Source organism: Kistimonas ophiarachnellae (genome assembly GCF_057552235.1).
In genome coordinates this window covers 114607-229949 of the sequence record NZ_BAAJPA010000006.1, presented here as the reverse complement: position 1 = coordinate 229949, position 115343 = coordinate 114607, and the positions used below count along the sequence as shown (strand labels likewise).

Genomic DNA, 115343 nt, shown 5'->3' with positions numbered 1-115343 from the left:
TATCAGCTTCCAGAGGCTGACCGCGCTGCAGCATGGCGTTACCGCCCAGAGCGATGACAATACGCATGACAGGATTCCCTTACTTTCTTAGGTGATTCAATGATCCATTCCGGTTTTTTATCGGCACCGGTACTGGATTGTATATCCGAGAGGGGATTCACTCCGGTATAGAGACCATATTAGGTTCGAGAGTTCCGATTCCAAGTGTGTTTTGTACGTAGTTCGACGCATAATCGACGGTGCATTGACCTGTGATAAGGTTTGAGTGTCACTATCGTTATAGTTATTTAACACTTGGTAAATGTTTGGCGGTATTGTTGATAAATATCGTTTTTTTATTGGTTTTTTGACAGGTGTTATTTCTGTAAAGCTTCGTTATTCAGAAAAAATCCGGTCCTACTGCCACGATAACACCGCAAACGTCTGCACCTTGAATACGGGGAAAGCTGAACGCCTCACCGGTCCAGCCTGCGTCTTCACTTGGGTCACCGGATTTGGAGTACCATCCGGTACGTATATTGATGTCGGTGTTATTGACGCCTGCCGCATAAACCCGGATTAACACTTCGTTCAGGCCTGGTGAGGGGACTGGGAGGTCGTTCTGATATTCCAGTTTCTCAGAGCCACCGTGCCCTGTGAGAACAACACCACTCATTTTTGTTGGTAGCTGATACATCTTACTGCCCATAAGAGATTCAGATTGTGGACTGTATATTAACGAGGAGGTTCTGTGGAATATCGAAGTGTGTATTAAGAGACTTTTGTTCCCATGCTCTTCTGTGTTCACCCGTTTCAGGTAGTGAAATCTAACTGGATATGTTGTAGATCACTTGGCGTTGATGGATGGGAGGTTTCTGTGTTGATTTTTTGAGTAAGTCGTATTTTAAAGTTTCTAATGCTTATGCGGAAGGACTAATCGGAGATTTAAACAGTGAGATTGTTTCGACTGGCAGTATTTCAGGATGGTGAAGGCATAAATGGCGAAGAAAAAATATTGCAATGCAACGATACAAGGCTGTCGTAGGATGGTATGTATCATAAAAAGCGCAACAGGGAACAGTTTTGTCATCACTACGGTCTGACTGGGTTTTTGTTGGTTCGATGCGAGTAATGGGTTTGCACTTTTCTTGTATGACGATTGTTTGCTTATCGCCAGGTAGCCATACCTTTCTCAAGTTAGGATTTATAGATTCCATGCTGTTTATAGGTGACCGGAATAATGGATCGGTTTGACGTATTTTGACTTGTCGATTTATTCTTTCCAGTACTTCTGAAACGTTACAAATAGAAATGTTTGAGTTGGTCGTGGCCGATAAGTTCAGGTTGAGCTTTTCTCTACTGAGCTCCAGTCGTCTGTTGTGCTCTTTGCTTGCCCTGTTTAACTGGCTTGCTCTTCCTGTTTCTATCGAATAAGGGAGTTTTCCTAAATCGGGTAAATCCATCCAGATAATAGGGCACTGATATGTTTCCATTAACGTTGTAGTCACTTTTTCAATTTCTCCAACGACACGCATCACATCAGAATCATTATCCCATCCATATAAATAGTCATTTGCGCCAATCCATAGAGTAATTATGTCAGGGGTAACTTCTTGAGCCTTGACTGCGTTTTCAAGCTCCCTTATTTGATGGTGGAGATTGCTTACAATCCAATATCTTGGGTTCCATGAAAGTTTGGTATAGTCACAGCAGGTCGACCCTGCTGAAGCTGCGTTGATGAATTTAACTCCGTTGTCTTTTACAGTGGCATAAACATAATCAGTCCAAACATATCCATCCGAAAAGCGGCCTTCGGGATAGTTCTGTAGCGTCGACAGAAAGCCATGAAAACGTTGATGAAAGTTACCCCAGTCAGTCATACTGTTTCCTATAAAAACACAGACTTTTTCCTGTTTTTGGGCATCAAATGCAGAGAGTGGTTTTGAGTTAATCGCCAATCCATGCATTTTGGTTATGTCAGTATTGCACCTCACGGAAGTTGAAGGGGTACTTTCTTTACTGTCTGCTTCTCTATTTTTTGATACTGAGCTGGAAATAGATGGATTAATTTTCCCTAACATAATCATGGACGATAGTTATATGGTGGAGATTTTGGGTTTTTAGTGCCTGTCAGCTTTCACTGGTTTTTTTCTGACAGGGTTGATTTCGCTTTGTTTCATTTTATGGTTTTTCTTGTGAAGAATTAATAACATAAAGGTCTTGTTTTAATTCGATTGGTATAAGGCGCTTAAAATATAACTGACTACCACGATTCATCAGCCACTGTAAAAGCAAATGCTTGGAAAGCCTTGGCATACTGGCAATAACAGCTGATTCAATATTTAAGTGTCAGCACGAAGATACTTATTCGCCATCTATCTTTCGTGGTATCTGGAAGTCTCGCAAAAGAGCTGAAGAATGGTGGTAGTCAGGAAAATATATTGTTGCTTCTAACTTGAGAGTTCGAAAATTGATGAAATGTAATGTTTTTCAATGGCTTGTTGAATAAGTGAAAAGGATCCACCCTCAGATGGTAGAAATTCTAAAAGTTAATTTTGCTCAGATACTGACAATGCTCAACCAAACTTGAACTTTTTTAATGTTATTTGGTCGTAAGTATATGGCACTGAAGATGTTCATTTAATGCACGTTACACCGAGCGGGCATGCAGTGGGTTTTCTCTTCATATTGATTGAACTGGTCCACGGCAATCAAGGATGCCTCGCAAAAATACTGGATCGATAAATTATTAAAAAATGGAGGGTTTTATGGTTTCGGATAGTCTTTTTCAATCATTATCGCCACAAAATGCAGTAATGCTTGAAGCTGAAAGTACATGCGGTATTTGCTTAAGTGATTTATTGAAGGCCTATGATCACGACAGAGATAAAAGGCAGGTTTTATTTAAAGGACACCCTGTCAAGGTTGACTGCGGATGTGGAAAATTACTGCATGCAAAATGTCTTTATCAACACTTGCAAAACAAAAATGATACTGCGCCAGATTACGGAAATGAGACGCCATCTCTGCTTGCAGATCTACAAGCTTATGATCGTACTGTCGAAAGCATTAATCAAGAAGGCGCAATGTGTAACGCGAAGGCAAATGATGCATGTATTTCCTGTCACAAATTAGTCACCGAGTTCACTCTTCCTTACCATCAAGATAGTGGTATATATAAAATAAATGAAATTAAAAGGTTCGCAAGTAAAGGGGAAGATCGACCCGTTGACGATATTAAAATCAGCATGAATGTGGGTGGCTATGTTAACAAATTGAACCAAAATTTTCATAAAGGGCATTTGAATGAAGATGGATTAACACATTTGGCGCTTAAAATGTCTGTAACTCCTTCACTTGATGAAGAAGGTATGGGAAAAGGAAAAGATCAGCAGGAGTATGATCTATTGAATAAAAAAGACGTCCAAAACTACGCTTCTTTACTTGAAGATATTGAAAGGGTTCAGAAATTAATTTGTTTTAATGCAAAAAAAACAGACAATGTTGAAGGGGGAGAAGATCAGAAGTTACAACTACTGCAACAATTACAACAGCAGTTGCAAGAACGAAAAAAAGAGGCTCTGGAAGAAGAAGTTCATCATAAGGATGATCAGGTAGAAAATGATAGGCCATTTAAAGGTTGGTGTAGATGTGAGATTCTTTAAAAACTATCAATAAAGGTGGTGGTTCAAATTGCCTGCGTAATAAACTCTCTTTTAGGGTGTTATATGATAAGGCTTCGGTTCTTTCGTAGGTTATTTGGTTGAGAAATGATAATTTACTAACAGTGGATTTAAAGTGTGATAAAAAACTAATAAGGAAATAAACAAAGGCCGGCATACGCCGGCCTTTGTTTCTGTGAGGATACAGTCGTCTATCAGGCCGCTTCGGCGCTGACTGCAAACTGGTTGCGCAGATCCTTGATCTTTTCCAGGTAGTCCTTGTATTCGGACGAATCCATGTGCGCATAGTTGAAGTTCTTGTACAGACCGGTCAGCTTCACGAAGAAGTCGCGGGCGACGTTCTTGTCAGCGAAGTTGTAGTCCTGACGGATCAGGTCAACGATCAGGCGGAAGCTGAACTTCTGACGCTCCAGGGAGCAGGCGGCGTCGATATGGTCGAACGCGTCCTGCTGCAGGTAAACCATGTCCAGGAACAGGGACTTCTGGAACTCGACGTAGTCGCCCAGGGTCACACCTTCTTCACCGGTCACCTGCATCATCTGGTTGATGCTTTCACCGCGAACCAGCAGCTTCTGCATTTCGGTCACCATGGCAACCCAGTCGGCAGACAGGTTGGCGTCGTACCAGGGCTTCATCTGATCCAGGTAACGAGACCAGGAGATCAGCGGGTCAACCGCCGGGAAGAAACGCTTGTAAGCACGGTCGTAAGACAGACCCAGGAAGCACTTCACGGTCGCCAGGGTAGACTGGGTCACAGGCTCTTCGAAGTTACCACCAGCCGGTGATACGGTACCGATCATGGTCAGGGAACCGGACTCGCCGTCTTCGTTGCTGATCACACCCGCACGCTCGTAAAGACCCTTGATCGCGGAGTCGATGTAAGCCGGGAAGCCTTCTTCACCCGGGATTTCTTCCAGACGGTTGGAGGTTTCACGCATCGCCTGCGCCCAACGGGACGTGGAGTCCGCCAGGATCAGTACGTTGTAACCCATCTGACGGTAGTACTCACCCAGGGTCAGACCGGTGTAGATGGACGCTTCACGGGCCGCAACCGGCATGGAGGAGGTGTTACAGATGATGGTGGTACGGTCCATCAGGGAGCCGGCGCCGCTGGGATCCTGCAGTTTCGGGAACTCGTCGATGGTTTCTACCACCTCACCGGCACGTTCACCACAGGCGATAACGATAACGATGTCGGCAGAAGAGTACTTGGACAGCATGTGCTGCAGTACGGTCTTACCCGCACCGAACGGACCAGGAATACAGCCGGTACCGCCACGGGCGATGGGGAAGAAAGTGTCAACCAGGCGCTGCTGGGTGATCAGGGGCTCAGTCGGGTAGTGACGGGTGGTCTTGCCGCCTTTCTGAGACAGGGTCTCGGAAATGGAGCGACGTACCGGCCAGCGCTGAATCATGTTCAGTTCGCGTTCTTTACCCTGTTCGTCGCGCACGCGGGCAACGATGGTGTCAACGGTAAAGGTGCCTTCCTGGATCCAGTCGACAGTTACGGAACCGGACAGGTCAAAAGGAACCATGACCTTGTGAGTGAAACGGCCTTCCTGGACAGTACCCAGGGTTTCACCGGCGCGCAGGACATCACCCACGCGGGCCTTGGCCACGAAAGACCAGGTCTTGGTACGGTCCAGGGCTTCTGCCTGAACACCACGCTGCAGGAAAGTACCGTGCAGCTGTGCCAGGTTTTCCAGCGGATTCTGCAGACCATCGTAGATCTGGCTCAGGATACCCGGGCCCAGTTCCACGGACAGCAGCTGACCGGTCTGGACGATGTAGTCACCGACGGCAACGCCGCGGGTATCTTCGAAGACCTGGATGTCAGCGGTCTTGCCGTGCACCCGCAGGACTTCAGACATCAGCATTTCGTCAATGCTTTCGTTCTGCTTGCGGCTGGGTACCACGTAAACCACTTCGTTCTTGACGAGGGCGCGGCTCTCTTCGCCCTTGTCGATGGTTTCAATGGTGATGATGTCACCATTGACGGCCACGACGCGGGCTGTGGCGTTCTGTTCGTGCGTTGTACTCATAACGCGATAACCTGTATTTTGCGCAAAAAAGGCTTGCACAGTCGGTGCATTGGCCGTTCTGCAGTTGAAGTCGTCGTGATCAGTTGCTGACCGGCAACTGGTCCCTGAATTCGCCGAGGCTCTTGTCGATCAGCTTCCGGAAGCGGGTCTGTGCCTTGCTGGTGTCGTAGCAGGTCCAGCGGGCGACCAGGTTCCAGCGCAGCACGTAAATGACGACGGCCTCGAAATCGAACTGGTGCCGGGTGGCCAGGCGGTTGAGCTGGTCCCAGACGGCTTGCAGCAGGGTCTTTTCCAGTTCAACACAGTTGCCGGTGTGCAGGCATTCGTTGACCTTTTGGATCCACGGAAACGCCTTGCCCAGGCCCAGTGTCGGGGAACTCCAGTGGCTGCGAATGTATTCGTAGCGGGTACCGTAGCTCCACTTCGCCGTGGTCGGCGCGGCTTCACCCAGGTGCTTGCGACGCAGGGCGGCCACGATGGTGCGCATATCCAGGCGCCAGTCCACCAGTTCGCGCAGCGTCTGGCTGCCCAGTTGATCGCGGGCCTTTTCGGCCATGCGGATCAGGGCGTGTTCGTCGACATCGTCCGCCAGGTGATCCCAGTGCAGCAGGTTCTCGATCAGGACCAGGCGCTCCTGGTCTTCCATTTCCAGCATGGACAAACGGCGGTCCAGCTGGAAACGGGAGATCGGGGTGATCCGGCTGTTGAACAGGGAATCAATGTGCGGCAGCGAGGTCAGCAAGGTATAACAGGCATTGTCAGCCATGGCTTGCTCCTTACAGGCGCTGCCGGTGCAGAATACCGGGCGCTAAAGCCCGGATTCCGTCAGCCGGCAGCGTCAGCCTTAATTGATGATGCCTTCCAGCAGCGCGCGGAAACGGGGCTGCAGGTGCTTCAGCAGCATGGTGCTGACAGCGGTGTCATCCAGCTCAACCTCGATGTTCTTCTCGCGCAGGCGGAAGGTCACGCCGGTCTGCTTCTCGCCGCCCACCTTGAAGGTGACGCCGTCGCTCAGCATTTCCTTGCCCTGACGAACCGCGAAGTAGGCCAGTGTGCCTTCTTTCAGTTCTTCCGGGTGCTCGCGCAGGTCTTCAACACCGACGACCTTGCGGGGCAGGATCACTTCGACGTTTTCCTCACCACGCAGGCTGTTACGACCGGCCACTTCAAGAATCATGTTCTTGAGGATGCCCTGGTCTTCCATTTCGCGGGCGACAGTCAGGCGGATCTGCTCGGAGAACTGCTTGAGCAGGAAATCCTTCAGTTCCAGCACGGCGTTACGGCCGGCCAGTTCCAGGGACTCTTCGCCGGCCTTGACGGTGAAGTCGGCTTCTTTCTTCGCCTTGTTCACCAGGTCAGCGGCCTGCAGGCGCGCTTCTTCCAGGATCCGGTCCGCTTCATTGCGGGCATCAGAGACAATCTTGTCGGCTTCAGTGCGGCCGTTGGCAACGCCCTGGTTACGGAGCTTTTCGATCAGCTCCTGTACCCCGACGGATACATTACTTGCTACTTCAGTCATGGCTTCACCCTGTTAGCAACGTTAATCGACAGGCTTAGGCGGCGATGTTGCCAGCCAGAACCAGGGCGAATACGAAGGTGAATACGGAGAAACCTTCTACGATCGCAGCAGGAGCAATAGACAGACCGAAGATCTCAGGCTTGTTCTTGGACGCATTGATCGCGCCGGCAACGGCCTTGCCCTGGTACAGAGCAGTGATCATCAGGGACAGACCAGCCAGCAGACCGATGCCGAAGAAGGCCGGTGCAGTGTCAACGGTCAGAGGGGTACCCATCAGGATGAACATGATTACGATACCCAGGATGCCCTGGGAAGAAGGCAGTGCGGACAGACCGATAAACTTACCGTAACCGCTTTCAACGTCCAGCATGGCGCCACAGGCCGCCTGGCCGGAGATGGAGCAACCCAGGCCGGAACCGATAGCGCCCAGCGCCATAGGAGCGAAAATACCGGCCCAACCCAGCATCAGAATAAAGTTTTCCATGAATCAATCCTCTTGCTTTTTAAACGGTTTAAACGGGTAGCCTTCTTCAGTCAGGCTCCACTTGAAGAACTCAATCACATTCAGACGCAGGCCGTGCACAACACCACCCATCAGGGAGAGGCTGATATTGAGCAGGTGACCCGCAATCAGGATCAGGGCGCAGAACAGAACACCGATACCTGGCATGCTGTCCAGAACCTGGAATGCCAGCGTATTGAAGGTAACAGCCAGGGACGCGCCGGCCAGACCGAGGGCAAACAGACGCATGTAGCTAAGAATATCGCCGAAAACACTGGAGATATTGTAAAGCGCATGCAGACCGTCGACGATCCGGAACAGGACGTCTTTCGCGCTGGAAACCGGGCGAGTGCTGGTGAAGAGGAAAATAAGCGCTGCGCCGACTATCGCCAGGGCAGGGCCCAGTGTCTCTTTCCAGACCGGTGCCAGGTCTCCTGTCATTCCGAGCCAGAGGGCAACACCGCCGATAATGGCCAGTGTCCATCCCAGTGGCGCCAGAACATACAGGCGCGTTCGGTTGTTCCAGGCAGTGACCAGGTTCGCTATCACGATATGCGTCGCACCGATGATGATGGAAAGTTTCATCATGGCACCGTAGTTATTCATATCAATGAAGTGCAGCGAGCCGAAGAGGGTCTCCTTGTCTGGCGTGTAGCCGAAATAGCTGCCGGAGCCAATGCCCCAGAGAATACCGATTCCTGACATGAAATAAGCCAGGTTACGGATACGGATGCCTGTCTCGCTGGCGCCCAGTTTTTTGCGGAACAGGAACACGAGGCCGCCAAGGATGGCGCAGTAAGCCGCGTCGTTCATGATCATGGCAAAGAACAGGGAGAACGAGAAGAACACCACGGTGCTGGGGTCCCAGGTCCGGTAACCGGGCAGCTGGTAGAAAGCCATGGCTTCCGTACCGCCGGCAACGGATTCGGGATTGTCCAGCAGGGTCGGCGGACTGTCTTCCGGCGCCGGATCTTCGATGGTGGCGGCTACGGCGAAGGACGCGACAAATTCACTGGCGCGTTCTTCTTCATCCGCAGGCAGCCAGCCTGAGACCAGGAAAAACTGATCATCGTCGAGGGTCACACGACGAGCGTCTTCCAGTGCGCGGGTGTCTTCCTTGCGGGCAACGATCTGGCTGAGAACATAGAGCCAACGGGTCAGAGACTCCCGTTCACCCTGGATATCCTCCACCTTCATTTCCGCTTCTTCCAGCTGGTGTTCCAGGCTGGACAGGGAGTCACCGCCCACATGGGAGCGCTTGACCGGCAGCAGGTTAACATCCGGTTCTGTCTTGTTCAGCAGGACGACATAGCAGTTCTTGTGATCACGGTGCACCACTTCCCAGGGCATCTCGATATCCTCGAGCGCCGCCATGTCGTGGTGGGGGATCACGTAGAACCACAGACGAATGTCGTCCAGCTGATTCAGTTCCGGAAAGGAAAAATCGCCCCAGGGACGAACTTCCTGGATCCGCTTGATCAGGTTGTCACGGGCGTCAGACGCGGCACGCAGCTGGTTCTTGTTGGCAAGAACCTTGGCGACCACCTCGTCGGTGTCCATGGCATCCATACGACGGATTTCCCGTCGCTTGACCGGACAGCTCAGGAGGTGACTATAGGCCTCCTTTGCAGCCCGGGGCTCACTGAGCTCGCCTTCGGGGGCAGCCGGTGTCTCAGCCAGGGGAATCAGGTGAACACACCCCATTTCCTGTAATCCGCTGAGTACGGCTTCCTTCTCGCTGGCTAGCCCATAGAGCGTGATCTTCTTGAGTGTTTTGATACTCATGCTCTTAATCCAGCTTTAGGCTGACTGCCGGGGCAGATCAGCTGGCCATCTTGGTTTTGGAGATCTTGGCGTTCACCACGCCAGCACGGTCCATATCGGACAGGAATATCTTGATCTTCGCGATATTCTTGTTGCTGCGTGGGATCAGAACCTTGGAGAACAGGTTCACGCGCTGAGAAGTGGTGCGGGTTGCCTTACTGATCTCCTGGTAGCGCAGTTCACGCACCAGCATTTCAATATGCAGTTCCACCATCTCTTTCAGGCGTTCCACCAGGAAATCCACCCAGTGAGGTTTGGTCAGGAAGCTGTAGGGGGCGACCTCTACCTCAACCTTCTCAACGACGGGCACGGTGGTACCGACGATGTTCTGTTCACCCAGAACCACGTTGGTCACACGCACCAGGCCTTCGACGTTGATATCCTCACAAGCGAGCATGGGAAGTTGCTCACTGACGTCTTTTTCGATCTGCTCAATACGCTCGCGCGCTTCCCTGACAGCATCCTCTGCTTTTTTCCGCTCAGCCATCAGCTGCTGACGCTTGAGTTCCAGCGCCGGCAGGTAACGGTTGAACGTTTTCAGGTTGCGCTTTTCCCGGTTAAGCGAGCTTTTGTTCAGCGCAATCTTGGCCATGGTTATGCCCCGGCGGTTTCAGTGGCAGCTGCCGCAGCAACCTGGGATTTCACGGGCCAGTACTTCTCGATCAGGCTCTGCTTCATCAGCGTCTCTTCAGGGCTGAAGCAGTCTGCCAGGATCTTCCATGCCAGGTCGAGGGCTTCTTCCAGGCTCATGGAGACGTCCAGCTTCATGAAGTTGTCGATGAACTGGTCACCGAAACGGATTACTTTCTCATCGTACGGAGACAGTTCGAAAGCCATCGCCTGCTTCTGCTTGGCGTTCACGGAATCGGAGTAGAAGCGGATCATGGTGTTCATGATCTGGCTGTGGTCTTCCCGGGTTTCCTTGCCGATAACCATCTGCTTCAGACGGGACAGGGAACCGAACGGATCGATAACGCCGTCGTGCAGGTAGAACTGACCTTCGGTGATGTAACCGGTGTTATCCGGAACCGGGTGAGTCAGGTCGTTACCGGGCATGGTGGTTACCGCCAGGATGGTCACGGAACCGGCGCCCTTGTAGTCGGCAGCCTTCTCGTAACGGCGGGCCAGCTGGGAGTACAGGTCGCCCATGTAACCCCGGTTGGCGGGAATCTTGTCCATGGCAACACCGATTTCCTTCATGGCGTCGGCGTAGGAGGTCATGTCGGTCAGCAGAACCAGGACCTTCTTGCCTTCTTCTACCGCGAAGTGCTCAGCCACTGCCAGGGACATGTCGGCGATCATCAGACGCTCAACGGTCGGGTCAGAGGCCAGGTTGGTGTACATGACGGTACGGGAAGATACGCCGGCTTCTTCGAACGCCGTCTTGAAGAAGTGGTAGTCATCGAAGATCAGACCCATGCCACCGAACACAACCACGTCCGCTTCCGCCTGGATCGCGATCCGGGCCAGGAACTTGTTGTAGGGCTCGCCGGACACGGAGAAGATCGGGATCTTCTGGGATTCAACCAGGGTGTTGAACACGTCGATCATGGGCACGTTGGTCCGTACCATGCGGGACGCCAGAACACGGCGGATCGGGTTGACGGAAGGGCCGTCGATTTCAACGCGAGGATCCTGGTCCAGAGCCGGGCCACCATCGATCGCCTCACCCGCGCCGTTGAAGATACGACCCAGAATGTTCGGGGAGTATACGGCTTTCATGGGTTCGCCGAGGAAGCAGACTGCGGCGTCAGTGGAGAGACCTTTGGTGCCCGCGAACACCTGGAGGGAAACTTCTTCGCGGTTCAGCTTGATGATCTGCGCAAGCGAATAGGGCTGGCCATTCTGCTCAATCAGGGCGAGATCACCGTTGCGCGCCTGGGCGTTACTGTCGCCCAGGTTGGGTACTTCGACCCGGATAATGTCACCAACAATACTCAGAATGTTGGTATAACGTAACAGACTCTGGGACATAGCCTTCTTCCTGTCCTTTTTAATTGGGGCCATGGGGCCCTGCGTCAAAGGGAAAACAAATGCTTCAGACCCGGTGGGCATATATCCACAATACGCAACCGCCCGTTATGGCTGAAAACAGATTCCGTCACCTTGCCGACGAAAACTGTCGCCCAAAACAACACGCGGAGCCGCAGTTTTCGTAAACCCTTATCCGGTGATAGACCAAAGCCTGCCAAACAACGTTAGCCGGACAAACCGGCGGCATTGCGGGATAGATTCCCCAGGCAAACCCTGTTTTCAAACACCATTGGCAATGGTATAAACCGTCGCCGCCGGTTGTGTCCGTACATACCATGCGCAGACACTACTTTGCCGCGAGACCCCAGTCATTCCACTTCGCAGTGTGAGTCTGGCATCTCCCGGCTAGTGAGAGGCTGTATTTGGAATAGTTGTCTGGTCGGTTCAGTCGTAATAGGTGATACCACCGGGTACATCTACCTTGACAAAGGTGCCGGATTGTCCAAGCAGGATCTCCGCCGCTTTGTCGAGCGAACCGATGGCACCAAACTTACCACCGGCGCGAACGAAATGGCATACGGATTCTACCTTAGGTCCCATGCTACCAGCCGCAAAGGGGAACTTTTCAAATTCGTCAGGTGTACATTCTTTGATCTTTTTCGAGTCCGGTTTGCCGAAGTCAGTTTCGACGGCCGGAACATCGGTCAGTAAGACCAGGGCGTCCGCTTCCAGGCCCTCGGCCAGGGTGCGTGAGGCGCGATCCTTATCCACCACCGCTTCGACGCCGTGCAGCATGTTATCTGCATCGCGGCGGACCGGGATGCCGCCGCCACCGCCGCAGATCACCGTGATATCACCCGATGAAACAATATGCCGTAACGATGGCATCTCCAGGACTTCCATGGGTTGCGGGGAGGGCACGACGCGACGATAGTAGTTGCCATCCTGTTTCAGGGTCCAGGCCGGGTTGGCTTCCTGGATCACCTGGGCTTCTTCATAGGTATAAACCGGTCCAACGAATTTGTCGGGGTTCTCAAAGGCCGGGTCGTTGGGGTCGACGATGGTTTGGGTGGATACGGTGCACACTTTGCGGCCAGGCATGTAGTTGCGCAGTTCCTGCTCAAACATGAACCCGATCATGCCCTGTGTTTGTGCGCCCAGAACATCCAGTGGGTAATTGGCTACCGCTTCGTAGGCTTCGTTCATCAGGGCCAGCAGGCCAACCTGCGGGCCATTGCCATGCGTTAGCACCACCTGGTGATCTTTGGCGACTTCCGCGATGGACTTGGCAGCGGTTCGAATATTTTCACGCTGAATGTGTGCCTCAAGGGGTTGGCCACGCTGCAGGATGGCGTTTCCTCCCAGGGCCATGACAACTAACATATCCCTGATCCTCGTGATGATGGTTTGGATGATAAAGGACTGTCGTTCGATCGCAGGTAGGCTGATCAGCCGATCTGCCATGAGCGGCAGGGATTAGCCGCTCATGGAAAGGTAGTCGATGTGCGCTCTGTGTTACACAGCGGAAATGTTGTCGGCTGTTATTCGCCGATGGTGGCGACCATTACGGCCTTGATCGTGTGCATCCGGTTTTCGGCTTCATCAAAGACGATGGAGTATTCTGACTCAAAGACATCCTCAGTCACTTCCAGCCCCTTCATGCCATATTTTTCCGCTACTTCCTTGCCGACCTTGGTTTCATCGTTGTGGAACGCTGGCAGGCAATGAAGGAATCTGACGTGGGGGTTTCCGGTCTGTTTAATGACATTCATGTTGATCTGGTAGGGTTTCATCAGGTCAATCCGTTCCGCCCAGGCAGACTCGGGTTCACCCATGGATACCCAGACGTCGGTATAGAGGAAGTCGACATCCTTAACGCCTTCGGCGACGTCTTCTGTCTGGGTGATCCTGGCGCCCGTCTGTTCGGCAATCTGGCTACAGGTTTTTACCAGTTTCGCCTCGGGCCAGTAGGATTTAGGGGCTACCAGGCGTATATCCATACCCATTTTGGCAGCGCCGACCATTAACGAGTTACCCATGTTGTTTCGGGCATCGCCCAGGTAGGCAAATTTCATCTGGTGTAACTGTTTACCGCGGCCGTGTTCAATCATTGTAAGAAAATCGGCCAGTATCTGTGTGGGGTGCCAGTCGTCGGTCAGACCATTCCAGACAGGTACACCAGCATATTCGCCCAGTTCTTCAACGGCTTCCTGGGAAAAACCGCGGAACTCAATACCATCGTAAAAACGGCCTAGTACACGAGCAGTGTCTTTCACGGATTCCTTGTGACCCATCTGTGAGCCGCCGCCGATATAGGTGACATTCGCACCCTGGTCAAAACAGGCCACTTCAAAGGCGCAGCGGGTTCGTGTGGAGGTTTTTTCAAATATCAGGACAACGTTTTTGCCTTTCATGCGTTGCTGTTCGCAGCCGGCATACTTGGCGCGTTTCAGATCCCGGGACAGGTCCAGCATGTATTGAATTTCTTTCGGGGTGAAATCCAGCAGTTTCAGGAAATTGCGGTGGCGCAGGTTGTAAGACATGTTGCCAGCCTCATGTGGTTCCGAATGAAAAAACAACCTGTCGTGTATGTGGCAGGTGTGAGGATGCACGGCTGAAGTCTAGTACAGGATGAAAAGATTGCTGTCGGGAATTTATTGCGGAGGGTATAGCGGGGGAGGGGGATAAATGATGAGGGGCATAAGCCCCTCATCGTTGACTGGATTAGTCGCCCAGGGTGGCAACCATAACAGCCTTGATGGTGTGCATACGGTTTTCTGCTTCGTCGAAGGAGATGTTGTATGCGGATTCGAAGACTTCTTCGTTAACTTCCAGGCCTTCCATACCGTATTTCTCGGCGATTTCCTGACCCACCTTGGTTTCGGTGTTGTGGAAAGCAGGCAGGCAGTGCATGAATTTAACGTCTTTGTTGCCAGTCTTGGCGATGACGTCCATGTTCACCTGGTAAGGCTTCATCAGTTCGATACGCTCGGCCCATGCGGACTCAGCTTCACCCATGGATACCCATACGTCGGTGTACAGGAAGTCAACGCCGTTAACGCCTTCAGCAACGTCTTCGGTCAGGGTGATCTTGGCGCCGGTTTCTTCAGCGATCTTGCTGCAGGTTTCAACCAGGGACTCTTCAGGCCAGAATGCCTTGGGAGCCACCAGGCGAATGTCCATACCCATCTTGGCAGCGCCAACCATCAGGGAGTTACCCATGTTGTTGCGAGCGTCGCCCAGGTAAGCGAACTTGATTTCGGCCAGTTGCTTGCCCTTGCCGTGTTCGATCATGGTCAGGAAGTCAGCCAGGATCTGGGTGGGGTGCCATTCGTCAGTCAGGCCGTTCCAGACAGGAACGCCAGCGTATGCGCCCAGCTCTTCAACGGCGTCCTGGGAGAAGCCACGGAATTCGATACCGTCGTAGAAACGGCCCAGAACGCGCGCGGTGTCCTTAACGGATTCTTTGTGACCCATCTGGGAGCCGCCACCGATGTAAGTGACGTTAGCGCCCTGGTCGAAGCAGGCAACTTCGAATGCGCAACGGGTACGGGTGGAGGTCTTTTCGAAAATCAGGGCAACGTTCTTGCCTTTCATGCGCTGCTGTTCGCAACCCGCGTACTTGGCACGCTTCAGGTCACGGGACAGGTCCAGCAGGTACTGGATTTCTTTAGGTTGGAAGTCCAGCAGTTTCAGGAAGTTACGGTTACGCAGATTGAAAGACATGGTCTTAAATCCCTAAAAAAACATTTTTTGTTTAAGGACAATCTGCCGCACTTGCGGCAGATTGTTGTTTCACTCATGGTACCCTGACCGGTTGGGTATTATCACTGACACCCTGGTCAGTCTTGTTTACCCTTTCAGGCCGGTCAGCGTGCCTGGGTCTTGCAGGGGGAAGGTATTAGATACCTTCACGCTCCATCGGGCAGCTCATGCAGCGAGCGCCACCACGGCCACGGCCCAGATCTTCACCCGGAATGGTCAGCACGTTGATGCCGGCTTCTTCCATGTTCTTGATGGTGTAGATGTTGCGCTCGTAAGTGATCACGGTGCCGGGACGTACGGTCAGAACGTTGTTGGCGTCGTTCCACTGCTCACGCTCTGCTTCGAAGATGTCGCCGCCGGTCGGGATCATGCGCAGTTCAGGCAGGTCCAGGGCGCGGGCGATTGCCTTGACGAAACCATCGTTAACGGCAGTGAAGACGATTTCTTCGTTGTCGCCAGGGGTCAGTTCCCAGCAGGCGATGTCGTCACGCATGATGTCTGGGTAGTAGGTGAAGCAGTCAACATCCATGTGGGTGAAGACGGTATCCAGGTGCATGCAGCTACGCAGCTTGGGCAGTTCCAGGGCGATAACCTTGGTAGCCTGGCCGGTCTTGAACAGGCCGCGAGCCAGGTGCTCAACACCCTGAGGAGTAGTACGCTCGGACATACCGATCAGGACTGCGCCCTTACCGATAACCAGCACGTCGCCGCCTTCGATGGTGGACAGTTCGTAGTTGCGGTCTTCGTCACCGAAGTAGGTGTGGAAGTCGGCATCTTTGAACATCGGGTGGAACTTGTAGATGGCGCGCAGGTGAACGGTTTCACGCTTACGGGCAGGCTTGGCCATCGGGTTTACAGATACGCCGCCGTATACCCAGCAGGACGTGTCGCGGGTGAACAGGTGGTTCGGGATCGGATCCAGGATGAAGTCAGTCTGGTTCATCACGCCCAGGGTGGGGCTGCCGGAAGCGGAGTTCAGTTCGGCAACAGTCAGACCACCGATCAGGTGAGAAGCCAGGTCCTTGTCGCTCATTTCTTCGAAGAAGCTGCGAACGTCGCGGGCCAGGGCGTGGCCGTAACGCAGCGGAGATACCTGACGGTCCAGAACCCATGCTTTGGCTTCAGGGTTGGCCAGGGTTTCTGCCAGCATGTCGCGGAGCAGGAAAACTTCAACGCCGTTGTCGCGCAGAACCTGCTGGAACGCGTCGTGTTCCTTGCCAGCCTGCTCAACACGCAGAACGTCGTCAAACAGCAGGCCTTCACAGTTGGTAGGCGTCAGGCGGCGCAGAGAAAGCTCTGGACGGTGCAGCAGTACCTTTTTAAGTTGACCAACCTCAGAACCCACATAGAAGCGTGACATCATCTTTCTCCTGAATGTCTGATGTACATGAAGTAAGTGCACATGACTGTGCAAAAGCTAAAGTCGCCTTTATCAGTCTGGCTGGGTCAGTCCATCGGGCTGAGGCAGTCTGGTGACTGTTAAAAGGCGATAGAAATCCGGTATGTGTAATGTATGTCGATTTGTGCTTACCACACTAATGGATATATCGACATAGCATTAGAAAATTCTTAAAGCCTGCTAAGGGATGCCCCCTAATGCGGTGCCTAGACTAGACCTGCAGTAATCCTTTGACATTACGTATTAATACCCATTTTCCGGTTTTTAGCCTCTAACTAATACGTTTGTTTTACTATTAAAAAAAAGTTTGGGAATGGTGGCAGAAAACAGTGATTAATTAGTGGTTAAATCGGTAAAAATCTTGATAAAGGTCATGGTTGATCACTGTCGTTTTTGATTGGGCACAGATTATGGCTGTTATTGAAAGTTTTTATGTGGGGCATTTTTGTGTCAGTGTCGTTTATGCAAAAAGGATGGCTATCGACTATATAGTGAACACGTCAAATCAGTCTGCATGAGTCCCTGAGTCGTTATTGCCGGTTGCCGGGGTGTCGACGTGTTCAGTGGCAGGGGTCTGGAGTGTCCCTTTCTCTGTTTTTCCTGCGACGAACGCTGTCCGTTGATTATCGGCGACTGATGGCTTCGGTGGCTGTCACTAATGACTGACGTTTCCATGGTGCTGGCTGACAGCCGTGTCAGCGCCGGCCGGTCTGGCAGGTCCGGTTCCCGCCGCCCGGTTCCATGAACAGGCTCTGCAAAAGGTCTTTTCAGTCATGAAGCAGTTCAAGTTTCCTTCGGCGTATACCATTCTTTTTCTCATTATCATTTTTGTCGCGATACTGACCTGGATTGTCCCTGCGGGTAAATACGACACCCGTATGGATGAAGCCATCGGTAAAGAGGTGCCTATCGCGGGTACCTACCACCATGTGGAGCCCAATCCCCAGGGCTTTGAAGATGTGGTGCTGGCGCCCATTGCCGGTTTCTATAATCCGGATTCCTATGAGGCCAACGGGATTGATGTGGCCCTGTTCGTCCTGATCATCGGTGGTTTCCTGATGGTGGTGACGAAAACAGGGGCTATCGATGCGGGCATTGCCAAGGCGATGGAGGCGCTTCAGGGCAAGGAAAAATGGATGATTCCCTTGTTGATGGCGTTCTTTTCCCTGGGGGGAACCATTTATGGGATGGCGGAAGAAAGTCTCGCATTTTATCCCTTGTTAATACCGGTAATGATTGCTGCCGGTTACGATGCGCTCACGGCTGTTGCCGTCATCTTGTTAGGCGCAGGGATAGGGACGCTGGGGTCTACGGTTAACCCGTTTGCAACAGTGATTGCGTCTGATGCGGCCGGTGTCCCGTTTACGGATGGCATTATTTTACGACTGATTTTCTATATCGTCGGGCTGCTGGTCTGCATTGTGTTTGTCATGCGCTATGCGGAGAAGGTGAAGAAAGATCCCAGGGCCTCGCTGGTTGCGGATATGTATGAATCGAACCGCGAGCATTTTCTTACATCGACAGACGCCAGTGATGTACCTGAGCTGACCGGGCGGCGAAAGCTGATCCTGCTGCTGTTCCTGGTGGCGTTTGGCATCATGATCTGGGGTGTGGCGGCTGAAGGCTGGTGGATGGCCAGGATGTCCGCCCTGTTCCTGGTGATGTCGATTGTGGTGGCTTTTGTCGGGCAGCTCAGTGAGTCCGAGTTTACCGATACCTTTGTTGATGGCGCCCGTGATCTGCTCGGGGTGGCACTGATCATCGGTATTGCCCGTGGTATTGTCGTGGTCATGAATGGCGGCATGATTACCGATACGGTGTTGTTCTGGTCAGAACAGGCTGTCAGTGGTTTGTCGTCTATTGTGTTTATTAATGTGATGTACTGGATTCAGATCCTGCTCTCCTTTTTTGTACCTTCCAGTTCTGGTCTGGCCGTTTTAACCATGCCGATCATGGCGCCCCTGGCCGACTTCTCGGATGTGGGGCGTGACCTGGTGGTAACCGCTTATCAATCAGCCAGTGGTATGGTCAACCTGATGACGCCGACGTCCGGTGTGGTGATGGGGGCATTGGCTATGGGGCGCGTACCTTATGAAAAATGGCTCAAGTATGTTTGGCCACTGCTGTTGGTTCTGACGATTGGATTGATGGTTGGTTTGAGTATTGGAGCGGTGTAAAAAGAAGGTACAAAAGAAAAAATGCGAGCTTTTTGCTCGCATTTTTTTATGGTTTTAAGCTTAACCGGTAGGGGTGAGTTTTCTTGCCCTGTCAGAAAGGACGTCACCGGTTTTTTCATCGACGACCATGGTGCGTTGTTGTTTGAGTTTATCGATGTAGTAAATCACCCGAAGCTTGCGACCGTTTTCCTGCTCAAGCCGGGTGCGGACAATTTTCTTGACGTGATACTTTTGCTTGACTTCCTCCAGGATCTTTTCCAGGGGGATGACTTCGGCTTTTTCCGGGAATTTATAAGGGTGGTCGTCCAGGATTTTGCCATTGGTCCGATCCAGGGTCATGATCCAGGCGCCGGTATTGTCGGGCATCAGGTAATAGATTTTTTCGACAGGCTTACCTTTCTGGGTGGTTTCCGAATACGTGTTGATGATTCGCATGCCGGGATGCTTGTCTTTTGCCTTAATCAGCAATTTCTCCAGCGGTAAAACCGGTATGTCGGATTGGGCCTGCTGGACGGTGCTGCCGCTGGTCTGGCTGGCAAAGACGGGGAGGGTGGCGCAGGTGATCAAGCTGCCGCAGGCAATGGCGACGGAAATCTTGAACGCTTTCATGAGATTCTCCTTGGGAGACTACTGGGGATAACGTAGAAGGGAATCTCCGGTTTTTCCATTGCGCTTGTTTGTTGTCTTGTGTCGTGTGATTTTGCGCTGAATAAAAAAAGGCGCAGACAATGCTGCGCCTTGGGTGGTTTATCCTGCGGTGGTGGTGCAGGCATCAGGTTCTGCGGCGGGAGGGGATTTCTTCCACAGAATCCAGATGTAGGCGGGTATGCCTGCAATTAACAGGAGGAAGCCCCAGTAAACAGTTTCCATGCCGCTGCCGCCCAGTGCCCAGAGCGAGTAGAGGAAAGCCAGCGAGGAAATGATGATGTCACGTTTGGGGATAACAGTACCCAGCTTTTCCCGTTCGCGAATCTGCAGAACCAGTCGTGCCATGGTGGACATGGTGTAGGGCAGCAAGGTGGTCATGACGGCCAGGCTGATGATGAAGTTAAAGGCGCCAACCAGTCCGCGGCTGTAGTTGGTCAGCACCAACAGGGTGACCAGTACCGACGAAATGATAATGCCCGCCGCCGGGGTGCCACGCCGGGATATCCTGCCAAAAATTTCCGGGAACAGGCCGTCACGGGCGGCGGCCATGGGGATCTGCGCGGTCATCAGGGTCCAGCCGTTCAGTGCGCCCAGGCAGGAGATAATAGCGGCGATGCCAATAATCACGGTACCGGCGGGGCCCCACAGAATGGCGGCGGCATCGGCAAACGGTGCTGTGGATTGCGCTAGGTCAGCCGGAGAAATTAATCCCATCAGTGAGACCGTGGCAATGATATAGAGTACGGCCGCGAACAGGGTGCCCAGAACCGTAGCCCGTGGGATGGTCTTTTCCGGGTTATGTACGTTCTCTGAGGGAACCGTGGCAGACTCCAGGCCCAGGAACGCCCACAGGCAGAGTGCCGCAGAGCTGGTCAGTGCGTTGAAGTTGCTGAGTTCGCTGGTGTTGATGGTGGCGAAGTGCTCAGGGTTGATCTTGAAAATGCCAAAGATGGCAATACCCACCAGGGGGAGGGTTTTCAGGATGGTGGTGACCAGCTGGAACACACCGACGGATTTCACGCCGCGGCAGTTGATCCACGCCATAAACCATGTCGTACCGACGGCAATGCCGGCGCCCAGCATGGGGTTCTGGTTGATTTCCGGGATAAAGATCCCCAGGTAGCCGAGCATGGCGACCACGATGGCGGCATTACCGGACCAGAGGCCGATCCAGTATCCCCAGGCAATCAGGAATCCCATGAACTTACCCAGTCCGGCACGGCAGTAGGCGTAAGGGCCGCCGGCGGTGGGGATCATCTGGCTGAGTCGGGCAAACGTTAACGCAAGGAGCAGGGCGCCGGCGCCGGTGAACAGCCAGCCGCCAATGCTGATGGGGCCGTAAGCACCCAGGGAAGCAGGGAGAAGAAAGATCCCTGAGCCAATCATGTTTCCGACGACGAGTGCGGCGCACATCCATACACCCAGTTTGCTTTTTTTGCCGCTACCGGGCAGGCCTGCTGAGCCGTCTACTGTGGTCTCTATTGTCATCGATCAGCGTCTTTTTGGGAAAAGTACCTTTCATAATATGAAGATGTTATTTAGGTACATATCCGTAATATTCCTTTGGAATATGTGGCGCCTGCCTATTTACACGGTTTTTGCCTGCCTGGAATGCCTAGTCTGCTTGTAAAAAACAGGCCTGTCCCTGACGGTGAGGCACAGGCCTGTTTATTTAATGGTCAGCTGTTGTACAGTTGCCGCACTTCGTCAGCAATAATGGCCAGGCCTTTTTTGACGGTTTCCACGTCACGGGTATAGGTGATGCGCAGGCATTCGTGACTGTGTTGCCAGCCACTTTCAATGCCCGGGAAGAAGTAATGCCCGGAAACGACCAGTACGCCACGCTGCTTCAGACGCTCATAAAGTTCAAGGCTGCTGATGGGCAGATCCTTGAACCACAACCACAGGAACATGGCGCCTTCCGGTTTATGCATGTACCAGGGCAGGTCCCCCATCACTTCCTTGAGGTAACCGGTTGCCATCTCCATTCGCTCTCGGTACCAGGGGCGAATATGCTGGTTGCTCAGTGTCATGATGCTGTCGTCACGCACCATGTCGAGAGCCAGCAGGGCGCCGATGCTGTTCGGCGCCAGGCTGATGATGGCATTCATATTGGTGATGGCGGTGATGACTTCCTCACTGGCGATGACAATCCCCGTGCGTGTGGCGGGTAATCCCAGCTTTGACAGGCTAAGGCACAGGATGATGTGTTCATCCCAGTAAGGGGTCGCTTCGGTGAAAATCAGGTTCGGGAAAGGCAGGCCGTAGGCGCCGTCAATGATCAGCGGGATATCATGCTGTTTGGCCAGTGCGTCCAGGTGTTCAATCTCGCCGTCAGTCAAAACATTTCCGGTAGGATTGGTCGGTCTGGATACACACAGTGCGGCAGTATCGGAAGAGAGATTCAGCGCATCGAAATTGACACGATACTTGAAGGTATGATCATCAATGAATTCGAATTCCGGCTTTTCCGCCGCGAAGATATCCTGCTCAATACCGCTGTCGGCATAACCGATATATTCAGGCGCCAACGGCAGCTGGATGCGACGGTGCAGTCCCTGGCTGTCTTTGCCCGCAAACATATTGAATAGCATGAAGAAGGCCGACTGACTGCCGTGCGTCAGACAGATATTGCGTTCTGTCAGGTTCCAGCCAAACCGTCGCTTGAGCATGGCGGCCAGTTCACGCAGAAAATCCTTTTCGCCTGTCGGCGGATCATAGGTACCGATAAAACGGGTGAATTCTTTCTGACTGTCGAGAATACGACCCAGCCGTTGACGAAAGACGGCTTCCACTTCCGGCAGGTGCGCGGGATTGCCGCCGCCCATCATGATGATATCGTCGTTACCGGCCAGCGCATTGCCCAGGTCATCCATTAGGGAGAGAATGCCCGAGTGTCCCGTGAATTGCTTGCCGAAGGCGGAAAGCTTCATACCTACCTCATCTGTGCCGGTGAATACGATGGTTGACTATATTACAGCCTGATTCCACTTTTTAGTACGGGCTTTTCAAGGGCTAAGGTGCAGGAATATTGCATTGCGCGGGTGCGCCTGTATTTATAATGTAGTACGATCGTACTCCATTAAAATAATTACAGATTGATTGCAGGCAGGACTCGGGATGCTCTGGTTGTTTGTTGCTGTTGTGGTAGTCGTGGTAATCCTCTGGCCCAGGAACCGGGGTAAGCCCTATGACCATTATTTTTCTGCATTGAACCAGCTGGTGCGTCAGCAGATGCCGGGGTGTCCGGTGTTGATGGTTGATCTGGATCGAGTGGATCATAACCTTGAGCGGGTCAAGGCCCACCTGGGGGATACGTCACAGGTCCGCATTGCCGCCAAGTCGCTGCCGTCACCGGAACTGATTCGTTATTTGCTCGACAGGCTCGGCAGTCATCGCTTGATGACGTTCCACCTCCCGTTTTTGTTGCAACAGTTTCGTCACTTTCCGGGCAGTGATTTTCTTGTCGGCAAACCCTTTCCCGTTACCGCGGTCAGGACGTTTCTCCGCAATCTCTCTGATGAAGAAAAGGAGAGAATCGCGCAAGTGCAGTGGCTTATTGATACCCCGGCGCGTTTACAGCAGTACCTTCTTCTGGCGGAAGAGCAAAAACTGCAATTCCGGATCAATGTCGAAATTGATGTAGGACTGCATCGTGGTGGTATCCAGACGCTGGAAGCGCTTGACCAGATCATGGCGTTGATCGGTGATCATCCCGGGTCCCTCGTTTTTTCCGGTTTCATGGGCTATGACGCCCACCTGGCCAAGGCGCCGGCGTTGCCCTGGAAGCAGGCAGAAGCGCGCCAGAAGGCAAGGGCGGATGCGATGGGAATCTACCAGCGTTTTGTGAACCATCTGCGAGAGGCCTGGCCTGACGCTTACCGGGAGGATCTCTGCTTTAACGGTGCCGGGAGTATGACCTATCAGTTGTATCCGGAAGGTAACCAGGGTTGCCTGAATGACCTCACCATCGGCTCATCGTTTGTGAAGCCCACGGACTTTGACTTGCCGACCCTGGCAGACCATCAGCCGGGCATGTATATCGCCACACCTGTGCTTAAAAAACTGGATGGACTGTTGATTCCGTTCCTTGAGCGATTTGCACCCTGGCTGGCAAAACTCAATGTGAACTGGAAAAAAGCCTTTTTTGTCTATGGTGGCTGGTGGAAGGCTGTACCTTATGCCCCGCAGGGATTACGCAATAATGGCATCTATGGCCGCAGTACCAACCAGGAGATGCTGACTGCTTCAGGTTCCACCGGTCTGGATGTCGACGATACTGTTTTTCTCCGCCCTACCCAGAGTGAAAGGGTCATGCTGCAGTTCGGCGGTATTCGGGTAGTACGTGGTAATGAAGCCGTGGGTTTCTGGTCTGTATTTAAAGAATAACCGCTCTCACGAGCTTCATCTGATGCTTCTGTCGCGATGCCTTTGGCCGATAACAGCGTTACATCGCTATTGTCAGGGCCTGCGTCATGGATCGCGTCATTGCAAAAGCATCAGGCTATGTGCCGGAGCCAATGTCACTGGCCAACCGGGTTCGGAAATGTCAGCCGGTTTCGGCATTGGCTGGACGGCGTCTTTCACTTCAAACAACGGGAAGTTTGCAGAAAGGACTGGCTGCGATTTGCCGTGAACGTTTAAACGCCCATCCCAACCTTGCAGCCGTGTATGCGGATCTTGCCTTAATCGCTTCTGGTTTGGTCAGGCTCCACAGCTATTGTGGATTGTCTGTCGTCAGGCATGGCCTGTTTAAGCGTTTGTCGAATGCTGATATTGAGCAGGCAGTCGCTTTTCTTAACGAACCGCCGTTGCAATTATGTCATTCGGCACTGACCGCTATTCCTGCCTTGCCGACGAGTCTGACGGTTGCTTATTTCAATGAAGCGTTATCACTTGAGGCCGACAGTGAGCCGGACTGTTTGTTGAGTGATTTATATAACGCAGGCCTCTTTGCGGACGACTGCGTGACACTGTCACGCTATGACCAGGTAATGACTAAGCTGAGCCACTGGCAAACGCAACGCCAGTCAGCCGATCCGGCATGTATCGTCCAGTATCTTGAGCAGCTCGGAGGGTATCTCTGTGAACCCTGTGCTGTCTCTGGCGTTCAGCGGTTACAGCGCAAACTGCAGGATGCGGTTTCATACTGGCGTTTAGGGCAGAGTCTGAATCCGGGCTTCTTCAGGGTGAAGTTATCTGGGGCTCCGGGGCTTGAGTCTTCACTGTCGGTGATTGGTGGGCATGTGTATCGCAGCCAGCAGGAGGCATCGTTTCCCTGGGCGCTGAAGGAGAACGGCTGATTCGATATTGCTCTGTTTTGCCTATACTCACCCGCATCCGTTGGTGAACTGTCTTGTTCTGGCTTGCTATGACCTCACAGATAACCTTGTTACAACCCGGCGACCTGCTGTTCCAGCAACGGCCGGGGATCGCCAGTTGCGGTGAAGCGATACGGCAGGTGTGTACCGGTATTGATGGTTATCTGATTGATCATGTGGGACTTTACGTGGATTCGGGCCATGTCATTGAGGCTGTCAGTCCGCTGGTACATTGCATCCCGGTCAAGGATTTTCTTGCCGGTTCGGTGACGGATGCTACCGGTAATCCAAAAGTACTGGCCTGTCGGTTAAAACCACAATGGCAGTCATGTATTCCCCGTGCGATCCGAAAAGCGAGTGAATGGGTGGGCATGCCCTATAACAGGGATTATGGGCAGAGGAAGGATTCCTATTACTGCAGCGAGTTAATTGTGGATGCTTTTTGTCATGCCAACGATGGAGCTTACCTGTTTGAGGAAACACCAATGAACTTTCTGGATCCGGAAACCGGCGAGTTGCTGGATTTCTGGGTCAGGTATTACCGGGATATGGGACGTGACGTGCCCCAGGGGGAACCGGGCTCCCATCCTGCCCAGTTGTCCCGGGCGGAATGCCTGGTGCCGTTAGTCCGCTTTGGATGTTTTTCCTGACCAGCGCTGGCAGGCGTTAGCGGTGGCCAGGAAAGGATTCAGGTAATGCCTGTCATTTCATCAGCTCGCCGTTTTTTTAATTATTTGGCAGTGCTTTTGAGTTTGAGAAATGTCATCAGGCGTCCAATGGTTGTGCCCTGCACCAGCAGGGAGAACAGGATCACGGCCAGAGTCATATGAATGATCGCACCCCGTTCCGGCATATCGACGGGAATGGAGAGCATCAGGGCAACCGGGACCACGCCCCGTAAACCGCCCCAGAACATGATGGCCTTGGTTTTGTTATCCACCGGTGAACTTTTCGGCAGCCGGTTGCTGATCGGCAGCAGCAGGTATACCATCAGGAAGCGTGCAAACAGCACTATGGCAATGGTCAGTATCAGAAAAGGCACGTTTTCGTAGAGTCGGTCCATATCCCTGAACAGGAAATCTTCCTGCATGCCCAGCAACAGGAAAATAAAGCTGTTGGCGACAAAGGCCATGAATTCCCAGTAAGGCCCCAGGTATTCCTGTACCGGTTCTGATAACACCTTCCGTGACCAGGTGCGGGTGACGATTCCCGCGGCGATGGTGGACATGACGCCCGACATGCCGAACACGTGATCCGCAATGATAAAGCTGGCGTAGGCAAGGATGGTGGTCAGGGATATCTGAACATAAGGGATCGCGTGGCCAAGGCGCAGCAGGAACAGCATGGCAATACCCAGGATGGCGCCCACGGCAATGCCGCCAAAAAAGACCCGGCAAAAATCCCAGATGGCGAAGAAGGCGGTGTCCAGGCCGAACCCCTGGCCGGTTTGCAGTACGGCCATGACAATGCCGAACATGACAATGGCCGTGGCGTCATTGAACAGGCTTTCCGCATCCATGAGCAGCGCCATGCGTTCGGGGGCGCCGACTTCCTTGAACAGCGCAATCACGGCGACCGGGTCGGTGGCGGAAATCAGTGCGCCAAACAGTAAGGCGCCAGCCATTGTCATCGGAGTGAAATTGCCGATCAGGCTCGCCACGACCACGGTGGACAAAACAACACCGACCACCGCCAGTATCAGCACCGGCACCAGTTCCCTGACCAGCATGGGAAGCTTGATGTTGATGGCGGCATCGTAAATCAGCACGGGCAGCATGACATACATGATCAGGTCGTGTGTCAGCTCGACCTGCAGCACCGGCGCCAGGAAATCCGAGTACTTGGCCAGTATGCCCAGTGCCATGCCGATCACGACAAGGCCTATGGTGTAGGGGACTCTCAGGAACTTCAGCCAGATGGCAGAAGCTGTCGTCAACATGAACAGACCCGTAAAAATCAACACCGGCAATGCCAGGTCGGTTTGATGCATGGCTAACCTCTATATTTCAGGAAGAACGTATGCCATTTGACAGTGGACCCTCAGGCCCGGTTACTGAATCGGCAAGCGTCAAATGCATAGGAGTAACAGATAGCAGCTGAGTATTGTTTTTCGGACGATGGGTTACCAGGGGGGTTGCCGGGAAGGCGTGGCCCTGGGTGGAAAAACATGCTCAGTAATGGGTAAACCCAGGACCGCAAAGACTGGAAGAACCTGTCAGTACACTGTAACCATACGGGGGTTTAAATTAAAGCAACAATCACGAACATCTATCGTCAGGAGCAACAATTTTTCTTTTGCGGCAAATAGATTTCCCTGGTGATCGAACGGAGGAACCTGCATTTATATCCTTTCAATGAGTTCCCCTGATTTTTTTCTATGCTGCGACGTTACTGGTCTTATAGCGTTTCTATCAGTCTGAAAACCCTGTTAAAGATCGTACGAAAGAGCGGATGCTTTTCTCCTGGGCCTGAATATTGCTGTGTAAACGGTCTGTATTTATACGTATGCATCAGTACAATGTTGGCCTGACCGGGTGACTAATGAATGTCAGTTGTCGTCTGCGTGGGGGAGCGCAGGCAGGGCACAGGTCTCGGTATTAAAGAACAAAAATGACGGAGTGAGACAATGAGAAAAATCGCGTTAATGCTGAGCATGCTGGTCGCCATGATGGGCAATGCCTGGGCGTCCAGCAACAGTCTGTGGGAGCAGTCGGCGCTTAACCGCATCATGAAAGAAGGGAAACTGCGGGTTGGCCTGGATTCCGGTTACATGCCGTTTGAAATGACGAGCAAAGATGGCAAGTACATCGGCTTTGATGTCGATTTCGCCAAGCAGATGGCCAAGGCCATGGGGGTTGAGCTGGAAATCGTCAATACCGCCTGGGATGGCATCATTCCTGCGCTGATGACGGACAAGTTCGATATCATCATGTCCGGTATGACGGTGACGGCTGAGCGTAACCTGCAGGTGAACTTTGTTGATCCTTACATCGTCGTTGGTCAGACCATCCTGCTGCGCAAGGGGCTGGAAGGCGAGATCAAGAGCTACAAGGATCTGAATGATCCCAAGTACAAGGTTATTTCCAAGCTGGGTACGACCGGTGATTACGCCATCAAGAAATACATGCCTAAAGCCGAACTGCGCTTGTTTGAAACCGAGGCAGATGGCGCTTTGGAAGTCGTCAATGGTCGTGCGGACGCGTTCGTCTACGATCTGCCTTACAACGCGATTTATGCATCACAAAATGGTGCAAATCTGGTTCACCTTGATCAGCCTTTCACCTATGAGCCCCTGGGCTGGGCTATCCGCAAGGGTGATCCGGATTTCACCAACTGGCTGAATAACTTCCTCCGCCAGGCCCGTGGTGACGGTACTTACGACAAGATCTACAACCGCTGGTTCGCAAACTCTGACTGGCAGGACAAGCTCAAATAAGTCCTGAATGTTCGCCACACCCTGTCCTGAACGGGCGCAGGGTGTGGAGTGACCGATCACTATAACCAGGAGAGTTTCAACCCGGTGTTTGGAAGTAAACCCGTGACGGGCCGGCCGAAACAGATGGAAAAACAGCCCAACCAGCTTCTATGGAACCTGGTGTTTGTGGGCATCGTGTTTCTGACGGGCCTGGGTATCTACAAGTCAAGTCAGTCCATAGACTACATCTGGCGCTGGGAGCGCATTCCGCAATACCTCTTTTATCAGGCCCAGGAAGACTATATTGCCGAATTTGACGGCGTCGTTGAGCTGGGTGAAAACGGCGTTGTACAACTGGTGTCTGACAATGATCCGGATACCGTGCAGACGGTCATGCAGCCCCAGTTACTCTTGGCCGACGACGGGGACCTGGTGTTTGAAGGTGACAGCTTTGCTGCCATCACTTACTGGGAAGCTGGGCCGCTGGTGGACGGCATGGTGATGACACTGCAGTTGTCGCTGGTATCCATTGTACTGGCGATCATTATTGGCACGGTTGCCGGCTTGTTCCGTATATCCAACAACCCGGCGTTGAAAAAACTGGCCATCCTGTATATCGAGCTGGTCAGGGGAACCCCCCTGCTGGTGCAGATTTTCCTGGTCTACTTCTTTCTTGGTTCTGTGCTGGATATGGAGCGGTTTACCGCCGGGGTGATCGCTTTGTCAGTATTTACCGGCGCCTATATTGCCGAGATTGTCCGGGCTGGCATTGAATCAATTCCCAGGGGACAAATGGAAGCCGCCCGCAGCCTCGGGATGGGCTGGCATCAATCCATGCGCTACGTGATTCTGCCCCAGGCTTTCAAACGTGTTTTGCCGCCACTGGCGGGGCAGTTTATCAACCTGATCAAGGATTCTTCACTGGTTTCAGTCATTTCCATCACGGATCTGACCAAGGCCGGGCGGGAAGTGGTCAGCTCAACCTTCAGCCCGTTTGAAGTGTGGTTCAGTGTGGCGCTCTGTTACCTGATTCTGACCGGTGTGTTAAGCCTGCTGGTGCGTAAACTGGAAGTGAGGTATGCCGTCGGTGACTGATTACATTATTCGTGCAACAGGTGTCGAGAAAATATACCCCAACGGGGTGCATGCCCTGAAACAGGTGTCAGCGGATATCACTGAAGGTGAAGTAGTGGTTATTGTGGGGCCCAGCGGCTCAGGAAAATCCACCTTTCTGCGTACACTGAATCAGCTGGAAACCATTAACGATGGTGAAATCGTTGTCGACAGTATCTCTCTGACTACCCCCGGTGATGTTAACGCCTTACGGGAAGAAGTTGGGATGGTGTTCCAATCGTTCAATCTTTTCCCGCATCTCACTGTACTCGACAATATCTGCCTCGCGCCGCAAAAAGTCAGAAAGATCAGCCGGGCTGAGGCGGAAGAACGCGCCAAGGCACTGTTGCTGAAGGTTGGCTTAAGTGAGAAAGCTGACAGTTATCCCCCGCAGTTATCAGGAGGCCAGCAGCAGCGAGTAGCGATTGCCCGTGCGCTGGCCATGCAACCCAGGATCATGCTCTTTGACGAGCCAACCAGTGCGCTGGATCCGGAGATGGTCGGCGAAGTGCTGGATGTCATGAAAGATCTGGCAAAGTCGGGTATGACAATGGTTGTCGTTACCCATGAGATGGGTTTTGCCCGGGAAGTGGCGGACAGGGTGATGTTTATGGAATCTGGTGAGTTACTTGAGGATAGCAAGCCGGATGATTTTTTTGATAATCCACAGGCGGAACGGTTGCAGGCTTTCCTCCAACAGGTGATTTAAATTTGTATTGATAAAGGGCGTTAACTTTAAGGTGTATAGCTCTATTCATACAGAGAGCTGTACACCATGCTTATCTTGGGATGCCTGTTTTTATTTGTTGGTCAGGATCACGGGCTCATACGTTGATACTTAGTGTTTTACCGGAATGCCTGTTCTGTGGTCAGGATCGGACGCGTTAGGTTTATTGTTGTTAATGAGCAAAGTCAGTTCATTTCTGAAGAATTCCTCCTTACCACGAATGACTTTGATCTCAATCCCGGCTTTCTCGGCCTGATCAAGTTGTTCCAGTAGTTTTCTTAACTGGGCAGGTTGTCCTGCCAGTTTCATTATATCTGACATAACCTCCCCCGCGTTCGTATAGTGTTCGCCTTTGAGCCGATCGGTTATCTTGTCCACAATAAATTCTGCTGTAATTGTTGCTGGTGGCGTCTTAAGCGTATTTTTATCTTGTTGTATTGGCACATACTCCTTCTCTCCAGAAGAATCTTTGAAGTCAGAATCGACCGGTTTTTCTTTTATTGGCTTGGGTGGTATGTCTGGTTTTTGATGTTGTTTCTGGGGCAGATTTGCAGGCTTTTTGGGCAGCGGAGGCTTACTTTTGGGTGATAAAATGCTAACGCCATCGTTCCCCCTAGTTGGCATGGTTGTTTCTTTAGTGCTGCGCAGTGTTAACTCTTTCGGCTTTTCTGGAGGTACAGGTTTTGACTTGAATTCAGGTTCAGCCTGATGAATGTCTGTTTTTTGGAATTCTTGTGCTTTTAAAGTCTTTAGGTTTACTGATTCTTCAGGCTGTTTCGTCAATACGGGGTTTGGTTTAAGTGCAGGTTTAGGCTTAAGCGCAGGTTTGGACTGACGAGTGTTTTGTCGTTGGTTTGCTTGGGTTTTTATACTGCTCTGATGTGTTGATTCATCTGGTTTTTTGAGATGTTCAGCGTTTTGTTTGTCTGAAGGCTGATCGTGCAGGGGGGCTGTTTTGGTTGTCGTCTGTGGTTTTGTACGCCCTTTAAGTGCCAATCCCTTAGGTCTTGGATTTGGGGCCGGTTTTTCAGATTTTGCTGTAGTGGTTTGCTGATCATTTGCAGTGGTTTTGTTTGTCACATCTGCCTGATCTGCAGTTTCATTTGTATCAGGTTCAAGTTTACTGAACCTTCCTGATGTTCTCCATGCCTGAGCCTTTGTTGATGACTTTGCTGCAAGTTCTCTTAAAATGGAATGTGGCAGATGGGTTTCAAGAGTGACTTCATTCACCGGCGCGCTATGTGCTTCTGGAGCGTTTTTGATGGAGTCGTCCATAACACCCAGCCTGTCATCTGTTCTTTGTGAATTGTCACTACTTTCCTGAGTTCTTTTCGATGAAACTCCGTTGTCAGGTTTTTTAATGTGTTCTTCAAAGACGTCTGCATGCTCTGGTTTATCATCCTCGGCAGTCCAACTGTCAATGACACTATTGAGGTAAGCAGTAAATGCTGTAGTTTTGTTGTCATCTGATGCACTGAATTCAGGAACGAGAGTGGTTAGTATTTTGCAGATGTTATTATGTCGATTTTCTGCTTTTCTTATAATGTTATCGATGATTATTTTTTCTTCATAGCTGTGTCTTTCCATACCGTATAATTTATATTTTTTTTCGTTTAATTGGTTTTTAATATATTTGTTGATTGTTTCTTTGGCTGCTTCAGATAAACGGGTGGATGAATTGTTTGTTTCTTTATTATGATGGCTGGTTGTATGCTTTAATATGCTTGCCATGAGTTGTTTGTCACTGCTGTCGGCAAATTCTTTATATTTTTCGTCTGACCAGCCAACATCTAACGGGATTTCAATTTTAATTTGAGATGAATAGGTCTTATCGGGATTAGCTATTCGTTCCTGTATTGTGGCAATCAGCTCTGCTGCGATGACGGGAGGGTTAGGGGAGCCATTGATTGCTGCAAGGGCTGGTTGGAGTTGTAGATTTGCTTTTTCTTCAGTGTAACGCTCCATCAGCGTGTTTAGAAAATTCCTCATTTGCAAGTCATTGATCTTATGTTTGAGATATAAGTTTGCAGCGAAATAAGCTTTTGGTCCAATATCTTTTATTTTCTCAAATTTTGTGTTTTTTATAGTGTCGAGTAGTTTTGTGAATCCATCATTTTGTTTGAATGTGCTTTTCATGCTGTTCCAGTCTTTTTCGTTCTTCTTTTTTAATATTTTGATTTTTTGGTTAATGCTGTTTTTGTTGGTTATTAATTTTCTGAAGTCGTCTTCATTACGTAATGGCGTTGTCTCATGATTTTCAGGCCTTAAAAGGGCTGCATATTCTGGGTTATGGGGGGCAGGTTTGGATGTGTCAGGTATCGGTTGGCATCGATACTCCATAAGCGATTTATGCGCCAGTTGCTCCTGACCTGGTATTGGATTTTTCTTAACTTCAATAATTGTGACTGTTCGGTTTTTTTGTCTGACCGTCTTATTCTTTTCTGAGGGTTTTAAGGCAGATATGGCCTGATTGACGAGATTTGCCAAACGTGCTTGAGGTGTGAGTTTTGTCCCCAATGTGCTATCTCCCTGGATATTTCCTTATCCTTTTAGTCTAGCAGTGGGGGGTATTATTAGTTGATGTGGCTCATTTCTAATGAAGGAGTGCTTTAACGGGTGTTTATCACAAAATGTAATGAGAAATAATGGTATGTATTACGTTATTATTACGCGCTAAATATCGGCTATGAGCATTTTTGTATCGCTGATCTGACTACGGGGCAAAAATCTTCAAAGCCTGTTTAAATCCACGTTTCAATTTATCGGGGTTCAAAAGCAGTTCCTGCAGATACTCCAAGCCTTTATGAAAAATACTTTCTGCTGGCCACGATGCTCCAAAACGTGTTTTGGCAATTCTTGATGGAGAAACAGACTGCTTTTTGAGCCCCTCCGCCTGACTACAGGACGCAGAGATATATTGATGCTTGCAAGTCTGAAATTGTTAGTACTGTTTACGAACAATCTATTTTAGTCAACAAAATCACCCTTTTGCTGTCAATTAATGGGAATAATTTAATGGTTATGCATGTCTAAAGATTTATCTGATTTTGGCTGAACTTAATAAAGGAAAGAGTGTTGTCATGATTTTACGGAGTGCATCTTCAAAAGGTGCGGGTCAGAGTACCCAGGTTGGGGACGATCCTGCCAACCAACGAGCTGTATCAATGGGGTCGTCAGCTCGAGTGGTTGAACCCTTACAGAATCCAAGGGAATTATTTGCAGTTGAAAGCAATGTTTCAGATATCAGTACTATTCCAATATTACAAGAAGAGGATATCCCTGTTTCCGTGTCACCAGTAACGCAATCCTTATCAAAGCCTTTGTCGTCTTTGTCCGAAAGATCGGCAGTCACAGATGAAGCATCATTTCAGGCTGGCGGTTCAGACTTGCCGAAAAGATCCGGGATACCGGTTCAGATGACCCCCGGGCAAGTATCGAATCCTGAATATCAAGCTTCATGCAGCGGGGTGTCACAGGTTGGTGATCATGATTCAACTTTTCCTATACCAGATGCTTTAAATCCTTTAATGGCAAGCGAAATTCATGATCTTATATTAATGATGAATTGTCAGGATGATATCTTAAAGGATACGCTTGATAAATATCTTAGTTTATTAAAAGATAAGTGTGGTGAAAATGAATATTTACAGATTGCAAGAGTCAAATTCAGACATGCTGGAGATCAAATAGAAGATGATGGTGTGTGCAAGGGTTATAAAGATGCAATAAGCTCCATGATTAAAAATTATTCTAATCGTCGTTCCTCAGCCAGGCTTAAAATAAAGAAAAATAAAAAGTTTGAAGAGTTGGTAAAAAAAATAAAAAATATAAAGAATGCTTTAGATCTTTCAAAGAAAAAACAGGAAGACTTAGTAAGGAGCTTGCATTCAGCGATATACCACCTCAGGCAATTCAATTACTGCAAGAGCTACAAACACTCACTGAAGCTGTGCAAGAGGATGACGACTAAATCTCAGTTAATACTGAATATAGTAATATCTTCATTAAGAAAATATGAATTTACATTTTCTGATAGGAATGTATTGAAAACCATAGTGTTTTTTTATGACGGCTGTCTGACAGCAATTGCCAGGGATGACTATTGAGTCTTTTTGGTGAACAAGGGCATCAGGTTGCGCAATAGATAGACGTAAAATCCGTGAATGATCTTGGATATCCCTGGTTAAGAATAAATGTAGAAAATCAGACCAGGCGCTGCTCAGCCTGATTCACAGCATAGATGACTATCCTTCAGGTTCGATCAGCCAGAAGGATACCGGGTGTGTGAATGTGCATGCGGGTTATAGCCTGCGCCACTTCAGGGTCTTATCCCGGCGTGGTCATTCACCGTCCGGACAAGTGCGTCATTACGGGCGCCTATGAAGTGATAACCCGACAGGCATGACTTGACCTGTCGTTTGTCTTTTTCCGACAATAAATCCATTTTGAAAAGTAGCTACTCATGATGTTCTGTCGAGCCGGGTGCGGCGCCTGTTGTATTGCTCCTTCTATATCTACCGCGATTCCCGGCATGCCAAATGGCAAGCCGGCGGGTGAACGCTGTGTTCAACTGGATGATCAGAATCGCTGCCGGTTGTTTGGCAAGCCGGAGCGGCCTGCGGTTTGTGGGCAGTTTTCTGCCGATGAGTCGATTTGTGGTGCGAGTAACGCCAGCGCGATGGCGACGCTGATTCATCTTGAACAGCTGACAGCCTGAGCGGTCAGCTGTTTACAGCGGATTACATGCCTTCTATGGAGACATGGGGGAGATGAGCCCGCTCCACACAGACGTCTTCTGTGGCTGGCATGACTTCAGCGGTCCCTTTCACCACGGCCTTGCCATGCTGGTTGATGACATCCGTCCGGATCAGCGCCTTTTTCCGGCGTTCATTTTTCTCCAGCACTTCCAGCTCCACCGTCAGGGTGTCGCCGAGCCTAACCGGACGCAGGAATTTCAGCTCCTGGCCGCCATAAATACCGCCGGGGCCGGGCATGACCATGGCCAGCGCAGCGGAGATCAGGGAGCCGGTCCACATCCCATGGGCGATACGCTCGCCGAACTGGGTGCCGGCGGCAAAGGTTTCATCCAGGTGAACGGGGTTGTAGTCACCGGAGACCGTGGCGAACAGCACCAGGTCTCGTTCGGTCAGGGTACGGCGGTAGGTGGCCTTATCGCCGATCTTCAGTTGGTCGTACGGGGTGTTCCGCAGGGTCTGGTTTGGCTCTGGATTCGTGCTCTGCAGAGTCATCGCCTCGGGCTCCTTGTTGCAAACGGCCATCCAGCCAGGCAATCAGTTGCTGCTGGACTTCTTTGCTATTGGTTTCGTTAAACATTTCGTGTCGGCCACCGGGGTACAGCGCCAGTTCGACGTCCTGGATGCCGGCAGTCTTGAGTTTGTGACACAGCCTTTTCAGTCCTTTGCCGGCAGCACCCACAGGATCGCGATCGCCGCCCAGCACATAGAAGGGTAGACCGGAATCCAGTTTTTTCAGGGCAGAAACCGCGTTGATCGACAGGAGTCCGTCAAAGAGGTCAAGCCAGAGCTGGTTGGTACAGGAGAAGCCACAGAGCGGATCGCGGATGTAAGTATCCACTTCGTCTGCATTCCTGCTGAGCCAGTCAAAATCGGTACGCGTCGGTGCAAAGGACCGGTTGTATGCGCCGAACGTCAGGGCGTTGATCAGCGGGCTGGCGCCCCGGGGGCCCTGGCGAATGGCTTCAAAACGAGCCACCAGGCGACCCGCATGCAGCAGGGGGCGCGGCGCATAGTTGGAGGCCGAGAGTATACAGCCTGACAGCTGCGGGCGGTAGCCAATCAGGAACGCCTGGGTGATGAAACTGCCCATACTATGGCCCAGCATGAACACCGGGCGGCCCTGGCTGCGTTCACGGATGAAGCTGTAGACCGTCTGGACATCGCTCAGCACCCGGTCCCAGCCGCTGCTGTCCGCGTAATGGCCAATGTCGTCTTTGGAGGTTTCCGGGCCGTGGCCGCGGTGGTCGTGGGCGATTACGGTGTAACCGGCATCGTTGAGTGTCTGCGCCAGCCGGTCATAGCGGGCGGCATATTCCCCCATGCCATGGTTGATGATGACAAACCCTTTCGGGGTATCCAGGTGCCAGTAACAGGTGTTGATGGAGCGACCGTCCTGTGCCGGTAGGGCGAGAATCTGAGCCTGCATGTTGCGGTAAACCTTTTTATTGTTCAGCAATGGTTTGTATGGTTACAGCAGTTGCAGAAGATGACAATCCCACCGCTACCCGAATCCCATCAAAAATGATACCCTTCCGGCCGCAAAGCGGTCGGCCAAAGAGAACCGTTCAACGGACGACAACGGCATATAGTGCAACGCATGATCAGGAGCAAGACAGTATGAGTGAGAACTTCTGGAAGGATAAATATCCCGAAGGGATCCCCTCTGATATAGACATCGAACCCTACCGTTCCATCCTCGATGTGCTGGAGGAATCCCGGCAGAAGTTCGCTCACAAGCCCGCCTTCTCCAACCTGGGCAAAACCATTACCTACGGTGAGTTGTATGAGCTGAGCGGCCGGTTTGCCGCATGGCTCCAGAACGAGACCGATCTGCAGCCCGGTGACCGGATTGCCGTGCAGATGCCGAACCTGATTCAGTTTCCTGTCGCTGTGTTTGGCGCGCTGCGGGCGGGACTGATCGTCGTTAACACCAACCCGCTGTACACCGAGCGGGAAATGGAACACCAGTTTAATGATTCCGGCGCCAGGGCCCTGGTGATTCTGGCCAATATGGCCCATATGGCGGAGAAGGTGGTACCGCGTACCGGCATTCGCCATGTCGTGGTCACACAAGTCGGCGATATGTTGCCACTGCCCAAGCGTATACTGGTCAACAGTGTTGTGCGCTATGTGAAGAAAATGGTGCCTTCCTGGAACATTCCCGGCGCATTGGGTTTCAACGAAGTTCTGTCTGCAGGTAGCCGTTACGCGGTCAAGGATCACCAGGGTGATTCACAGGATGTCGCCATCCTGCAGTATACCGGCGGCACGACCGGAGTGGCGAAGGGCGCGATGCTGACCCACCACAATATCCTGGCCAACATGATGCAGGCCAAGGTGCTGATGGCCCATAACCTGGTGGATGGTCAGGAACTCATGGTCGCGCCACTGCCGCTGTACCATATTTATTCGTTCACCTTCCATTGCATGATCGGGATGATCACCGGTCAGCATAACCTGCTGATCACGAATCCCCGTGATTTGCCGGCATTCGTCAAGGAACTCCAGAAAGTCCGTTTCTCGGTGTTTGTCGGTTTGAACACCCTGTTTGTGGGTTTGATGAAAAACCCGGATTTCCTGCAGCTGGATTTCAAGCCTCTCAAGCTGACCCTTTCTGGTGGTATGGCATTGCAGTCGGATACCGCGAACCGCTGGGAAGAAATCACCGGGTGCGAGATCAATGAAGGCTATGGGATGACCGAAGCCTCACCGGTTGTCACCGTCAACCCGCTGGGCGCCAACAAGGTGGGCACTATTGGAATGCCTCTGCCGTCTACCGAATTGAAATTGATTGATGATAATGGGGCAGACCTGCCCATCGGTGAAATCGGCGAATTGTGTGTCCGTGGTCCCCAGGTGATGAAAGGTTACTGGGAACGTCCTGACGAAACGGCTAACACATTGACCGAGGATGGCTGGCTGAAGACCGGTGATATCGCCACCATTATGGACGACGGTTATGTGAAAATCGTTGACCGCAAGAAAGATATGATTGTGGTTTCCGGTTTTAACGTCTATCCCAATGAGCTGGAAGATGTGTTGTCGGCGCATCCCGATATTGTGCAGTGTGCCGCCATTGGCGTGCCGAACAGCAAGACCGGTGAAAGCATCAAGATGTTTGTCGTGTCGTCCAATCCGGAGCTGACCCAGGAAGCTGTCATTGCCTTTATCCGTGCCAGCGTGACTGGCTACAAGGTGCCGCGTCAGATCGAATTCCGGGATGAGCTGCCGGTGACCAACGTAGGAAAAATCCTGCGTCGTGAACTCCGTGACGAAGAACTGGCCAAGTTGAAACAGGCCAAGGCAGCAGAGTAATCGCCGTATGAAGAAGGCCGGGACGCTTGGGCGTGCCCGGCTTTTTTTATGGTGACTTTGCCCAAAGCAACGTGTTTTTGAACTGTTTGACTGAGAACCGCGCGTGACCAGAGAAGCTTCCTTTGATTTTCGTAAAGCCGTCAACCTGTGCATGATGAAGGATCGTCACCGGTTTCGTCGGCAGTGGCGTTCTCTGCGCGGTGGCGATGACGCCAGGCGTACACGACTGCAACAGGCCGTTGAGGTATCCATGCAGCGTGCTGAGCAACGGCGTCAGAATACGCCCAACGTCATGTATGACGATGCACTGCCCGTCGTACAAAAGAAAGACGCTATTGCTGAACTGATTCGGGATCATCAGGTCGTCATCGTGGCCGGTGAAACCGGCTCCGGTAAAACGACGCAGTTACCCAAAATTTGCCTGGAACTGGGGCGTGGCACGTTTGGCACGATCGGTCATACACAGCCCCGTCGTTTGGCGGCCCGTTCAGTGGCTTCCCGTATTGCGGAAGAATTGCAGGTTGAGCCGGGTTCACAGGTTGGCTACCAGGTGCGCTTTGCCGACCGAATCAGTGACCAAACCCAGGTCAAGCTGATGACGGATGGTATTCTGCTGGCTGAAATCCAGAATGACCGATTCCTGAACCAGTACGATACGCTGATTATCGACGAGGCCCATGAACGCAGCCTCAATATTGATTTTCTGCTGGGCTACCTGAAGTTATTGTTGCCGAAACGGCCTGATCTGAAATTAATCATTACGTCAGCCACTATTGATGTGGAACGTTTCTCTCGCCATTTTGATAATGCACCGGTGATTGAGGTTTCTGGTCGAACCTATCCGGTAGAGGTTTTGTATCGCCCGCTGGAAGACCTGGATATCGACGAGGATGGCGATCAGCTGCAATACCAGGGGATTCTCTCGGCAGTACGGGAAATTGAGGCGCTCGAGCGCAGCGGTAAGGGACGCAGGCTCGGTGATGTGCTGGTATTCCTGAGTGGTGAACGGGAAATCCGGGAAGCGGCCAAGTGCCTGCGCGATGCCAGGCTGGCCCATACGGAAATCCTGCCACTTTACGCCCGCCTGAGTGCTGCAGAGCAGAACCGCATTTTCCAGTCCCATGGCGGACGTCGTATTATTCTGTCGACCAATGTCGCTGAAACGTCGTTGACGGTGCCCGGTATCCACTATGTCATTGATCCGGGTTTTGCCCGGATTAGCCGCTACAGTGTGCGCTCCAAAGTTCAGCGTCTTCCGATTGAGGCGGTATCCCAGGCGTCAGCGAACCAGCGTAAGGGGCGTTGTGGCCGTATTGCCGATGGCATCTGTATTCGTCTTTACGATGAGCAGGATTTTCTTAATCGACCTGAATTCACTGATGCCGAGATTCTGCGGACCAACCTTGCTGCCGTTATCCTGCAAATGCTGAAAATGGGGCTGGGCGATGTTGCCCGTTTCCCCTTTGTTGATCGGCCTGACAACAAGGCTATCAACGACGGCTTCAAACTATTGCAGGAACTGGGCGCGGTAGACGGCAGCAACCAAATTACCCGTATTGGCCGCCAGCTGGCGGTATTGCCGATTGATCCGCGTATTGGGCGCATGTTGCTGGCTGCCCAAGATACCGGTGCAGTTCAGGAGTTGCTGGTCATTGCCAGTGCATTGAGCATCCAGGATCCCCGCGAACGACCGGCAGAGAAAAAGCAGGCAGCGGATCAGAAACATCGTGAGTTTTATGATGATAATTCCGATTTCCTGTCACTGCTGAATCTGTGGAAATGGTATGAGGAGCAGCGACAGGATTTATCGCAATCCCAGCTGCGCAAGCTCTGTAAACAACAATTCCTGAGTTTTATGCGGATGCGGGAATGGCGGGATATGCATCGCCAGTTGATGCTTAGCTGCAAAGACCTCCGGTTAACTGTGAATACTGATGAAGCCAGTTATGGTGCTATTCACAAGGCGCTGCTTGCTGGTTTGTTAAGTCATCTGGGTAATCGCCATGAAGAGGCTGATTATCTTGGCGCACGGAATCGGAAGTTCTGGATATTTCCGGGTTCTGCCCTGTTCAAGCGTAAGCCGAAGTGGGTGATGGCAGCAGAATTGGTGGAAACCTCTCGCCTCTATGCGCGCAGTGTCGCCAAAGTGGAGCCGGAATGGATTGAGCCTCTGGCAGGCAGTCTGGTCAAGCGAAACTACTTTGAGCCGCATTGGGAGAAAAAACGGGCGCAGGTTGTCGCTTATGAGCAGGTCACGTTATACGGCCTGGTGATTGTGGCGAGACGTAAGGTCAATTATGGTGCTATCGATCCCGTTATTTCCCGTGAGCTGTTTATCCGACAGGGGCTGGTGGAAGGCGGCTATGTAAGTCAGGCCGGATTTTATTCTCATAATAACAGCCTGATTGCCGAGGTTGAGGATCTCGAAGCCAAGTCACGACGGCAGGATATCCTGGTTGATCCGGAAACCCTGTTTGCCTTTTATGATGAGCGTATTCCTGAAGGCATTTGCAACGGCAGTAGTTTTGAAAAATGGCGTAAGATCGTCGAACGGGATAATGCACAGCTGCTCTATCTCACCAAAGACTACCTGATGCAGCATGATGCCGCGCACATTACCGAAGCCCAGTATCCGGATCGGCTGAAATGGCAGGGGCTGGCGTTGCCGCTTTCCTACCATTTTGCACCTGGTGAAACCGACGACGGCGTTACTGTGTCGGTACCGGTTTCATTGTTGCCCCAGTTGCCACGCGATCGACTGGAGTGGCTGGTGCCCGGCATGCTGCCTGACAAAGTCATTGCTTTGATTCGCTCATTACCCAAGCAGGTTCGCAAACACTTTGTACCGGTGCCGGATTATGCCCGTGCTGCACTGGAGGCACTGAATCCCTGTGATGAACCGCTGACATTATTGCTGGGTGAGAAACTGTTCCGCATGACCGGTAACCGCATTCCAGAGGACGCCTGGGATGCTGGCAAACTCGACGATCATTTCCGGATGAACATCCGGGTGCTGGACGACGATGGAAAAATGCTGGGGCAGGGACGTGATCTGTCCAGGCTGCGGGAGCAGTTTGCGGATCAGGCCCGGGAAGGGTTACGGGACAAGACGGATCGTGATATGGAACGCGAGGGGCTGACATCATGGAGTTTTGGTGATCTGCCTGAGGAAATGCAGCGCCAGCGTGGTGGTTTGCTGTTTCGATCGTATCCGGGCCTGGTGGATGAGAAGACTTCGGTTGCCCTGCGTCTGTTTGATAATCCCCAATCAGCGCAGCAGCAAACCCGTTTGGGTCTGGCTCGCCTGATTCAATTGGCATTGCCGGAACAAATGAAGTTCATGGCGAAGCAGTTGAAGCATTTCAACCGGATCACGTTGCTGGCGGTCAATGCTGTCGACAAGACAAGTCTGATGGATGATATCCAGCTGGCGGTGATTAATCAGGTTTACCTTCAGGATCCAGCCGTTTGGCCGCGTGATGAGGCGTCGTTCGACAAACTGGTTGACCAGGGACGTTCGGAGTTGATGTCGGTTGCCGAAGAAATGGAGCGCATGTTGCTGGCGATCTTTGAGAAATTCAATGCAATCAGTCGTCAGTTGAAAGGCAAAATCTCGTTCCAGCTGGCGCTTTCCATGGCGGACATCAAGCAGCAATTGGGTGGTTTGATCTACCGTGGCTTTTTGTCCCACACCCCCTGGGAATGGTTGCAGCAATATTCCCGCTATCTCACGGCGATAGAAATGCGGCTGGAGAAGCTGGTTGTCAACAGTAACCGTGATCGGGTTGAAACAGATCGATTGCAGGGATGGCGTGAAGTCTGGGAAGCCCGAAGGGCGGCATTGGATAAGCAGCATGTGGTCGATGAGAACCTCTGGTTGTATCGCTGGATGCTGGAGGAATACCGTGTCTCCGTCTTTGCCCAGACCCTGAAAACCCGAATGCCTGTGTCTGAGAAACGGTTGCGCAAGATTTGGGATGAGATCGCGCAGCCTTGAGTCTGGAGTACAAGTCCTCCGTACTGAGCATGGAGTTATTTATGTTCAGTCCGGGGGCTTGTTTTGACCTGGGGTCAGGCTTTTTTTTTTTGTGTGTGTGACGTTATTTTCTGGTTATTATAATTTCTCTGGGTTGTATAAATTTACCAGGAAGTATTAGGTTGATTTTTATTAAATTGATTCGGATTGTATTAGCAGATACGTTCATTGATGGTATTTGCGCCTTAATTGCAATAAGTGCTTCAACTTAAAAACTGTCAGGGCTGAAATTACTCAGGCTGATGACTTTTTTATTTAATGAATGCTTAAAGTGTTCTTAAACCAAAGTACCCATCATTCCTTCAGTTTGCTTAGTGTAAACCATTTCTGAACTGGTTGGCTTACTTTTATACTCAACCGCTACACCTGCTTCTAAAGGTGACTGCACATCAATCAGGCAAGTTTTCATTAGTGCGTAAAACATCATTAATCCCAAAAAAGGTGATTTTTTCATATTTTCTGCTATCCCGGCGCTGAACTCTTCGGAGAATTCACTTTGGCTTTTTGTCCACAGCTTCCACATGTCTTCTGGTGATTTATTTTTAGCTGTAAAAGTTATTCTGTTCTCTTTTAAGGTGCTTTGAAGGATGCTCAGATTGTTATCGTTATCCCAGTAGTATTGCAGTAGTTGATGTATGAAATATTGATCGATTGTCAGATTAAGTGGGCCAGTGGTCGCGGCCTCTTGACTTGTTAATTTCTGAATGGCGAGTGTGTAGTCATCTTTAAGTTTTTCTATTGATGATGGATAGTTAGAGAGCAGTTTCAGTATTGCTTTCGGTCCGGCCTCTATGGCTGACTTCTCTTTATTCATGTCAGTTTTTGTTGTCATGGTCAGACTTTCTTCTTTATTGGTGTTCTCGTTTATTTTAGTTACGATGCGCTGTATTAAATGCTTTTGAGCGTGGAGTGGTTTAGTAGCCAAATGCTGGGAAAATAATAGGTCAGCTTCTCTGTTAAGTACTTCTTTTTCAAATGCATCACTGTCAGATTCTTCAATGTGTTCAATTCGTGCAGCTGCACTTATAATATCCGTTGTTTTCATAAATATACTCCTTAACAGTAATTGGGTGGGTAAGATGGCAATCCAGTCACATGAGTAGTCGATGCGGGAATCAAGATAATCAGAAATCTTTTGAATTATTGACATTAGTGTCTGGGATTTATTCATTCTTTCTTATGACAAAAATTGATATAAGCAAAAAGCTTTTAAATGACCCCACCAGTGTAAAACCATCACCTTAATGTCATAGATGGTGATGAGCGTGGCAGCAGAGTAAAAAGTCTATGGATTGCTAAATGAAATCTGTCCGGCGTTTCGCACACAGGCATAGGAGCAGATTGTCCTCAGATTCCAGAAATAAGGAACCTCGCATTCTGGCAGTTGTATTACTTCACCGGCGATGAATCCTGATGGAATGGTATATGGGTTATTTGAAGTCCGCGTACATTGGGTAGATGATTCTGAGGGGTAGTAAGCAATTTCTACAGTCTGTCATCTCCAGTATGGGCTGGATTGCTGAAAAACTTCGATCCAGGTATTTATGGAGAATGCTGGTATATGATTGTTTTATTCTTGCAGGCAGGCAAATTCACAGGTTTTAATTAAAACGTGAAACATCATTAAACCTGTGTTTTCTTCAATGCTCTCCTTCATTGTTGAGAAGTAGTTGTTAACGAAAAGATCTCTGTCATTTGACCAGAAATTCCAAGGGTTTCCAGTTGTTGTTAAGTGGTTGGATTGCATATTTATTTTAAGGTTGTGTAGCGTATTATCGCTATCCCAATAGTATCCCAGTAATAATATGAATCTTTCTTTATGGTAATCTAGGAGTCTTTTGCTGCCTTTTTGTTCCCGAATAAAATCACAGTAGAGCTTCGTGAGTTTTCTTTCATATTTAGGTTTCTCTTTAAGCATTTTGTTTTTGGCTCTGAATCCTGACAGCAAAATGTTTGGTTCTATATGGTCGATTTCTGCAGGTTGCTCTATGTTAACGGTTGCTGGTGCATCGGCTGTAGCAGGTTGTAGTGTAGTAAGGGTTAGTTGCTCATTGTGTGGGTTGCTATTGTTTATGTGGGTAATAAGATGTTCAGTTAGTGTTTTCTGGCTTGTATATGACATTTTCTCTAAATGCGTTGATATTATAGCTTTGGAAATTGATTTGATAGTATCTGGATGTTCCAGATTAAGATCTGTGTATAAGGGAGGGGCGGTAGAGGATCTAGAAGGTCCTGGTGATGCTGTTTGTGCCATTGTTGACTCCGTAAAAAATATTTACACATGAAGCATGTCAATTAAAAAATGAATGGTGAATTATCACTGGCTTGTGGGGTGCTTTATGATAGTTCTAAATGCTCAGACTCATTGTTTGATGATCAAGTTCATTGCTCTAACCAATAAAGTTAATATTCTGCTTGTCAGACTTGTTATGTAACTGAAGCTGTTGGGACATCACCCATAAAAGTTATGCGGGAACACCTGATTCTTTGATAGTGAGACAGATGTTTCAAAACCATGACAGCTCCTATACTATGAATCGTCAGAATGAAAGAAAAAAGCCTTCCGGGGCAGTGACCTGAGGACAGGACGTGACAGAGGTAGTAATCAGTGGCACCGGGCTGTATACGCCCCCGTACGCCATCAGTAATGACGAACTGGTGGCGGCTTTCAATGCCTGGGTCAGGCAATCCAATGACGACAACCGGCAGGCAATTGCTGCCGGTGAAATGGAACCCCTTCAGGAAAGTAACAGCGAATTTATCGAAAAAGCGTCCGGTATTCGCAGCCGGTATGTCGTTGACCGGGATGGCATCCTGGATCCTGAACGTCTGGCGCCCCGTATTCCGGAGCGCAGCAATGATGAACCTTCCGTGCAATGTGAAATGGCGTTGGCAGCCGCAAAATCCGCTTTAGCGGATGCGCAGCTGAGTGCAACCGATCTGGATTTTGTGATTGTCGCCTGTTCAAACATGCAGCGACCTTACCCGGCCATGGCCGTAGAAATTCAGCATTACCTGGGCATTCAGGGTTGTGGTTATGACATGAATGTGGCCTGCTCTTCCGCGACTTTCGGGATTCAGACTGCCGTCAATGCAATCCGTTCTGGCAGTGCGCGACGGGTATTGATGGTGAATCCGGAAATCTGTTCCGGGCATCTCAATTTCAGGGATCGTGACAGTCATTTTATTTTTGGCGATGCCTGTACGGCCGTGATCCTTGAAGACGAAAGCCTTGCACGATCAGAAAACCGTTACCGTGTATCAGGCACAAAACTCTGGACGCAGTATTCCAATAATATTCGTAATAACTTCGGTTTTTTGAATCGGGGGGATGAACAGGGTATTGGCAAGTTGGACAAGTTGTTTGTCCAGAATGGCCGGAAAGTATTCAAAGAGGTCTGTCCCCAGGTTGCCCGGCATATTACCGAGCATCTGGATAGTCTGAATATGCCGGTATCTGAATTGAAACGGATGTGGTTACACCAGGCCAATCTGAATATGAATCAGCTGGTGGCGCGCCGGGTGCTGGGGCGCGATGCAGACAGTCAGGAGGCGCCGGTCATTCTGGATGAATATGCCAATACCAGCTCAGCAGGCTCTATTATCGCATTTCACAAGTATCGCAGGGATCTGGTGTCCGGCGAGCGTGGGGTGATTTGTTCCTTTGGTGCAGGCTACTCCATTGGCAGCGTTTTATTGGAAACCTGCTGATAAGTAACAGCGTCATATCCGATCTCTGTTTAGCTGCTTATTAATATCAATATTGGTAAGCAGCTTTCCTTTTTTCTGGCGTTGAGTTGCTTCTCAATGAAGCTCAGATAACAGCCTGCCGATTGATATCGCTGATGATTGTTCTTTGTAATGAGGGATATTAATCCTGTAAACAAACCTAAATAAAACGTTAATATAAATTTAATCCGCCTGTCACATTCAAATACCAAACTACCTCGCGAAGACAAAAAACAATAAACACAATACACACCGAGGAGTGTTATTAATGAAATTGAAACCGCTTGCAGCATCCGTAGCTGTTGTTGCTGCCGGTCTGGCGAGTATGGCCAGTGCCGGTGATTTTATTGAAGGCAGCAGCCTGAAAATCAAATTCAGAAATGTCTATTTCAATGAAATGGGTCGGAGTGATGAAAATACCAAGGATCGCCGGGAGTGGGTGCAAGCGATTATTGCAGATTTTAAATCAGGCTATCTTGCCGATGTCATTGGATTTGACCTGTCTGCAGGCGGCGCCATGGGGCTCGCCAACGATATGGATGGCGAAAAAAATAAATGTAAAAACTCGAACCTGCCTGTCGATGGTGGAAACAAGACAAAGTGTGACCTGAACGATATCGGTGGCATCCACCAGGCTTACGCCAAGTTCAAGTTTGGACTGGATAACGTGGAATTTTCCGGTAACTACGGCAAAAAGAAGCGTAAGTTCAAGACGTACAGTGACTCCGGTTCTCGTGCACTGCCTGCCGCGACGTTCGGTAGTGAAGGCGTTTTGAGTATTCATGATGTCGATCTATATGCGGCCCAAATCACTGGTTTCTCGCCGCGTAACCAGAGTTATTTCAAGGATGATCTCACTAACGGCACTGAGAAGATTGATAACCTGCGAATCTACGGACTTAAAGGCAAGCTGGCCGGGGTTAAGTTTCAGGTGGAGCAGGGGGCTTCCAAGGATTATCTCCAGCAACGTTACGCTCAGGTTGGTTATGACATAGACCTCAATGATGACATGACGCTGGGGCTGGATGTACGTTACGGCAAGCAGGAAGATGATGGTGATCTTTATGGCAGCCAGCATGAGTCCAAATTCGTTAACCTGAATGCTGCGTTGGAAATGGGGGCGACAACGCTCTATGCCGGTTATAACAAAGTCACTGATGGTGATTGGGATACGGCCTATTTCGATGAGGATCATGGTAAGTGGAGTTCTTCCGTTTCTTTGCATGAAGATTTTGCGGATGAGGATGAGAAAACCTGGTTGGTTGGAGTGACCTATGATTTTGCTACTATGGGGGTCGAGGGGCTTGAGATCGATACCTATTATGCTCGCGGTGAAATCGACCAAAGTGGTGTGGATGAGTCTCGCTGGGAGCGCGGTACTATCCTGACCTACAAGTTTGGTGGTGACCTTAAGGGACTGGATCTGGCCTGGGAGAACTATACCAACCGTGGACACGGTGGTGATTCCAATACCGATGATAACCGTTTCTATGTGAACTACAGCCTGTCTGTTTTCTGACAGGCCCTGTCTTCGGGGCAGTGCCTGAGTTAATGGGCGCTGCCTCGCTACCCGTGTTGTACTTGCTCTGTTTTTCCCCGCACTTCCCCGCGGGGTTTTTTATTTTAGGGCTGGTGAAAGCTTCCTGTACTCACAGTCAGCTATTGATGAAAGCCGTCATTTGACGAACCGAAATCTTCTGCCTTAACTGGATATTGATGGTGTCTCATAGAGATTTTTTTCATTTATCCCGCCTCTATCAGCGCTGCAGTGTGACCGGATAGAGCCCTTACTGACAAGGATGATCAGTAGCATGGGTAACAGAAGTCGGATATTAATCATTGATGATGATCAGCAGCAACGCCAGGTGTTGAACACGATTCTTGAGTTCATGGGTTGCGAAACCGAATATGCCTCCACGCAGCGTTTCCAGGAGAGGCTTGGCCATGACCAGAACTTCAATGCCGTGGTGCTTGGCTTGCGGGGCCAGAGCGACGAGGTGCTGAAGTTTCTGAATCGCCACCACGCCGGTCTTCCCGTGATTCTTTGTGGACAGTCTCGACCCGGCCAGTTGCAGGGCAGCATGCGCCGCCAGGTCGTTGCTGAGTTGCGTCCGCCGTTGACCCACAGCCAGATGCTGGAAAGTCTGCATATGTCGCAGATCTACCGGGCGCATTGCCGCCATGGACAGATGGCTTCCGGTTATCATGATGTCCAGGTGTTCAGGAACCTGGTGGGCAGCAGTCGTCCTATACGTCATGTACGCTCCCTGATGAGCCAGGTGATGAAAAAGGACGTGAATGTATTGATTACCGGTGAATCGGGTACCGGGAAAGAAGTGGTGGCCAGGAACCTGCATGAACACTCCGGTCGCCAGGGACGCCCATTCGTACCGGTCAATTGCGGTGCGATACCGGCTGAGCTGCTTGAAAGCGAGTTGTTTGGTCATGAGAAGGGGGCCTTTACCGGCGCCATAGCCACCCGTAAAGGCCGCTTTGAACTGGCGGACGGGGGAACCTTGTTCCTCGATGAAATTGGTGATATGCCGCTGAATATGCAGGTCAAGCTGCTCAGGGTATTGCAGGAGCGCTGTTTTGAGCGGGTAGGTGGATCTGCGCCGATTCACGTCAATGTCAGAATTATCGCGGCGACGCACAAGAACCTGGAAGAGATGGTAGCGTCCGGGAAATTCCGTGATGATCTCTACTATCGCCTTAATGTGTTCCCTATTGATATGCCAGCCTTGCGGGATCGCACTGAAGATCTGCCGTTGATACTCAATGATTTGATTACCCGTATGGAGCGGGATCAGCGAGGTTCCGTCCGTTTCAGTTCTGCAGCCATTATGCTGCTGTGTAAATATGACTGGCCCGGTAATGTCCGGGAGCTGGCGAACCTTGTGGAGCGACTTTCTATTATCTACCCGATGGGTGTTATTGGTGTAGAGGAATTGCCAGACAAGTTCCAGAAGCTGGCAGGGCAGGAGGTCAGGGACAATCGGGTTGCCGAGATGTTTCCCAATACACTTCAGCCGCCGGGAACTTCCGGTCTGGATGAGTTGGCTATTCTTCCGGTTAATGGCCTGAATTTGAAAGATTTCCTAGGACGGCTTGAGAAGAAACTGATTCGCCAGGCGCTGGATGATTGCAATAACGTCGTTGCCCGCGCGGCAGACAAGTTGCAGATCCGTCGTACCACGCTGGTGGAAAAAATGCGGAAGTATGAACTGAATCGTTATGCACAGACTGATGATTCAGAAACACGGTAATTTCTTCAGGGTTTTTCCTGTTCGTTTTCTCTCGTCTCTTCTGCTGTTGTTGCCGTTACTGGCGACAGCAGCAGAAGAGTCCGCAGAGCCCTCTTCTCTTGGTGGTTACGCAGTTTTTCAGGCGCTCTTTTCTTTAATACTGGTCACGGTGCTGATTTTCGGTACGGCCTGGTTACTTAAGCGTTTTAATCCGGCGATGTCTCAAAGTGGTCGTGGCATGAAGATCCTTGGTGCGCTTTCGCTGGGTGGCAGAGACCGGCTGGTATTGGTTGAGGCTGGTAGTAAGCAGTTGCTGCTGGGAGTTTCACCGGGTCGTGTGATGCTGGTTGAGTCATTTGATGAGCCAGTGTTGAGTCCTGAAGACCAGGCCACGCCTGTTGATGAGAAATTCCGCCAGTTGCTCCGTAGATCCTGAATTCATGTCTTTTATCTTTCGCGGAGGTCGCTTCGCTTCTACATTTAACTGTAGCTTTGGCCTGTCCTGTCAAAATCCTTACCTCGTATAATTCTTTGTGCTGTCTCCCTGACAGCGTTGGTGCTATTAACCTTTGGATATGGCTTGTCTGGAACGGGCTTCCCCAGGAAGTGACATAATGGCTCCCAGTTAGAACCTAAAGGTAACTCCAATAATTTTTCAGCCGGTACAAGGTTCCTGATTTTCTGGTTGTGAGTTTCAAGTGAAACAGCCATTTTGTTTTCATCTGTAGTATTGCCTTCAAGTAAATCAGCCTCAAATTCTTTTTTATACATCGCTGTGAATAATTTTACGGCGTTGAGTTTGTCTGAAAAAAATGACGCAACCCAAACAAAGGGAATCTCTTTCTTATATTCAGGTCTAAATAGAACGGATTTGGCGCTTTTTGCCCATTGTTTCCCTTCTCGAGTTGTTAAGATTACTTTAGCGTCAGGAAATATTTCTAATAAATCCTTCACCATTAGTGCTGATGGGTAATCAATAAGCCCATTCATACCCTCGAGGGCGCCATATAAATATTTGAGCTCTTTTGTTTCTTTGTATTTTTTCCAGCATACGGTTGAATCAGGATCGGCAAACATATCCAGACCATGATAAACAGGCATGAATCCTAATTCATTCAGGGCTTCCTGTAAACTAACAGTCCCGGTACGACTTAATCCAGCGCCAATAATTTTTATGTCTGGTTTTTTAGCGTTGCTTGCTCTGGCTTCAACTCTTCTCTCGCGTATGTCCATTTTATGGCAGCAATAATGATATAGTGCTCCGAGAGCGCTGGTAACAAGTGCTCCGGCGCAAATGTTCGTCATGCTACTATCCGGATCATTCTCTGAAAAGAGTATTTGATTAGCCAGCAGGGTGGCTGAAACTACAGCGGTAGCTGCGAATGTCACGCAATAATTCATATTGTTAAACATATTAAGCATCCTGTCAGTTGTTTCAATCTCGGATTTTCACGTTTTTATAAAACGGATTTTCCGGACTGTTAAGTGAAAGGTCATACACCGTAAGCGCACTCTGAATGTTCTGGAATCAAAAGTTCACTCAGGAATACGCCTATATACAAGGACATCCCTTTGTGTCATCAGTTCCTGAGAGGTTGGCTAAAATGGCTGTATTAGTTCTTCCCCGTGACCATCAAAGCCTTCGTATAGTAAATGCAGGTATCAATCATTTTTTTGCAGCATGCAGACCAGTGAAAATGTTTTGCTAGAGGGGCCCATTAAGCACTTGACGGTTTATTAAGCCATCAGCTTGAAGATAGTTTCTTTGATTTTCCTTGTGTGTTTCCAATAACGGGCATTTGTAGATGCCGGGAAAATGTCACCTGATGACTGGTGAGTCAAAAAAACATCCTGATAATTGAGGAGTTATCGGGCTTATAGGGTTGTATTCTTTTTGTGATTTCAAATAAAGCCAATAAAAACATATAGATATATTTTATTGGGTCTGTTTTTTTATGTTGGTACATCTCTTGCAATTATTAATTTGCTGACGCCAAGGAATGGCGTTAGCTGAATCTATCCCATGACAACTAACGGACCGTAAAGGAACTATGGACGTTAAACCAGTGAGAGTCGCTGCGATTGCCAGCGGCAAAGGTGGTGTAGGGAAAACCAGCTTTTCCATTAACCTGGCCGAAGCGTTAAGTCGTGCCGGCAACCGTGTCTTGTTAATGGATGCTGATTTTAATCTTGCCAATGTGCACCTGATGCTCGGGCAGACGCCGGAGCAAACCATCGCGGATGTGATGGCAGGGCGGTGCTCGATTGCCGACACCTTTCTGTCAGGACCGGCGGATGTGAAAGTGGTGCCCGGCGCCAGGGGCGGAGGTGATCTCGCCGGCATCAATGAGACCAGCCTGCTATCGCTGATCCAGTCTGTCGATGATATTGCTGACCAGGTTGATATCCTGCTGCTGGATACCGCCGGTGGTTTCCGGGAGCGGGACATGCGCCTGGTAGCAGCCGCATCGGATGCCATGGTGCTGGTCACGCCGGACAAGGTCACCATTGCGGATACGGCGGACTATATCCGTACATTGCGTCTGCAATATGGTGTTCAGCATTTCAATGTTGTGACCAACATGGTCAGGAGTCAGCGTGAAGGCTCGCAGCTCATCCAGGCGTTGCAGTCGCAGATTGGCTTTGACCATGACCTCGTGATTCGTCATGCCGGCACCTTGCCTTACGACCCTGCAGTGCGCAAGGCCAGTGATCGTGCCATGACGCTCTTCCAGACTGCTCCCGACTCCAAGGTTTGCCGTGGTATGCGCTCTATTGCCGATGGCATGAGTCAGCACTCACGTGTTTATTACCCGAGGGGCGGGATGACCTTCTTCTTCGAGAACCAGGTTCTCGCAGGAGGGTGTTAGCCATGGAAGCGTTGATTCGGGAAACGGCGGAAAAACGCGCCAGTCGGCGAACGTATGCCGAGTTGGTTGAGCGACATACGCCGCTGGTCAAACGGATTGCCCGTCACCTTTCTGCCAGGATGCCCGCCAGTGTGCAGCTCGATGATCTTGTGCAGGCTGGTATGGTCGGCTTGCTGGAAGCGGCGCGGAAATTTGATGTCGACAAGGGAGCGAGCTTTGAAACCTTTGCCGGTATTCGGATTCGCGGCGCCATGCTGGACGAGATTCGTCGGGGAGACTGGGGGCCTCGTTCGGTGTATCGCAATAGCCGACGTGTCAGCGAAGCGATTCGTGCGGTAGAGGCGAGGCTTGGGCGTGATTCACGGGATTCTGAAGTCGCGGCAGAAATGGATGTTTCTCTGGAGGAATACTTCAACATCCTGCAGGACTTGCGTGGCTGCCGATTGTTCAGTTTTGAGGATATGTTCGATAGCGAGGAGTCGCGCCTGCAACGCCGCTCAGAGAACAATGCCCCGGAACTGGATCTGCAGACGGAGAAGTTCCGCAAGGCCTTGGGGTCTGCCATTGAGACCCTGTCAGAGCGGGAGCAGCTGGTGTTGAACCTCTATTACGAAAAGGAACTGAATCTCAAGGAAATTGGCAAGGTGCTGGGGGTCAGCGAGTCGCGGGTCAGCCAGATCCACAGCCAGGCGGCGTTAAGACTGAGGGCCCGGCTGCAGAACTGGACTTGAAATGCCAGTACTGCAGTCAGGTTGTTTCTGGGCTATGTCTTGCCGTAAGCGGTCAGGAAGACCGTGTGGTAAGCAGTTATACAAGGACGTATCGGATGCAACAAATCATCAGTGTATTCAGAAGTGTGGTGCTGTTTATGGCATTGCTTTGGGGACAGGCGGTAGCGGGTGAAGCACCGGAGCATGTTGAGGGGGCAACTACCGTTAATACGGCCCAGGCCAAGCGACTACATGAATTGGGAGCCATGTTCATTGATATTCGCACTCGCCGGGAATGGAACTGGGGACATGTTGAGGGGGCGCATCACCTGGGGCTCAAGTCAACCTTTGCCCTGCTTTACCATGATGGTTTCATGGATCGCAAAACACCGGTGGTGATTTATGGCAGTGGGACTCACCGGATTCGTGCAGCCTTTGCATCATACCTGGCGGTTTTATGGGGCTACGAAAAAGTATTTTATTTCCGGGAAGGCTATTTTTCCTGGTTGGCGTTTGACTTGCCTGTCGTCATGCGCAGCGACAAACAGTAACGACAGAAGATAGCCGGGTTACGGTAATAAGCATCGTGACTCGGTAAATACCCCATGATGACTTCCTGTTTTTGCAAAATCCTGCCTCTTTCTATATAAAGTCAGCTCACTATAACTGCTGGTTTTAACGCATCTGCATGACCGCCGTCACACCGAACGATCCTCTGTTAAGACTCAGGCAACTGTGTTGCATTCGGGATGATCGAGTACTGTTTTCTGAGCTGGCACTGGATCTCGGACCGGGTGAAATTGTTCAGGTGACGGGGCCGAATGGCTCCGGCAAGACTACGCTGTTGCGCATTGTGTCCGGATTATCGCTTGATTTTGATGGCGATATTACTTGGTGTGGTACTACGGTTGAGCGTAACCGGCTGGCCTTCCAGCAGGACCTGTTGTTTATAGGCCACCAGGTGGGAATCAAGCCAGCCTTAACGCCAGAGGAAAACCTCCGGGCTGTGATGGGAATGCATGGGCATTATACGAATAAGGCTATTCTCGGCGCGCTCGGTAAGGTCGACCTTTATGGGTTTGAGGATGTGCCCTGCTATCAACTTTCAGCGGGGCAGCAGCGACGGGTAGCGCTGGCACGTCTGCATCTCAGTCAACAGCGCTTGTGGATACTCGATGAACCGTTTACCGCCATTGACCGTGCCGGTGTCAAGGCGCTGGAATCCTTATTGATCAGCCATGCTCAGCAAGGCGGGATGGTGATGTTAACGACTCACCATGAGCTGGGTATTCAGTATCAGGGCTTGAAACGGCTTGATCTTGCTGAGTTGCTGTCTTCTTCGGATCATTCATTAGCAGTAGAGGCCGTGTAATGACTGAATCGACAGCCCCTTCTGTTTTTCACGCTTTTTGTCAGGTGTTGTCCCGGGATCTCCGGCTGCATTTCCGTCAGCGCGGTGACCTGATGAATCCACTGGTGTTTTTTATCCTGGTGGCCAGCCTGTTTCCGTTAGGCGTTGGTCCTGAATCCAAAATGTTGACCATGATTGGCAGCGGCATCATCTGGGTGGCCGCGCTGTTGGCGACATTGCTGTCTTTGGATAGCCTGTTCCGGTCTGATTTCGATGATGGTTCTCTTGAGCAGATCATGCTCAGTCCGCAGCCGCTTTATGTGTTAGTGATGGCGAAAGTGCTGGCCCACTGGTTAGTGAGTGGTTTGTTGCTGGTGATTCTGTCACCGGTGCTGGCCGTGATGTTTCATTTGCCCGCGTCTGCCTTCCCTGCGTTGATTGCCACCTTGATGCTGGGTACGCCACTTTTGAGCCTGCTGGGGGCAATTGGTTCAGCCCTGACAGTCGGTTTGAAAAAGGGGGGCGTGTTGATGTCGCTCCTGATTTTGCCGCTTTATATCCCGGTGTTGATCCTGGGAACGGGCTGCATTGACGCAGCGGTGAACGGGTTGGCCTGGAGCGGTTACCTGCTCTGGCTCGGCGCCATGCTCATGCTGGGTGTGACGTTTGCACCCTTCGCCATCAGTGCGGGATTACGGATCAGTATCAGCGGTTAAGTGAGTAAATGACGCAGTCATGGTAGTATTGCGCCAGATCAACGAAGCGCCATGAGGGGAACGGTTTATATGGTATTTACGGTAAATACCCATATTATGGCGCGACAGAACAGAAAGTTACTATAACGTATGCGCTGGACATTTTTTCACAAGTTTGCTTCGCCAAAGTGGTTCTATGACATCAGTGGTCGGTGGTTGCCGTGGATCGGTTTGCTGGCGTCTGCGCTGATCCTGATCGGGGTCGGCTGGGGGCTGTTCTGGACGCCGCCGGATTACCTGCAGGGTAACAGTTACCGCATTATTTTTATTCATGTGCCGTCGGCATCGCTGGCCATGTCGGTTTATGCCGGGATGGCGATCATTGCCGGTATTGGCTTTATCTGGAAAATCAAACTGGCAGATATGGCGGCCAAATGCCTGGCGCCTATCGGTGCATCTTTTTGTGCGCTGGCGCTTCTCACCGGGGCGATCTGGGGGAAACCGACCTGGGGGACCTGGTGGGTATGGGATGCCCGGCTGACCTCGGTATTGATCCTGATGTTCCTCTATCTCGGTTTGATTGCGTTGCGTGAAGCGATGAACAGTCAGGATTCCGCTGCGCGTGCCTGTGCCATTCTCGCACTGGTGGGGCTGGTGAATCTTCCGATCATCAAGTATTCCGTTGAATGGTGGAATACCCTGCATCAGGGGCCGTCCATCAAGGTGACGGGCGAAACTACCATGGCGCCGGAAATGCTGACGCCGTTGTTGATTTCCATCGCCGGTTTTTACCTGTTCTGCCTGTTCGTCTTTCTGTTGCGACTACGTGCGGAAATACTGGAGCGGGAACAGCGAACGCGCTGGGTTAAGCAGCTGGTGGCGTCCTGAAAGACATCGGTGTGAATACGAGTAAAAGACTAAGACGGGCATAGAAGGACGATAGATGTACTTTGAAACGTTTGACAGCCTGGTTCAAATGGGGGGACACGGTCCTTACGTCTGGACATGTTATCTGATCGCGTCACTGGTGGTGGGGTACAACCTGGTCAGCCCGTTGCGCGCACGTAAGCGGGCTATGGATGCCATTCGTCGCCGTATCCGCCGGGAGGAGAGGGCATGAAAGCGATTCGTAAACAACGCCTTTTCCTGTTGCTGTTTATTCTTATCGGTGCCGGTATCGCTGTTGGACTGGTTTTGATGGCGCTGCAGCAGAATATCAACCTGTATTATTCCCCGGCCCAGATGATCGGCAAGGAAGCGCCCACTGACGTGCAGATCCGTGGTGGTGGCCTGGTGGTAGCAGGTTCTGTTATTCGTGATCCGGAAAGTCTGAATGTCGCCTTTGATATCACCGATGGTGCTGGCACGATTACCGTGAAATACACTGGTATCCTGCCGGATTTGTTTGCGGAAGGTCAGGGCATTGTGGGAACTGGCAAGCTCGGCAATGATGGTATTTTCTATGCCGAGGAAGTGCTGGCGAAGCATGACTCCACCTACATGCCGCCGGAAGTTCAGGATGCAATAGATAAAGCGCATGGGCAGCCCGAGAAAACCGTGACCTACAGGGAGTCCGGCGCATGATTCCAGAACTTGGGCAGTTGTCGTTAATTATCGCGCTATGCTTTGCCGTTATCCTGTCTGTTGTGCCATTGGTGGGCACATTTACCGGGCATCGAACCTGGCAGGCGCTAGCTAAGCCGCTTAGCTGGGGACAGTTTTTTTTCCTGCTGATTGCCTTCCTGATTCTGGTTGAAGCCTTTGTCGCGGATGATTTCACCGTGGCTTATGTGGCGCGGAATTCGAATACCCTGTTGCCATTGCCTTTTAAGGTCAGTGCAGTCTGGGGCGCGCATGAGGGCTCACTCCTGCTATGGGCGCTGATTCTGGCTGGCTGGACGTTTGCCGTGAGCATTTTCTCACGCTCGTTGCCAACGATTATGTTGGCACGTGTGCTGTCTGTGATGGGAATGGTCAGTATCGGCTTTTTGCTGTTCATGATTGTGACATCCAACCCGTTTGAGCGGGTGCTGCTGTATCCGCCGACAGACGGCGCCGATTTGAATCCTTTGCTGCAGGATTTTGGTCTGATCATTCATCCACCGATGCTGTATATGGGGTATGTCGGATTTTCAGTGGTGTTTGCGTTTGCCATTGCGTCCCTGCTGGGCGGGAAGCTGGATGCCGCCTGGGCTCGCTGGAGTCGGCCCTGGACCATTGTTGCCTGGGTCTTTTTGACGCTCGGTATTTCTCTTGGCAGTTGGTGGGCATACTACGAACTTGGCTGGGGCGGCTGGTGGTTCTGGGATCCCGTTGAAAACGCCTCCTTCATGCCCTGGCTGGCGGGTACCGCGTTGATTCATTCGCTGGCCGTGTCTGAAAAGCGGGGCATGTTTAAAAGCTGGACAGTGTTGCTGGCGATCCTGACGTTCTCCCTGAGCTTGCTGGGTACATTCCTGGTGCGTTCCGGGGTATTGACCTCGGTGCATGCCTTTGCCACGGATCCTGCGCGGGGCAGCTTTATCCTGATGTTCCTGTTGCTGGTGGTTGGTGGTTCCCTGACGCTGTATGCACTGCGTGCGCCTGTCGTCAAAAGTCGCGCCGGTTTTGGGCTGCTGTCCATGGAAGCCTTCCTGCTCATCAATAACATTTTGCTCGTAACCAGCTGTGCGATGGTGTTGCTGGGGACGCTGTTCCCTTTGATTTTTGATGCGCTGGGTATGGGCAAAATATCGGTAGGACCTCCCTATTTTAATACCCTGTTTGTGCCGCTGACGTTCCTGATCGCATTGACGATGGGGGTTGGTATTCTTTCCCGTTGGAAGGACACCGACAGTAGCTGGTTGATTAATCAGCTGCGCTGGGTATTGCTGGCGTCGATTGTACTTGGTCTGGCAATCAGTCTGTTTCAAGGGGCAAGCTTCGAATTAGCCGTTGCGCTATCCATGATGCTGGTTTGCTGGATTGTGCTGACCTCTATCAAGGATATCCTGAACCGTTGCCGTAACAAGCCTTCATTGATGGCAGGTTTGCAGTCAATACGGCGCAGTGTCTGGGGTATGCATCTGGCCCATATTGGTCTGGCGGTATCCATGGTGGGTGTCGCGATGGTGTCTTTCTATAGTGGTGAGCGGGATCTGCGAATGGCACCCGGACAGACGGTTGAACTGGCAGGCTACACCTTCCGGTTTGACGGTGTCGAACGACGTCGAGGACCGAATTACCTGTCCGACTACGGTACTTTGCAGGTTATCCGTGATGGTCGTGAGTTGACTACCCTCCACCCTGAAAAACGTCTTTATCAGGTGCAGGGCAGTATCATGAGCGAGGCGGGCATTGATCCCGGTTTGACGCGCGACCTGTATGTCGCCTTGGGTGACTCTCTGGAAGAGGGCGCCTGGGCTGTCCGTATACAGGTAAAAGCGTTTGTTCGCTGGATCTGGCTGGGTTCATTGTTCATGGCGTTGGGCGGTTGCCTGGCTGCCCTGGATCGCCGCTACCGGGTGAAAGCGCGTCAGCGGGTATTGGCTCCAAGAACACAGGCCGACGATGGCTTGTCAGCTGCGGTATGAGGGGTTTATGCAGCGACTGAAATTGTTTTTACCGCTGGCAGTCTTTGTACTGCTGGCAGGTTTTCTGTTTGTTGGTCTGTTTCTGGACAAGGAAAATCTGCCGTCACCGTTGTTGGATGAACCGTTTCCGGCATTCAGCCTGGGGACATTGAAGGATCCCGAAAAGCCAGTGACTGAACAGTCACTCAAAGGTGAGATTGCGCTGGTCAATGTCTGGGCGACATGGTGTATTTCCTGCCGTGCTGAACATCCCTGGCTGCTGAAAATTGCGGATCAGGGCATCCCTGTTTATGGAGTGAATTACAAGGATGATCCTGAAGATGCCCGCCGCTGGCTGAAAGAGCTGGGTGACCCTTACCGCTTCAGCGTGATGGATGAAAAGGGACGACTCGGACTGGATCTTGGGGTTTATGGTGCACCGGAAACCTATCTGATTGATGCCCGTGGTGTGATCCGTTACAAGCATGTTGGCGTTGTTGATGATCGGGTCTGGCAGGATATTCTGAAGCCCCGGGTTGAAATGCTCAGGCAGGAGGAGGCTGGATAATGAGAATGTCATTTTTTATCCGACGTGCTGCCATCGCTTTATGCTTGCTACTCCCGCTGGGCGCAAGTGCCTCCATTGATACCTGGGAGTTTGACGATCCGGCCCAATTTGATCGTTATAAGGTATTGACGGAGGAACTCCGTTGCCCCAAATGCCAAAACCAGAATATTGCAGATTCCAATGCTCCGATCGCCAATGACCTGCGGGCGGAAGTGTACCGGATGTTGCAGACCGGCCAGAGTAACGAGCAGATTGTTGATTTCATGCTGGATCGTTACGGGGACTTTGTCCTCTACAAACCACGCCTTTCTGCAGGAACAGTGTTGTTGTGGTTTGGTCCACTCTTGTTCCTGGTGGCTGGCGGCGTGACCTTGTTTGTGATTATCCGCCGAAATCGCCAGACAACCCCGCAGGCTGATAATCTGACGGCGGCAGAAAAAGACCGTTTGAAGCAGTTACTGGAAGGACGGGAATCATCATGACGGTATTTTGGGGACTGGTCGCTGCACTGTTGCTGTTGGCGACAGGCTTTATTCTCGTACCGGTACTGATCTGGCGCAAACGGCCGCCGGTTGAAGGGCTGCAGAGTCGTGAACAGACCAATCTGGCATTGTTCCGTGAACGATTGAGTGAGCTGGATGAGCAGCGTCAACGCGGTGATATTGATGCGCAGCGTTATGAACAGCTGAAACAGGAAGCTGAAACTTCTCTGCTGGGTGATGTGGACGATGTTGCTGAGTCGACACAAGCGTCCGGCAAAGCAGGGTGGATGATGCCATTGGTTTTGTGTGTCTCGATGGCGGTTGTGTCGGTGTTCCTGTATCTGCGCTGGGGTGCAAGCGATGAATTGAGTCTTGCGGCGGCACTGAATCAGCCATCACCCGAGCAATCAATAGAGCAATTAACGGCTAAGCTGGAGCGGGTGCTGGAACGCCAGCCGGATAACTACCAGGGTTATTACCTGCTGGGGCGGTCTTACATGACCATGGGGCGCTTCCAGGATGCGGTTGATGCCTTTGCGCGTGTTGTGAAGTTAGTGGGGGATGATCCGGAGCCCTTGTCGCAATATGCCCAGGCGCTCTTTCTGGCTCAGAACAATCGGGTGACACCGCAGGTTGAAGATCTGGTGGATCGTACGTTGGCCGTGCAGCCGGATAATGTCACGGCGCTGGGTTTAAAAGGCATCGTATCGTTTGAAAATAAGCAGTATCGTGATGCCATCAAGGCCTGGGAGTCGCTGTTGGCGGTGACACCGGATCCGCAATCCCGGGCGGCGTTAACATCGGGTATCGCGCAGGCTCGTGCCATGTTGGGTGAGTCGCCAAAGCAGGTTAAGCAAAAAAATAAGGCTCCAGAGGCAGGGCTGGAAGTGCGGGTTGCCCTCTCGGATCAATTGAAAGCTTTACCACCCTCAACTCGGGTGTTCATTTTTGCACGGGCTTCTGATGGTCCGCCCATGCCACTGGCCGTTGCGCCGGTCACCGTAGGTGAACTGCCCAAAACAGTATTGCTGAATGATGCCATGGCAATGATGCCGGAATTGAAACTCTCCGGTTTTGAGAGGGTGGATGTTGTTGCCAGGGTTTCCAAAAGCGGTGATGTTCGAAAAGCAGACTACGAAGCTTTAGTGAAAGGCGTTGAGGTTTCTGCACGTAAAACGGTGGAGCTGGAGATTGATGGCGGCGCAGGTTAAGGCCAGAATGCCCCTGAGATTTCTACGACGCTTCAGGAATTGGCAGTGAAAATTTTGGTCATTGGTCCCTCCTGGGTTGGCGACATGGTGATGTCGCAAAGCCTTTATCGCACACTCAAAGTCCGGCACCCGGACGCCGTCATCGACGTGATGGCGCCGGCATGGTGCCGTCCACTGCTGGATTGCATGCCTGAAGTGAATGAGGCGATAGCCATGCCGTTGGGTCATGGCAAGCTGGAGCTTGGTGTACGACGAAAGCTGGGACTATCCCTGAAATCCAGACATTATGATCAAGCGATTGTTTTGCCCGGTTCACTTAAATCTGCACTGGTTCCGTGGTTTGCCGGCATTCCAAAACGTACCGGTTGGCGTGGCGAGATGCGCTATGGTCTGCTGAATGATATCCGTACTCTGGATGCTCACGCGTTTCCGTTAATGGTTCAGCGTTATGTCGCGTTGGCATTTGATAAATCTGCAATGACATCCGCACAGGCGATTCCTGAACCTTTATTGAAGCCTCAACTGGTTGTTGATCCTGCAAGCGTGCAACAGACATTGCAATCCTTTTCCCTGAATATGGGGCAGCCCACATTGGCACTTTGCCCGGGTGCAGAGTTTGGTCCCGCGAAGCGTTGGCCTGACTATCACTATGCCAAAGTCGCTGAATCCATGATTGCTCAAGGCTGGCAGGTATTACTGTTTGGTTCTGACAATGACAGGGCGGTCGGGGACGCTATTGTCGATGCTATTGCACCTGTACATCGAGGTGGATGCATCAATCTGGCAGGCAAAACGTCGCTGGGACAGGCGGTAGGAATCCTCTCGCAATGTCGAGCTGCCATCAGTAATGATTCAGGGCTCATGCATGTCGCGGCAGCTGTTGGGTTGCCATTGGTAGCGCTCTATGGTCCGTCCAGTCCGGACTTTACCCCGCCCTTGAGCGATCAGGCCAAAGTGCTTCGATTAATTAAGGGATATCTTAAAATTCGGAAAGGCGATAGCGAGCAGGGATATCATCAGAGCCTGATTGATATTACCCCGGATATGGCGATCGATGCGCTACATGATGTGCTGAGTCCACAGAAAATCAATAAGCGTGAAGTTGTTGTTTGACTATACAGAACGAGCCCTTCTGGGCTGAAAGGGAATCCGATAAAGAGGGCGTTGACAGTCTCACTGTCAACCCTGTTAGTAGCCGCAGTTGCAATTCCCAAGCCTAACCTGTTCTAATAACTTTTGTGGTTAAACTACACAGAATGTGTGCATTTGGCATTACAGCCTGTAGTACCCGTTACTGGATGCAGCCTCCAGCAGTGACCAAACGGCGGCCGCAGTCCGGTGTTCCTGGCGTCAAGGATAGGCGCTGACAGCCGTTGCCAGGCAAATGACACAAGAGTGCGACAACAGCCCTGAGCCAGATAGACCCAACGCTGTCTCAGAACAGGATTTCAGGACTCCATGCGTCTTAAATGTATCAAATTGTCCGGGTTCAAGTCGTTTGTAGACCCGACCACCGTATATTTTCCCAGCAACATGTGTGGCGTTGTCGGCCCCAACGGTTGCGGAAAGTCCAATATTATTGATGCCGTCCGCTGGGTAATGGGGGAGTCCTCCGCCAAGAACCTGCGGGGCGACTCCATGACCGATGTTATCTTCAAGGGCTCCAACAGCCGGAAGCCCGCCAGTTATGCCCATGTGGAGCTGGTGTTTGATAACAACGAAGGTCGGATCACCGGTGAATATGCCGCTTACAGTGAAATTTCCGTCAAGCGTAAGCTCACCAGTGATGCCCAGAACACCTACTTCCTCAACGGCAACAAGTGCCGACGCAAAGATATTATGGATATCTTTCTCGGTACCGGTCTGGGGCCGAGAAGTTACGCCATTATCAGTCAGGGCATTATCTCTAACCTGATTGAATCCAAGCCTGAAGAACTGCGGGTTTTCATTGAAGAAGCGGCGGGTATTTCCCGTTATAAAGAACGTCGTCGTGAAACGGAAAACCGGTTGCGTCGAACCAATGAGAACCTGGAACGTCTCACTGACCTGCGTGAAGAGCTTGAACGTCAACTGTCGCATCTGAAGCGTCAGGCCGAGGCGGCAGAGAAGTACAAACAGTACAAACAGGAAGAACGCTTAAAGCGTGCTCAATTACATGCCCTGCGCTGGCAGAGTGTTGATACTGGCGCGAAGTCCCAGGAAAGTGCCATCCGTGAATTCGAAATTCGACTGGAAGCCGCGATTGCCAAGCAACGTTCCAGCGATACGGATATTGAAAAACTGCGCCAGAGCCAGACGGAATATGCGGACAGTTTTAATCAGGTGCAGAGCCGCTATTACAGCACCGGTAATGAAATTACCAAGTTGGAGCAGACCATTGCGCACCGTCGCGAACGTGCGGATCAGTTAAGTCGGGATCTTCAGGAGGCCGAAGCTGCCTGGCGGGAGAATCGGGAAAATCTGGAAGCGGATCAGTTCAAGCTTGAACAACTGGAAGAAGAAGTGCTGGCCATTGAGCCAGAGCTGGAACTGAGTCTTGCCGGTGAAGAAGAGCATGCCATGGCGCTGATGGAGGCGGAAGAATCCATGCAGACCTGGCAGCACGCTTGGGATGAGTTTAACCATTCTGCCAGTGAGTCACGTCGCGAGGCCGAGATAGAACAGTCCAAAATCCAGCATCTTGAGCAGGTTCTGGATCGTCTGGAAGAGCGTCTCAGAAAACATCAGGAAGAGATTTCCGGGCTTCAGGCCGAACCTGTTGAAGAAGAAATAGAGCTGCTCACCGAACAGCTGACTGAGCTGGAATTGCAGATTGAGACGTTACAGCACACTCAGGAAGAAACGGGTGAGCAGATTCATACCGTTAGGCAGGCAATAGCCGACGCCACCAGGCAGAAAGATGACTGCAGTCGTCGATTGAATGAAGCGCGTGGCCGTTTTGCGTCATTGCAGGCACTTCAACAGGCAGCACTGGGTCATAGTGACGGCGGTATTGAATGGCTCGAAGGACAAGGTTTGGCAGATAAACCTAGACTCGGTCAGCAGATCAAGGTCAAGGCGGGCTGGGAAACAGCCGTTGAAACGGTGTTGGGCGATTATCTCCAGGCTGTCTGTGTCGATGATGTGGATGCGGTTGCGACAGTACTGGATTCCATGGTGGAAGCCAACCTGACATTTCTTGCCAGCAACAGCGCAGCGTCGTCCGCCGGGCAGTCGATGGATAAGGCGACGGCGTTGAGCGATTGTGTTGACGGTGCGGAAGCCGCAGAGACGTTGCTTCAGGGTATCTATGGCGCCACTACGTTAGACGAAGCTCTCGCTCTACGACCCAAGTTGGCGCCAGGTGAGTCTGTAGTTACGCAGGATGGTGTCTGGCTGGGTTCCAACTGGTTACGTGTGATACGCGATAATGATGCTGGAACAGGCATCCTGGCGCGTCAGCAGGAAATTGAAGCGCTGGAGCTTGAGCTGGCTGAGCTGGATGATCAGGAACAGGCGTTGTCAGAATCACTGACGGAAAACCACGAACGTTTGGAGCAGCTGGAGCAAACCCGCGAAGATGGTCAGCGCCAGCTTTCTTCACTGAATCGTCAGGAAAGCGAGCTGCAGTCAGATTTGAGTGCCCGAAAGGTCCGTGTCGAACAGCTGCTGACTCGCTACAGCCGCTTGCAGGAAGAGATTTCTGAGATTGAAGAGCAGCAATCCATCGAGCAGGAGTCTATGGGCGAGTCTCGGTTGCGGCTGCAGGAAGCGCTGGATTGCATGGAAGGGGATGCTGAGCGTCGTGAGACATTGCTTTCCCGTCGGGATGAGATTCGAACGGATCTGGATCGTATTCGTCAGACTGCCCGCCACAGTAAGGATATGGCTCATCAGCTGGAGTTGCGTAAGCAGTCCCTGACGGCGCAGATTGATTCTACTCGACAGGCCGTTGAGCGTTTAAAGACTCAAGGAGAGCGGCTGGATGAGCGCCTTTCGCAGTTGCGGGAGAATCTGGCTCAGAGCGATGACCCGGTTGAAGACCTGCAGATTGAACTGGAAGAGTTGCTGGCACAACGGGTAGAAGTTGAAGAAGAAATGATGGAAGCCCGTCGTCTGCTGGAAGATGTTGAACATCAGATGCGGGACTATGAGAAAAACCGTGGTGAGGCAGAGCACGAAGCCCAGTTGTTGCGTGATCGTCTCGAAAAACTTCGGATGGACTGGCAGGCCCTGCAGGTGCGTCGCACAACCTTGCAGGAACAGCTGGAAGAAGATCAGTTTGATCTGGAAACAGTTCTGGCGAACCTGCCGGAAGAGGCGTCAGAGTCAGCCTGGGAAGAAGAGCTTGAACGTCTGGAAACCCGTATTCAGCGTTTGGGCGCAATTAATCTGGCGGCGATTGAAGAGTATGAGCAGCAGTCTGAGCGCAAGCGTTATCTTGATGCCCAAAATGAAGACCTGACCGAAGCCATTGCGACGCTGGAAGGCGCCATCAGAAAGATTGATAAGGAAACCCGTAACCGCTTCCAGCATACGTTTGAGCGCGTCAACAGCGGCTTGCAGGAGCTGTTCCCCAAAGTGTTCGGTGGTGGGCGCGCGTACCTGGAATTAACTGGTGATGATCTTCTCGATACCGGTGTTGCCATCATGGCACAGCCACCGGGCAAGAAGAACAGTACCATCCACCTGCTTTCCGGTGGTGAAAAGGCATTGACGGCGATTGCGCTGGTCTTTGCAATCTTCCAGTTGAATCCATCGCCTTTCTGTATGCTGGATGAGGTTGATGCGCCATTGGATGATGCCAACGTGGGTCGCTATGCACGCATGGTGACGGAGATGTCGGAAAAGGTGCAGTTCATTTATATCAGTCACAACAAGATTGCGATGGAAGCGGCGAACCAGTTAATCGGTGTGACCATGCATGAGCCGGGTGTATCCCGACCGGTTTCGGTGGATATCGAACAGGCAGCAGCACTGGCAGCCGTATAAGCGTGTAAGAAAAGTGCAAAAGGGGTCGATATGGCCCCACTTTTTTGCCAGACTGAAAAAGACGACGTCTTACGGCTGTTTATGTAGTTTTGCGATATTGTGATTGACAAGCGATTGCGTTTAAATTCAGCTATTCCACCGGTGGCTGCATGGGATGCGTAAGTTGAGCGTAATAATGAACAGTCCCAGGCAATGGAACGCAATTTACAGGGTTAACGGGTAACCAAAGGCATGAGTTTTCGTGACTGGCTGATCATTCTGGGCGTGTTGGCTGTCGTGCTGATTATTGCAGACGGCTTTCGTCGTGTTTGGCTTCACCGCCGTCGAGCTAATGAGCTGAATTTCGGGCTTGAAGAGATCAAGTGGCAGGATGATGAATACAGCAGCGAGTTGCCGAATGGTGGCGCCCGTCCTGCCGGTCATGATATGCCCGATCGCAGGGATAGTCTGACAACAGCGGATGACTTTGCGGAAGATAAACGCGTAGAGCCGTTTATTTCTGATTTGTCCGATTCACCGCCCCGCAAAGTGGTAGAGGATGTTCCGGTTAAGCAACCGTTAGAACAGACTCATGATGATGACGGGTATGATGACGACGGGATTGTATCGGCGGTCAGGGTTTCAAGGGTAGAAGAACCGCCTGTAGAGCAATACGAGACCGAAAAAGGGCAGCAGAGTCTTGATCTTGAACAGCCTGTTCCTGTGTTGATGGATGTTGATGACGAGCGTCTCAACGGTAGTGCTGAGGATGAGGTAATTGTTGCGAAGGAAAAGCCTTCAGCGCCTAAGCATGATAGAGACGTCCTCTCGGCACGTGAGCCGGAGCCTGTAGAGCCCGATTTCTCAGAATCACATCAAGGTGCACTCAAGCAGGTTGAAGAGGTTTTGATCATTAACCTGATGGCACGTAAAGGGGAGGCCTTTGCGGGCAGTGATCTGTTTGCGCTGTTCATGTCTGAAGGGTTGCGCTTTGGTGAGATGAATATCTTCCACCGTCATATTCAAACGGATGGACGCGGCGATATCCTCTTCAGTGTGGCTAACGGTGTTGAGCCCGGTACCTTCAATCTGAAAACGATGGAAGAGGACTCAACAACGGCGCTGAGTTTCTTTATGGGATTACCCGGGCCTGACGGGTCGGAATCCATGCAGGCGTTCCGGATTATGGTGGAAGCGGTTTACCATATTGCTGAAGAACTGGGTGGTGTGCTGAAGGATGAACGTCACAGTGTGCTGACGCAACAGACACTGGAGCACTACCGCCAGCGTATCAGCGATTTCGAGCGTCGCAGGATGACACATCGCCGAAATAACAGGGCCAGGGTCTGAATCGCGACGGCATTCATAACAGCGCACACTGTTGGCGCTGTTGGTAAGACGAGTTTATCTGGCCATACCCTCACAGGTATGGCCAGTTTTATTTGAAGTTCCCGGATAGTTTCATGTCGATAGAAGAAGTCAGCCAGCAGCTTGAGGCGTTACGCACAACCATTAACCAGCATAATTACCGTTATTATGTGCTGGATGACCCGGCTGTATCTGACAGTGAATACGATCGCCTGATGCAGGAACTCAAGGCGCTTGAATCGCAGAACCCTGAACTGGTCAGTGCTGACTCTCCAACCCAGCGTGTGGGGGCTCAACCGCTGGCCAAGTTTGGCCAGGTCCGACATGAAGTTCCCATGCTTTCCCTCGATAACGCCTTCAGCCAGGACGATCTACAGGACTTCGATCGCCGTATCCATGATCGACTCAAGTCCGATGCCACCATTGAATATGCCTGTGAGCCGAAGCTGGATGGTATTGCTGTCAGCTTGCTCTATGAAGATGGCCTGCTGATCAGAGGGGCAACCCGTGGGGATGGGCAGACCGGGGAAGATATCACGCTCAATGTCAGAACCATTCCTTCAATTCCATTGAAGCTGCTCGGGACTGAATGGCCTGCGCGATTGGAAGTGCGCGGTGAAATCTATATGCCTCGCGCCGGCTTTGCGGCTTTGAATGAAAAAGCGATGAAAGCCGGCGAGAAGACGTTTGTTAACCCCCGTAATGCTGCGGCCGGTAGTCTTCGACAGCTTGATCCCCGGATTACCGCTAACAGACCGCTGGAAATGTGTTGCTACAGTGCGGGTTTGGTTGAAGGCGGTACGTTACCCGATAAGCATGGCGATGTGCTGATGCAATTCCAGGGTTGGGGTCTGAAAATCAATCCGGAGATGCGAATCGTTACAGGCATACAGGCCTGTGCCGACTACTATGAGAATCTGGCGACAAAACGGGACAATCTGTCCTATGACATTGATGGCATTGTGTTCAAGGTGAACGACCTCAAACTCCAGCAGCAGCTGGGCTTTGTTGCCCGTGCGCCGCGTTGGGCCATTGCCCGGAAATTTCCGGCTCAGGAGGAAATGACGGTACTGAAAAGTATCGAATTCCAGGTAGGCAGAACCGGTGCGATTACGCCTGTTGCACGCTTGGAGCCTGTATTCGTGGGCGGGGTTACGGTCAGTAATGCCACGTTACACAATATGGATGAGGTGGAGCGGCTGGATGCGCGGGTCGGTGATACCGTCATCATTCGGCGGGCCGGCGATGTGATTCCGCAGGTCGTGAAAGTGGTGCTGGAGAAAAGGCCGGAAGGCACTTTGCCACCGTCACTGCCAGAAGCCTGTCCGGTCTGTGGCTCTGATATTGAGCGCAGTGAAGAAGAGACCGTCGCCCGCTGTACGGGTGGTTTGTACTGCTCAGCACAGCGTAAAGAAGCGATACGGCACTTTGCTTCCAGAAAGGCCATGGATGTCGATGGGCTGGGTGAAAAACTGATCGAGCAGCTGGTTGACAAGGAACTGGTGAACACCATTGCGGATCTGTTCCGTCTGACGGAAGAGCAGCTGATCCGGCTTGAGCGAATGGGGGCGAAATCAGCAGCCAATTTGGTGGCAGCGCTGAAGGCCAGCAAAACAACGACGTTGGCGCGATTTATCTACTCACTGGGTATTCGGGAAGTCGGTGAGGCAACGGCTGCTACGCTGGCGAGTCACTTCTGCACATTAGACGCGCTTGAAGCAGCCAGTGTGGAAGATCTTCAAACGGCTGATGATGTGGGTCCCATTGTGGCTCAGCATATAGCACTGTTTTTCCAGCAGGCGCATAACCGGGAAGTGATCGAAGCCTTGCTGGCACAAGGTCTCAATTGGCCAGCTATTGAGAAGCCGGCGCAGTTGGATGCACTGCCATTGGCAGGGCAGACCTGGGTGCTGACCGGCACTTTGACCGCAATGACCCGAGACGAGGGCAAGGCGCATCTGCAGTCACTGGGTGCGAAAGTCGCCGGTTCTGTGTCTGCTAAAACAACGCAATTAGTTGCGGGTGAAAAGGCGGGTTCCAAACTGACCAAGGCGCAAAGCCTGGGTGTTTCTGTCATGGATGAGGAGGCTTTTATGGCATTTCTTCAGGATCATGGGATTGTCATGTCATGAGGCGCCTGTCGGGCGTCATACTGACGGGACTGTTATTGCTGCTGGCCGGTTGCGCGTCCACTACGCCGCCGGCACGTCCTGATAATCTGTGCAAGATTTTCAAGGAAAAGTCGTCCTGGTATAAAGCGGCGAAGCGCTCCAATGAGCGTTGGGGAACGCCTGTTCAGGTGATGATGGCCATCATGCATCAGGAATCCCGGTTCCGGCATGATGCACGTCCGCCACGGCCCTGGTTTCTCTTTATCCCGTTGCCTCGCCGATCATCCGCCTATGGCTATGCTCAGGCGCAGGACGGTACCTGGGATATGTACACCAATGAAGTCAGTGGTTGGTTCCAGAGTCGGGAAGATTTTGAGGATGCCATCGATTTTATTGGTTGGTACACCAATACCAGTCGGAAAAAGAATGGTGTATCACTCTGGCATGCTGACAAGCAATATCTTAATTACCATGAAGGCTGGGCAGGTTACCGACGGGGGACCTACAACAAGAAACCCTGGCTGATGAATGTGGCTAAGAAGGTGAAATGGCGAGCCGGTGAGTATGGGGAGCAGTTACGGCGGTGTAATTTATAGCGTTATTCTACTTATCAAGCCGTTTAGACTAACTATGAGTAGGCTTAAAGAAGTTATCAACCTGCTTCTGAAATCATACAATTCAGGTTGATATTTAACCTATATGGATCTACCTGCCTTGATGGCTATAGAGCTTCATAAAGCCTTTCGACGTACACCGTTATGTTGGGATTTGGGCGATTGAACTCAATGTTGTTATCAAAATTGGACAGGGTCAAATATGCTGTCTGACAGATCTGTCATCTGTAGAGATGGTCATCTATGGTGAAGAAGAGCGTCTTGTCTATCGTACATGGAGAATGTAGGGATTGCTTTAACGGCTGGGGATTCGGTATTCCTGTTAGAGTGGAAGCTACTTCGGTGATTAACCTCGGGTGAAAGGTAACCAGAAATGTCGCATATTAAATGGCTTTGTATCCTGTAATTACTGCTTTTGCCAAATTGTTAATCATCAGGCCATGATAATCATGTCGACAAGACATGGGCTGATTTTTTGTGGATCAATCCATGTCTGCCGTTAATCTTTTTGATCGAATTTTTCCTGAATTGATTTAAGTAATGGCCGATTGATTTCTCTCATCTCACTTTGTTCTTTGTAACAGTCCACTATGCTGAATTCCTCATCAGTAGTACCATATTGCGTAGAGATGGTTTCTGAGCCAGACACTTGTTTTGCGATGTCTGTTAATTCGCCTTTTTCAATTAACCAGGCGTCATCGTCACTATCAACGGCTTTGAATTTATGCGCACCAAATACGACAGATGCTATAGTTTGGTCATTTGATGAGATCGAGGAATGAGCGTCATCTGCCTTTGAGAGTACTGTTTGAGTGGGTTGGCGACAGTAATTAGTCAAAGCGGTTGTAGCAGGTGTAACGGCATAATCATTAATACCTTTCTTAAGTGCAGGGGCTGATGCAACGAGTCCGGCGCCAACTGCACCGCCTACATAGCCATAGTAAGGTCCAATCAAGCCATGTACTGTATACCTAAGTAGAAATCGTGGAGCCGTGCTTGAAACACAGCGATTAATTAAGCCGTTCACTACATTTGGCATATGTTGTATTGCGAGAGAGCGTCCGGTAAACCCACCCCAAGCGATCATTGCAGTCGAAAACATAACTATTCTCCAAGCCCTGATAATTAACAGGCATTCCTTCGTTATTCACTTTGAGGGAGGATATGTTGAAAAGTTCCTCGCTTTTTGTGAAAAAAGTGATTCTATGATGATGTTTCTTACTTTGTTATAAAAGACTGATTTTTAATTGTTAATAGTTTTAATGATGTGTGTGAAAATAAAAGGGGATGTTAATTCCCCTTTTATTTGGTGAGACTTACTCAAAATTTCCTTTAACGCAGACTTTGCTATCGAGAATTAGCGTTTTACCGCGCGATATTACATGGGTTATCTGCAGGTTATCATCTAGCACCATGAAATCAGCTGATTCTCCGGTTGCTATTTGTCCTTTTTGGATCCCCAGAGATTCAGCAACGTTGGTGCTAAAGAAAGGTAGTGCTTTTTCCAGCGGCATTGAGGATTGAACAAGCTGTTGCAATGTTTTCAGGCAGGCATCTACCGGGGCGGCAGTGATCCCTGTCAGTGTGCCTGACTGATCAAAGAGCGGCATGCTGCCATTGCCATCCGAGCTGAAGGTGATCCGGTTGGCAGGTGCCCCGGCTTCCAGCGCTTTATAAAGCAAATCTACGGGATCGGCATAGCTGGCATCGGGCGTCATATCGATATATCCGCCCCGTTTGGCAAAACGGATCGCATCATCGAAGACGTGAGGGGCGCGGCTCACATGGGTGGGTGAGAAATGTTTAATGGCAAGGCCTTTGTCGACCAGGGCATTGATCTGCCCGAAGGGGTTGTCCAGTTCTCCCATGTGGATATGCAGCAGGCCTTTCTTGCCTGAAATCATGCCGGCTATACGAATGTCGGACACGATGCGAGCCAGTTCATCCGTGGTGGGGAATGAACAGCGATGGTCTGCGAGCGCAATCTTCACCCCCAGCACGTTGTCAATGAAGACCAGGTCATCACGAATTGCCCCTGTGATAGTGTGTGTTGGCACTTCATAGGATCCGGTGTGCATGTAGGCAGTCAGGCCTTCGGTTTCAAGCGCCCTGGCTTTGGCGAACAGATCCCGCTGGGTGCGAGTGGTGCCGTCAGTGCCCATGACCCCCACGACCGTTGTGATGCCCGCCTCTGCCAGCTTCGACAGGGTGACCTGTGGTGTGCGACTGTGAAATCCCCCTTCGCCTCCACCGCCAATGAGATGGATATGCTGATCAATCAGGCCGGGGGCGAGAATAGCACCTTCCAGGTCCATGATGTCACAAGGGCCAGGCAGGCCCGCGCTGTCGATGTGGTCGGCAATATGGGCGATGAGATGCTGGCAAATCAGAACATCCTTTTTTCCCATAGGGTCCGGGGCGTAGAGATTGGCATTTTTCAACAGCGTGAACATGAACAGCTTTCCGTCAAGTCTGGGTGTTTTTATCGGATGCCCTGACTATCCGTGATCTATCGGCTGAACGGAAGTGCGTAATCCAGTGAGTTGATGCCAAACCGGCAATGCCCAAGTACATAAGTGCTGATGTGTGTCATTGACGGTTGGACTGCTATGGATATGACAGGGTTTATGGTGTATGCGTCAAACGGTTATGCAATAAACCGAAGAACGTTGGCGACTGCCCGGAAAAGTACCAGCCCAGATGCACTTGGCAATGACTGCAGTTGGCGATTTGCCAGGCGTAGCCGTTGAACCAGCTATCCGTGGTGACAGGGGTACCGATGATCCGGCAACCCGGTGCGTCGCTGAAACAGCCAAAGTGAAAAAAGTAGCCATGGGGGTTGCACCTGCTGTGACGATGCTGGCCGGCCATGCTCATGGCAGCGGCTTTTGTCGTGATTGGGTTCAGGCAATACCGGCAAACCAGTGGTTTCTTTGCTTGTTCTGATGCCTCTTCCCGGTCTTTAACCGGTGCCTTGACGGCGTCTTCTACCCCGTCGAGAAACCGGTTGATCCATTCAAGGGCATGCTGTTTGCCGGTCAATACCATATTTACGCCATTGCTATGGTGTCTGCCGGAACGATGTTGGCCGTTTCCGTCACATCATCATAAACGATCACAACCTGCTTCAGCGCGAGTTGATTCATTACCGCATTGACTCGCTGCTGTAGCGAAGAATCATCACCATTGTCCGTGCCATCACGGGTGACGAACTCCTCCACCAGGCGTTTCAGGGTGGCTTCTTCCAGCATGTTGGGCGGGATAATCATGGTCAGTCTGTCTGTATAGGGTGATAACAAGGGAAGTCTATCAGAAGGCGTGGCCGTCAGGCAGCGACTATCCTGTGTGTTCATGTGCTGTTCGAATCTGTTGGCAATCGCCTTGGCTCGCGTTTGGTGTTGTTGTTTTTTGATCTGCGTCAATGGCGTAGTAAAAGTCTCTGCTTTATAGTCCGCATCCATTCAGGAAAACGTTTGCGTAAACGTTTTCTCTCATCACTGCAGTATCGTGATAACGCATGAAGAAAGGCAGACTCCTCAATTCCGAACTGTCCGGGCTGATCGCCTCACTGGGGCATGGCCAGTCTGTGACCGTCGCCGACGCCGGGTTGCCGATTCCGTCTGGCAGCCACCGTATCGACCTTGCCCTCACCGAAGGCGTGCCGGGTTTCCTGGAAACCCTTGAGGTTCTGCTGGCAGAAATGCAGGTGGAATCCGTCATCATTGCCGAAGAAATGGCAAACACCAGTCCGGAACTCTATCAGGCGCTGATGGCCCGTATCGGTCAGCTTTCTTCTGATCAGGGGCAGCAGGTAGAGGTGCTGAAAGTCTCCCATGAGGCTTTCAAGGCGGCGACCCATGATTCGATGGGTATTGTTCGCACAGGCGAATTCACCCCTTATGCCAACATCATCCTCAAATCCGGGGTTGTGTTCTGATGTCGGTCAGAAGCGTGCAACCTGTCCTGGAAATGACGGGAATCGTGAAAACGTTTCCCGGCGTCAAGGCGCTGAATGAGGCGACACTGCGCGTCTATCCCGGACGCGTGATGGCGTTGCTCGGCGAAAATGGCGCAGGTAAATCCACCCTGATGAAGGTTATGACCGGTATCTACAGCAAGGATGCCGGCACGCTGACTTATCAGGGCAAAGAAACTGTTTTCAAAGGCCCCCGCGACTCTCAGGATCAGGGCATTGCCATTATTCACCAGGAACTGAACCTGATTGGTGAATTGTCTGTTGCAGAAAATATCTTCCTGGGCCGTGAGCCTGTCGGGCGCTTTGGTCATATCAACCGTCGCAAAATGTTGGCGGATACCGCTGCATTGTTGCAACGTCTCGATATGAATCTTGATCCAACCACCCCTGTGGGCTCGCTCAGTATCGGTGTGCAGCAGATGGTGGAGATTGCCCGTGCGCTCTCTATGGAATCCCGGGTCATCATCATGGATGAGCCCACCGATGCACTGACCGATACGGAAACGGAAAGTCTGTTCAAAGTGATCCGTCAGTTGCGTGAAGAAGGGCGGGGAATTGTATACATCTCTCACCGCCTGAAAGAGATTTTTGAAATCTGTGACGATGTCACCGTTCTGCGTGATGGTGAGTTTGTCTGCGAAGCACCGGTCAGTGACCTGACGGAAGACATGATCATCGAAAAGATGGTGGGTCGGAGCATCACGGATCAGTTTCCGCGTCTCGTGTGCGATGCCGGTGATTGGGTGCTGGAAGTCGAGGGTCTCAGCGGCCCCGGTCTGGACGATGTCCATTTTGGCGTGCGGGCCGGCGAGGTGCTCGGTATTTCCGGCCTGATGGGCGCGGGTCGTACAGAGCTGATGCGTACGCTGTTTGGCGCCAGGCCGCATACGGAAGGCGTTATCCGAGTTGGCGGCGAAGCCGTGTCTATCCGGTGTCCGGCAGATGCGCTGGCGCATGGCATTGTCTATGTCTCCGAGGATCGAAAAGGGGATGGACTGGTGCTGGATCTGCCGGTCAGGGAAAACATGACGCTGTCGTCACTGGCGCAGTTTACCCGTCGATCCCGTCGGCTGGATCTGAATGCCGAGATGGCCAGCGTGAGCGACTACATTCGCTCTTTCAATATCAAGACGCCGTCGTCCAGCCAGCTGATCCGCAATCTCAGTGGTGGAAATCAGCAGAAAGTGGCGATTGCCAAAGGACTGTTGAACAACCCACGGGTGCTGATTCTGGATGAACCTACCCGGGGTGTGGATGTAGGTGCCCGTAAGGAAATCTACCAGCTGATCAATGAGTTCAAGCGCAAGGGCATGAGCATTATTGTTGTGTCGTCTGATCTGCCGGAAGTGCTGGGTATCAGCGACCGGATTCTGGTGATGCATAACGGCCGAATGACGGGTGAGTTTGATCACCATGAAGCCGACCAGGAAAAACTGATGCAGTGCGCCGTAGGCCGTCGCACGCAAGCGCTGTGAATGTCGAGAGAATTATGAGTAGTAAAGCAATGTCGATGGCCGACCAGCAGAAATCCCTGGCAATCCGGCTGCGTGAGCGTGTCTGCAGCCGTCAGTTCCTGTTTGATAACAAGTCCGTGATTGCCCTGCTGGTGTTCATGCTGGCCGTCTCGCTGTTTAGCCCCAGCTTTTTCACCGTAGATAACCTGCTGAATATCCTGCGACAGACGTCAGTTAACGCCATCATTGCTGTGGGTATGACCTTTGTCATTCTGACCAGTGGCATCGACCTTTCTGTGGGCTCTGTCCTGGCACTGAGTGGTGCGGTTTGCGCCACACTCATCGGGATGGACGTCAACATTGTGCTCGCGTTGACCGCAACGCTGGCGCTGGGTGCCATGCTGGGCTGTGGCAGTGGTCTGATCGTAGCCCGCGGTGGTGTGCAGCCGTTTATCGCAACCCTGGTAACCATGACCCTGCTGCGTGGTGTGACCATGGTCTATACCGATGGTCGACCGATTTCAACCGGATTCTCTGCCACCGCTGATGCGTTCTCTTGGTTGGGTACCGGGTATTTCCTGGGCATTCCACTGCCCATTTACTTGATGGCCATTGTCTTCGCTGTTGCTTGGTACGTACTGAATCACACCCGCCTGGGCCGCTATGTGTACGCTCTGGGTGGTAATGAGGAAGCGACTCGTTTGTCTGGTATCAATGTGAATCGGATCAAGCTGGCGGTTTATGGTATCAGCGGTGCTTTGTCTGCATTAGCGGGCATTATTGTCACAGCGCGTCTCTCTTCTGCCCAGCCGACAGCGGGTGCCAGTTATGAGCTTGACGCCATTGCGGCGGTAGTACTCGGCGGTACCAGTCTGGCTGGTGGACGTGGTCGCATCATGGGGACGCTGGTGGGCGCATTGATCATCGGTATCCTCAACAATGCACTGAATATGCTAAATGTGTCGTCTTACTACCAGATGATCGCCAAGGCCGCTGTCATTCTGCTGGCCGTTCTGGTGGATACCCGGACCGGAAAAAAGGCGTAATGCACAATCATTGATATCTATTCCCACCACCCAAGCTGTGGTGGGATGTGTTTCTGAAGGCTATTCACTAGACGGAGGAGTACAGCCACGGGCTGTTCTGGATACGATGAAAAAACTGTTGTCTGTTGTTCTGGCATCGCTCTTCATCCTGACTGGTTGTAATCAGCAGGACAGTGATAAGAATGCCTCTGCTGAATCTGCAGATCAGCCCAAGACCCTGGCGCTGGTGGTGTCGACCCTGAATAACCCGTTTTTTGTCACTTTGAAAGAAGGTGCGGAAAAGAAAGCGCAGGAACTGGGCTATCAACTGCTGGTACTGGATTCACAGAATGATTCCAGCCGGGAAATGACCAATGTTGAAGACCTGTTGGTGAAGAACGTGGATCTGGTACTGCTGAACCCGGTGGATTCCGATGCAGCGACCAGTGCCGTACGTTTAGCAAATAATCGTAATGTGCCGGTGATCACCCTTGATCGCGGGGCGACCGGCGGCAAGGTGGCATCTCATGTAGCATCAGACAATACCGCTGGCGGTGAAATGGCCGGACGCTATATCGTGGAGAAAATAGGCAGTAACGGAAAAGTCATCCAGCTGGAAGGTATTCCCGGTACTTCCGCTGCCCGTGAGCGTGGTCAGGGTTTTATGCAATCGCTCGGTGGTACGTCTGTTGAAGTGGTGGCCAGTCAGCCCGCAGACTTTGACCGGACCAAAGGTCTGAACGTGGCGGAAAACCTGCTGGAAGCCAATCCCGATGTGAAAGCGATTTTCGCCCAGAATGACGAAATGGCGCTGGGGGCACTGCGTGCTGTGGAAGCACAGCAAATGGATGTCATGGTCGTCGGCTTTGATGGTACCGAAGATGGTGTCCGGGCCGTGGCCAGTGGTGAGATGGCGGCAACGGTCGCTCAGCAGGCCGACATGATTGGTGAAGTGGCTGTCGCGACGGCAGACAAGGTGCTTCATGGTAAGAGTGTCAACGCCTACACCCCGGTTGAACTGCAACTGATTGCCAACTGATTGTCATTGATATCAGGCCGGCGACAGGCAGGATGTATTCCTGACAGACGCCGGCTTTTTTGTATCCAGGAAACGGAACAATGAGCAGCAAGAAAATTCTGGTCCTAGGCAGTGTGAATGCTGACCATCTGGTGCGGGTGCCGCGTTTGCCGAAGCCGGGCGAAACGGTGGCCGGAAAGGATTATGAAGTGATTCCCGGCGGCAAGGGCGCAAACCAGGCAGTGGCCTGCGCGCGGTTGGGTGGACAGACTGCCTTCATCGCCTGTGTCGGGGATGATGCCTTTGGTTCAGAAATGATCCAGCGTTTCCAGACGGATGGTATTGATACCCAGGCAGTGTGCCAGGTTGCTGATCAAATGACTGGTGTTGCACTGATCTGTGTGGATAGCCAGGCAGAAAACTGCATTGTGATTGCCCCTGGTGCCAATGCCAAACTGACAACCAGCCGGGTACAGGCGCAGCAAGTGTTAATTGCTGATAGTGATTACCTGTTGATGCAACTCGAAACGCCGCTGGATGGTTTGTTGGAAGCGGTTGAGATTGCCCACAATGCTGGCGTCAAGGTGGTGCTGAATCCTGCGCCGGCCAAAGCACTGCCGGATGAATTGTTGGCACGGGTCGATATGATCACCCCGAACCAGACGGAAGCAGAATTGCTCACAGGAATTCCGGTCAATGATGTGGTGGGTGCAGCGGAAGCCGCGGGCAAACTGCATGCAATGGGTATAGCTACCGTTGTGGTTACAATGGGCAGTCAGGGTGTCTGGATTTCAGAAGAAGGCAATGGTCGTCTGGTGGAAGGCTATTGTGTCACTCCGGTGGATACCACTGCGGCAGGCGATACCTTCAATGGCGCCATGCTGGTTGCGCTGGCTCAGGGGGAAAGCCTGGATAAGGCAGCTGATTTTGCGAATGCTGCTGCTGCGCTGTCGGTAACACGAGACGGTGCTCAGCCCTCCATTCCTTCCCGGGAAGAAGTCGAACAACTTGTCGCTGATACCCAACGCTGATATGGCCACGATCAAGGATGTTGCGAAAGCGGCGGGGGTGTCGATCTCCACGGTGTCGCATGTATTGAATGGAACACGGTTTGTCAGTCCGGATACAACGGAAAAGGTGATGTCTGCCGTCGCTGGGTTGCATTATGCACCCAGCGCGGTGGCGCGCAGTCTCAAGCAGAGTCGCACCCGTACATTGGGGATGCTGGTGACTCGCAGCGCCAATCCGTTTTTTGCGGAAGTAGTGCAGGGGGTTGAGGACGCCTGTTATCGTCAGGGCTACCAGCTGCTGCTCAGTAATACGGCGAATGATGAGCAACGGCAACTGGCCTGCCTGCAGTCACTGGTTGAGCGTCGTGTGGATGGTCTGATTCTTCTCTCGATTGCCGATACGCCGTTGTTGCGGCAACAACTGGCGACGCTTAATGAGATGCCTCTACTGCTGTTGGATACGGATATCGCAGGCATAAAAGCGTTACGGGTGAAGGGAGATTCCATCAAGGGTGGTTATCAGGCAGCCCGTTGCCTGTTGGCGCAAGGAAAACGTGAGATTGGCTTTATCGGCTATACATCCCGTCATCCCGTCACTGAAGAGCGTCTGCAAGGTGTTCGACATGCGGCGTCTGAACAGGGCGTCGGTATTCCGGACAGCTGGATTATTGATGGGAATCTGGATTGTGAATCCGGTTATTCAGCCATGTGTCGTTTATTGCATCTTCCAGAGCGTCCGGATGCGGTGATTGCCGCTAACGACCTTATGGCGATGGGTGCAATGCGGGCTATTCAGGAACAGGGCTTACGTATTCCCGAAGATATTGCGCTGATCGGTTACGACGATATTGCCTTGACCGCTTACACCAGTCCGCCACTGACGACGATTCGACAATCAGGCGACAAGATGGGCCAGATGGCAGCGGAGACATTGATCGCAGCGATTGCCGGGAACGGTGAATGCGAGCACTCAGTGGTTATTGAACCAGAACTGGTTCAGCGGGGAACGGTGACCACATCCAACCAGCGACCCCACTGAATGACCTGAAATTATTCCTCGTTGAATGACAGTGTTTCAGTAATAACAGTGGTCGCTTCGCCGAGGCGTTTGCCTGTTCGTTCCGTGGCCGTAGCGAACAGGTGTGACGCATTGCGCCGGTAGTCCGGCATGCTTTCACCACTTTCCAGTGTGCCGGGTTCTGTAAAGGCCAGGTAGGTACGCGCCTTATCCAGCGGCAGGCTATGCAGGGTTTGATTGCTGAGGAACAGGCCGCGGCTGGCTTTCTGTTCCAGGAAGATAAATTCCCCTTCACGTAATTGAATGCCTATTTCAGACCAGTTTTCCCCTTTGGAGTATATGGTGTGTCGACCCGGTTCGACGGGAAACGCCAGGTACTCATAATGCTGTGTGTAACCCATCCGGTCGTCGGGCGTTTTGCCGTTGAGGTAAACCTCAAAGTGATTTAACACACCGGTAAAGTGGGGACGGATCACGTAAACCATGGCCTGACCTGATTCCGGCAGTGTTTCAGGATTGGCTTTTTCGGGTTCCGACGGTGCAGGAATACTGCGGACAATTTCATCCGGTAACAGGGGATGAATATCATCGGGCATGAAAGATAGCGCGTAGAGGGCACCGTCCTTGGTCAGATCGGTGGTTTTTGCTGCGCCATCTGACACTGTTTTGCGAACAGAGACAGGAATGGCATCGCGGGTTGCACCCAATCCATCGCCAATCAGGCTGGCGGAACTGTCAAACAACCAGTAGATGGAGCGGCCGACGGCTTTCAGGCCGTTCCGGGCCGGTCTCGAATAATAGGCGAAATCCTTCAGTTCCTCTTCAGCGTTGCTTTCCGAGGTTGTTGCCGGTTGAGCCGATGCAGTCGACGAGGAGGTTTGAACGCTTGCGCAACCACTCATGCCAATAGTGGCAACCAGCAGGGATAGGATAATGGCTTGTTTCATGATCGAATCCGACCTGTCTCGGGACAGGTTTCTTATTATTGTCAGTCACTGGCGAACAGAGATGATCTGAGCCAGATCAGCTGCACCAGTGACAGGGTTTGCTTACTGTACCTTATCCAATCACAGGCCGAAAGATCATGCAGTACTTTCGTGCAATAACTCGACAGGTTCAATGTCAGTCACGAGGAAGTGATCGTCATTGGCCTGCCAGCGAATGTTCTGATCCCAGAGCTGTATACCATGGCTGCGTCCGGGACGTCGATGCAGATAGGCCGGACGTGGATCCTGTGACAGCACCTGTATGACCAGTGTTTGGAGTGGACGTCCTGTTGATGCTTCATAGTGCTGGCAGGAAAGCGCAGCATCCTGTGTAAAACGAACATCTCTTTTCAGTGGCGGTTCCGGGGCAAACCCACATTGCGCATCGGTAACGGCATCTGCCCAGGGCAGGTAGGGTTTTATGTCCACAACCGGAGTGCCATCCAGCAGATCACTGCCTTCCAGTTCAAGAATGACCTTTCCATCCCGGGTATCAATACCTTTCAGTTTAACGACTGACAGGCCCAGGCCATTGGGTCTGTGGGTTGAACGACTGGCAAAGACACCGACCCGTGTCTCACCCCCCAGCCGAGGAGGCCGAATGGTGGGACGCCAGCCTTCCGCCAGAGTCTGGTGGAAAATAAACTGAAGCCAGAGGTGGGAGAAACCGTCCAGTCCCTGTACCGCTTCTGGCCGGTGATACGGTGGCAGCAATTCAATAAAGGCTGTCGCGGCAGTTGCTAATCCGGGTTGGCGCGGTATGCCGAATTTTTCCCGATAACAGGAATGGACAATGCCAATGGGGTCAAGGGTGTAAACGGAAGACGATGGGTGTTGCACGGCTATCCTGCTACCAGCATGAAAACAAAACGATGTCCCAGCATACTGTGAAAGCACGGCCGGGACACTACGAGACAGTCCTAACTGTGTTTCGTCACAGCCGCATGCATCCGTTCCAATGCCAGCTCCAGCTGACTTCTTGGGCAACCGAAGTTCAGGCGCAGGTAGTCGGGATCACCGAACTGCGCACCCGGTGACAGGCCGACGCCGTGCTCTTCAAAAAAGCCTTTCGGGTCTTTCAGGCCCAACTCGGCCACATTGATCCAGGCCAGGTAGGTCGCTTCCAGCGGTTGCATGGAAAGGCCGGGCATCTCGTTGATGGTTTGCAGCAGGTAATCGTGATTACCTCGGAGGTAATCCAGCAACGCCAGGCGCCAGGGCTCGCCGTGGGTATAAGCCGCTTCTGCCGCCGTATACCCGGTGATCATGCCGTCGGCTGAAGGCACGATACCGGCTTTTGTCTTGTTGAACTGTTTGCGGAGTTCCGGGTCGGGAATCACGGCAAAAGCACAGGCCAGACCGGCAATATTGAATGTTTTGGAAGGTGCCATCAGCGTGATGGAACGTTCCGAGCTGAAATCGCTCAGGCTGGCGTAGGGGATGTGTTCACGTTGTCGATCCAGTATCAAATCGCAGTGAATTTCGTCGGAACAGACCACCAGGTCGTGTCGACGACAGAGTGCTTCAATAGCCTGCAATTCTTCCCGGTTCAGTACACGACCATTGGGGTTCTGGGGATTGCAGAGCATGAACAGGCGGGTGTCACTGGTTATCCGGCTTTCCAGTTCATCCAGATCCAGATGCCAGCCATTATCCCCCTGGCGCCAGTTAACGCTGATCATGCGACGACCGCCTTGCGGTGGCGCCAGCAGGAAGGGGTAGTACACCGGTACCGGCGTGGCTACTGTCTCACCTTCTGCGGCGACCGCGCGTACGGCGATGTTAAGGCCGCAGACCGTGCCGGGTAACCAGACCAGCCAGTCGGGCTCAATCCGCCAGTCGTACAGATTCTGGAGTCGGTCTACCACCCGTTGAATCAGTGTGTCACTGGCATGGGTGTAGCCGAATACGCCATGTTCAATACGTTCGTGAAGGGCTACGATGATTTCCGGTGGTGAACGAAAATCCATATCCGCCACCCACATAGGCAGGATGTCCTGGTCCCGATAACGATCCCATTTCAGGCTGTTGGTCTGGGTGCGATCTACCACCTGGTCGAAAATTGTTGTCATGATAGCCGTAATCCTGATGCGGGCTGTTTTGTTGTTGCCCATGGATTCTAACCCTGCAAGGGGGCAGGGTCACGGACGTTCTGTGGGTGTCGCTTTTGCAATGGACTGCTTTACTAACATTGATGCCCAATGCTCCAAGGATAAGGTGTGTTCATGGATGATTACCCGGTCGCCGGTCGCCGTTACCTTCTTTTCTTTGCTGGTTTCCTGCTGACTTTGGTTTTTGTGTTGCCACAGGCAAAGGCACATGAAAATCATGTCCATGCCGAAGAACAGCCTGACAGCACAACGGTGCCTGGCGATGGCTTTGTCAGCCCCTCGGAACCCATTGTTGCGCCTGTTGTCAGGCATAACGATTGGGATGACCCTTTTCTGATAGGTGCTGTCGCCACTGTGAATACGGCAGATTTACCCAGAACACCGAAATCACAGAATTTTTTCCCGACGGAACTTTACGACAACTGCAAGGCGTCCAGTGCTGAGGCTGATAAAGCGGATGAGCATTATATCCGCAACATTATCAGCAACATTGTCATCCGTGACGAACCTTTCCCCGGTATTGTCTGCTTCATGCATGAGGCGGATTACTATGCACGGCGTGATGAATTGCAGAAGAAAATTGCAACGTATATTGAACAATTACCGGACAGCGATAAGGTCAGGGCTCTGGAGAATTATGCCTGGTTGCTGATGTACCTGGGAGAGTTCAAGACAGTACTGGCATTGTATGGACCATCAGGTCAGTACAACCCGGTAGCAGAACAGAACGGTTCAATTATTTTTGCTATCAGTCAGGCCTATTTCCGGCTGGGACAATACAGGGAAGCGTATCCCTATGGCGTACGTGCCAACCGATTATTGACCGATTCAGTGTTGGATACCCGCTGGCATGTGATGTTGATTGAACTGGGATTGCAGGGACGGCGTTTTCTGGATGAACCCGATTCCGGTATTTTCGAAAAATCCTCTATTCGTACCCTCTTTCCCTACCGGGGTTGGGAGTCATTTCCGTTTGAAGATGTTACTGAGGCGATGGGTATTGATCGCTGGGGAGGCACTGGCTCCATCTCGTTCATTGATCTGGATAACGACAACTGGGATGAGCTGGTCTGGGAACGCAAATACATGCCGCCCCAAATCTATAAGAACCTGAAAGGAAAAGCCTTTCGTAAGATACCGGCAGAAGACCTTGTGGCCAGCCTAGGCAGCCCGATCATTTTCAGTGCAGGTGATATGGATAACGATGGGCGACCCGATCTGTTCAGGCATTGTTGCAACTACGATGGCCCCGGCCCGACCCAGATACTCAAGAATATGGGTGATCTGACCTTTAAGGATATTACTGAACCGTCAGGACTCGCTCATAACGACGGTTCCGGAATGGTGGTGGCCTGGTCAGATTACGATCTCGATGGTTTTCTCGACATTGTCATTGCTGATAACTGGGGACCCAATCGCCTTTATCGTAATCGGGGTGATGGTACGTATGAAAACACCACGGAACGGGCAGGACTCAGAACAAAGGCAACAGTAGGTATCAGTTTCGGGGATTATAACAATGATGGTTGGCCAGATATCTGGGCCCAGGGTTGGGATGCGAAGTGGCTCTATCGCAATAACCAGGATGGTACCTTTACCGATGTCAGTGAAGAGGCCGGTTTGGGCGAGCAGTTAGGGCAGAAGGGGTATATGTCCTTTATGTTCGACTATAACAACGATGGCCATATGGATCTGTTCGCCGGGCAATACGTGGTGTCATCTGATGAGAAGTGGGGATTTGGTCCTATCTGCACATGCAGCAATCTGCTGGCGGATGAAGGGTATTCTGAGCGTGAATGGCGTTCAGCCACAACAATCTTCAAAAATAATGGTGACGGTACATTTACCAATATTGCTGAGTCTTCCCGATTTATCCCGTTAGGCATGATGGGTTCCAATCATGGCGACTGGAATAATGACGGCTACGAAGATTTGCTGTTTGGTGCTGGTGGTCCCTATATGCAGCAGGCTGAACCGTTCCTGTTTTATGAAAACAATGGTGACGATACCTTCACCAATATAACCCCGTTTGAGATGTTGTCATTGTTTGGCAAAGGCCACGGTTCAGCGTTCGCTGATTTCAACCATGATGGCTTTCTTGATGTTGCGACTAATAATGGCGGTGCTGCACCTGGCGATCTTTGGCCCAGCCTGCTGTTGCGCAATAAAGGCAATGATAACCACTGGTTCAGGATTAAGCTCAAGGCAGAATCCCTGGATACTAACTCCATGGCGGTTGGGACAAGAGTCACAGTCTTTGCCGGCGACATGATGCAGGTAAAAGAAGTGCAGTCAGGTGGCCAGTTTGGAGCAACCAACTCCCTGGTGTTGCACTTCGGTATGGCGCAACACAGAAAAGTGGATAAGGTGGTGATCCGTTGGCCAAACCGTAAGCTTCAAGAGACAGTGATTGAAGGCATCACGGTTAATCAGGAGATCGAGGTGTCACAGCGCACAGGTAATTACCAGGTGTTGTGGGCCAAACCGCCCTCTGTTATGCAAGTGCATCGACGACGCTGATGGCGCCTGTTAAGGAGGGCTGCATAATGTATGCATTGTCGGCATTTATAAATTTTTCAGGATTAAAAGGTTCTTATCGCAAAGGAGAACCCTTTAATTCGCAAAGAATAAGGTGTATGCGACGTCTTCTTCCCTACCATAAAACTGGACGTTACAGGCGCTCAACGTTCTAGCCACCTTATCCATACTGTCTGCAGGTTAAGGCTGTTGTTCATCGAAGCCTTATCGTTGATCTGCAAGGCTGAATTGAGGCCTCTGGCGTACGAGACAACCTGGTCAGCCATTAGGTCGCCATCCAATCGCCACAAATGCTCTGTAAGCGATAGACCATTAGTTGCGCCAAAGTCACACCGGCATTGGCATAGCAAAAAATACCTTGTTTTAAATGTTTGTGCAGTGCGGCAATCACTTCTGGCAGAGAACAACAATTCTTGTATGCCAGTAATTCCTGATTCTGGTCATTGTCTCGCTTGAGATTGTGCGATCAGTCGTTTGGCGAAAAAATATTGTCTTGATAGGAGTGATTTTGATGCAGGCTGTTTTTTTATTGTCAGTGACAGTAATGGTGATTTATCCGGATTTTCCTCTGTTAGAAAACTATTCAGTCATGCCTGAATTCTCTAACATTATACGTTAGGTGATGAGCAGATTAAGGATAATTATTGTCAGTAATCTTAATTGTTTGGTTGAAACGCTTCTGTGTACTGTCCCATAACTGATGGTGAGAACTCTATAGTAGTAGTTCAATCTATAAAGGCGATTCATTGCTTTGCGGTAATGGGAAGAACCTAAACTATGAATTCTTGTTGGTAGGAATAATTGAATAGCAATTAAATAAGTATGGGTTTATGAGGGGTAGATTGGGATGATTCTTTCTGAAGGATATTGTGATGGAAAAAACGGTAAGATATAACGGGGCAGCTAGTGGGGGAGCGGTACAGGATACTGGACGCAGCCCTGAGAAAAAAACATCTGGAGCTGTGGGAGGAGTAACATCTGTTGAAGGGAGAGCTGTACAACCCTGGCAAGTGACCGGGGATGCAGTTACACCGAGTTACGCGTCAGTATTATCAGTACCATCCCGTCGGGTTAGGGTCGCCTTGAGTAAACCCAGCCTGCCAAAAGTCGATCATTTCCGCACTACAGAAAAATTCCGAGAATATGTTGACCGAAATGTTTCAAATTTGTTAATGGAGGAATCCTGGTATGAAGACAATGCGTTTGATTTATGCTTGAAAATTATTATTGCTAGGAAAGATATTTATAAAGCAAGAGATAGAGATGTGGATTTATTGCAAAATAAATGTTATTTAATGTCACAGATTTGGCCTTGCTTTAGGGTTTGTTTTGATCTTGCGTTAGAAAAAATCAAACAAAAGGTAGATGAGGGTTCCGGTTTTGAGATTTATCACGAATTAAACGATATTGCGGATTTTTTTGCCAGAAATAATAAATATAAAGATAGTAAGAAGCAGGAGAATTTGAAGTTAGTTTATAAAGCATTTATTGAGGAGGAATTGGGTTTTTTAGAATCTATGGTCGAGGCTCCAGAGTTGGAGTCTGTCAATCAAGTGATACGTATCGTAGATTTCCTATTGTCTGATAAGGCTACCGTTTTTCGTAATGAGGTTTTTGTAAGAAGTGAATTTTTAATGTATGAGGATAGAAAGAAGGAGCTTTATGAAATAATTTGTAAGGTGCCAAAGGGACAATGGGACGATTGCAGTGAAGAGGCTGTTATAAAATGGCAGAGTAAAATGAAGTCGATGAATGTAGGGGGGCATGAAAAAAGAAAATGCAGTAATGTTGTGAGATGGCGTTTTTCCGGTGTTATGAATGAGCTGGAAAATGAAAATATAACTGTTGGTCAGCGTATTGCTCTGCTTGAAATATTAATGATGTTGTTTCAGTTTTGTTCAGATTATATTGCGATGTTTAGATGGGTAATTGATAATTTTGAAGAGGCTTTGCCTAGGTCTGCTGAATTTATTTTTCGCCAACTAATTGACTCAAAAGAGGATAGTGGTCATATAAAGCTCGAGGCTAGGCCTGTGCTTGAGAAAATAAGAGAAACAGGCTGTTGGAATGATGATTGCTCGGAACTCTTTGATATATGTTATAGAGGTAAGCAGGTGGAGTTTTGTGAAGTAACTTATGCGGAGTGTAAAGCGAAGCTAAAGGAGATGATTCACTGTATGGATTATGAAAAAAAATCTTCTGCCTGTATTGCTGGTTTGTTTAAGGAATATCTGGAAAAGGAGGAAGAGATAAAAAAACTGCCTGCGCCAAGTCGACTGTTTGGAATGGCCGAATTGCTAAAGATCAAGTTGCGACATGCATTATTTAACCCTGTTATTAATGAGTATGGGTCGTTGGTTGCAAAAACAAAAGTATCTCATAAGGGTGATATTCATAAAGAGTTAAATGATGCGGTAAAGCATCGAAAGCCGGAGTTTGAAATAAATTGTAACTATGTTTATTTGTTGGATGAGGTTCAGTATATAATTTGGCAGACAATAGCATGCAAGACTTGGTTAGAAGAGTTAAATGTTCTTTTCAGGTCGGCTCAACGCATGGAATATGATGTTGATAGGTTGCTTGTGTTTAAACGCATAGCGCCTAATGTACCGGAAAATTTTGTATTGTTGTCCTTGGTTAAGGCGGTGTATCGTTTTTTTAAAATGGGGACGTCTAAAGTAATTACACTGTCTGAGATTAAAATTGATGAGTTGGTAGTTTGGATTTGGCCATTTCTCGATGCAAGAGAAGGTGTCCCGGCTACGCACACCAAAGTAGAGTCGAAAGGAAGAGAAAAAACATCAATTACGCCGAGGTCTATTAAAATTGGAGACGAATTAGCTAATAATGTAATCAAGAATATTGGTTGGGTATTAGCAGCATTTGAGAAGAAATCACTTAGGAAAGAAATCTGGCAATCGTTTCGTAAAAGATTTGAAGAGGGTACGAGGGCCGGTTTTTTGGAGTCGGCCATGCGGCTTGATAAAGTTGATGCTAAAATGCCGAGTGAATTGCGACTAAAAGAAAAATACAGACAGTTGCTTTTCGAAAAGTTGTTTAAGGATAATGCTGATTCAATAAGGGAAATATGTCGTTCAGAATTTACAGGGTCGCCTGAAGGATATGCATCGCTCGATTCATATAAAACCATATTTCTTGGTAACCTAGCGTGTTTGTTTTTGCTCAGGGATCAGGAGGAAGTGGCATTCTGGCAGGATATGGCGTGTGAGGTGTGGGATAAATCCATTTCTGAACTGAATGAAAAGAAAGTATTTAATGATAATGATATTGAGACACTTCTGGATTTCGGGAAAGTGGTGACAGACCTTAAAAAACGCCCTCTCACTCCTGTTGTTGTACATGTTATAAAAAAAATATTTGGCTATCTAATTGATAAGAAAGGGATAAAGGTGGTATCCAGGAGCAACGTTAAACAATTAACCCGGTGGGTTGATAAATTGCAGGAGGAAAAGATCATAGCGTCTGAAAGACGTGAGGCGCAAAACCTCTTGTTGAAATCGGCGCTATCGATACCAGCAGAGGCGGTAAAAATGCCGGAGGCCTGGAACGAGGACTATTTTGCAAAAGGTATTTCTTTTGGGGGGAGGGGTTTACCCATACAGATGCCAGTTGGCAGTTCCCCGTCACTACCGATGGATCAGCAGAATCAGGCGGAAACTGAATCGGCTCAGGGGTTGGTTCCGGATCAGTCCAGGCTTCCACAGCAGAGCGAGCCTGTCCAGCCCAATCCTGTCACCGCTGCTGGCGTGGCGACAGATGTTTTGAGCTGGCCGCTCGACCCTGAAGGTCCGTCGCCTGCTACTGGTGCGATCAGAAAGCGCAGAAAACAGCAAAAAACGGTTTCTCCCCGTGTTTCCCCTGTTGTATCTATCGGCCAACCGTCATCAGCTGAGTTTGTCATGGTATCGACTGTCGGCGAAATGCAGGTGACCCCGCCCCGGAGACAGACAAGGCCGGACTTGCCACAGTCTCAGCACCATGAGCTGCCTGCTTCTCTTGCCGGGGAGGAGCAACACGCTATCCAGGCGAAAGACGTTATCCAGGGGAGAAGGCAGCAACCTGAGCAGCCATTGATGAAGATAGTTGATTCCGGTTATACGCTATGCTCTTTCGGGGCTATTCCGATGGTAACCGTTAAAATTATTGACCCTGAGGTGAAGGTGATGACTGAACTGGCTTCTGTACCCAACGACAGCGCCATGTTTAAGTCCTTGCGGGCAGAGTACAGCCCGATGCATCAACTGGGTGAAGGCGATATTAAACTGGACACTATGAGCGAGGGACAGCTTTGCCTGCACCAGGCTGTGTTCGAAGTGTTTGAAATGCAGCGGTTTCAATTGGGAAGTGAATTTCACAGTAATCTGTTGCAAAACAATGAGAACTTTAAAGCGAGTGTCGAGCATTTGTCCCAATGGCTGGATCAATTCACTTCGAGGGGTGAGGGTTACATTGTAAACATTTTAAAGGGCATGTTTGAACATGAGGCAGACAGGGGTTTGATGAAGTTGTTTGGTGAAATAATTGAGCGACAGTTTGAAATTTCTCGTTTTGATGTGGTTGCCAACCTTTTTTGTCTGCGAAACTTCCTGTTAAATACCAGGCGAATGGTGATTCAAGAGTACTTGCAGACAGGTAATCAGTAATGTTGTTATCCAGAGGGGCGTAAACGCTACGCTGCGGATCTGACTGGGCAAGGGCGGATGGAAATTTATCGTATTCCCCGCCATTGCAGTGTTTGACCGCAACGGTTAGGCTCTGCAGTCAGTGGGATTACCCATTCACTGATTGAGTATGTATTCGATGTGCAGTCTTCTCGCCTTCCACAAAGCTGAACGCTACTGGCGCTCAGAACTTTAGCTCACCACCTGCTCACCGGGTGGATAAGCCTTGCAGGCTTACCTGCCGTTTCTCTTATTCGTTCAAATCAATTAATTACTGTGTGACGCAGGTGTCATCATGTATTACTGGCTTATGCTGCTGGCGGCGATTGTGACCGAAGTGGCCAGCACTTCGTTTATGAAACTCGCGGCTGAACAGAATCCCTGGCTGGGTTATGGCGCCATGGCGGTTCTTATTTCTTTGTCTTATTACTGTTTGGCGCAGGCGGTGCGAAAAATTCCCCTGGCACTGGCCTATACCATGTGGGAAGGGGTTGGGCTGTTGTTGATCAGTGCCATCTCCTGGCTGTTCTTCCACGAAACCTTCTCGACATGGAAGCTGGTTGCCATCGGCTGCTTGTTGACCGGACTGGTGCTGATGAACCTTGGGGAAAAGTTGGCGGAAAAGTCTGACGACAACAGCAGTTCATTGGATACACATTCCAGAGACGTGCCTACGTCAACCATGCGCATGGAGGGGGCAGCATAATGAATAATGTACCGGTTATTGCCTTGATGCTGGTTGTGGCAGCCTCAGCGTGTGATGTGCTGGGTAATGTCATGACCAAACTGTCTGACGGCTTCCGCCACAAGCTACTGGCTGTGGCGGTGATGGTTGTTCAGATTGCCGCGTTTGGTTTCCTGGCCCTGGCCATACGCCATATTGATCTCAGTGTTGCTTATGCGGTTTGGGGTGGCCTTGGAATTATTGCAACCGCAATCATAGGTCGGTTGTTTTTCCATGAGACGCTGCATCCGGTGAAAGTACTCGGTATTGCGTTTACGCTAGGCGGGCTGGTGGCCATGAAGTTGGCCATTTAGATCGGATGATTGTGATCTGAATGTGTTCTGTTGAGACGTACTGCGTGAGTGATGCAGTACGTCTCTCGTCGCTTATGCGGCTGCGCTTTGATGGGGTAGATTCTCCATTACCCACTCACGAATGGTATTACGATCTCCTTTCAGTACGACTTCGCCTTGTTTGTTGCCTAGCTGGTACTCGTACATCGGGTCGTAATAGTCCGCCAGCAGAGTGCGAATCCACTCCCTGTGACGTTCAATGGAGCCGTTGCGCTGTTCTGTCAGTGCCTGTTCCATAATTGCACGCAGCTCCTGATGCCGGGCACCACCCAGACGCTTGCGAATCCTGTCCAGACTGGCCAGAAGCGCCTCGGCATAACGTTCGAAACCTTCTTCTCCATAAGTCGCGAGATTCTCCTTGAGGTTTTCTTCCACGTATTCCTCAAGGGTAATCTGAACGCGGTACTCAAGGTCTTCTTCAAGAAGCAGAATGGGGGCTAGCTGCATCTTTTCCCGAAATTCCTGGCTAAGGCTGCAACGACCAATCAGCTTGCTTTCATCTTCAAGGATGACCGTACCCGCCCGGAAGTGCCGTTCTTTCAACAGCGCAACACAGAGAGCGTTTTCAAAATCAATCTGGTTGGGCTGGCCGCCAATGCGGCGTCCGAAGCTGGAGCCCCGGTGGTTGGCCAATCCTTCCAGGTCGACATGGCCGGGAAGCGTGGTCAGTAGCCGGGTTTTACCTGTGCCGGTTTTGCCGCTCAGGATGAAAAAACGACACTGATTGATAGATTCTTCCATTTCATCTATCAGGAAACGACGCAGGGCCTTGTAACCGCCCGTGACCAGCGGATAGTCGATACCCTGTTCCTGCAGCCAGGCCTGTACGGTATGCGAGCGCAGCCCGCCACGGAAACAATAGAGGTAGCCTTCCGGATTGTTCCGGACATGCCGTGCCCAACCTTCTATTCGGGCGTCGCGTTCTTTGCCGCATACCAGTTCATTGCCCAGGGCAATGGCGGCGGCCTGTCCCTCTTGCTTGTAGCGGATGCCAACCTGTTCCCGCTCCCGGTCATTAATTAATGGCAGGTTGGTTGAATGGGCAAACGCACCTTTGCTGAATTCCACCGGTGCACGGACGTCCATAAGTGGGCGGTCGTTCAGGAAAATATCCAGGTAATTGTCAGTGTTCGGGCGTTTGTGGCTCATTTATTCAGGTCGGCAATGATCATGGTGTGGGCATTGTATCAGTAGCGGGATAATACACTATACGGACAAAAGGCAGCGTTGGTTTAGAAAACACGTGTTCAGGGACGTGACTTCCGTCTAATACGACAGTTAACGCGTGTTAGCGGCTTGACTGACGATTTGCAGGCTACACTGTAAGCTCCTGAGCAAGCCTGGTGTGAGAAAGTGATGAGATTCATCAGCAGGTACGCGCTGGCTATTTGTCTTTGTTGTAACGCCGAAATCATGGCTGCTGACCATGGCCAACCGTCTGCGGGGAAAAAGGTAGAACCGCAACCTGTGATAGGACTGGTATTGCATGGTCTGGATGGCCAGTTCTACCAGTCGGTGGAAAATATGGCGAGAACTTACCAGCAGTCCGCGCAGCCCCCCTTCCGGTTAAATGCTGGTGGTGCTTTGCTGGAGGGAGATGTAGCCGTACAGCGCGCTTTTTTACGCCAGTTACTGGCAGGTCATGTGTCGGGTATCGTTCTGGCGCCCGCCGATGACCAGGCATTATTGCCGGAATTGCTTAAGGCCAGGAAGCAGGGTGTATGTGTCGTCAATATCGGCAGTCGTCTGGATACCCGCCTGATGGGTAATAAACAGCTGATTGTTCCCTGGGTGGGTCCCGATAACCGTACAGCAGCAAAAGAGGTGGCGGGGCTGGTTGCCAGTCGGCTTTCGCCGGGCGATCAGGTGGCCATACTGGCGGGACGACCGGGGGATACCTGTTCCTTTGAGCGGGTGACGGGATTTAAGCATGCCCTGAAAGCGGCGGGGTTGAAAGTGGTTGCCATAGAGGCTGCAGGGTGGCAGAAAGACCGGGCTGAACAGGTTGTCGCAGGGTGGCTGAAAAAATTCCCGAACCTGAAAGGGGTTGTCGCCGCTGGCGACAATATGGCGGTTGGCGCTCTGGTGGCCATTGACGCGGCTGGCCAGCAAAACCGTATCGTGGTGACAGGGTTTGATAACCTGGTATCAGCGCGCCCCTGGTTGCGCAGTGGTCAGCTGTTGGCAACGGTGGAATGGTTCCCTGAAAAGCAGGGCATCTACGGTATCAATAAAACCATGGGCAATTGCAAAGGCAACCAGTATACGCCGGTGGCACTGGTGACTGCTGAGAATATGGATCGCTATCCGTCACCGGGTATGAGCCGAAAGGTGCGTTATTTCTGGTAGTAGTGATTGTCTCGGTTTTTCGCTGGGCGCAGGATCATTGGTTGTTTTACCTTTACCGATTCTTAGGTTTGTGGTTGACAATTTTTCTGCAGTCCGTATAACAACTTCTTTTGTATGCCTGCCTGTCTGATTTAATTGTTTTTATTCTTCTGTGGCCTGTTGGCGTGATGCTTCAGGTGGCAGTCATTATTTCGGCAGGCAAAACGTTGAGCCTCATGCGGCCCTTGGTACGGGTCGCCACTGATAACAGTAAGGACTCCTGATGCCCGTAATTACCCTTCCTGACGGTAGCAAGCGCGAATACGATAACCCCCTGACCATCATGGACGTGGCCGCCGATATCGGTCCCGGCCTGGCCAAGTCTACGCTGGCCGGTCGCGTGAACGGCCAGCTGATGGATGCCTGTGAAACCATCAGCGAAGACGCTGAACTGGCGATCATCACCCCCCGCGACCCGGAAGGCCTGGAGATTATCCGTCATTCCTGCGCCCACCTGATCGGCCACGCGATCAAGCAACTGCGTCCGGATGTCAAGATGGCGATCGGCCCGGTGATCGAGGAAGGTTTTTATTACGACATCGATACCGACGAACCCTTCACCCCCGAAGACCTGCAGGCGCTGGAAAAGCGGATGCAGGACCTGATCAGCAAAAGCTACGATGTCATCAAGATCTGGACCTCAAAACATGACGCCCGTCGTCTCTTCGAGGCCCGGGGCGAAACCTACAAGATGGAAATCATCGATGAGATGGATGATTCCGTTGAGCAGGTCGGTCTTTACCACCATGAAGAATACGTGGATATGTGCCGTGGTCCCCACGTGCCCAACACCCGTTTCCTGAAAGCGTTCAAGCTGACCAAGCTGGCCGGTGCTTACTGGCGGGGCGACAACAAGAACAAGATGTTGACCCGTATTTACGGTACAGCCTGGGGCGACAAGAAAGACCTGAAGGCGTACATCAAGCGCATCGAGGAAGCGGAAAAGCGGGATCACCGTAAGCTGGCGAAGAAGCTGGACCTGTTCCACCTTCAGGAAGAAGCTCCGGGCATGGTGTTCTGGCATCCGAACGGCTGGACCATCTACCAGGTGCTGGAGCAGTACATGCGCCAGAAGCAGCGTGATCATGGCTACCTGGAGATTAAAACGCCGCAGGTTGTTGATCGCAGTCTGTGGGAAAAATCCGGTCACTGGGACAAGTTCAAGGACGATATGTTCACAACGAGTTCCGAAAACCACGATTTTGCTATCAAGCCCATGAACTGCCCCTGCCACGTACAGGTGTTCAACCAGGGGCTGCGCAGCTACCGTGACCTGCCGTTGCGTCTGGCGGAATTCGGTTCCTGTCACCGTAACGAGCCGTCCGGTGCGTTGCACGGCATCATGCGTGTGCGTGGATTTGTTCAGGATGATGCGCATATCTTCGTGACTGAAGACCAGATCCAGAACGAAGTGTCTGACTTCATCGACTTCCTGCACGAAGTCTACGACGACTTTGGCTTTGAGAACCTGATCTACAAACTTTCTACCCGTCCAGAGAAGCGCGTCGGTTCCGATGAAAGCTGGGACAAGGCGGAAAAAGCCCTGGCCGAAGCGCTGGATGCGAAAGGTCTGCCCTGGGAAGAACTGCCCGGTGAAGGTGCGTTCTATGGTCCGAAGATTGAGTTCTCCCTGAAGGACTGCCTGGGCCGTGTCTGGCAGTGCGGTACCGTGCAGGTAGACTTCTCCATGCCTGGCCGACTGGGCGCCGAGTACGTCGATGAAGATGGCGAGCGCAAGACCCCGGTTATGCTGCACCGTGCAATCCTGGGCTCCTTCGAACGCTTCATCGGTATCCTGATTGAGCATTACGAAGGCCGGTTCCCGGTATGGCTGGCGCCGGTGCAGGTCGCGGTGCTGAACATCACTGATGCTCAGGCCGGTTATGTCACTGAGCTGGAAAAAACCCTTAAAGAACAGGGTTTCCGGGTAAAAGCGGACTTGAGAAATGAGAAGATCGGCTTTAAAATCCGCCAGCACACGATTGAACGTGTACCTTACCTCGTTGTCGTAGGGGATAAGGAAGTAGAATCCGGCACTGTTGCCGTTCGTACGCGTTCCGGGGAAGACCTTGGTTCCATGACGATTGAAGCATTCCAGGGAATGCTGGCGGCAGAGATTGCCAGACGTGGCCGTGTAGCGACGGCTTCCGACGAATAAACAGGAGATATAGCAATTAAACGTCCTAACCCACGGGATCGGCGGCAGGCACCTGCTGCACCGATTAATCAGAATATTCGTGCAAAAGAAGTACGTCTGATAGGCGCTGATGGCCAGCAGGTCGGCATAGTCGCATTCCGTGACGCTCTTGAGCAGGCCGTTAGTGCTGGACTGGACCTGGTGGAAATCAACGCGACCAGCGAGCCACCGGTCTGTAAAATCATGGATTATGGCAAGCATCTGTACGAAACAAAGAAACAGAAAGCTGTAGCCAAGAAGAAGCAGCAGCAGACCCAGGTGAAGGAAGTCAAATTCCGTCCCGGGACTGAAGAAGGGGATTATCAGGTAAAACTGCGCAACCTGATACGTTTCCTTGAAGAGGGCAACAAGGCCAAGGTATCGCTGCGATACCGCGGTCGGGAGATGGCTCACCAGGAGCTGGGCATGGAACTCCTCAACCGGGTTGAAAAGGACCTGGAAGAAGTGGGTGTCGTGGAACAGCGTCCGAAGATGGAAGGCCGTCAACTGATCATGATCCTTGGACCCCGAAAGAAAAAGTAATTCGGTAAACCGGTAAACCTGTCCGGTCTCGCGGTCGGGCAGGTTTCCTTTTTCCGGAAAACTTTGTTTTTTATCAAATCGGCATCGGGTTAACCCTTCCCCGGAAGTGGGACCGATCGCCCAAATGCGGAGTTTTAGCAATGCCTAAGATGAAGACCAAAAGCGGAGCTGCCAAGCGCTTCAAGAAAACCGCCAGCGGTTTCAAGCGTAAGTCAGCCTTCAAGAGCCACATCCTGACCAAGATGACCACCAAGCGTAAGCGTCAGCTGCGTGGCACCAATCTGGTGTGCCCTGCGGACAAGCCGCTGGTTGAGCGGATGCTTCGCGTCTAATTGTCTTTTTGTTCAGTTTTAAGGTTTTTGGAGAGTTAAGCTATGGCACGTGTTAAGCGTGGTGTCGTCGCCCGTCGTCGTCACAAGAAAGTTCTGAAGCAGGCCAAAGGTTACTACGGCGCTCGTTCACGAGTATTCCGCGTAGCCAAGCAGGCGGTTACCAAGGCTGGCCAGTATGCCTACCGTGACCGTCGTCAGCGCAAGCGTCAGTTCCGCGCACTGTGGATCGCCCGTATCAACGCCGGCGCCCGTGCAAACGGTCTGACCTACAGCCGCATGATTGCGGGTCTGAAGAAGGCCAACATCGAAATCGACCGTAAGGTTCTGGCTGATCTGGCTGTTCACGAGAAGGGTGCATTCACCCAGATCGTAGAGCGCGCCAAGGGCGCCCTGGCCTAACGGCACACGGTTACGTCAGCACACGAAAAAGGGAGAGTCCGCCAGCTCTCCCTTTTTTTTGGGTCAGGCTTCTCCTCTCCCGGTTACCCTGGCGTCTCGGTATTTTTTAGAGGTAACCAGTTTCCAGCAAGCTCCTCCTTGTTTGCTGTTATAAATAAAAGTATCCCTGTCATAATCTCGTGTTTGTGGGAAGCATAGCGGAGAGCCCGTCGCCTCAATGAGGTCTACTGCATATTGACAGAGGCTGTCCTTGTGATTGCCCAGTCCCCATTGTTTCAGTGTGCCATCTATTTTTGCGATTTCATGTTTCATGAGCGGTTGTCCGAAGCACCTGTGCAAATCCAGCCTGTGGCCTATATCAAGTATGTTATAGGCAAACTCCTGGCGTGGTCTGGATAAAGGTTCGGAAAAACGCCTGCTGATAATGTCGGATGTCCATTGTATGACTTCATCAGTGAAGCCCATCTGTTTCGCGTGTTCCCTATATACCTGTGCCGATCTGGTGCGGTACTGGTCGCTACCCATGCCTGACTCATCGACCCGGCCCGCGCGATAGCAATACGCGGCAAGTCGCAGGCTGTTGACTTCTTCAGGGGTCAGTTTATGTTCTATCCCATTAGGCGTTTCCTTGACCAGGTCGTACAGTACATCGAAGAACCGGGCTTGTCTTGCACTGTGCGTACCATTGTGTCTTGGCCGCCATACACCTGGTACGTAGGCATAGGTTCGATCACCCGCATAAGGCTGGTTGATGCATTCTCTGTTGATGGCTTCAAAAATACTGCACCATTCATCTGTTGAAAGGTTACCTGTTCTCATTCGATTTTTTTGATCATCAGTGAGATCAAGTGCTGCAATATATATCTTGCCATGGAGAGTTTTTACTCTGTTTCCATCTTTCCAGGCTGCCGGGTTCTCCAGCTCGTATCGTGCTGATTGATCTTTTTGACTGGTGCGTTGGGGGACAGCTGTTGCTGTTGATGCACCCGGAGTTGAGGCCTGTGGGCCTTGAGCGCCATTTTCGACAGGCTGCGACACGATGGGAGTAACCCCGGGTTGTGCGCTTGCTTTGCGAGATTTTATAAAGATGCAGCAGCAAAATAGCCGGGACAGGAAATCCTTAAAACGCTGCCAGCGTGTCAGTTTTGTGACAGTTTTTGTACCTGCTGTACCTGCTGTACCTGCTGTACCAGCGGGTCTTGCGGCTAGCGTGTTGGTGTTACTTGTTTCTGGTAGGATGGCGCTTCCTTTCATGGATTGATCCTTTTTACTGATTGGCCGTGTTGATAAATCGGCTTAAATAAACAGATTTTTCAATTTTTTAATGCAATGTTATTAGTTACTAAGACTCGGTTATTCTTTGTTGGTTCTTATGTTAATTGTTTATTTTTAGTTCGTTTAATTAGACATAAGTGGAAATTATAACTGATTGCTATTTTGCAAAGGTGTTATTTCAAGTGATGGTGAGGGTAATGTACTGTAGATGGAATCATTAAATTATTTTTAATGGTAATTAGAAATTTATAAGCCTGTTATCTACAGAAAAAACAGGGTTTTCACTGATGCCTGGATGGGGCTAATTGAAACAGAATGTTAGTCAAGGTGACGTGCTTTCCGTTAAGCAGTGAAACCCTTTTTCGTGAGTCGATAACAATGACCGGTTACAAAAAGAATGCGTGGGATCGCTTTGAAGGTTTGCTTCCTCGGTTGTTAACCGCTTGTGGGGAAATGATCGTGATCTCATGTTGAAGGAAAATGCGTTATCTTGTGCTGGTCAGGGAACGGTCACATAGCCGCATTATTATGGATCGGTCCAGGGCGCGTGGCAGGCGTGTATTTTTGGCCATCAGAACACCGCTGACAGCTGGGGCGCAGATCTGAAGAAAGCCTGCATCGAAATCGACCGTAAGGTTCTGGATGACCTGGCTGTTCACGAGAACGGCGCCCTGGTCTAAAGGCGCACGGTTGCGTCAGCACACGAAAAAGGGAGAGTCGCCAGCTCTCCTTTTTTATTCAGTTGAAAAAGAACAATGAACCTGGTGGATCATTTAAGTGGATCTAGGCATTCGTCCTGCCTTTATCTCCACGTCAATTAAACGTTTGAGTTCTGTTGTATCCAGTTCCTGTTGGAGGTTATGTTTTTGAGCGGCACCTTTTACCTCATCAAGGAAGCGTTGAGGATAGGTGGGGTCTGGGTATCCATGAGTATTCGTGCCACCATCTTTACTGGTTTTCATATGGATATTGAAAATCAAGCCGTAGGCGTCTTGGAGACCGTAGGTTTGCAGTTCCGCGTTAGACAGATTGTTAATTTGTTTTCTGGAGCCGCCTATATCAATCCTGTCGCCTCTGTGGATTTTGGTGTAAGGCGTCACGTGGGTCCCGTAAGCGCGTTTGAGCTTATCATTGACTTTACCGTCTTTATCCGTGATGGCTGACATATATGTGCAGGAATCGCCTATTTGAAACGTTAGACCATGCTTGTTGATTTCTGTAAACAGTCTGGACATTTCCTGGCCAAGTGGATTATCTGGTAGGTAGTGAGTATGTTTTTTGCTCTGAACAGCGAGGTGTTTTCCCTTGATAATGTTATACTTTGCCTTGCCCTCGAAAGTCATTGCTATTGTGCCAGTGCTGCTATGTTCGTGCCCGGGTAATTTGTCTTTCGTCTGATTAACGACGGGTTGCTTGTATTGGATAAGTTGCCGTTCATTTTGCCGGGCTTCAGTCGTTGATACATAACATTCCTCACAGACGGGTACAGTTTCAATTTTCCACCTGTTATCTGCTGTCACGGGTGTAGATAAACACACACCACACATGCCATCACTCTCATCTGTCCGTGCAGCCGAAGGCGAGGGTGCTGAGGGGGGAGTGACTATGGAGCCAGCCCGGTTAGGGGCAAGTGTCGGTCTCGTACCATGATTGGCACCCCTATGCATAGCGGTTTCTCCTCTGGCTCCATGGTGTTCGCGAGAAATAGTCCTACCTTCGGATGTAAGCGTTCTCGGTGTGTGCCTTCGCCTTGATGTTGGGGTGCGAGTATCTGTTGGGGACGCCCCCGCTGGGGATGCGGTGCGTTGCAGTACGATTTCATCATTATGGGTAAAGACCTCCCTGAAGGCATCGAAAACAGCATCGCCCTGGCTGGCTCCTCTGCCTGCCGGGTCAAGTAAGTCAATGACGACAAATGACTCAATGCGTGCGGCAATCTCTGGCGGAAGTTGAGACAACGCGGTTTTGGCCGCTGACAGGCTCTCTACGGGAGTCCATTTGTAGGCGCCTGCTCCAAGTGTTGAAGTGGCAATGTTTGCTGGTGTACCGTCAGGCAGGGCTTTTACTGCTTCTTCGAAGGCATCTCTCCAGGTAGCTATCAGTACCTGGTATTGAGCTGCCGTATTGGCGTGCCTTTTTATAGGCGCTACCTGATGGATGAGGGAATGAATGCCTTTCTGTTCCAGTTTTCCGGCACCCGTGCGTCCAACAAATCCGGGGGGAACGCTAGTCACTTTAAGATTTTTAAGTAAGTCCCGATTAGCTTTCAAGAAAGTATTTTCTCCCACACCCATCTTGATGGCTTTTTCGGTGCCACCGGCATGAGTTGTACCTAGTCCTTCGTTTGAGGGGTTGAACATCACATTACAGCCATAATAGGCAGCGTGATCAGTAATGCTTCCCTGCTGGAACCTGATGTCAATATTATGCCTTTGAGGGCCACCTGTTGCATCCGTGTGTGCTAGGCGCAGCACTTGATGATTGGCTTTTTTGCCAGCCTTCGGTGGCATTGCTTGATTAGGGTCTCCGCCATAATAGCGTATGTCCATGGGGACATGGTTGTAGCCTTTTTGGGTAAATAGTCTGTCAAGGGCATGCATATAATAATTAGCATCCGGCTGGCCGTCAGCCATTGCCAGCCACTCGTTAAGTGCCATCCCGTCAGGGCCAGTGCATCGGACGGGGCCTTGTTGAGTTTGTAATTCTTGTCTCAGGTTATTTGCTGCACCGTGGGCGAAATTGTGAATATTTGTATCATCGTTTTCCTGATCTATTTCTTCTAGCAGTTTGATTATTTTATCCAGTTTAATGTTAACTGTTGATGATAATAGGATGATGGTATCGGTGCACATTGCAGGATCTTGTATTGCATAATCAATCAGCCAGCGTTTCAGTGTCGCATTATCAGGTTCGCTACGTCGATGCTTGTTTGGTGAGAATAGAGGCCTTGATGGAACCGGAGCACTCGCTGGCGGTGTTGCTGCACTGGGCGTTGAACCAAGAGCTGGGCTCGAAGCTGGATTCGAAGTTGAACCCGGTTGGCTTTGAGTGTTATTTACAACAGGCTGCGACACGATGGGATTAGTGTCAGGTTGTGGTTTTGCAGTGCGGGATTTTATACAGATGCAGCAGCAAAATAGATAGAACAGGAATTCCTTAAAACGCTGCCAGCGTGTAAGTTTTGTGACTGTTCTTGTACCTGCGTTACCCACGGTCCTTGCAGCTCCTCTTGAGCCCGGTGTTATAGAACTCCTGCGGGGTGCGGTGCTACCTGTTCCATCCATGATTTGCTCCTTCTCACTGACTGCGTAGTGTGGATAATTCTGGTTAAATAAACGGCTTTTGCAATTTTTAATAAAATGTCATTAGTTAATATGACTCAGTTATTGTGTATTGGTTCTGATGTTAATTGTTTTTTGTAGCGCTTTTAATTAGATATAGGTAGGAAATTAAAGCTAATTGCTATTTGGAAAGGGTGTGATTTTAAATGATGGGAAGGGTGATGTTTTGTTACTGGAATTATTAAATTAATTTTAATAGTTATTAAGAATATATAAGCCTGCTACCTACTATTCACTGAAGTATTGCTTCGGGTCTAATCCAGCCGGTATGGTTCTCATCATTTTGTAATGAAAGCCTGTGATGTTTTTTGCATCATGAATGCCATGTTGACGTTTTTTAGCTCAATGTTCAGTTCTTAGGTTCAGGTTTGAGAATATTTTGATGCATGGTGCCCCTCTCACGGAGAGGGGCTGGTAATTGATTCCATTGGTAGCATTACCTTTAAGGTAAATACTCTCCAGGCCATAACTCGGCAGGTACGGGGGGTAACTCCGGTAAACCTTCAAATTCGCTGCGACCGTTGGTTATTCTGACATTACAGAGAGGGCATTGCGCCTGGTACATTCTGGCCTTCACTTTATCGATATTGTAATTTTCTACCCTCTCTAGATCAGGCAGCACGCATATATGTCTGAGATATTGCTCCATACCATCCAGGGAGGCTATATGGTGGCATGCAGCATGAGGGGTTCCGTCATATTCATTAGGCCCAGTACGCCCAACGAGAAAACCATTAACTTCGCGGTTAGGAAGGTTGCCGGTTAATTCAACGACTAGTGGTTGGTCTATATCTGGCATAATCTCATCCATTATATCACTGCGTTGTTGTGGGGTGAGATCTTCCAGAGCCTGTCGTTTCTTCTTGGTTGGATCGTTAGGATCAGTTATTTCAGGGAGTTTATCTTCTGGTATTTCGATGTATTCCATTTGCGTGAAAGGGCAAACAGTTGTTTCATCGATTTTACCCGTTACTACAAGCTTTTTGAGGTTGCGCACTTTCATTCGTCTTAAATCTACAAAGCGTGCAAGGTATGGGAACTCATCCCGCCAGGTGGTCACTGCAGCAGCTACGCCGGGTGTTGGCTCCGTTGGTGTGGCAGCGGTTGCACGAATAGACGTTGGTGTTACGGTGCCCGTAGTGCATTGATTGAATGCAGTTTTGGCGCGGTTGCGTCGGTCGGCAGGATCATGTTTGGTGGAAAGCACTGCGTGGACACGTGGGCAATCCGCGAGGTCATTGCTGGCTCGTGCAACAGCTTGATGTAGTGCCTGAATAGACAGCTCAACGGGTACCCCGAAAATGCCAACCGACAGTAGTGGCATGACAAGATCAATACCGTTGTGGTTGTTATGGGACTCCAGGATCATGTCGTAATAAAGGTTCTCGAGCGTTTGGCGGATATTGTTGTCGCTTCTCGGGCCTGCATAGCGTGGTCCTACCGCATGAAATATGCGTTGTGTTTGCGAATCCGCCCTTAGCTGGTAGGCGTTTGTGGCAATAAAGTCACCGGTATGGATGGGACCGTTTGCCCTGATCAGTCTGTCGCTATCAACTTGCAGGATTCTGTTTCCCCCAGCCCTGCGTACGAACTCTGCAGCAATGCCGCCACTATGATGCAAACGACCGTTCGCAGCGTTCACTGCAATATTAGGTATGTTGAGTCGCTGGGCATAATCAAACATATTGTCAGTAATCACAAGGTTCAATAAGTCGTTGTGCGCTGCGAGACGTTCATCGTTGCCACTGATTGGGATGGTGCTCCTTGCTGGAGTGGCTCGTACGGCTCCTGGTTCCAGCGATGTGAATGGTGTCCCTGGTTCCCTCTCTCGCCGGGCCCTTAACTCACTCATGGCCTCTCGTGTCCAGGCAGTAGCGATGGTTGGGGCATTGTCGTTAGCAGTGGCCTGTTCGTCAAAGGCCTGTGCTGCCTCTTGGGAAGGGTCGGCAATGGTAATTCTCTCGAGATTCTGAATGCTGTTCGTCGACTGAAGTTCACGAATCGCATCGTACAATGCCACAATAGAGCGTTCTCGACCCAGGTAACTCGCCATGGCCAGTCCTATTTGGCAGGCTTTAATGCCGCTGCGATTGAGTCGGATCAATATTCGTTCATAATGGCGTCTCAAATCCCGTTCAGCGCGATCATAATCCTCTGCGGTGTTTTCTATTTCGGATGGCATGAGAGGGTTCATGGCGATATAAACATGGGTTACGCCATCGGTATTGTCTTCATAACAAGGTTTTTCCACGCGGATTAATGAACCGGTCTGACGTCCCCGCTGCAGGATTGCGTTGATGGCCGAGTCTCTAAAGTCAGGGTTCCAGTGTGGGTTGTTTGCGTCTTGTGTTTGATTGATCAGGCTGGTAAATGATCCTCCGGATCCGTAGGGTGGTCGGCTAATGGGGGCAGCAGGGCAAACAATATTGAGTTCTTCATCTTCTGACTCTGGCCTTTCTGTCAGAGAGCCCTGGCGGAATTCCAGTTCAATACCGGATTGAGCGTTCTCTCCAAAAATGATCATATGGGAGCGTAAATCTCTCCTGGTCCCTGTTGGTACAGCGGTAGTTGAAGCAGTAGTGCCAGCAGGTTCTGATATCGGTTCTTCTACAGGCAGGGAACTCGGAGTTTCAGTGGCTCTCCGGAGCCGTCGCCTTCTTCTGGGTCTTGACGTTGTTTCTTCTCTGGGTGACTCTCCCAGGTGACGTCGGATGTCGTTGGTCACATTATGTCCCATAATGTGACCGACTGCGTTTATGAAAAAGGTAGGTTCACCGGAATAGCTGGGTGATTGGCCCATCGTCAGGTATTCGAGAAGTGCTACGTTTCTTGGTGGAGGGGGAGTATCTGATGTTTCTATGAGGCTTTCTATATTGCGTCTTGTATGCCCCGCGTAAGTTCTGGTTTGTTCAGGTACTGCCTCATCGTTGGAAATCTCTGTAAGGATCGGAACAAACTGGTAAAGATCCCTTGCAAAAGCGTTCGATAAAGTAATGATTTGATCAACCCGCCCCTCTTCTTGCTGCAAGGTATGATTCAGCAAGATGTCACGTATCACTTGATCAGGGGCAGTCTGTCTCACATGTGTATTTTTGGCATAAAACCCCAGTGTGCGTGATTTATCTGCGAGTTGTTGTGGAGATAACAGTGGCGTTGCTGGTGGGCGTCGACCCCTTCTGCGGGTTGAGGCTCCAGGTCTCGCACCGCCTCTTGCACCGCCAGGGGGGCTAGGTCTCGCACCACCAGGGGTTCTAGTTCTCGCACCACCGGTGCCCGTAGGTGTTCCCACAGGTGTCCCCGCAAATGTTCCCGCTAAACTCCCTGGTGGCGGAACAGGAGTAACTCTTCTGCTACGAATGCAAGTGCAACAACAAAAGCACTTACGGAGCCATGTGCAAAATCGTTCCCAGCAACTTTGTGGTTGGGGTGGCTGGGGCGGTTGTCTTCCCGTGCCCGCAGAACCTGATTGTGCGACTGCTGTCCCTGGCATAATTTATTTCTCCTTATTGAATATCACGATGTTGTTGGAAAAATATGTAACTAGCCTGTTGTTGAAAGTAAGCACTAAATTCAGAGTTAATTGATGGCTGCTTTTCTTTCTCATGATGTTTTGGACAATCTTGTTTAAGAGAAATTTTTTAGTTTTTGTTTTTTTTTGCAATAAAAAACGGGTCAGTTATAAGGTCTTCGCATCAGGCTTTGTGTCTTATTTGTGACCGTACATAGGCATAGTGATGCCTTTCGGATAAGCTCTTTCTTTATTGTTATGGTGAAAAACAGGAGTGTCAGTGTCGAAGACAATCTGGGTAACCGTTTCCGGTATCGTTCTTGCCCTTCTGGCAGCTTGTAGTGTGACAGATGATGTGACCTTGAAGGAGGGGGATTTTCTGAGACTTATCGGCGACCAGTTTCAGGCGCCCCGCCTGGTGCCGGTGGATCTGCCTGCCAATATCCGCTCCCAGCTCTATCTGGACACACCGCTCATCCAGTTTGACCGAAATGGTGAGAGGGTCGGTTTCACCCTTACGGGGCGATTTGATGTGGATCTGGCCGGCGCGCTTCTGACCGAGCCGGCGCCTATCACCCTGACGGGAACCGCGCGGCTGGTCTTCAAGCCAGCTGAACAGGCGGTTTTTCTTGATGATATTTCCATCAGTTCGGCAGATCTTGATTTGGGACTTGACGCTATTCAGCCCCTGGTTGGCGGTGGCCTGGCTACGCTGATTGGTAGTCGGCTCGAGCCTTTTTACCTGATACCGGTGCCAGAAGAAAGCGCGATAGGCAAGCTGATGGCTAAAGGGGAAGTCTCCATGGTCATCATGGATGGCGAGCTGACCTTGCGGCACAAAAAAGATAACACGCTAAATGCGGCGGGTTGATGAAAACCCGCCGGTCATATAGCCGCATTATTACGGATCGGTTCAGGGCTGATAAAAATCTGGCAGGCGTGTATTTTTGGCCATCAGGGCTTTAAGCAGCTGCTGATGCAGGCGTTTTCCCCCCGGAACAGGGCTTTCCCCAAAGTAACAGTCCAGCAGGTAGCGGATGTGCGTGAGCGAGAAATGCTGCGCATGCCGCATAAAACACTCAAGGTCCTTGAAGCGCCGGAGCTGGTTGAGTGGTTGGCGTCGTGCTTTCTCCAGGTCGATCAACCGGATGATCTCGGGATCCTGGTCCAGCTCGGAGGTTGCAGCATCCTCTGTCCGCACAAAGATATGATTCGGGTACAGGCAATAGTGGGCAATGCCCTGATCATGCAGTTTACGTGCTACTCGGGCGATGGCTGCTAATACCACCTGGATTGTTTCTTCGGGCTGGCCGGGCGCCGTTTTGCGATACCAGTCAAACAGGTTCTCGTAACCATCCAGTGCCAGGGTAATCAGTATCGCCTGGTCGTTTCCGTCAACACTGCGCTCACCGTAATAGAGTGGTGTCAGGGTCGGGATTCCGTGGGAGCGGAATAGCTGGATATTGTGGTATTCCCGCTGGAAGGTAGGAACACCACGGATCGGATGCAGGAGCTGACGGGTGTTGTGGTTCTGCTGGCGCTTGATAAAGACCTGCAGGGGCTGGTTGCCCGGGAGCGTATACCGGCTGACGCCACTCCAGCCATCCCGGCGTTCATTGACCGGCTCGAACCAGTCCAGCTTGAGATCCCACAGGCTGGCGAAGTCGCCCAGGCCCTGTCCGGCAAAGTGGCGGGCGATGTCTTCGTTGAGAAAAAACTCCATGAATAGGGGATCCCGTTCAATAGCTACTGGAAAACAGCGGGCATTATACACAAAGCCCCCGCTTTTGGCGGGTTTGTTCGTGCCTGGCTGGCAGGGCGTCTTATATTTAATGTGTACTTTCGTACCAGATATTGACAGCCCGCAGCAATCAGCAAACAATGAGCCGTTGGTGCAGCTTTCGGCTTGATGTATTGAAGGAAGCTGGCCGTCCATTGTCTTGCCTGACAATAAGAATGAATACAGGAGGATCACTGATGAAATCGCTGGAGGAGTGGTTTGTTGAGTATGGTGAGAGCCACCGCAACAAGACCAATAAACTGATTCACTGGGTCTGTGTGCCCTTGATCACGTTCTGTGTGATCGGCCTGTTATGGGCCCTGCACCCGATGGCGGCGTCTGTTTTCATGGCTGGTGCGCTGGCCTTCTACATACGTCTGTCGGTACGGTTGGCGGCGGCCATGACAGTGACTGTCGGCATGATGCTGCTGGTTATCATCAACATTGAGCCGGTTCTGGTGCCGGTGAGCCTGAGCCTGTTCGTGATCGCCTGGATCTTTCAGTTTATCGGTCACCACATCGAAGGGAAGAAACCGTCATTTTTCAAGGATCTGCAGTTCCTGTTGATCGGTCCGCTCTGGGTGGTGGCTTTCCTGTTCCGTCGTTTCCATATCAGTTATTAAGATTATTGCCAGGTGCGGGTGGGTTAGCCTGTGCCTGGCGGTTAACGGATACCGACGTATTTCCCTTTCGCATAGTGCTCACCAACAGCCCGCAAATTACATAGCTGCCAATCCCAATACCGTCTGCCAGCAGATCCAGTAGCGAAAAATAGCGGTCCGGTGTCAACCCTTGCAGGCATTCCACCATCAGGCCATAGCCGAGCAATAGCAGGCACTTGGTCATCATCCCTGGTCGTTTCGGCCAGCCCATATCCAGCAGGCCCGCCAGCAGGAAAAAGGCGGCAAAATGCTTGGCCTTGTCCCAGAGGTGCGGCGTGGGGTCAAAGGCCTGCGGCATCAATGAAAGTATCATCGTGACTACCAGTGCCGTGATGAAGGTTGCGCGCAGTAGATTCTGTGGAATGCGGATTGCCATGGGCTGCGTTGTTCCTTTTTTTACCTGGATTTAGGGTGGCGCTTTTTCCCGGGCAGGGAAGGTTTTTTATTCTGAGTACGATAATTGTTGCGCTTTTCTTTATAGCCAGGAGCTCTCGAGCGTGAAGGTGCTGACTTTGGCAGGGCCTCTGGCGTGATTTTTTGGTATTCACCGGGATTCAGGCCGTCGAGCGTCCAGGGGCCAATGCGGTAGCGCACCAGGCGCAGGGTGGGATGGCCAATGGCTGCAGTCATGCGCCGAACCTGTCGGTTGCGGCCTTCACGTATCGTGATTTCAAGCCAGCTGTCCGGTACCGATTTACGGTAACGAACGGGAGGGTTGCGTGGCCAGAGATCCGGTTCGGACATTTGGCGGACCTCCGCGGGTTGTGTCATGCCATCTTTCAGCATGACCCCGCTGCGCAGTTGTTCCAGTTGTGCTTCTGACGGTATCCCTTCCACCTGTACCCAGTAGGTTTTGGGTTGTTTGAACCGGGGGCTGGCAATATGGCTTTGCAGCTGGCCATCGCTGGTGAGCAGAAGCAGTCCCTCGCTGTCCCTGTCCAGGCGCCCGGCCGCATAGACACCCTTGATCTGTACATAATCTGCCAGTGTTGGGCGTCCCTGTGCATCGGTAAACTGGGTCAATACCATATAAGGCTTATTGAACAGCAGGGTGGTATGTTGGGCAGGCTTGTGGAATTGCATGGTATCTCTGGTCGGGCTGATGGTCGTATCTGGTCTTTAGGGTATAGCTTCAGAAACGCCATACTCTATGCGCTCTCATGCTGGAAAGGAAGTTAAGCGGACGGATGCGAGGTGTTCATGGCTGGCAGTATGGCCTTGATTTGCTTCAGGATGGTGTCGGAGTAGAGGGCGTCGAGGGATTTTCGCATATGGAACACTTCCATCAGGATTTGATGGATATCTGTTTGTGTCACGGCCAGGGCGTTGATAGCCATCATATGTCGGGCAAATGCCAGTAATGTTTCTGACCGGTCCATGCGTGTTTTTGCATTCAGCATGTCCTGTACTGCGGCGAGTTGCCAGGGCGTTTCAACCAGGTCTGCACACCTTCGGAACAAGTCTGGTGCCAGGTTTGTTACGCTTTGCCCAGAATGCTGTCGTTGGGCCAACATTGCCTGCAGCTGTTGCGCCTGACGGATAGCCGTGGTCATTCCCTGGCCATAGACGGGGTTGATAACGTTCAGGGTATCTCCCAGTAAAACCAGTCCTTCAGGAAAGCGGGATAGCTTTTCGTAGTGACGACGAATGCTGCGGGGAAAGTGGAAGCGGTGGATACTGTTAATACGTTGACTGTTGCTTATCAGTTCATAAACATTCATGGAAGGTAATGTGCGGGCATAGGCCAGGAAGTCTGCCTCGTCTTTGGGAGGATAATCGCCGAACTGGCCTGCCAGTGTGACAAACCACTGGCCTCCTTCGATGTTACTGACTACGCCAACACGGCTGTTGGTTAAGGTGGGATCTCTCGCGACATGGATTTTGATGGGTGATGTATCTTTAGTCGCCTGGTAGCGGGCAGAGCAGTAAACCAGATCGACATCAATGGTTGTTTCTGGCGGTTTGGGATAACCGGCCCGTGTCAGCCATGACGGGGAATGACTGCCGCGGCCGCCGCAGTCAATCACCAGGTTTGCCGGTAGCGTCTTTTCGTGGCCGTTTGTTGTATAGCGAATACCCTTGATGCATTCGCTTTCCCACAGGAAACCACTCACCGTCGTGCCACTGCGCAGTGTGATATTGGGTTGGGCGATGGTGGCTTCCAGTAAGGCGGTTTCCAGTAAACGCCGGGACTGGCTGTAGCCATTGATGCCAAGTTCTCTCGGCTTTTGAAGAACGCTGTTCGGCAGGTACGATATTTGCCGACCATCATCAAATTGTACCTGGCTGCCACTGGATACCGGGATGCTCCCCAGTGATGCGAGATCCGGAAAAACGGAGCCATAGAGTTCGGTCAGGGCACAGGCTCCGCCACTCAAAAGGTAGTGCGTATGGTGGGACTGGGGGACTGATTTCCGGGGCTCACCGGCATGATCAAGTGGGTCCCGTTCGATGATGATGACCTGGTCAAAGAAGTCACTGACTGCCCGCGCTGCACAGAGGCCTGCGATGCCGCTACCAATCACTACGGCACTCTGCCCATTGGCAGGATTGATATTCAATGGGTCTGACATTGCCAGTAACCGAAAGCACCTGGTTGTGGATTGGTGTGAAAGGTAGACGCAAAACGGCCATTTATCTTGTGGGTTTGCTTGCCTCGTGTGGAGCCGCTGTGGTGAGATGAAACCTGTAAGAGGAACAGCAGCCGGTGCATGACATGACACCAACGATAAGGGAAGGCTTGCTTGTCTGTTGTCTTGCGGCAGGCGTCACTAAAGCTGATCAGTCGTCATTGGATGTCTCGAGCCTGAAGGGGTGGGAATCTCACAGTTTTCATGGAGAGACAATCTATTCACCGATAACCGATAGGCTATACGGACGGGCCTTGAAGGCAACCAGCCATGGCAGCGCATCGGGTTATTATTATCGACGAACGGTTCATCTGGATGAAACCCCGGTCCTTCAATGGGCGTGGAAGATAGGTCGCTTTCCTGGTGCTGCCCCGAAAACGGCCAGCGCCAAAGGACAGGACTTTGCTGCAAGGGTGTATGTGGGGCGAATGTCAATGCTGGGGATGTGGGGGGCAAAGTGTATTACCTACGTCTGGTCTGACCAGCACCGGGCAGGTGAAGAATGGAAAAGCCCTTTCAGTGATCGCATTCATGTGATTGCCGTCAATGGGCGTGAGGATGCTCCCGGTCAATGGAGACAGGTGCAGCGCAATGTCGTTGCAGACTGGGCGCGGGTATTTGGTGAAGATATCGACAGTGTCGACCTGGTTGCCATCATGACGGATTCCGACAATTCAGACAGCATGGCCCAGGCCTGGTATGCCGATTTGCGGCTTGCGCCGTTACAGGATGGACGTATCGCAGCCATGCAGAAGCAGACAACGGTTGAACGTTAGTGTTTTGTCAGTATCCGAAAAGTGTCGCGTAAATCTACGAATAGGTTTCAGTCGGTCGGATCTGAATAATACGAACCCAGATAAGCTGCTCCGTAACACTTATCTCTTGTCATGTTCGTTTTTATTTAATCCCCGTTGGCATCGTGCCAGCGGGGATTTTTTTTGCCTGACAATCAGCATAACCGGCTTACATGCTGATGGTTTAGCCCGTATGTTTCCCTATGCCTGTAGATTTCCTGTGATAACCGGTGCAAATGTTCGCTGTTAAAAAGCCGGACAGACTGCACCTGTCAGAACAAGGCTGTCAATAGCATGAACCACAGTCTGATCTGAAGACTTGAACATTTCCTGCTTTTCCCAATGACTTATTTGCTTCTTTATTCGGTCAGTTGCATCGCTATTTCAATATTCCATTTTGCACTCTGGCATGCGAGGGTGAATATAGCGCAAGAAACGGGTGGTTAACGGATAGGGCGATGATTATTGTCATTCCGTACCCGTCATCACAGGGAAGCGGATTATGCGTTGGACGAGTGTGTTGTGTCTGGTGTCTTTAGCTGCCATCTGGGGGAAGTTCGTTTCTTTTTATTCGTATTGGGGTTCCGGTAATGGGGCCGGCATTGTTAATGGAAGTCCGGGGTGCGCTGGCGGCGGTGTTTCTGTTGATGACCGCCGGTGTCTTGAAAAGGAGATTGCCCCCTATCCGGCATCGGCGGCATTATCCGTGACATTTCTGATACCGGTATTTGGTATATTCTGGGGTTACCTTTTCCTTGGGGAACCTGTGGGTTGGCATACGGTGTTGGGTACTCTCCTGGTTCTTTTGGGAACCGCACTGGTAACCGGTTTCCTCCCCCGTATCAGGCAGGTTGGATTTTCAAAGGCGGTTGATCATGAATGACAGTGCGCTCGATTCGGCACAACAATACCAGACCATTGAGCACGCGATTGATTATATTCGTGCCAATGCACGGCATCAGCCGAGCCTTAAAGTCATCGCCGGAGCGATGAATCTCAGTGAGTATCATCTGCAGCGGTTGTTCACTGCCTGGGCCGGGGTGTCGCCAAAGCGTTTTTTGCAGTACCTCACAAAGGAACATGCATTGAAGGCGCTGAGGGAATCCGGAGATGTGTTGAGTGCTTCCCTGGATGCCGGGTTGTCCGGCCCCGGGCGACTCCATGACCTGATGGTGAATTGTGAAGCCATGTCGCCCGGAGAAATCAAGGCGCAGGGAAAAGGGCTTGTCATTGGTTTTGGGCTCGCGAGTACCCCGTTTGGTCTGGCGCTTCTTGGCTGGACTCCCCGGGGAGTCTGTCACCTGGTTTTCTGTGATGGTGATGAAAGTGGTCAGATAGCACTGCTGGAATCCCGTTGGCCTGATTCAACGTTGAAGCGTGATGACCGGGCTGCAGCCCGGTTCTCTGACAGGATTTTTGCCGGTGAGCTGGAGCGGGGGAAATTGCATTTGGTCATTCGCGGCACCAATTTCCAGCTCAAGGTCTGGGAAGCGCTCTTGCAGGTGCCGCCTGGCAGGGTGGTTTCTTACCGGCAGCTGGCGGAAATCGCGGGTGTACCCAAGGCTCAGCGGGCTGTGGGCAGTGCCCTGGCCGCTAATACGGTGGGATACCTGATACCTTGTCATCGAGTGATACGCAGTGATGGACACCTGGGCAGTTTCCGCTGGGGCGTGGCGCGCAAGCAGGCTATCCAGACCTGGGAGGCTGCGCATCAGAATCGTGCGCAGGGTTAACGCTCTCACCGTGCGGTGACATAGTCAGAATGAGACGGTTCGTCATGGAAACAGCGATTGATCTTAAGAAATGTCTCAGTGCCTTCGCCCGAATTACCCAGTCCGGGGATAAAACCGGGAAGGGGTATTTTTGGCATGGGGTCTATGCGGATACCCCTGATGAGGGTTATACACTCGTTATGAGCGATGGTGTCGCGACATTGACCCTCTTTTTCCACAATACCTATGCATTGGATGCACCGGATTCCCGGGCAATGGATCGGTTGGTGCAGCGTATCCATGCTATTACGGCTGAGCCCTGAAATACGCATGCCATGACGTATGGTTGATGTACGCTATGGCTTCTCGATATACCAACCGTATCTGACAATGAAAATTACCCGAAAGCAGCTTGATCTGGCGGTATCGCAGCACATCATCACGCAACAGCAGGCGGACTCACTGATCAGTTTTCTGAAGCAGCAACCTGGTGGCAGTGGTCCGGCCTTTGATTTCACACACCTGCTTTAATACCTGGGTGGAATGATGGCTATTGGCGCCATGTCATTGTTCATGGGTATGGGGTGGGAGGCTTTTGGTGGCTGGGGCATTGTGTCGATTTCACTGGCCTACGCGCTCGCGGGGCTCTCACTGACCTGTTATTTTCAGCATAAAGACTTTGAGATTCCGGCAGGAATCTGTGCTGCTTTTGTCGTTGTGATTGTCCCTTTGACGATTTATGGCTTACAGCTTGCGCTGGGATATTGGCCAGAAGGGAAAGGTTATCTTGACTATCATGACGAGCTTCACTGGCGCTGGTTATCGATGGAATTGGGGGCGCTGGCTGCGGGTGCAGTGATGATCTGGCGATTTCGTTATCCCTTTCTGGTTATGCCGATGGCAATCACCTTTTGGCTGTTAATCATGGATGTTGTGGCCATGTTGGTCGGTGACCGGTTTACTGGCGAGATGGGTGCGTTGACGTCGATGTGGGGCGGTCTTGCGATGGTTCTGGTAGCGCTTTGGACGGATAGTCGGACCCGGCATTCGCAGGATTATGCGTTCTGGCTTTACCTCTTCGGTGTTATGGCCTTTTGGGCAGGAATAACCCTGCAGGACTCTGATAGTGAGCTCGACAAATTCCTGTATTGCTGTGTCAATCTCATATTGATGGTGATAGGCGTGGTGCTGGTCAGACGGGTATTCGTGGTCTTTGGTGCGCTGGGGGTAAGCCTTTACCTGGGCCATTTGGCTTTCTCGGTATTCAGGGATAGTTGGTTGTTCCCCTTCACGCTCACGGCAATCGGTTTACTGGTTGTTTATCTTGGCATTCTCTGGCAAAAGCATGAGAAGGCGGCCAGCTTAAGGATCAGGGGAATACTGCCCACGCCACTGAAAGAACTGCTAGAGTCAAAGTTAACAGAATAATGATCGGTGATTGAGATGCTCGTTGGCATGCAGTCACCGTTGACAAGGTATAAAGGGACTTATGAAAAGGCTGGCTCTATCGCTTGGATTGGTTCTTTCAGGTGTTTTAGTCATCAATTTCTTTGCAACGCTTACCGGCGACGGGGATTTCCTGGCATTCTTTTTGGGGATTCCTCTAACCATTATGGCTCCCATCCAGATGGTGATGAATTTTGGGGGTGACCTCCCTGTTCGTGGGGTCTGGTTGCTGGTCGGTACCATGATAACCGCGTTGTTAAGCGTTCTGCTTGGGCATTGGTTTTACCAAAATCTGTGGGGTAAAGGGCTTCTGCATATCGGCGGGCTGATTTGGGGAGCAAGTGTTTATGTAGGGATGTATTTTTATATACAAGTTCAGCCACTATAAGGCTTGGCTAACGCTTTAAATCAATGTTTCCAAACGTTGTCGTTGTTTGACTCGCCGTTCACTTTAAATCCAGTGCTTGTGCACATAGGCTACCCCGCAATTGTAGAGGCCATGTAAGGAAGTGGTGGCTTGTCTTGATAAAAACCCTTTCTTTCATGGTTGTCTGATTCATCTGAGCATTGCCTGTAATCGTGAATGGCCATGTTGAAACACGTTTTGGTTTGTGTTCCCTCCTGCTGATTGCCTGTTCTGCCAATAGACTGCACCCGGAGGCGTACCGGATTGAACTGGTGGATACGAAGCCTGAAGGATGTACTTATCTGGGCGAAGTCTATGGTAGCCAGGGCAACTGGTTTACCGGTGACTTTACCTCGAATAAAAACCTGATGGAGGGCGCCCGTAACGAATTGCGCAACGAAACAGCCCGGTTTGGCGGGGATGTTGTACACGTTCAGGCTATCAGTCACACGCGGGGGGTGAGATTCCCTGGGTGCCACGGCGACCACGATCGTTGGCAAGGTATACCGTTGTGATCGCCGCGACCGGTATTGATGCACGTTAGAGAGGGCGCGCCCGTTCGATCAGGCGCGAGCAGGGGATGCCGACAGGCAGGGTGCCGTATGCCAAGCCGCCGGGCTGCAATCTTGCCTGCAGGAATGCATCAGTCACCAGTGTATTGCCGGCCTGCAGCAGCAGACTTGCCTGCAGGCAGATAGCCAGCGCTTCCACCAGCCGACGGGCCTCGTAGTGGAAGTTGGTTGTGTTAGCCATCAGATTTTTCAGATTGGTTATTCGCTGATCCAGTTGCGGGTCAGCACCGACGGTTTTCTCCAGTTCGGCGAAGACCGCCTCCAGTGAACGGGGTTGACGTTGCATTGCCCTGAGGATATCCAGGCATTGCACATTGCCGCTGCCTTCCCAGATAGAGTTGACCGGTGCTTCCCGGTAAAGGCGTGGCAAGATGGATTCTTCCACATAACCGGCTCCCCCCAGGCACTCCTGGGCTTCATTGATATGGCCGGGGGCCCGCTTACAGACCCAGTATTTCCCGATAGCGGTAGCAATCCGGCAGAACTGTTGTTCCTGTTCATCATTGGGGTGATCCAGACTTCGGGCGATACGGAGACTGAAGGCCAGGGCGGATTCGCTTTCCAGGGCCAGGTCTGCAAGGACATTCTGCATCAGCGGATGGTCAGTCAACAGCTTGCCGCTGACATGTCGGTGGCTGCAGTGGTGAACCGCCTGGGCCACTGCTTGTCGCATCAGGGCGGCGGAGCCGGTAATGCAGTCAAAACGGGTGAGCGCTACCATGTCGATAATGGTGGGTACACCCCGTCCTTCCTCCCCGATCATCCAGGCATGAGCCTCCCTAAACTCCACTTCGCTGGAGGCATTGGAGCGGTTGCCCAGCTTGTCTTTCAGC

98 protein-coding genes (2 of these 98 only partly in view) are annotated in these 115343 nt (G+C 51.1%); 58 read left to right on the top strand and 40 right to left on the bottom strand.

Annotation, left to right across the window (positions count from 1 at the left end; genetic code table 11):
- The 3 genes from arcC (AC27K1_RS09685) to AC27K1_RS09675 form a co-directional block, all read right to left on the bottom strand.
- Positions 1–67 carry the 5' end (the start) of a carbamate kinase gene (arcC, locus tag AC27K1_RS09685; RefSeq protein ID WP_395184014.1) on the bottom strand. It extends 884 nt beyond the left edge of the window, so 67 of the gene's 951 nt are visible here — the first part of the coding sequence; its start codon is at positions 65–67; its stop codon lies off the left edge, out of view.
- A 312-nt stretch (positions 68–379) separates the two neighbouring features.
- Positions 380–655, bottom strand: a complete 276-nt coding sequence (locus AC27K1_RS09680) for an alcohol dehydrogenase catalytic domain-containing protein (protein ID WP_487150270.1) — start codon at positions 653–655, stop codon at positions 380–382.
- A 244-nt stretch (positions 656–899) separates the two neighbouring features.
- On the bottom strand, positions 900–2060 hold the full coding sequence (locus AC27K1_RS09675; protein ID WP_487150131.1) for an SGNH/GDSL hydrolase family protein: 1161 nt from the start codon (positions 2058–2060) through the stop codon (positions 900–902).
- 687 nt (positions 2061–2747) lie between these two features.
- On the opposite strand from AC27K1_RS09675, the gene AC27K1_RS09670 reads away from it, so the two are divergent.
- Complete coding sequence (locus AC27K1_RS09670; RefSeq protein WP_487150129.1) at positions 2748–3644, top strand: hypothetical protein; 897 nt, start codon at positions 2748–2750, stop codon at positions 3642–3644.
- A gap of 212 nt (positions 3645–3856) precedes the next feature.
- Here AC27K1_RS09670 and AC27K1_RS09665 read toward each other — a convergent pair whose 3' ends face one another.
- The 11 genes from AC27K1_RS09665 to arcA form a co-directional block, all read right to left on the bottom strand.
- Positions 3857–5704 carry a V-type ATP synthase subunit A gene (locus AC27K1_RS09665; protein ID WP_487150127.1) on the bottom strand — a complete coding sequence of 616 codons (1848 nt, stop codon included), beginning with the start codon at positions 5702–5704 and terminating at the stop codon, positions 3857–3859.
- Positions 5705–5783: 79 nt separating this feature from the next.
- A complete protein-coding gene (locus AC27K1_RS09660; protein ID WP_487150125.1) occupies positions 5784–6470 on the bottom strand; it encodes a DUF2764 family protein in 687 nt (228 codons plus the stop codon).
- A 78-nt stretch (positions 6471–6548) separates the two neighbouring features.
- Entirely contained in the window at positions 6549–7223 is a 675-nt protein-coding gene (locus AC27K1_RS09655; protein WP_487150123.1) for a hypothetical protein, read from the bottom strand.
- A gap of 34 nt (positions 7224–7257) precedes the next feature.
- Positions 7258–7707, bottom strand: a complete 450-nt coding sequence (locus AC27K1_RS09650; RefSeq protein ID WP_395179002.1) for an ATP synthase subunit C — start codon at positions 7705–7707, stop codon at positions 7258–7260.
- Positions 7708–7710: 3 nt separating this feature from the next.
- Positions 7711–9510, bottom strand: a complete 1800-nt coding sequence (locus AC27K1_RS09645) for a V-type ATP synthase subunit I (protein WP_487150121.1) — start codon at positions 9508–9510, stop codon at positions 7711–7713.
- 37 nt (positions 9511–9547) lie between these two features.
- Positions 9548–10141: a V-type ATP synthase subunit D gene (locus AC27K1_RS09640; protein ID WP_395184006.1), complete on the bottom strand. Its 594-nt coding sequence runs from the start codon at positions 10139–10141 to the stop codon at positions 9548–9550.
- Between the two features lie 2 nt (positions 10142–10143).
- The gene (locus tag AC27K1_RS09635; protein WP_487150119.1) at positions 10144–11523 is read right to left on the bottom strand and encodes a V-type ATP synthase subunit B; all 1380 of its coding nucleotides are present in this window, start codon (positions 11521–11523) and stop codon (positions 10144–10146) included.
- Positions 11524–11967: 444 nt separating this feature from the next.
- Complete coding sequence (gene arcC / locus AC27K1_RS09630) at positions 11968–12906, bottom strand: carbamate kinase (RefSeq protein ID WP_487150117.1); 939 nt, start codon at positions 12904–12906, stop codon at positions 11968–11970.
- Between the two features lie 158 nt (positions 12907–13064).
- Positions 13065–14066: an ornithine carbamoyltransferase gene (argF, locus tag AC27K1_RS09625; RefSeq protein WP_487150115.1), complete on the bottom strand. Its 1002-nt coding sequence runs from the start codon at positions 14064–14066 to the stop codon at positions 13065–13067.
- Between the two features lie 181 nt (positions 14067–14247).
- Complete coding sequence (gene argF, locus AC27K1_RS09620; RefSeq protein WP_487150113.1) at positions 14248–15249, bottom strand: ornithine carbamoyltransferase; 1002 nt, start codon at positions 15247–15249, stop codon at positions 14248–14250.
- A gap of 175 nt (positions 15250–15424) precedes the next feature.
- The gene (gene arcA / locus AC27K1_RS09615) at positions 15425–16651 is read right to left on the bottom strand and encodes an arginine deiminase (protein ID WP_487150112.1); all 1227 of its coding nucleotides are present in this window, start codon (positions 16649–16651) and stop codon (positions 15425–15427) included.
- A 728-nt stretch (positions 16652–17379) separates the two neighbouring features.
- Between arcA and AC27K1_RS09610 the strand changes: the two genes are divergently transcribed.
- Entirely contained in the window at positions 17380–18864 is a 1485-nt protein-coding gene (locus AC27K1_RS09610; protein WP_487150110.1) for a YfcC family protein, read from the top strand.
- A gap of 60 nt (positions 18865–18924) precedes the next feature.
- On the opposite strand, the gene AC27K1_RS09605 is transcribed toward AC27K1_RS09610, so the two are convergent.
- The 3 genes from AC27K1_RS09605 to AC27K1_RS09595 form a co-directional block, all read right to left on the bottom strand.
- The gene (locus tag AC27K1_RS09605) at positions 18925–19473 is read right to left on the bottom strand and encodes a hypothetical protein (RefSeq protein ID WP_487150109.1); all 549 of its coding nucleotides are present in this window, start codon (positions 19471–19473) and stop codon (positions 18925–18927) included.
- A gap of 138 nt (positions 19474–19611) precedes the next feature.
- Entirely contained in the window at positions 19612–21000 is a 1389-nt protein-coding gene (locus tag AC27K1_RS09600; RefSeq protein ID WP_487150108.1) for an amino acid permease, read from the bottom strand.
- A 191-nt stretch (positions 21001–21191) separates the two neighbouring features.
- Positions 21192–22445, bottom strand: coding sequence for a valine--pyruvate transaminase (locus AC27K1_RS09595; RefSeq protein WP_487150106.1), 1254 nt, complete (start codon positions 22443–22445; stop codon positions 21192–21194).
- Positions 22446–22632: 187 nt separating this feature from the next.
- Between AC27K1_RS09595 and AC27K1_RS09590 the strand changes: the two genes are divergently transcribed.
- The 3 genes from AC27K1_RS09590 to AC27K1_RS09580 all read left to right on the top strand — a co-directional run bounded on the left by AC27K1_RS09590 (position 22633) and on the right by AC27K1_RS09580 (position 25483).
- The gene (locus AC27K1_RS09590; protein WP_487150104.1) at positions 22633–23901 is read left to right on the top strand and encodes an alanine racemase; all 1269 of its coding nucleotides are present in this window, start codon (positions 22633–22635) and stop codon (positions 23899–23901) included.
- Between the two features lie 86 nt (positions 23902–23987).
- A complete protein-coding gene (locus AC27K1_RS09585; protein ID WP_487150103.1) occupies positions 23988–24815 on the top strand; it encodes a hypothetical protein in 828 nt (275 codons plus the stop codon).
- Between the two features lie 68 nt (positions 24816–24883).
- A complete protein-coding gene (locus AC27K1_RS09580) occupies positions 24884–25483 on the top strand; it encodes a YiiX/YebB-like N1pC/P60 family cysteine hydrolase (protein ID WP_487150101.1) in 600 nt (199 codons plus the stop codon).
- Between the two features lie 80 nt (positions 25484–25563).
- On the opposite strand, the gene AC27K1_RS09575 is transcribed toward AC27K1_RS09580, so the two are convergent.
- Positions 25564–26823 carry a cation:proton antiporter gene (locus AC27K1_RS09575; RefSeq protein ID WP_487150099.1) on the bottom strand — a complete coding sequence of 420 codons (1260 nt, stop codon included), beginning with the start codon at positions 26821–26823 and terminating at the stop codon, positions 25564–25566.
- Between the two features lie 636 nt (positions 26824–27459).
- On the opposite strand from AC27K1_RS09575, the gene AC27K1_RS09570 reads away from it, so the two are divergent.
- The 3 genes from AC27K1_RS09570 to AC27K1_RS09560 are packed head-to-tail and all read left to right on the top strand — an operon-like array spanning position 27460 to position 30070.
- Positions 27460–28269 carry a transporter substrate-binding domain-containing protein gene (locus AC27K1_RS09570; RefSeq protein WP_487150097.1) on the top strand — a complete coding sequence of 270 codons (810 nt, stop codon included), beginning with the start codon at positions 27460–27462 and terminating at the stop codon, positions 28267–28269.
- A gap of 48 nt (positions 28270–28317) precedes the next feature.
- Entirely contained in the window at positions 28318–29343 is a 1026-nt protein-coding gene (locus tag AC27K1_RS09565; RefSeq protein WP_487150096.1) for an amino acid ABC transporter permease, read from the top strand.
- Positions 29327–30070 carry an amino acid ABC transporter ATP-binding protein gene (locus AC27K1_RS09560; protein WP_487150094.1) on the top strand — a complete coding sequence of 248 codons (744 nt, stop codon included), beginning with the start codon at positions 29327–29329 and terminating at the stop codon, positions 30068–30070. The genes AC27K1_RS09565 and AC27K1_RS09560 overlap by 17 nt, the downstream gene beginning before the upstream one ends.
- Positions 30071–30199: 129 nt before the next feature.
- Here the strand turns inward: AC27K1_RS09560 and AC27K1_RS09555 are convergent, their stop codons facing one another.
- On the bottom strand, positions 30200–32605 hold the full coding sequence (locus AC27K1_RS09555) for a hypothetical protein (protein ID WP_487150092.1): 2406 nt from the start codon (positions 32603–32605) through the stop codon (positions 30200–30202).
- Between the two features lie 530 nt (positions 32606–33135).
- On the opposite strand from AC27K1_RS09555, the gene AC27K1_RS09550 reads away from it, so the two are divergent.
- Together AC27K1_RS09550 and AC27K1_RS09545 are read left to right on the top strand one after the other, a co-directional pair.
- Positions 33136–34194, top strand: a complete 1059-nt coding sequence (locus AC27K1_RS09550) for a hypothetical protein (RefSeq protein WP_487150091.1) — start codon at positions 33136–33138, stop codon at positions 34192–34194.
- A 359-nt stretch (positions 34195–34553) separates the two neighbouring features.
- Positions 34554–34805 (top strand): YkgJ family cysteine cluster protein, encoded by a 252-nt coding sequence (locus AC27K1_RS09545; RefSeq protein ID WP_487150268.1) that lies wholly within the window; start codon positions 34554–34556, stop codon positions 34803–34805.
- A gap of 22 nt (positions 34806–34827) precedes the next feature.
- On the opposite strand, the gene AC27K1_RS09540 is transcribed toward AC27K1_RS09545, so the two are convergent.
- Both AC27K1_RS09540 and AC27K1_RS09535 read right to left on the bottom strand, forming a co-directional pair.
- Positions 34828–35337, bottom strand: a complete 510-nt coding sequence (locus AC27K1_RS09540) for a MaoC family dehydratase (protein WP_487150089.1) — start codon at positions 35335–35337, stop codon at positions 34828–34830.
- Complete coding sequence (locus AC27K1_RS09535; RefSeq protein ID WP_487150088.1) at positions 35258–36271, bottom strand: lysophospholipase; 1014 nt, start codon at positions 36269–36271, stop codon at positions 35258–35260. Before AC27K1_RS09535 ends, AC27K1_RS09540 begins: the two co-directional genes overlap by 80 nt.
- 191 nt (positions 36272–36462) lie before the next feature.
- Here AC27K1_RS09535 and AC27K1_RS09530 point away from each other — a divergent pair, with 191 nt between their 5' ends.
- Together AC27K1_RS09530 and hrpA are read left to right on the top strand one after the other, a co-directional pair.
- The gene (locus AC27K1_RS09530) at positions 36463–38160 is read left to right on the top strand and encodes an AMP-binding protein (protein WP_487150087.1); all 1698 of its coding nucleotides are present in this window, start codon (positions 36463–36465) and stop codon (positions 38158–38160) included.
- 103 nt (positions 38161–38263) lie between these two features.
- On the top strand, positions 38264–42157 hold the full coding sequence (gene hrpA / locus AC27K1_RS09525) for an ATP-dependent RNA helicase HrpA (RefSeq protein ID WP_487150085.1): 3894 nt from the start codon (positions 38264–38266) through the stop codon (positions 42155–42157).
- A 316-nt stretch (positions 42158–42473) separates the two neighbouring features.
- Here hrpA and AC27K1_RS09520 read toward each other — a convergent pair whose 3' ends face one another.
- Positions 42474–43241, bottom strand: a complete 768-nt coding sequence (locus AC27K1_RS09520; protein WP_487150083.1) for a hypothetical protein — start codon at positions 43239–43241, stop codon at positions 42474–42476.
- 525 nt (positions 43242–43766) lie between these two features.
- Entirely contained in the window at positions 43767–44450 is a 684-nt protein-coding gene (locus AC27K1_RS09515; RefSeq protein WP_487150082.1) for a hypothetical protein, read from the bottom strand.
- A gap of 335 nt (positions 44451–44785) precedes the next feature.
- Between AC27K1_RS09515 and AC27K1_RS09510 the strand changes: the two genes are divergently transcribed.
- The 4 genes from AC27K1_RS09510 (at position 44786) to fliO (ending at position 49606) form a co-directional block, all read left to right on the top strand.
- Positions 44786–45907 (top strand): beta-ketoacyl-ACP synthase III, encoded by a 1122-nt coding sequence (locus AC27K1_RS09510; RefSeq protein WP_487150081.1) that lies wholly within the window; start codon positions 44786–44788, stop codon positions 45905–45907.
- A 286-nt stretch (positions 45908–46193) separates the two neighbouring features.
- On the top strand, positions 46194–47444 hold the full coding sequence (locus AC27K1_RS09505; RefSeq protein ID WP_487150079.1) for an OprD family outer membrane porin: 1251 nt from the start codon (positions 46194–46196) through the stop codon (positions 47442–47444).
- A 292-nt stretch (positions 47445–47736) separates the two neighbouring features.
- Complete coding sequence (locus tag AC27K1_RS09500) at positions 47737–49191, top strand: sigma-54 dependent transcriptional regulator (protein ID WP_487150078.1); 1455 nt, start codon at positions 47737–47739, stop codon at positions 49189–49191.
- A complete protein-coding gene (gene fliO / locus AC27K1_RS09495) occupies positions 49160–49606 on the top strand; it encodes a flagellar biosynthetic protein FliO (RefSeq protein ID WP_487150077.1) in 447 nt (148 codons plus the stop codon). The genes AC27K1_RS09500 and fliO overlap by 32 nt, the downstream gene beginning before the upstream one ends.
- A gap of 44 nt (positions 49607–49650) precedes the next feature.
- Here fliO and AC27K1_RS09490 read toward each other — a convergent pair whose 3' ends face one another.
- A complete protein-coding gene (locus AC27K1_RS09490) occupies positions 49651–50583 on the bottom strand; it encodes a sulfotransferase family protein (RefSeq protein ID WP_487150076.1) in 933 nt (310 codons plus the stop codon).
- Positions 50584–51221: 638 nt separating this feature from the next.
- On the opposite strand from AC27K1_RS09490, the gene AC27K1_RS09485 reads away from it, so the two are divergent.
- The 17 genes from AC27K1_RS09485 (at position 51222) to AC27K1_RS09405 (ending at position 69633) form a co-directional block, all read left to right on the top strand.
- Positions 51222–52040, top strand: a complete 819-nt coding sequence (locus tag AC27K1_RS09485; RefSeq protein ID WP_487150074.1) for a P-loop NTPase — start codon at positions 51222–51224, stop codon at positions 52038–52040.
- A gap of 2 nt (positions 52041–52042) precedes the next feature.
- Complete coding sequence (locus tag AC27K1_RS09480) at positions 52043–52771, top strand: RNA polymerase sigma factor FliA (RefSeq protein ID WP_487150072.1); 729 nt, start codon at positions 52043–52045, stop codon at positions 52769–52771.
- Between the two features lie 95 nt (positions 52772–52866).
- Entirely contained in the window at positions 52867–53301 is a 435-nt protein-coding gene (locus AC27K1_RS09475) for a rhodanese-like domain-containing protein (protein WP_487150070.1), read from the top strand.
- Positions 53302–53438: 137 nt separating this feature from the next.
- Positions 53439–54122 carry a cytochrome c biogenesis heme-transporting ATPase CcmA gene (ccmA, locus tag AC27K1_RS09470; RefSeq protein WP_487150068.1) on the top strand — a complete coding sequence of 228 codons (684 nt, stop codon included), beginning with the start codon at positions 53439–53441 and terminating at the stop codon, positions 54120–54122.
- A complete protein-coding gene (ccmB, locus tag AC27K1_RS09465) occupies positions 54122–54817 on the top strand; it encodes a heme exporter protein CcmB (protein WP_487150067.1) in 696 nt (231 codons plus the stop codon). Before ccmA ends, ccmB begins: the two co-directional genes overlap by 1 nt.
- A gap of 129 nt (positions 54818–54946) precedes the next feature.
- Entirely contained in the window at positions 54947–55684 is a 738-nt protein-coding gene (locus tag AC27K1_RS09460; protein WP_395183978.1) for a heme ABC transporter permease, read from the top strand.
- A 55-nt stretch (positions 55685–55739) separates the two neighbouring features.
- Complete coding sequence (gene ccmD, locus AC27K1_RS09455) at positions 55740–55916, top strand: heme exporter protein CcmD (protein WP_487150064.1); 177 nt, start codon at positions 55740–55742, stop codon at positions 55914–55916.
- A complete protein-coding gene (ccmE, locus tag AC27K1_RS09450) occupies positions 55913–56380 on the top strand; it encodes a cytochrome c maturation protein CcmE (RefSeq protein WP_487150063.1) in 468 nt (155 codons plus the stop codon). The genes ccmD and ccmE overlap by 4 nt, the downstream gene beginning before the upstream one ends.
- Complete coding sequence (locus tag AC27K1_RS09445; RefSeq protein ID WP_487150062.1) at positions 56377–58368, top strand: heme lyase CcmF/NrfE family subunit; 1992 nt, start codon at positions 56377–56379, stop codon at positions 58366–58368. The genes ccmE and AC27K1_RS09445 overlap by 4 nt, the downstream gene beginning before the upstream one ends.
- A gap of 7 nt (positions 58369–58375) precedes the next feature.
- Positions 58376–58915, top strand: a complete 540-nt coding sequence (locus AC27K1_RS09440; RefSeq protein WP_487150061.1) for a DsbE family thiol:disulfide interchange protein — start codon at positions 58376–58378, stop codon at positions 58913–58915.
- Positions 58915–59397, top strand: coding sequence for a cytochrome c-type biogenesis protein (locus tag AC27K1_RS09435; protein ID WP_487150059.1), 483 nt, complete (start codon positions 58915–58917; stop codon positions 59395–59397). Before AC27K1_RS09440 ends, AC27K1_RS09435 begins: the two co-directional genes overlap by 1 nt.
- The gene (gene ccmI, locus AC27K1_RS09430) at positions 59394–60608 is read left to right on the top strand and encodes a c-type cytochrome biogenesis protein CcmI (protein WP_487150058.1); all 1215 of its coding nucleotides are present in this window, start codon (positions 59394–59396) and stop codon (positions 60606–60608) included. Before AC27K1_RS09435 ends, ccmI begins: the two co-directional genes overlap by 4 nt.
- A gap of 45 nt (positions 60609–60653) precedes the next feature.
- Complete coding sequence (gene rfaF / locus AC27K1_RS09425; protein ID WP_487150057.1) at positions 60654–61721, top strand: ADP-heptose--LPS heptosyltransferase RfaF; 1068 nt, start codon at positions 60654–60656, stop codon at positions 61719–61721.
- Positions 61722–62066: 345 nt separating this feature from the next.
- Positions 62067–65579, top strand: a complete 3513-nt coding sequence (gene smc, locus AC27K1_RS09420; RefSeq protein WP_487150055.1) for a chromosome segregation protein SMC — start codon at positions 62067–62069, stop codon at positions 65577–65579.
- 231 nt (positions 65580–65810) lie between these two features.
- Positions 65811–66908 carry a cell division protein ZipA gene (zipA, locus tag AC27K1_RS09415; protein ID WP_487150054.1) on the top strand — a complete coding sequence of 366 codons (1098 nt, stop codon included), beginning with the start codon at positions 65811–65813 and terminating at the stop codon, positions 66906–66908.
- A 113-nt stretch (positions 66909–67021) separates the two neighbouring features.
- Positions 67022–69058: an NAD-dependent DNA ligase LigA gene (ligA, locus tag AC27K1_RS09410; RefSeq protein ID WP_487150053.1), complete on the top strand. Its 2037-nt coding sequence runs from the start codon at positions 67022–67024 to the stop codon at positions 69056–69058.
- A complete protein-coding gene (locus AC27K1_RS09405; protein WP_487150051.1) occupies positions 69055–69633 on the top strand; it encodes a transglycosylase SLT domain-containing protein in 579 nt (192 codons plus the stop codon). Before ligA ends, AC27K1_RS09405 begins: the two co-directional genes overlap by 4 nt.
- Positions 69634–70150: 517 nt before the next feature.
- On the opposite strand, the gene AC27K1_RS09400 is transcribed toward AC27K1_RS09405, so the two are convergent.
- The 4 genes from AC27K1_RS09400 to AC27K1_RS09385 all read right to left on the bottom strand — a co-directional run bounded on the left by AC27K1_RS09400 (position 70151) and on the right by AC27K1_RS09385 (position 73004).
- Positions 70151–70753 (bottom strand): hypothetical protein, encoded by a 603-nt coding sequence (locus tag AC27K1_RS09400; protein ID WP_487150050.1) that lies wholly within the window; start codon positions 70751–70753, stop codon positions 70151–70153.
- A gap of 214 nt (positions 70754–70967) precedes the next feature.
- Positions 70968–72104 carry a beta-aspartyl-peptidase gene (iadA, locus tag AC27K1_RS09395; protein ID WP_487150049.1) on the bottom strand — a complete coding sequence of 379 codons (1137 nt, stop codon included), beginning with the start codon at positions 72102–72104 and terminating at the stop codon, positions 70968–70970.
- Between the two features lie 172 nt (positions 72105–72276).
- Positions 72277–72699, bottom strand: coding sequence for a cereblon family protein (locus AC27K1_RS09390; RefSeq protein ID WP_487150048.1), 423 nt, complete (start codon positions 72697–72699; stop codon positions 72277–72279).
- A 2-nt stretch (positions 72700–72701) separates the two neighbouring features.
- Complete coding sequence (locus AC27K1_RS09385) at positions 72702–73004, bottom strand: YheU family protein (protein ID WP_487150046.1); 303 nt, start codon at positions 73002–73004, stop codon at positions 72702–72704.
- A 164-nt stretch (positions 73005–73168) separates the two neighbouring features.
- Between AC27K1_RS09385 and rbsD the strand changes: the two genes are divergently transcribed.
- From rbsD to AC27K1_RS09355, 6 genes are all read left to right on the top strand, one after another.
- A complete protein-coding gene (gene rbsD / locus AC27K1_RS09380) occupies positions 73169–73588 on the top strand; it encodes a D-ribose pyranase (RefSeq protein WP_487150044.1) in 420 nt (139 codons plus the stop codon).
- The gene (gene rbsA / locus AC27K1_RS09375; protein WP_487150043.1) at positions 73588–75102 is read left to right on the top strand and encodes a ribose ABC transporter ATP-binding protein RbsA; all 1515 of its coding nucleotides are present in this window, start codon (positions 73588–73590) and stop codon (positions 75100–75102) included. The genes rbsD and rbsA overlap by 1 nt, the downstream gene beginning before the upstream one ends.
- Positions 75103–75116: 14 nt before the next feature.
- Positions 75117–76127, top strand: coding sequence for a ribose ABC transporter permease (rbsC, locus tag AC27K1_RS09370; RefSeq protein WP_487150042.1), 1011 nt, complete (start codon positions 75117–75119; stop codon positions 76125–76127).
- A gap of 106 nt (positions 76128–76233) precedes the next feature.
- Entirely contained in the window at positions 76234–77145 is a 912-nt protein-coding gene (gene rbsB, locus AC27K1_RS09365; RefSeq protein WP_487150040.1) for a ribose ABC transporter substrate-binding protein RbsB, read from the top strand.
- Positions 77146–77225: 80 nt separating this feature from the next.
- A complete protein-coding gene (gene rbsK / locus AC27K1_RS09360; RefSeq protein WP_487150038.1) occupies positions 77226–78155 on the top strand; it encodes a ribokinase in 930 nt (309 codons plus the stop codon).
- Positions 78133–79173 (top strand): substrate-binding domain-containing protein, encoded by a 1041-nt coding sequence (locus AC27K1_RS09355; RefSeq protein WP_487150037.1) that lies wholly within the window; start codon positions 78133–78135, stop codon positions 79171–79173. Before rbsK ends, AC27K1_RS09355 begins: the two co-directional genes overlap by 23 nt.
- An 11-nt stretch (positions 79174–79184) precedes the next feature.
- Here AC27K1_RS09355 and AC27K1_RS09350 read toward each other — a convergent pair whose 3' ends face one another.
- From AC27K1_RS09350 to AC27K1_RS09340, 3 genes are all read right to left on the bottom strand, one after another.
- The gene (locus AC27K1_RS09350) at positions 79185–80099 is read right to left on the bottom strand and encodes a hypothetical protein (protein ID WP_487150035.1); all 915 of its coding nucleotides are present in this window, start codon (positions 80097–80099) and stop codon (positions 79185–79187) included.
- Between the two features lie 135 nt (positions 80100–80234).
- Complete coding sequence (tsaA, locus tag AC27K1_RS09345; RefSeq protein ID WP_487150034.1) at positions 80235–80978, bottom strand: tRNA (N6-threonylcarbamoyladenosine(37)-N6)-methyltransferase TrmO; 744 nt, start codon at positions 80976–80978, stop codon at positions 80235–80237.
- Positions 80979–81058: 80 nt separating this feature from the next.
- Positions 81059–82210, bottom strand: coding sequence for a MalY/PatB family protein (locus tag AC27K1_RS09340; protein ID WP_487150033.1), 1152 nt, complete (start codon positions 82208–82210; stop codon positions 81059–81061).
- A gap of 153 nt (positions 82211–82363) precedes the next feature.
- On the opposite strand from AC27K1_RS09340, the gene AC27K1_RS09335 reads away from it, so the two are divergent.
- The 4 genes from AC27K1_RS09335 to AC27K1_RS09320 all read left to right on the top strand — a co-directional run bounded on the left by AC27K1_RS09335 (position 82364) and on the right by AC27K1_RS09320 (position 90507).
- Positions 82364–84769, top strand: a complete 2406-nt coding sequence (locus tag AC27K1_RS09335; RefSeq protein WP_487150031.1) for an FG-GAP-like repeat-containing protein — start codon at positions 82364–82366, stop codon at positions 84767–84769.
- An 890-nt stretch (positions 84770–85659) separates the two neighbouring features.
- Entirely contained in the window at positions 85660–89451 is a 3792-nt protein-coding gene (locus AC27K1_RS09330; RefSeq protein WP_487150029.1) for a hypothetical protein, read from the top strand.
- 313 nt (positions 89452–89764) lie between these two features.
- Complete coding sequence (locus AC27K1_RS09325) at positions 89765–90175, top strand: DMT family transporter (RefSeq protein WP_487150027.1); 411 nt, start codon at positions 89765–89767, stop codon at positions 90173–90175.
- Complete coding sequence (locus tag AC27K1_RS09320; protein ID WP_395178943.1) at positions 90175–90507, top strand: DMT family transporter; 333 nt, start codon at positions 90175–90177, stop codon at positions 90505–90507. The genes AC27K1_RS09325 and AC27K1_RS09320 overlap by 1 nt, the downstream gene beginning before the upstream one ends.
- 72 nt (positions 90508–90579) lie before the next feature.
- Here the strand turns inward: AC27K1_RS09320 and mnmH are convergent, their stop codons facing one another.
- The gene (gene mnmH, locus AC27K1_RS09315; protein WP_487150025.1) at positions 90580–91695 is read right to left on the bottom strand and encodes a tRNA 2-selenouridine(34) synthase MnmH; all 1116 of its coding nucleotides are present in this window, start codon (positions 91693–91695) and stop codon (positions 90580–90582) included.
- A 264-nt stretch (positions 91696–91959) separates the two neighbouring features.
- On the opposite strand from mnmH, the gene AC27K1_RS09310 reads away from it, so the two are divergent.
- The 5 genes from AC27K1_RS09310 to rplT all read left to right on the top strand — a co-directional run bounded on the left by AC27K1_RS09310 (position 91960) and on the right by rplT (position 96384).
- Complete coding sequence (locus AC27K1_RS09310; protein ID WP_487150023.1) at positions 91960–92895, top strand: substrate-binding domain-containing protein; 936 nt, start codon at positions 91960–91962, stop codon at positions 92893–92895.
- Between the two features lie 262 nt (positions 92896–93157).
- Positions 93158–95092 (top strand): threonine--tRNA ligase, encoded by a 1935-nt coding sequence (gene thrS / locus AC27K1_RS09305; RefSeq protein ID WP_487150021.1) that lies wholly within the window; start codon positions 93158–93160, stop codon positions 95090–95092.
- Positions 95093–95101: 9 nt separating this feature from the next.
- Complete coding sequence (gene infC, locus AC27K1_RS09300) at positions 95102–95653, top strand: translation initiation factor IF-3 (protein ID WP_487150267.1); 552 nt, start codon at positions 95102–95104, stop codon at positions 95651–95653.
- 140 nt (positions 95654–95793) lie between these two features.
- Positions 95794–95985, top strand: a complete 192-nt coding sequence (gene rpmI, locus AC27K1_RS09295; protein WP_211824155.1) for a 50S ribosomal protein L35 — start codon at positions 95794–95796, stop codon at positions 95983–95985.
- Positions 95986–96027: 42 nt separating this feature from the next.
- Entirely contained in the window at positions 96028–96384 is a 357-nt protein-coding gene (gene rplT / locus AC27K1_RS09290) for a 50S ribosomal protein L20 (RefSeq protein WP_345198805.1), read from the top strand.
- 63 nt (positions 96385–96447) lie between these two features.
- On the opposite strand, the gene AC27K1_RS09285 is transcribed toward rplT, so the two are convergent.
- The 3 genes from AC27K1_RS09285 to AC27K1_RS09275 form a co-directional block, all read right to left on the bottom strand.
- The gene (locus AC27K1_RS09285) at positions 96448–97638 is read right to left on the bottom strand and encodes a SidE phosphodiesterase domain-containing protein (protein ID WP_487150019.1); all 1191 of its coding nucleotides are present in this window, start codon (positions 97636–97638) and stop codon (positions 96448–96450) included.
- A 794-nt stretch (positions 97639–98432) separates the two neighbouring features.
- Positions 98433–100871, bottom strand: coding sequence for a hypothetical protein (locus AC27K1_RS09280; RefSeq protein ID WP_487150018.1), 2439 nt, complete (start codon positions 100869–100871; stop codon positions 98433–98435).
- 571 nt (positions 100872–101442) lie between these two features.
- Entirely contained in the window at positions 101443–103524 is a 2082-nt protein-coding gene (locus AC27K1_RS09275) for a macro domain-containing protein (RefSeq protein ID WP_487150016.1), read from the bottom strand.
- Between the two features lie 1264 nt (positions 103525–104788).
- Here AC27K1_RS09275 and AC27K1_RS09270 point away from each other — a divergent pair.
- Positions 104789–105379 (top strand): DUF1439 domain-containing protein, encoded by a 591-nt coding sequence (locus AC27K1_RS09270; protein ID WP_487150015.1) that lies wholly within the window; start codon positions 104789–104791, stop codon positions 105377–105379.
- Between the two features lie 42 nt (positions 105380–105421).
- Here the strand turns inward: AC27K1_RS09270 and AC27K1_RS09265 are convergent, their stop codons facing one another.
- Positions 105422–106231 carry a lipopolysaccharide kinase InaA family protein gene (locus AC27K1_RS09265; protein ID WP_487150013.1) on the bottom strand — a complete coding sequence of 270 codons (810 nt, stop codon included), beginning with the start codon at positions 106229–106231 and terminating at the stop codon, positions 105422–105424.
- Positions 106232–106485: 254 nt separating this feature from the next.
- Between AC27K1_RS09265 and AC27K1_RS09260 the strand changes: the two genes are divergently transcribed.
- On the top strand, positions 106486–106911 hold the full coding sequence (locus tag AC27K1_RS09260; protein WP_487150011.1) for an Mpo1 family 2-hydroxy fatty acid dioxygenase: 426 nt from the start codon (positions 106486–106488) through the stop codon (positions 106909–106911).
- On the opposite strand, the gene AC27K1_RS09255 is transcribed toward AC27K1_RS09260, so the two are convergent.
- From AC27K1_RS09255 to AC27K1_RS09245, 3 genes are all read right to left on the bottom strand, one after another.
- Entirely contained in the window at positions 106901–107326 is a 426-nt protein-coding gene (locus AC27K1_RS09255) for a VanZ family protein (RefSeq protein WP_487150010.1), read from the bottom strand. The two genes, AC27K1_RS09260 and AC27K1_RS09255, sit on opposite strands and share 11 nt — an antisense overlap.
- 20 nt (positions 107327–107346) lie before the next feature.
- Positions 107347–108033 (bottom strand): pseudouridine synthase, encoded by a 687-nt coding sequence (locus tag AC27K1_RS09250; protein ID WP_487150008.1) that lies wholly within the window; start codon positions 108031–108033, stop codon positions 107347–107349.
- A gap of 92 nt (positions 108034–108125) precedes the next feature.
- On the bottom strand, positions 108126–109523 hold the full coding sequence (locus AC27K1_RS09245; RefSeq protein WP_487150007.1) for an FAD-dependent oxidoreductase: 1398 nt from the start codon (positions 109521–109523) through the stop codon (positions 108126–108128).
- Positions 109524–109666: 143 nt separating this feature from the next.
- Here AC27K1_RS09245 and AC27K1_RS09240 point away from each other — a divergent pair, with 143 nt between their 5' ends.
- From AC27K1_RS09240 to AC27K1_RS09205, 8 genes are all read left to right on the top strand, one after another.
- Positions 109667–110356 (top strand): DUF3047 domain-containing protein, encoded by a 690-nt coding sequence (locus AC27K1_RS09240; protein ID WP_487150005.1) that lies wholly within the window; start codon positions 109667–109669, stop codon positions 110354–110356.
- A 520-nt stretch (positions 110357–110876) separates the two neighbouring features.
- Positions 110877–111257 carry an EamA family transporter gene (locus AC27K1_RS09235; RefSeq protein ID WP_487150004.1) on the top strand — a complete coding sequence of 127 codons (381 nt, stop codon included), beginning with the start codon at positions 110877–110879 and terminating at the stop codon, positions 111255–111257.
- Entirely contained in the window at positions 111250–112107 is an 858-nt protein-coding gene (locus tag AC27K1_RS09230; RefSeq protein ID WP_487150002.1) for a methylated-DNA--[protein]-cysteine S-methyltransferase, read from the top strand. Before AC27K1_RS09235 ends, AC27K1_RS09230 begins: the two co-directional genes overlap by 8 nt.
- Positions 112108–112151: 44 nt before the next feature.
- Positions 112152–112409: a DUF3081 family protein gene (locus AC27K1_RS09225; protein ID WP_487150000.1), complete on the top strand. Its 258-nt coding sequence runs from the start codon at positions 112152–112154 to the stop codon at positions 112407–112409.
- Between the two features lie 67 nt (positions 112410–112476).
- Positions 112477–112617: a hypothetical protein gene (locus AC27K1_RS09220; RefSeq protein ID WP_487149999.1), complete on the top strand. Its 141-nt coding sequence runs from the start codon at positions 112477–112479 to the stop codon at positions 112615–112617.
- Positions 112618–112629: 12 nt separating this feature from the next.
- Positions 112630–113514 (top strand): DUF2157 domain-containing protein, encoded by an 885-nt coding sequence (locus AC27K1_RS09215; RefSeq protein WP_487149997.1) that lies wholly within the window; start codon positions 112630–112632, stop codon positions 113512–113514.
- Between the two features lie 61 nt (positions 113515–113575).
- Positions 113576–113920 (top strand): hypothetical protein, encoded by a 345-nt coding sequence (locus AC27K1_RS09210; RefSeq protein ID WP_487149996.1) that lies wholly within the window; start codon positions 113576–113578, stop codon positions 113918–113920.
- 191 nt (positions 113921–114111) lie between these two features.
- The gene (locus AC27K1_RS09205; protein WP_487149994.1) at positions 114112–114453 is read left to right on the top strand and encodes a DUF4156 domain-containing protein; all 342 of its coding nucleotides are present in this window, start codon (positions 114112–114114) and stop codon (positions 114451–114453) included.
- Between the two features lie 25 nt (positions 114454–114478).
- Here the strand turns inward: AC27K1_RS09205 and AC27K1_RS09200 are convergent, their stop codons facing one another.
- Positions 114479–115343: the 3' portion of an acyl-CoA dehydrogenase family protein gene (locus AC27K1_RS09200; protein ID WP_487149992.1), read on the bottom strand. The gene runs 782 nt beyond the window's last position; 865 of the gene's 1647 nt are visible here — the last part of the coding sequence; its start codon lies beyond the right edge, outside the window — the gene reads right to left on this strand; it ends in the stop codon at positions 114479–114481.

Excerpts from the sequence above, each read along its gene's own strand:
- AC27K1_RS09285 (WP_487150019.1), bottom strand. The coding sequence starts at position 97,638 with ATGAAAGGAAGCGCCATCCTACCAGAAACAAGTAACACCAACACGCTA.
- ccmA (WP_487150068.1), top strand. The coding sequence starts at position 53,439 with ATGACCGCCGTCACACCGAACGATCCTCTGTTAAGACTCAGGCAACTG.
- AC27K1_RS09255 (WP_487150010.1), bottom strand. The coding sequence starts at position 107,326 with ATGGCAATCCGCATTCCACAGAATCTACTGCGCGCAACCTTCATCACG.
- ligA (WP_487150053.1), top strand. The coding sequence starts at position 67,022 with ATGTCGATAGAAGAAGTCAGCCAGCAGCTTGAGGCGTTACGCACAACC.
- AC27K1_RS09655 (WP_487150123.1), bottom strand. The coding sequence starts at position 7,223 with ATGACTGAAGTAGCAAGTAATGTATCCGTCGGGGTACAGGAGCTGATC.
- ccmD (WP_487150064.1), top strand. The coding sequence starts at position 55,740 with ATGTACTTTGAAACGTTTGACAGCCTGGTTCAAATGGGGGGACACGGT.
- AC27K1_RS09650 (WP_395179002.1), bottom strand. The coding sequence starts at position 7,707 with ATGGAAAACTTTATTCTGATGCTGGGTTGGGCCGGTATTTTCGCTCCT.
- AC27K1_RS09225 (WP_487150000.1), top strand. The coding sequence starts at position 112,152 with ATGGAAACAGCGATTGATCTTAAGAAATGTCTCAGTGCCTTCGCCCGA.
- AC27K1_RS09240 (WP_487150005.1), top strand. The coding sequence starts at position 109,667 with ATGACACCAACGATAAGGGAAGGCTTGCTTGTCTGTTGTCTTGCGGCA.
- AC27K1_RS09585 (WP_487150103.1), top strand. The coding sequence starts at position 23,988 with ATGGATCGCGTCATTGCAAAAGCATCAGGCTATGTGCCGGAGCCAATG.
- fliO (WP_487150077.1), top strand. The coding sequence starts at position 49,160 with ATGCACAGACTGATGATTCAGAAACACGGTAATTTCTTCAGGGTTTTT.
- AC27K1_RS09680 (WP_487150270.1), bottom strand. The coding sequence starts at position 655 with ATGAGTGGTGTTGTTCTCACAGGGCACGGTGGCTCTGAGAAACTGGAA.
- AC27K1_RS09530 (WP_487150087.1), top strand. The coding sequence starts at position 36,463 with ATGAGTGAGAACTTCTGGAAGGATAAATATCCCGAAGGGATCCCCTCT.
- argF (WP_487150113.1), bottom strand. The coding sequence starts at position 15,249 with ATGTCTTTCAATCTGCGTAACCGTAACTTCCTGAAACTGCTGGACTTC.
- AC27K1_RS09490 (WP_487150076.1), bottom strand. The coding sequence starts at position 50,583 with ATGTTTAACAATATGAATTATTGCGTGACATTCGCAGCTACCGCTGTA.
- AC27K1_RS09275 (WP_487150016.1), bottom strand. The coding sequence starts at position 103,524 with ATGATCATTTTTGGAGAGAACGCTCAATCCGGTATTGAACTGGAATTC.
- AC27K1_RS09540 (WP_487150089.1), bottom strand. The coding sequence starts at position 35,337 with ATGACTCTGCAGAGCACGAATCCAGAGCCAAACCAGACCCTGCGGAAC.
- AC27K1_RS09210 (WP_487149996.1), top strand. The coding sequence starts at position 113,576 with ATGAAAAGGCTGGCTCTATCGCTTGGATTGGTTCTTTCAGGTGTTTTA.
- AC27K1_RS09535 (WP_487150088.1), bottom strand. The coding sequence starts at position 36,271 with ATGCAGGCTCAGATTCTCGCCCTACCGGCACAGGACGGTCGCTCCATC.
- AC27K1_RS09645 (WP_487150121.1), bottom strand. The coding sequence starts at position 9,510 with ATGAGTATCAAAACACTCAAGAAGATCACGCTCTATGGGCTAGCCAGC.
- rbsK (WP_487150038.1), top strand. The coding sequence starts at position 77,226 with ATGAGCAGCAAGAAAATTCTGGTCCTAGGCAGTGTGAATGCTGACCAT.
- AC27K1_RS09570 (WP_487150097.1), top strand. The coding sequence starts at position 27,460 with ATGAGAAAAATCGCGTTAATGCTGAGCATGCTGGTCGCCATGATGGGC.
- argF (WP_487150115.1), bottom strand. The coding sequence starts at position 14,066 with ATGTCTTACAACCTGCGCCACCGCAATTTCCTGAAACTGCTGGATTTC.
- AC27K1_RS09350 (WP_487150035.1), bottom strand. The coding sequence starts at position 80,099 with ATGAAACAAGCCATTATCCTATCCCTGCTGGTTGCCACTATTGGCATG.
- thrS (WP_487150021.1), top strand. The coding sequence starts at position 93,158 with ATGCCCGTAATTACCCTTCCTGACGGTAGCAAGCGCGAATACGATAAC.
- AC27K1_RS09235 (WP_487150004.1), top strand. The coding sequence starts at position 110,877 with ATGCGTTGGACGAGTGTGTTGTGTCTGGTGTCTTTAGCTGCCATCTGG.
- rbsD (WP_487150044.1), top strand. The coding sequence starts at position 73,169 with ATGAAGAAAGGCAGACTCCTCAATTCCGAACTGTCCGGGCTGATCGCC.
- AC27K1_RS09515 (WP_487150082.1), bottom strand. The coding sequence starts at position 44,450 with ATGGCACAAACAGCATCACCAGGACCTTCTAGATCCTCTACCGCCCCT.
- AC27K1_RS09675 (WP_487150131.1), bottom strand. The coding sequence starts at position 2,060 with ATGTTAGGGAAAATTAATCCATCTATTTCCAGCTCAGTATCAAAAAAT.
- AC27K1_RS09590 (WP_487150104.1), top strand. The coding sequence starts at position 22,633 with ATGCTCTGGTTGTTTGTTGCTGTTGTGGTAGTCGTGGTAATCCTCTGG.
- AC27K1_RS09600 (WP_487150108.1), bottom strand. The coding sequence starts at position 21,000 with ATGACAATAGAGACCACAGTAGACGGCTCAGCAGGCCTGCCCGGTAGC.
- zipA (WP_487150054.1), top strand. The coding sequence starts at position 65,811 with ATGAGTTTTCGTGACTGGCTGATCATTCTGGGCGTGTTGGCTGTCGTG.
- AC27K1_RS09440 (WP_487150061.1), top strand. The coding sequence starts at position 58,376 with ATGCAGCGACTGAAATTGTTTTTACCGCTGGCAGTCTTTGTACTGCTG.
- AC27K1_RS09250 (WP_487150008.1), bottom strand. The coding sequence starts at position 108,033 with ATGCAATTCCACAAGCCTGCCCAACATACCACCCTGCTGTTCAATAAG.
- AC27K1_RS09580 (WP_487150101.1), top strand. The coding sequence starts at position 24,884 with ATGACCTCACAGATAACCTTGTTACAACCCGGCGACCTGCTGTTCCAG.
- AC27K1_RS09670 (WP_487150129.1), top strand. The coding sequence starts at position 2,748 with ATGGTTTCGGATAGTCTTTTTCAATCATTATCGCCACAAAATGCAGTA.
- AC27K1_RS09325 (WP_487150027.1), top strand. The coding sequence starts at position 89,765 with ATGTATTACTGGCTTATGCTGCTGGCGGCGATTGTGACCGAAGTGGCC.
- arcA (WP_487150112.1), bottom strand. The coding sequence starts at position 16,651 with ATGATGTCACGCTTCTATGTGGGTTCTGAGGTTGGTCAACTTAAAAAG.
- AC27K1_RS09260 (WP_487150011.1), top strand. The coding sequence starts at position 106,486 with ATGAAATCGCTGGAGGAGTGGTTTGTTGAGTATGGTGAGAGCCACCGC.
- AC27K1_RS09385 (WP_487150046.1), bottom strand. The coding sequence starts at position 73,004 with ATGAACACACAGGATAGTCGCTGCCTGACGGCCACGCCTTCTGATAGA.
- ccmE (WP_487150063.1), top strand. The coding sequence starts at position 55,913 with ATGAAAGCGATTCGTAAACAACGCCTTTTCCTGTTGCTGTTTATTCTT.
- AC27K1_RS09640 (WP_395184006.1), bottom strand. The coding sequence starts at position 10,141 with ATGGCCAAGATTGCGCTGAACAAAAGCTCGCTTAACCGGGAAAAGCGC.
- smc (WP_487150055.1), top strand. The coding sequence starts at position 62,067 with ATGCGTCTTAAATGTATCAAATTGTCCGGGTTCAAGTCGTTTGTAGAC.
- AC27K1_RS09485 (WP_487150074.1), top strand. The coding sequence starts at position 51,222 with ATGGACGTTAAACCAGTGAGAGTCGCTGCGATTGCCAGCGGCAAAGGT.
- AC27K1_RS09215 (WP_487149997.1), top strand. The coding sequence starts at position 112,630 with ATGATGGCTATTGGCGCCATGTCATTGTTCATGGGTATGGGGTGGGAG.
- AC27K1_RS09435 (WP_487150059.1), top strand. The coding sequence starts at position 58,915 with ATGAGAATGTCATTTTTTATCCGACGTGCTGCCATCGCTTTATGCTTG.
- AC27K1_RS09480 (WP_487150072.1), top strand. The coding sequence starts at position 52,043 with ATGGAAGCGTTGATTCGGGAAACGGCGGAAAAACGCGCCAGTCGGCGA.
- AC27K1_RS09265 (WP_487150013.1), bottom strand. The coding sequence starts at position 106,231 with ATGGAGTTTTTTCTCAACGAAGACATCGCCCGCCACTTTGCCGGACAG.
- AC27K1_RS09505 (WP_487150079.1), top strand. The coding sequence starts at position 46,194 with ATGAAATTGAAACCGCTTGCAGCATCCGTAGCTGTTGTTGCTGCCGGT.
- AC27K1_RS09445 (WP_487150062.1), top strand. The coding sequence starts at position 56,377 with ATGATTCCAGAACTTGGGCAGTTGTCGTTAATTATCGCGCTATGCTTT.
- AC27K1_RS09520 (WP_487150083.1), bottom strand. The coding sequence starts at position 43,241 with ATGAAAACAACGGATATTATAAGTGCAGCTGCACGAATTGAACACATT.
- AC27K1_RS09665 (WP_487150127.1), bottom strand. The coding sequence starts at position 5,704 with ATGAGTACAACGCACGAACAGAACGCCACAGCCCGCGTCGTGGCCGTC.
- AC27K1_RS09560 (WP_487150094.1), top strand. The coding sequence starts at position 29,327 with ATGCCGTCGGTGACTGATTACATTATTCGTGCAACAGGTGTCGAGAAA.
- rbsC (WP_487150042.1), top strand. The coding sequence starts at position 75,117 with ATGAGTAGTAAAGCAATGTCGATGGCCGACCAGCAGAAATCCCTGGCA.
- AC27K1_RS09320 (WP_395178943.1), top strand. The coding sequence starts at position 90,175 with ATGAATAATGTACCGGTTATTGCCTTGATGCTGGTTGTGGCAGCCTCA.
- rplT (WP_345198805.1), top strand. The coding sequence starts at position 96,028 with ATGGCACGTGTTAAGCGTGGTGTCGTCGCCCGTCGTCGTCACAAGAAA.
- AC27K1_RS09660 (WP_487150125.1), bottom strand. The coding sequence starts at position 6,470 with ATGGCTGACAATGCCTGTTATACCTTGCTGACCTCGCTGCCGCACATT.
- AC27K1_RS09400 (WP_487150050.1), bottom strand. The coding sequence starts at position 70,753 with ATGTTTTCGACTGCAATGATCGCTTGGGGTGGGTTTACCGGACGCTCT.
- AC27K1_RS09605 (WP_487150109.1), bottom strand. The coding sequence starts at position 19,473 with ATGAAAGCGTTCAAGATTTCCGTCGCCATTGCCTGCGGCAGCTTGATC.
- AC27K1_RS09635 (WP_487150119.1), bottom strand. The coding sequence starts at position 11,523 with ATGTCCCAGAGTCTGTTACGTTATACCAACATTCTGAGTATTGTTGGT.
- ccmI (WP_487150058.1), top strand. The coding sequence starts at position 59,394 with ATGACGGTATTTTGGGGACTGGTCGCTGCACTGTTGCTGTTGGCGACA.
- AC27K1_RS09310 (WP_487150023.1), top strand. The coding sequence starts at position 91,960 with ATGGCTGCTGACCATGGCCAACCGTCTGCGGGGAAAAAGGTAGAACCG.
- AC27K1_RS09245 (WP_487150007.1), bottom strand. The coding sequence starts at position 109,523 with ATGTCAGACCCATTGAATATCAATCCTGCCAATGGGCAGAGTGCCGTA.
- AC27K1_RS09575 (WP_487150099.1), bottom strand. The coding sequence starts at position 26,823 with ATGCATCAAACCGACCTGGCATTGCCGGTGTTGATTTTTACGGGTCTG.
- AC27K1_RS09545 (WP_487150268.1), top strand. The coding sequence starts at position 34,554 with ATGTTCTGTCGAGCCGGGTGCGGCGCCTGTTGTATTGCTCCTTCTATA.
- AC27K1_RS09475 (WP_487150070.1), top strand. The coding sequence starts at position 52,867 with ATGCAACAAATCATCAGTGTATTCAGAAGTGTGGTGCTGTTTATGGCA.
- ccmB (WP_487150067.1), top strand. The coding sequence starts at position 54,122 with ATGACTGAATCGACAGCCCCTTCTGTTTTTCACGCTTTTTGTCAGGTG.
- AC27K1_RS09220 (WP_487149999.1), top strand. The coding sequence starts at position 112,477 with ATGAAAATTACCCGAAAGCAGCTTGATCTGGCGGTATCGCAGCACATC.
- rbsB (WP_487150040.1), top strand. The coding sequence starts at position 76,234 with ATGAAAAAACTGTTGTCTGTTGTTCTGGCATCGCTCTTCATCCTGACT.
- AC27K1_RS09595 (WP_487150106.1), bottom strand. The coding sequence starts at position 22,445 with ATGAAGCTTTCCGCCTTCGGCAAGCAATTCACGGGACACTCGGGCATT.
- arcC (WP_487150117.1), bottom strand. The coding sequence starts at position 12,906 with ATGTTAGTTGTCATGGCCCTGGGAGGAAACGCCATCCTGCAGCGTGGC.
- AC27K1_RS09335 (WP_487150031.1), top strand. The coding sequence starts at position 82,364 with ATGGATGATTACCCGGTCGCCGGTCGCCGTTACCTTCTTTTCTTTGCT.
- AC27K1_RS09230 (WP_487150002.1), top strand. The coding sequence starts at position 111,250 with ATGAATGACAGTGCGCTCGATTCGGCACAACAATACCAGACCATTGAG.
- iadA (WP_487150049.1), bottom strand. The coding sequence starts at position 72,104 with ATGTTCACGCTGTTGAAAAATGCCAATCTCTACGCCCCGGACCCTATG.
- AC27K1_RS09500 (WP_487150078.1), top strand. The coding sequence starts at position 47,737 with ATGGGTAACAGAAGTCGGATATTAATCATTGATGATGATCAGCAGCAA.
- AC27K1_RS09330 (WP_487150029.1), top strand. The coding sequence starts at position 85,660 with ATGGAAAAAACGGTAAGATATAACGGGGCAGCTAGTGGGGGAGCGGTA.
- AC27K1_RS09390 (WP_487150048.1), bottom strand. The coding sequence starts at position 72,699 with ATGGTATTGACCGGCAAACAGCATGCCCTTGAATGGATCAACCGGTTT.
- mnmH (WP_487150025.1), bottom strand. The coding sequence starts at position 91,695 with ATGAGCCACAAACGCCCGAACACTGACAATTACCTGGATATTTTCCTG.
- rpmI (WP_211824155.1), top strand. The coding sequence starts at position 95,794 with ATGCCTAAGATGAAGACCAAAAGCGGAGCTGCCAAGCGCTTCAAGAAA.
- rbsA (WP_487150043.1), top strand. The coding sequence starts at position 73,588 with ATGTCGGTCAGAAGCGTGCAACCTGTCCTGGAAATGACGGGAATCGTG.
- AC27K1_RS09340 (WP_487150033.1), bottom strand. The coding sequence starts at position 82,210 with ATGACAACAATTTTCGACCAGGTGGTAGATCGCACCCAGACCAACAGC.
- AC27K1_RS09405 (WP_487150051.1), top strand. The coding sequence starts at position 69,055 with ATGAGGCGCCTGTCGGGCGTCATACTGACGGGACTGTTATTGCTGCTG.
- AC27K1_RS09460 (WP_395183978.1), top strand. The coding sequence starts at position 54,947 with ATGCGCTGGACATTTTTTCACAAGTTTGCTTCGCCAAAGTGGTTCTAT.